General features: G+C 40.9%; 96 protein-coding genes, 2 pseudogenes and 1 riboswitch (1 of these 99 running past the window's edge). Of the genes and pseudogenes, 51 read left to right on the forward strand and 47 right to left on the reverse strand.

From position 1 onward, the window contains the following. Together V7K44_RS08920 and V7K44_RS08925 are read right to left on the reverse strand one after the other, a co-directional pair. A partial coding sequence (locus tag V7K44_RS08920) for a hypothetical protein (RefSeq protein WP_334930640.1) occupies positions 1 to 185 on the reverse strand: 185 nt, incomplete at its 3' end. Between the two features lie 31 nt (positions 186 to 216). Then, entirely contained in the window at positions 217 to 1254 is a 1038-nt protein-coding gene (locus tag V7K44_RS08925) for an aldo/keto reductase (RefSeq protein ID WP_334930642.1), read from the reverse strand. Between the two features lie 494 nt (positions 1255 to 1748). On the opposite strand from V7K44_RS08925, the gene V7K44_RS08930 reads away from it, so the two are divergent. From V7K44_RS08930 to V7K44_RS08940, 3 genes are all read left to right on the forward strand, one after another. Continuing rightward, positions 1749 to 3641: a lipoxygenase family protein gene (locus V7K44_RS08930; protein WP_334930644.1), complete on the forward strand. Its 1893-nt coding sequence runs from the start codon at positions 1749 to 1751 to the stop codon at positions 3639 to 3641. 44 nt (positions 3642 to 3685) lie between these two features. After that, complete coding sequence (locus V7K44_RS08935; RefSeq protein ID WP_334930646.1) at positions 3686 to 5035, forward strand: cytochrome P450; 1350 nt, start codon at positions 3686 to 3688, stop codon at positions 5033 to 5035. Positions 5036 to 5271: 236 nt separating this feature from the next. Then, positions 5272 to 5832: a hypothetical protein gene (locus tag V7K44_RS08940; protein WP_334930648.1), complete on the forward strand. Its 561-nt coding sequence runs from the start codon at positions 5272 to 5274 to the stop codon at positions 5830 to 5832. 301 nt (positions 5833 to 6133) lie between these two features. Here the strand turns inward: V7K44_RS08940 and V7K44_RS08945 are convergent, their stop codons facing one another. After that, a complete protein-coding gene (locus tag V7K44_RS08945) occupies positions 6134 to 6631 on the reverse strand; it encodes a GNAT family N-acetyltransferase (RefSeq protein ID WP_334930649.1) in 498 nt (165 codons plus the stop codon). A gap of 555 nt (positions 6632 to 7186) precedes the next feature. On the opposite strand from V7K44_RS08945, the gene V7K44_RS08950 reads away from it, so the two are divergent. Further along, positions 7187 to 8539 (forward strand): serine/threonine-protein kinase, encoded by a 1353-nt coding sequence (locus tag V7K44_RS08950; protein ID WP_334930651.1) that lies wholly within the window; start codon positions 7187 to 7189, stop codon positions 8537 to 8539. Positions 8540 to 8734: 195 nt separating this feature from the next. Continuing rightward, on the forward strand, positions 8735 to 9754 hold the full coding sequence (locus V7K44_RS08955; RefSeq protein ID WP_334930653.1) for a tRNA-dihydrouridine synthase family protein: 1020 nt from the start codon (positions 8735 to 8737) through the stop codon (positions 9752 to 9754). Between the two features lie 28 nt (positions 9755 to 9782). Here the strand turns inward: V7K44_RS08955 and V7K44_RS08960 are convergent, their stop codons facing one another. Together V7K44_RS08960 and dpdE are read right to left on the reverse strand one after the other, a co-directional pair. Next, complete coding sequence (locus V7K44_RS08960) at positions 9783 to 10586, reverse strand: SDR family NAD(P)-dependent oxidoreductase (RefSeq protein WP_334930655.1); 804 nt, start codon at positions 10584 to 10586, stop codon at positions 9783 to 9785. A 303-nt stretch (positions 10587 to 10889) separates the two neighbouring features. Then, the gene (dpdE, locus tag V7K44_RS08965; protein ID WP_334930657.1) at positions 10890 to 14201 is read right to left on the reverse strand and encodes a protein DpdE; all 3312 of its coding nucleotides are present in this window, start codon (positions 14199 to 14201) and stop codon (positions 10890 to 10892) included. A 118-nt stretch (positions 14202 to 14319) separates the two neighbouring features. On the opposite strand from dpdE, the gene V7K44_RS08970 reads away from it, so the two are divergent. The 9 genes from V7K44_RS08970 to V7K44_RS09010 all read left to right on the forward strand — a co-directional run bounded on the left by V7K44_RS08970 (position 14320) and on the right by V7K44_RS09010 (position 20456). After that, positions 14320 to 14451 (forward strand): hypothetical protein, encoded by a 132-nt coding sequence (locus tag V7K44_RS08970; RefSeq protein WP_334930659.1) that lies wholly within the window; start codon positions 14320 to 14322, stop codon positions 14449 to 14451. A gap of 74 nt (positions 14452 to 14525) precedes the next feature. Continuing rightward, complete coding sequence (locus V7K44_RS08975) at positions 14526 to 14708, forward strand: hypothetical protein (RefSeq protein WP_334930662.1); 183 nt, start codon at positions 14526 to 14528, stop codon at positions 14706 to 14708. Positions 14709 to 14770: 62 nt separating this feature from the next. Next, positions 14771 to 15022 carry an RNA-binding S4 domain-containing protein gene (locus tag V7K44_RS08980; protein WP_334930664.1) on the forward strand — a complete coding sequence of 84 codons (252 nt, stop codon included), beginning with the start codon at positions 14771 to 14773 and terminating at the stop codon, positions 15020 to 15022. A 46-nt stretch (positions 15023 to 15068) separates the two neighbouring features. Continuing rightward, entirely contained in the window at positions 15069 to 15485 is a 417-nt protein-coding gene (arfB, locus tag V7K44_RS08985) for an alternative ribosome rescue aminoacyl-tRNA hydrolase ArfB (protein ID WP_334930666.1), read from the forward strand. A gap of 50 nt (positions 15486 to 15535) precedes the next feature. After that, complete coding sequence (locus V7K44_RS08990; RefSeq protein WP_334930668.1) at positions 15536 to 15712, forward strand: hypothetical protein; 177 nt, start codon at positions 15536 to 15538, stop codon at positions 15710 to 15712. A gap of 777 nt (positions 15713 to 16489) precedes the next feature. Further along, positions 16490 to 17374 carry a lipid kinase gene (locus V7K44_RS08995; RefSeq protein ID WP_334930670.1) on the forward strand — a complete coding sequence of 295 codons (885 nt, stop codon included), beginning with the start codon at positions 16490 to 16492 and terminating at the stop codon, positions 17372 to 17374. A 137-nt stretch (positions 17375 to 17511) separates the two neighbouring features. Then, entirely contained in the window at positions 17512 to 18117 is a 606-nt protein-coding gene (locus V7K44_RS09000; protein WP_099103413.1) for an exopolysaccharide biosynthesis protein, read from the forward strand. A gap of 636 nt (positions 18118 to 18753) precedes the next feature. Next, entirely contained in the window at positions 18754 to 19311 is a 558-nt protein-coding gene (locus tag V7K44_RS09005; RefSeq protein ID WP_334930672.1) for a hypothetical protein, read from the forward strand. Between the two features lie 368 nt (positions 19312 to 19679). Then, on the forward strand, positions 19680 to 20456 hold the full coding sequence (locus tag V7K44_RS09010; RefSeq protein WP_334930674.1) for an SDR family NAD(P)-dependent oxidoreductase: 777 nt from the start codon (positions 19680 to 19682) through the stop codon (positions 20454 to 20456). A 124-nt stretch (positions 20457 to 20580) separates the two neighbouring features. Here the strand turns inward: V7K44_RS09010 and V7K44_RS09015 are convergent, their stop codons facing one another. The 7 genes from V7K44_RS09015 to V7K44_RS09045 all read right to left on the reverse strand — a co-directional run bounded on the left by V7K44_RS09015 (position 20581) and on the right by V7K44_RS09045 (position 28187). After that, complete coding sequence (locus tag V7K44_RS09015) at positions 20581 to 21360, reverse strand: photosystem II S4 domain protein (RefSeq protein ID WP_334930676.1); 780 nt, start codon at positions 21358 to 21360, stop codon at positions 20581 to 20583. Positions 21361 to 21566: 206 nt separating this feature from the next. After that, positions 21567 to 22076 carry a hypothetical protein gene (locus V7K44_RS09020; RefSeq protein WP_289797297.1) on the reverse strand — a complete coding sequence of 170 codons (510 nt, stop codon included), beginning with the start codon at positions 22074 to 22076 and terminating at the stop codon, positions 21567 to 21569. Between the two features lie 317 nt (positions 22077 to 22393). Further along, positions 22394 to 22771 (reverse strand): hypothetical protein, encoded by a 378-nt coding sequence (locus tag V7K44_RS09025; RefSeq protein ID WP_334930678.1) that lies wholly within the window; start codon positions 22769 to 22771, stop codon positions 22394 to 22396. A gap of 373 nt (positions 22772 to 23144) precedes the next feature. Then, positions 23145 to 25409, reverse strand: coding sequence for a TolC family protein (locus tag V7K44_RS09030; protein ID WP_334930680.1), 2265 nt, complete (start codon positions 25407 to 25409; stop codon positions 23145 to 23147). A gap of 103 nt (positions 25410 to 25512) precedes the next feature. Continuing rightward, positions 25513 to 27075, reverse strand: coding sequence for a circadian clock protein KaiC (gene kaiC / locus V7K44_RS09035; RefSeq protein ID WP_334930683.1), 1563 nt, complete (start codon positions 27073 to 27075; stop codon positions 25513 to 25515). A gap of 76 nt (positions 27076 to 27151) precedes the next feature. Then, on the reverse strand, positions 27152 to 27466 hold the full coding sequence (kaiB, locus tag V7K44_RS09040) for a circadian clock protein KaiB (RefSeq protein ID WP_099099291.1): 315 nt from the start codon (positions 27464 to 27466) through the stop codon (positions 27152 to 27154). Between the two features lie 139 nt (positions 27467 to 27605). Further along, positions 27606 to 28187, reverse strand: a complete 582-nt coding sequence (locus tag V7K44_RS09045) for a KaiA family protein (protein ID WP_334930685.1) — start codon at positions 28185 to 28187, stop codon at positions 27606 to 27608. Between the two features lie 558 nt (positions 28188 to 28745). On the opposite strand from V7K44_RS09045, the gene V7K44_RS09050 reads away from it, so the two are divergent. After that, positions 28746 to 32078 carry an ATP-binding response regulator gene (locus tag V7K44_RS09050; protein ID WP_442940673.1) on the forward strand — a complete coding sequence of 1111 codons (3333 nt, stop codon included), beginning with the start codon at positions 28746 to 28748 and terminating at the stop codon, positions 32076 to 32078. Positions 32079 to 32150: 72 nt separating this feature from the next. Here V7K44_RS09050 and V7K44_RS09055 read toward each other — a convergent pair whose 3' ends face one another. Continuing rightward, a complete protein-coding gene (locus V7K44_RS09055) occupies positions 32151 to 34079 on the reverse strand; it encodes a glycosyltransferase family 39 protein (protein ID WP_334930687.1) in 1929 nt (642 codons plus the stop codon). A 176-nt stretch (positions 34080 to 34255) separates the two neighbouring features. Next, positions 34256 to 34894, reverse strand: a complete 639-nt coding sequence (locus V7K44_RS09060; RefSeq protein ID WP_334930689.1) for a hypothetical protein — start codon at positions 34892 to 34894, stop codon at positions 34256 to 34258. A gap of 803 nt (positions 34895 to 35697) precedes the next feature. Here V7K44_RS09060 and V7K44_RS09065 point away from each other — a divergent pair. Together V7K44_RS09065 and V7K44_RS09070 are read left to right on the forward strand one after the other, a co-directional pair. Then, on the forward strand, positions 35698 to 36030 hold the full coding sequence (locus tag V7K44_RS09065; protein ID WP_334930691.1) for a DUF565 domain-containing protein: 333 nt from the start codon (positions 35698 to 35700) through the stop codon (positions 36028 to 36030). A gap of 15 nt (positions 36031 to 36045) precedes the next feature. Beyond that, entirely contained in the window at positions 36046 to 37089 is a 1044-nt protein-coding gene (locus V7K44_RS09070; protein WP_334930693.1) for a glycerate kinase, read from the forward strand. A gap of 393 nt (positions 37090 to 37482) precedes the next feature. Here the strand turns inward: V7K44_RS09070 and V7K44_RS09075 are convergent, their stop codons facing one another. From V7K44_RS09075 to V7K44_RS09090, 4 genes are all read right to left on the reverse strand, one after another. After that, positions 37483 to 38106, reverse strand: a complete 624-nt coding sequence (locus tag V7K44_RS09075) for a Uma2 family endonuclease (protein ID WP_334930695.1) — start codon at positions 38104 to 38106, stop codon at positions 37483 to 37485. 44 nt (positions 38107 to 38150) lie between these two features. After that, a complete protein-coding gene (locus tag V7K44_RS09080) occupies positions 38151 to 38786 on the reverse strand; it encodes a restriction endonuclease subunit R (RefSeq protein WP_334930696.1) in 636 nt (211 codons plus the stop codon). Between the two features lie 138 nt (positions 38787 to 38924). Then, a complete protein-coding gene (locus V7K44_RS09085) occupies positions 38925 to 40448 on the reverse strand; it encodes a SulP family inorganic anion transporter (RefSeq protein ID WP_334930698.1) in 1524 nt (507 codons plus the stop codon). 473 nt (positions 40449 to 40921) lie between these two features. Beyond that, positions 40922 to 42421, reverse strand: coding sequence for an ABC transporter permease subunit (locus tag V7K44_RS09090; RefSeq protein ID WP_334930700.1), 1500 nt, complete (start codon positions 42419 to 42421; stop codon positions 40922 to 40924). A 76-nt stretch (positions 42422 to 42497) separates the two neighbouring features. Between V7K44_RS09090 and V7K44_RS09095 the strand changes: the two genes are divergently transcribed. Beyond that, positions 42498 to 43253, forward strand: coding sequence for an amino acid ABC transporter ATP-binding protein (locus V7K44_RS09095; RefSeq protein ID WP_334930703.1), 756 nt, complete (start codon positions 42498 to 42500; stop codon positions 43251 to 43253). Between the two features lie 92 nt (positions 43254 to 43345). Here the strand turns inward: V7K44_RS09095 and V7K44_RS09100 are convergent, their stop codons facing one another. Then, entirely contained in the window at positions 43346 to 43546 is a 201-nt protein-coding gene (locus tag V7K44_RS09100; RefSeq protein WP_094348136.1) for a hypothetical protein, read from the reverse strand. A gap of 264 nt (positions 43547 to 43810) precedes the next feature. Further along, positions 43811 to 44503, reverse strand: a complete 693-nt coding sequence (gene lipB / locus V7K44_RS09105) for a lipoyl(octanoyl) transferase LipB (protein ID WP_334930704.1) — start codon at positions 44501 to 44503, stop codon at positions 43811 to 43813. A gap of 620 nt (positions 44504 to 45123) precedes the next feature. Here lipB and hpf point away from each other — a divergent pair. Further along, positions 45124 to 45771, forward strand: coding sequence for a ribosome hibernation-promoting factor, HPF/YfiA family (gene hpf, locus V7K44_RS09110; protein ID WP_334930706.1), 648 nt, complete (start codon positions 45124 to 45126; stop codon positions 45769 to 45771). Positions 45772 to 45856: 85 nt separating this feature from the next. On the opposite strand, the gene V7K44_RS09115 is transcribed toward hpf, so the two are convergent. Next, the gene (locus tag V7K44_RS09115; protein ID WP_334930708.1) at positions 45857 to 46555 is read right to left on the reverse strand and encodes a DUF305 domain-containing protein; all 699 of its coding nucleotides are present in this window, start codon (positions 46553 to 46555) and stop codon (positions 45857 to 45859) included. Between the two features lie 48 nt (positions 46556 to 46603). On the opposite strand from V7K44_RS09115, the gene V7K44_RS33155 reads away from it, so the two are divergent. The 3 genes and pseudogenes from V7K44_RS33155 to V7K44_RS09125 all read left to right on the forward strand — a co-directional run bounded on the left by V7K44_RS33155 (position 46604) and on the right by V7K44_RS09125 (position 48746). Further along, a complete protein-coding gene (locus tag V7K44_RS33155; RefSeq protein WP_442940674.1) occupies positions 46604 to 46732 on the forward strand; it encodes a biliverdin-producing heme oxygenase in 129 nt (42 codons plus the stop codon). Then, positions 46711 to 46820: pseudogene (locus tag V7K44_RS09120) on the forward strand (acyl-CoA desaturase); the annotation flags it as partial. The gene V7K44_RS33155 and the pseudogene V7K44_RS09120, both read left to right, overlap by 22 nt. 351 nt (positions 46821 to 47171) lie before the next feature. Continuing rightward, the gene (locus V7K44_RS09125; protein ID WP_334930710.1) at positions 47172 to 48746 is read left to right on the forward strand and encodes an adenosine deaminase; all 1575 of its coding nucleotides are present in this window, start codon (positions 47172 to 47174) and stop codon (positions 48744 to 48746) included. Between the two features lie 123 nt (positions 48747 to 48869). Here V7K44_RS09125 and V7K44_RS09130 read toward each other — a convergent pair whose 3' ends face one another. The 3 genes from V7K44_RS09130 to V7K44_RS09140 form a co-directional block, all read right to left on the reverse strand. Further along, on the reverse strand, positions 48870 to 48995 hold the full coding sequence (locus tag V7K44_RS09130; protein ID WP_442940675.1) for a DUF2949 domain-containing protein: 126 nt from the start codon (positions 48993 to 48995) through the stop codon (positions 48870 to 48872). Between the two features lie 111 nt (positions 48996 to 49106). Then, a complete protein-coding gene (locus tag V7K44_RS09135; protein ID WP_334930712.1) occupies positions 49107 to 49298 on the reverse strand; it encodes a hypothetical protein in 192 nt (63 codons plus the stop codon). A gap of 413 nt (positions 49299 to 49711) precedes the next feature. Continuing rightward, entirely contained in the window at positions 49712 to 50350 is a 639-nt protein-coding gene (locus V7K44_RS09140) for a peroxiredoxin (protein ID WP_334930714.1), read from the reverse strand. 479 nt (positions 50351 to 50829) lie between these two features. On the opposite strand from V7K44_RS09140, the gene V7K44_RS09145 reads away from it, so the two are divergent. Beyond that, positions 50830 to 51249, forward strand: coding sequence for a hypothetical protein (locus V7K44_RS09145; RefSeq protein ID WP_334930716.1), 420 nt, complete (start codon positions 50830 to 50832; stop codon positions 51247 to 51249). A 12-nt stretch (positions 51250 to 51261) separates the two neighbouring features. Further along, complete coding sequence (locus tag V7K44_RS09150; protein WP_334930718.1) at positions 51262 to 53277, forward strand: NACHT domain-containing protein; 2016 nt, start codon at positions 51262 to 51264, stop codon at positions 53275 to 53277. A gap of 13 nt (positions 53278 to 53290) precedes the next feature. On the opposite strand, the gene hpsP is transcribed toward V7K44_RS09150, so the two are convergent. The 6 genes from hpsP to V7K44_RS09180 all read right to left on the reverse strand — a co-directional run bounded on the left by hpsP (position 53291) and on the right by V7K44_RS09180 (position 61219). Further along, a complete protein-coding gene (gene hpsP, locus V7K44_RS09155) occupies positions 53291 to 54487 on the reverse strand; it encodes a hormogonium polysaccharide biosynthesis glycosyltransferase HpsP (RefSeq protein ID WP_334930830.1) in 1197 nt (398 codons plus the stop codon). Positions 54488 to 54557: 70 nt separating this feature from the next. Continuing rightward, the gene (gene hpsO, locus V7K44_RS09160; RefSeq protein ID WP_334930720.1) at positions 54558 to 55733 is read right to left on the reverse strand and encodes a hormogonium polysaccharide biosynthesis glycosyltransferase HpsO; all 1176 of its coding nucleotides are present in this window, start codon (positions 55731 to 55733) and stop codon (positions 54558 to 54560) included. A gap of 52 nt (positions 55734 to 55785) precedes the next feature. Then, positions 55786 to 56766: a hormogonium polysaccharide biosynthesis glycosyltransferase HpsN gene (hpsN, locus tag V7K44_RS09165; RefSeq protein ID WP_334930722.1), complete on the reverse strand. Its 981-nt coding sequence runs from the start codon at positions 56764 to 56766 to the stop codon at positions 55786 to 55788. 270 nt (positions 56767 to 57036) lie between these two features. Then, positions 57037 to 58698, reverse strand: coding sequence for a hormogonium polysaccharide biosynthesis protein HpsL (gene hpsL / locus V7K44_RS09170; RefSeq protein ID WP_334930724.1), 1662 nt, complete (start codon positions 58696 to 58698; stop codon positions 57037 to 57039). Between the two features lie 616 nt (positions 58699 to 59314). Then, on the reverse strand, positions 59315 to 60091 hold the full coding sequence (locus V7K44_RS09175) for a glycosyltransferase family A protein (RefSeq protein WP_334930726.1): 777 nt from the start codon (positions 60089 to 60091) through the stop codon (positions 59315 to 59317). A 336-nt stretch (positions 60092 to 60427) separates the two neighbouring features. Next, complete coding sequence (locus tag V7K44_RS09180) at positions 60428 to 61219, reverse strand: SAM hydrolase/SAM-dependent halogenase family protein (RefSeq protein WP_334930728.1); 792 nt, start codon at positions 61217 to 61219, stop codon at positions 60428 to 60430. Between the two features lie 156 nt (positions 61220 to 61375). Here V7K44_RS09180 and V7K44_RS09185 point away from each other — a divergent pair, with 156 nt between their 5' ends. The 3 genes from V7K44_RS09185 to V7K44_RS09195 all read left to right on the forward strand — a co-directional run bounded on the left by V7K44_RS09185 (position 61376) and on the right by V7K44_RS09195 (position 65121). Further along, positions 61376 to 62275: a hypothetical protein gene (locus V7K44_RS09185; RefSeq protein ID WP_334930730.1), complete on the forward strand. Its 900-nt coding sequence runs from the start codon at positions 61376 to 61378 to the stop codon at positions 62273 to 62275. A gap of 14 nt (positions 62276 to 62289) precedes the next feature. After that, positions 62290 to 64212, forward strand: coding sequence for an Hsp70 family protein (locus V7K44_RS09190; protein WP_334930732.1), 1923 nt, complete (start codon positions 62290 to 62292; stop codon positions 64210 to 64212). An 84-nt stretch (positions 64213 to 64296) separates the two neighbouring features. Beyond that, complete coding sequence (locus V7K44_RS09195) at positions 64297 to 65121, forward strand: zinc-dependent peptidase (RefSeq protein WP_334930734.1); 825 nt, start codon at positions 64297 to 64299, stop codon at positions 65119 to 65121. A 297-nt stretch (positions 65122 to 65418) separates the two neighbouring features. Here V7K44_RS09195 and V7K44_RS09200 read toward each other — a convergent pair whose 3' ends face one another. Both V7K44_RS09200 and V7K44_RS09205 read right to left on the reverse strand, forming a co-directional pair. Beyond that, positions 65419 to 65874, reverse strand: a complete 456-nt coding sequence (locus V7K44_RS09200; protein ID WP_334930736.1) for an EVE domain-containing protein — start codon at positions 65872 to 65874, stop codon at positions 65419 to 65421. 134 nt (positions 65875 to 66008) lie between these two features. Beyond that, a complete protein-coding gene (locus V7K44_RS09205; RefSeq protein ID WP_334930738.1) occupies positions 66009 to 66653 on the reverse strand; it encodes a class I SAM-dependent methyltransferase in 645 nt (214 codons plus the stop codon). Positions 66654 to 66781: 128 nt separating this feature from the next. Here V7K44_RS09205 and V7K44_RS09210 point away from each other — a divergent pair, with 128 nt between their 5' ends. Beyond that, positions 66782 to 68440 (forward strand): ArnT family glycosyltransferase, encoded by a 1659-nt coding sequence (locus tag V7K44_RS09210; protein ID WP_334930740.1) that lies wholly within the window; start codon positions 66782 to 66784, stop codon positions 68438 to 68440. A gap of 10 nt (positions 68441 to 68450) precedes the next feature. Here the strand turns inward: V7K44_RS09210 and V7K44_RS09215 are convergent, their stop codons facing one another. Further along, complete coding sequence (locus V7K44_RS09215; protein ID WP_334930742.1) at positions 68451 to 70181, reverse strand: hypothetical protein; 1731 nt, start codon at positions 70179 to 70181, stop codon at positions 68451 to 68453. 750 nt (positions 70182 to 70931) lie between these two features. Here V7K44_RS09215 and V7K44_RS09220 point away from each other — a divergent pair. The 7 genes from V7K44_RS09220 (at position 70932) to V7K44_RS09250 (ending at position 81706) form a co-directional block, all read left to right on the forward strand. Further along, positions 70932 to 71399: a MarR family winged helix-turn-helix transcriptional regulator gene (locus V7K44_RS09220; RefSeq protein WP_322692702.1), complete on the forward strand. Its 468-nt coding sequence runs from the start codon at positions 70932 to 70934 to the stop codon at positions 71397 to 71399. Positions 71400 to 71561: 162 nt separating this feature from the next. Then, positions 71562 to 73028, forward strand: coding sequence for an HlyD family secretion protein (locus V7K44_RS09225; RefSeq protein ID WP_334930744.1), 1467 nt, complete (start codon positions 71562 to 71564; stop codon positions 73026 to 73028). Between the two features lie 478 nt (positions 73029 to 73506). Next, positions 73507 to 74766, forward strand: coding sequence for an MFS transporter (locus V7K44_RS09230; protein WP_334930746.1), 1260 nt, complete (start codon positions 73507 to 73509; stop codon positions 74764 to 74766). Positions 74767 to 74936: 170 nt separating this feature from the next. After that, entirely contained in the window at positions 74937 to 76532 is a 1596-nt protein-coding gene (locus V7K44_RS09235) for a DHA2 family efflux MFS transporter permease subunit (RefSeq protein ID WP_334930748.1), read from the forward strand. 266 nt (positions 76533 to 76798) lie between these two features. Beyond that, complete coding sequence (locus tag V7K44_RS09240; protein ID WP_334930750.1) at positions 76799 to 76993, forward strand: hypothetical protein; 195 nt, start codon at positions 76799 to 76801, stop codon at positions 76991 to 76993. A gap of 102 nt (positions 76994 to 77095) precedes the next feature. Next, positions 77096 to 79336 carry an aminodeoxychorismate synthase component I gene (gene pabB / locus V7K44_RS09245; protein ID WP_334930752.1) on the forward strand — a complete coding sequence of 747 codons (2241 nt, stop codon included), beginning with the start codon at positions 77096 to 77098 and terminating at the stop codon, positions 79334 to 79336. 609 nt (positions 79337 to 79945) lie between these two features. Then, the gene (locus V7K44_RS09250; RefSeq protein ID WP_334930754.1) at positions 79946 to 81706 is read left to right on the forward strand and encodes an iron uptake porin; all 1761 of its coding nucleotides are present in this window, start codon (positions 79946 to 79948) and stop codon (positions 81704 to 81706) included. A 117-nt stretch (positions 81707 to 81823) separates the two neighbouring features. On the opposite strand, the gene V7K44_RS09255 is transcribed toward V7K44_RS09250, so the two are convergent. Together V7K44_RS09255 and V7K44_RS09260 are read right to left on the reverse strand one after the other, a co-directional pair. Next, positions 81824 to 82042, reverse strand: coding sequence for a CHAT domain-containing protein (locus tag V7K44_RS09255; RefSeq protein ID WP_334930756.1), 219 nt, complete (start codon positions 82040 to 82042; stop codon positions 81824 to 81826). Positions 82043 to 82367: 325 nt separating this feature from the next. Further along, entirely contained in the window at positions 82368 to 82697 is a 330-nt protein-coding gene (locus tag V7K44_RS09260) for a hypothetical protein (protein ID WP_334930758.1), read from the reverse strand. A gap of 200 nt (positions 82698 to 82897) precedes the next feature. On the opposite strand from V7K44_RS09260, the pseudogene V7K44_RS33160 reads away from it, so the two are divergent. Next, positions 82898 to 83130: pseudogene (locus V7K44_RS33160) on the forward strand (BamA/TamA family outer membrane protein); the annotation flags it as partial. A gap of 50 nt (positions 83131 to 83180) precedes the next feature. Here the strand turns inward: V7K44_RS33160 and V7K44_RS09270 are convergent. Beyond that, positions 83181 to 84158 (reverse strand): 2-hydroxyacid dehydrogenase, encoded by a 978-nt coding sequence (locus V7K44_RS09270; RefSeq protein ID WP_334930762.1) that lies wholly within the window; start codon positions 84156 to 84158, stop codon positions 83181 to 83183. Between the two features lie 166 nt (positions 84159 to 84324). Between V7K44_RS09270 and V7K44_RS09275 the strand changes: the two genes are divergently transcribed. The 9 genes from V7K44_RS09275 to V7K44_RS09315 all read left to right on the forward strand — a co-directional run bounded on the left by V7K44_RS09275 (position 84325) and on the right by V7K44_RS09315 (position 96004). Further along, complete coding sequence (locus V7K44_RS09275) at positions 84325 to 86859, forward strand: BsuBI/PstI family type II restriction endonuclease (protein WP_334930764.1); 2535 nt, start codon at positions 84325 to 84327, stop codon at positions 86857 to 86859. A 175-nt stretch (positions 86860 to 87034) separates the two neighbouring features. Further along, positions 87035 to 89209 carry a GNAT family N-acetyltransferase gene (locus V7K44_RS09280; RefSeq protein WP_334930766.1) on the forward strand — a complete coding sequence of 725 codons (2175 nt, stop codon included), beginning with the start codon at positions 87035 to 87037 and terminating at the stop codon, positions 89207 to 89209. Between the two features lie 17 nt (positions 89210 to 89226). After that, on the forward strand, positions 89227 to 89700 hold the full coding sequence (locus V7K44_RS09285) for a hypothetical protein (protein ID WP_334930768.1): 474 nt from the start codon (positions 89227 to 89229) through the stop codon (positions 89698 to 89700). 52 nt (positions 89701 to 89752) lie between these two features. Continuing rightward, positions 89753 to 91003, forward strand: a complete 1251-nt coding sequence (locus V7K44_RS09290) for an McrB family protein (RefSeq protein ID WP_334930770.1) — start codon at positions 89753 to 89755, stop codon at positions 91001 to 91003. After that, positions 90969 to 91388, forward strand: coding sequence for a hypothetical protein (locus V7K44_RS09295; RefSeq protein WP_334930772.1), 420 nt, complete (start codon positions 90969 to 90971; stop codon positions 91386 to 91388). The genes V7K44_RS09290 and V7K44_RS09295 overlap by 35 nt, the downstream gene beginning before the upstream one ends. Next, positions 91385 to 92599, forward strand: coding sequence for an McrC family protein (locus V7K44_RS09300; protein WP_334930774.1), 1215 nt, complete (start codon positions 91385 to 91387; stop codon positions 92597 to 92599). The genes V7K44_RS09295 and V7K44_RS09300 overlap by 4 nt, the downstream gene beginning before the upstream one ends. Before the next feature lie 167 nt (positions 92600 to 92766). Next, a complete protein-coding gene (locus tag V7K44_RS09305) occupies positions 92767 to 93822 on the forward strand; it encodes a glutathione S-transferase family protein (protein WP_334930776.1) in 1056 nt (351 codons plus the stop codon). Beyond that, positions 93819 to 94703 (forward strand): aspartoacylase, encoded by an 885-nt coding sequence (locus V7K44_RS09310; protein ID WP_334930778.1) that lies wholly within the window; start codon positions 93819 to 93821, stop codon positions 94701 to 94703. The genes V7K44_RS09305 and V7K44_RS09310 overlap by 4 nt, the downstream gene beginning before the upstream one ends. Positions 94704 to 95020: 317 nt before the next feature. Continuing rightward, a complete protein-coding gene (locus V7K44_RS09315) occupies positions 95021 to 96004 on the forward strand; it encodes a polysaccharide deacetylase family protein (protein WP_334930780.1) in 984 nt (327 codons plus the stop codon). Between the two features lie 372 nt (positions 96005 to 96376). Here the strand turns inward: V7K44_RS09315 and V7K44_RS09320 are convergent, their stop codons facing one another. From V7K44_RS09320 to V7K44_RS09335, 4 genes are all read right to left on the reverse strand, one after another. Further along, complete coding sequence (locus V7K44_RS09320) at positions 96377 to 98149, reverse strand: ABC transporter ATP-binding protein (protein ID WP_334930782.1); 1773 nt, start codon at positions 98147 to 98149, stop codon at positions 96377 to 96379. Between the two features lie 189 nt (positions 98150 to 98338). Further along, on the reverse strand, positions 98339 to 100246 hold the full coding sequence (locus tag V7K44_RS09325) for an ABC transporter ATP-binding protein (RefSeq protein WP_334930784.1): 1908 nt from the start codon (positions 100244 to 100246) through the stop codon (positions 98339 to 98341). A gap of 548 nt (positions 100247 to 100794) precedes the next feature. Then, a complete protein-coding gene (locus V7K44_RS09330) occupies positions 100795 to 101001 on the reverse strand; it encodes a GNAT family N-acetyltransferase (protein ID WP_334930786.1) in 207 nt (68 codons plus the stop codon). Between the two features lie 47 nt (positions 101002 to 101048). Next, positions 101049 to 101339: a hypothetical protein gene (locus V7K44_RS09335; RefSeq protein ID WP_334930788.1), complete on the reverse strand. Its 291-nt coding sequence runs from the start codon at positions 101337 to 101339 to the stop codon at positions 101049 to 101051. Between the two features lie 497 nt (positions 101340 to 101836). Between V7K44_RS09335 and V7K44_RS09340 the strand changes: the two genes are divergently transcribed. Together V7K44_RS09340 and V7K44_RS09345 are read left to right on the forward strand one after the other, a co-directional pair. Next, on the forward strand, positions 101837 to 102544 hold the full coding sequence (locus tag V7K44_RS09340; RefSeq protein WP_334930790.1) for a class I SAM-dependent methyltransferase: 708 nt from the start codon (positions 101837 to 101839) through the stop codon (positions 102542 to 102544). After that, positions 102541 to 103140 carry a glutathione S-transferase family protein gene (locus V7K44_RS09345; RefSeq protein ID WP_334930792.1) on the forward strand — a complete coding sequence of 200 codons (600 nt, stop codon included), beginning with the start codon at positions 102541 to 102543 and terminating at the stop codon, positions 103138 to 103140. Before V7K44_RS09340 ends, V7K44_RS09345 begins: the two co-directional genes overlap by 4 nt. A 234-nt stretch (positions 103141 to 103374) precedes the next feature. Here V7K44_RS09345 and V7K44_RS09350 read toward each other — a convergent pair whose 3' ends face one another. Together V7K44_RS09350 and V7K44_RS09355 are read right to left on the reverse strand one after the other, a co-directional pair. After that, positions 103375 to 103908, reverse strand: a complete 534-nt coding sequence (locus V7K44_RS09350; RefSeq protein WP_442940676.1) for a protein-tyrosine phosphatase family protein — start codon at positions 103906 to 103908, stop codon at positions 103375 to 103377. Positions 103909 to 104052: 144 nt separating this feature from the next. Then, a complete protein-coding gene (locus V7K44_RS09355) occupies positions 104053 to 105171 on the reverse strand; it encodes a sulfate ABC transporter substrate-binding protein (protein WP_442940677.1) in 1119 nt (372 codons plus the stop codon). A gap of 275 nt (positions 105172 to 105446) precedes the next feature. Here V7K44_RS09355 and V7K44_RS09360 point away from each other — a divergent pair, with 275 nt between their 5' ends. Together V7K44_RS09360 and V7K44_RS09365 are read left to right on the forward strand one after the other, a co-directional pair. Further along, on the forward strand, positions 105447 to 105584 hold the full coding sequence (locus tag V7K44_RS09360) for a hypothetical protein (RefSeq protein WP_334930796.1): 138 nt from the start codon (positions 105447 to 105449) through the stop codon (positions 105582 to 105584). Positions 105585 to 105590: 6 nt separating this feature from the next. Further along, positions 105591 to 106139, forward strand: a complete 549-nt coding sequence (locus tag V7K44_RS09365; RefSeq protein ID WP_334930798.1) for an HAD family hydrolase — start codon at positions 105591 to 105593, stop codon at positions 106137 to 106139. A 313-nt stretch (positions 106140 to 106452) separates the two neighbouring features. Here the strand turns inward: V7K44_RS09365 and V7K44_RS09370 are convergent, their stop codons facing one another. The 3 genes from V7K44_RS09370 to V7K44_RS09380 all read right to left on the reverse strand — a co-directional run bounded on the left by V7K44_RS09370 (position 106453) and on the right by V7K44_RS09380 (position 110916). Then, positions 106453 to 107325 carry a bile acid:sodium symporter family protein gene (locus V7K44_RS09370; protein ID WP_334930800.1) on the reverse strand — a complete coding sequence of 291 codons (873 nt, stop codon included), beginning with the start codon at positions 107323 to 107325 and terminating at the stop codon, positions 106453 to 106455. A gap of 212 nt (positions 107326 to 107537) precedes the next feature. Continuing rightward, complete coding sequence (locus tag V7K44_RS09375) at positions 107538 to 109904, reverse strand: arylsulfatase (RefSeq protein ID WP_334930802.1); 2367 nt, start codon at positions 109902 to 109904, stop codon at positions 107538 to 107540. Further along, on the reverse strand, positions 109894 to 110916 hold the full coding sequence (locus V7K44_RS09380; protein ID WP_334930804.1) for a formylglycine-generating enzyme family protein: 1023 nt from the start codon (positions 110914 to 110916) through the stop codon (positions 109894 to 109896). Before V7K44_RS09380 ends, V7K44_RS09375 begins: the two co-directional genes overlap by 11 nt. Before the next feature lie 880 nt (positions 110917 to 111796). After that, positions 111797 to 111881: riboswitch (ZMP/ZTP riboswitch) on the forward strand. Positions 111882 to 111918: 37 nt separating this feature from the next. On the opposite strand from V7K44_RS09380, the gene V7K44_RS09385 reads away from it, so the two are divergent. Together V7K44_RS09385 and V7K44_RS09390 are read left to right on the forward strand one after the other, a co-directional pair. After that, complete coding sequence (locus tag V7K44_RS09385; RefSeq protein WP_334930806.1) at positions 111919 to 112470, forward strand: GNAT family N-acetyltransferase; 552 nt, start codon at positions 111919 to 111921, stop codon at positions 112468 to 112470. 92 nt (positions 112471 to 112562) lie between these two features. Next, positions 112563 to 113378, forward strand: coding sequence for a creatininase family protein (locus V7K44_RS09390; protein WP_334930808.1), 816 nt, complete (start codon positions 112563 to 112565; stop codon positions 113376 to 113378). Between the two features lie 303 nt (positions 113379 to 113681). On the opposite strand, the gene V7K44_RS09395 is transcribed toward V7K44_RS09390, so the two are convergent. Both V7K44_RS09395 and V7K44_RS09400 read right to left on the reverse strand, forming a co-directional pair. Next, positions 113682 to 114872: an LLM class flavin-dependent oxidoreductase gene (locus tag V7K44_RS09395; protein WP_334930810.1), complete on the reverse strand. Its 1191-nt coding sequence runs from the start codon at positions 114870 to 114872 to the stop codon at positions 113682 to 113684. Positions 114873 to 114990: 118 nt separating this feature from the next. Further along, a protein-coding gene (locus V7K44_RS09400; RefSeq protein ID WP_334930812.1) for an LLM class flavin-dependent oxidoreductase crosses the window boundary here: on the reverse strand, positions 114991 to 115343 show its end. 748 nt of this gene lie beyond the right edge of the window; only the last 353 of its 1101 coding nucleotides appear in the window; its start codon lies beyond the right edge, outside the window; its stop codon occupies positions 114991 to 114993.

The raw sequence follows: 115343 nt of genomic DNA on the forward strand, positions 1-115343 counted from the left end.
TTAATGCGTGCCCCTGCAATGCCATTGCATCCCCTTGCAATGTTAATGCGTGCCCCTGCAATGCCATTGCATCCCCTTGCAATGTTAATGCGTGCCCCTGCAATGCCATTGCATCCCCTTGCAATGTTAATGCGTGCTTCTGCAATGCCATTGCATCCCTTTGCAATGTTCCAAATCGCTTTCATCCTTAGTTTTTAAACGCGCTTTAGCTAAAATTTATCCTAACCACTCAGGATTTTTGGCTGTACCATCAAATTGGTTAGTGGTTTTAAACAGTTCATACTGACCTTTGAGAGCAGCTTGGCGAGTCCGATTCAGTAATGCTCTAACTTGTTCCTGGCTCATGGGTGTAAAAGTACGTACTGCCTCGAAAGCCTGGTTTAAGATGGGCATACTTTCAATGCCTGTAATTACCGTTGAAGTTGGCAGATTCATCGCGTAATGCAGACATTCAATAGGTTTGACCACATTGCTTTTGAGAATGTTTTGGTCGCCCATTGATTTCATCCCCAGTACAGCAATTCCGTCTTGAACCAGTCTGGGTAAAACTTGCCTCTCAAAACTGCGGAAATGGGCATCCATAACATTTAACGGCATCTGCACTGCATCAAAACGGAAATTGTTTTGATTGGCAACTTCCAACATTCTCAGGTGTACTAAAGGGTCTTTGTGTCCAGTAAAGCCTATGTAGCGAATCTTGCCAGCTTTTTGTGCTTCCAGAACTGCTTCCATCGCACCACCAGGGGCAAAAATCCGGTCTGGGTCTTCCATACGAATAACTTCATGATGCTGCAACAAATCAATGTGGTCTGTTTGCAAACGTTTTAAAGATTCATTAATTTGTTGAGCAGCCGCCGCCTTTGTGCGACCGTCGATTTTTGTCATCAGAAAAGCTTTTTGACGATAACCATTTTGCAGAGCTTTACCCATGCGAATTTCGCTACCGCCATTATGGTAATCCCAGCTATTGTCCATAAAATTGATCCCGCGATCAAGAGCAGTACGGATCAAATTAATACCCTCTTGTTCATCTTTTGGTCTACCAATATGATGACCGCCTAGACCAATTACAGATATTTGTTCTTTGGTGCGTCCTAGTTGCCTGTAGAGCATTTCACCTTTTTTTATCTGGAGTGGGGTAGACTGATTTTGCGCTAAAACCTGTTTGGTTAAACCTTGTAAAGCAAATACCCCAGCTCCACCTAAACCAGAAGCAGAAACTACCTTCAGTAAATTTCGTCTGCTAATATCCACAAATTTATCCTTTGGCCACAGTATGAGAACTTTCTTCCATAGCTTTGCATGGAGCAAAATTCGTTGCTTCTAACTGTTGAAGGATAAAGGCAGTGAAATAGAGATAGATTTTTGATAGAGGGAAGGTAATAGAAAAATATTCCATCGCTGTGTAAGCAGAAGAACTATTTGAGACATCGGCAGCAGAGAAAGAATCTGATAGTCGTATTCCCGATCTTATTTCAGTGGTTCAAATGTCAACTCAAACACAATACCTTAGTCCGAAAGTGTTCTTTGAGAATTGTTTCTAAATTTTGGCAAATATTATTTGTATTGCTAAATATTTCTTGCAAGATTTCTAAATATTTAGTGCGTGGTTCAGAAGTTGATAAAATCCAGAAAATTTATTTAGAAAAATCGTAATTTTAAACTTGATTGCGATAATAAGTTTAGGTAACTCAAACCTGTTTATCCTAAACTATTAAAGTTCCCCCTACTAAACATGAGTAGAGTCAATGACTGCTTCATCACCAGAAAATTCAATTAGCTCATCAAGTACTCATACTTTAGATATAGCTAGGCAAGAGTATCAATATAACTACACCCATATTCCATCTATTGCGATGCTAGATCGGCTTTCTATTGCCGAAGAGTTCGCTACTAACTGGTATTTTTTATTAGCCCAGCAGTTACGAGTTGTGTTTATCAATACCTTGATTGTCAACAGAGGCAATCAAGGTTCTAAATCGATTCGTGACGATGTTGAAAGATTTATTTTAGAAGCCTTCCTCAAAGGAGCAGTACCAGTAAAAATCACTATTCTGGCAAGAATCCTGCAAATTATCCCTCAGTTTTTACTCAAAGGCATTTCTAAGGATGTTAGAGAACTCGACGATCTTTTTTATTCTATTTTAAAAGAAAACGGACTTGTGATTCTCAGAGATGCCCTAAATAGGATAATTAACCTTCTATACGAAGGACAGCCTACAGGACATGCAACTAGTCTCAAGGACTACGAAAATTTGTTTCCTGTGATTGGTGTACCAGCGATCGCTAAAACTTACCAAGAAGATGAAGTATTTGCCTATATGCGAGTGGCTGGCTACAATCCCGTCACGATCGCGCGGGTAACTACTCCAGGCGATCGCTTCCCAGTCACAGACGAACATTACCAAGCAGTGATGGGAACTGACGATTCACTAGCAGCAGCCGGACTTGAAGGCAGACTCTACTTAGCTGACTATAAAATTTTAGATGGTGCGGTCAACGGTACATTCCCACACGAGCAAAAATATCTCTATGCTCCCCTAGCACTATTTGCCTTACCCAAAGGCTCAGACCCCACTCGTTTATTGCGTCCAATAGCCATTCAATGCGGTCAAACCCCAGGCCCAGATTATCCAATTGTTACCCCTAACTCCGGTAAATACTCTTGGCTTTTTGCTAAAACAATTGTCCAAATAGCAGATGCCAACTACCACGAAGCTGTTACTCATCTAGCAAGAACTCACTTGTTAATTGGTGCATTTGCGATCGCCACCGCAAGACAACTCCCACTCACTCATCCCCTAAGAATTCTACTACACCCGCATTTTGACAGCACTTTGGCAATTAACGATGCCGCTCAACGGATTCTCATAGCTCCAGGCGGTGGTGTCGATAGATTACTCTCATCATCAATCGATAACTCTCGCGTTTTAGCAGTGCTAGCCTTGCAAAGCTATGGTTTTAACAGTGCCATCTTACCTAAGCAATTTCAACAGCGCGGTGTAGACGATCCCAACCTCTTGCCTGTTTATCCTTACCGGGATGATGCCCTACTAGTCTGGAATGCCATTCATCAATGGGTTTCAGACTACCTAAACCTTTACTACACCACCGATGAAGACATTCAAAAAGACAGAGCATTGCAAGCGTGGGCAGCCGAAATCCCAGCTTACGATGGTGGTCGCATCCCCGATTTTGGCGAAGATGGGAGCATCAAAACGCGCAATTACCTAATTGACGCCACTACGCTGATTATTTTCACTGCCAGCGCTCAACACGCTGCGGTTAACTTTCCGCAAAAAGATTTTATGAGCTACGCCGCAGCGATTCCAATGGCAGGTTACTTACCAGCCTCAACTCTCAAAAGAGAAGTTACTGAGCAAGACTACCTTAATTTGCTCCCTCCCTTAGATCAGGCACAACGGCAATACAACCTACTCAGCTTGTTGGGATCTGTGTATTACAACAAGCTGGGTGATTATCAGCAAGGATACTTTACAGACCAAAAAGTAAAACTATTCTTAGAAGCATTCCAGAGTAATCTTCAGCAGGTAGAAGATACCATCAAGCAACGTAATTTGCACCGTCCACCCTATGAGTACCTGCTTCCTTCTAAAATTCCTCAGAGCATCAATATCTGAATTAGGGACAAATGACAAATGACAAATGACTCAAAATAAATACTATGACACTTAAAGATAAAGTCCTCAAAGGTCACGATCGCCAGCTTTGGCTTGCACCTATACTAGCTAAAGTAGGTTACGACACTGCGATCGGCAAGTTTCTACGCTTGATTTTTTATTACACAGATGCATCAATCATGCTCAATGCATGGCGGGACTTTCTCTACATCCGTAAGGATAATATTGGAGATAAGTATTTTGCAGTAGACCAAGCAATTATGCATTCCTCTCACTCGCAGGTGAGAGAATTAATGCAAACCCAACCACAACTGCGGGGAAATGATTTAGGCATCATCAGAATATTAGCTCCTAGCTATCTGTTAGATAATCCTCTCAGCTTAGGAACAAACGGTAACGAACACACAGGACTACGTACTGTAATCTTACAAGCCTTACCAGAACCGTCTGAAAAAATAGACTTTTTAGGGAATCTAGTTGAGCAAAGCTTGTTAGAAGCTGCTAAACAAGGCAAATTACACATCGGCAACGATTTGCCAAAGATTATGCTGTCGATTTTGCACCAACTAGTTTTTCAGATATCTTTATCTGAAGAAGAAATCACAGCATCCAATAGTTACATTAAAGGTTTGGCTCTTGCATCCTTGCCTAATTTTATCAGCAAGTATCTGCTGGCAATATTAACAGCGCCAAAAATTCGGCATCGTCAATATTTAACTAAGCGATATAAACAATCAGCTAAATGGGCATCTTACTTGGAAACAGGCGCTCAGTATCAGTTGAACGAACACCAAATCGCTAATACCCTTTTCGATATGATTCATATTGCTGGTACTGCCGGCACGAGTGCGCTTTTAGGATCAGTTATTGGTGTTCTCTGCTTGAATAATACTCTCAGAAATGATGTAGTGTCAGAAGTGAATGCAGTTTGGAATGGCAAGAAAACTTTAGACCCAGATGCTCTAGAAAAGTTAACACTTCTCAATCAAGTGATTTTGGAAACAGCTCGTCTCTATCCACCTGTGCGATTTGTTAGCCAACTCACCACTGAAGCGGGTGAAGTTGAGATTGGAGAACAAAAATGTCCATTCCAAAAAGGTACTCGCTTGCTTGGCTCTATTCTTACAGCTAATCGGGATGCCAATAGATACCAAAATCCAGATGATTTTGACCTAACACGAAATTTTTCAGATATCTTATCTTGGAATGGCGAAGGGCATGAACGAGCCTGTCCTGGTACATCCTTATCAATTGGCTTTATCAAAATTTTCTGTTTACATCTGTTTCACAACTATCAATGGGACTCAATTACAGAAGTCAAGTGGGATTTTGAAAAAGTGACTGCCGTTACTCCTAATAATTTGGTACTACAAGGTTTTGCTCAACGACTGTGAGTAAGGGACTTCCAGTAGGGGCGCACACCTGTCATTAGAGCTTGTTATAGGCTGGCTTTCACCAATGCACATCTGTAATCCCCTACTTTTTGTGCGGAATTATAAGTTGGTAATTGTTCTGGTTTTTTGAGTTGATTTTACTCTTTTTCTAGTGCCAGATTACTCATCTTGTCTCTGACTCGGTTCGTTAAAAATTTAGGTATTCTTTTAGCTGAAAGGAAGTAATTACAAATTATATGGCTGAATTAATTGAGAAAAAGCAACTAAATAATATTGCAACCTGGATGATTCCAATCAAAGAAACAAACTTGCCATCTGTGCTTAAAGGTGTATTTTTTATGGATGGCAATCCACTGCCAGATACTTGCATTACTATGTACAATTTAGAATGGGATATAGAGAATAAAGCTTTGCTTTTACCGATCTTCGCCCCGTTACAGTGGACTTTTCATGACTCGATTACTGGCTGGATATTACTACGTTTAATTCAATGGTTTAAAGTAAGTTACAAAATTCAGTTTGAAGAGGAAACTTTGCAACAAGCTCAAATCACACCTATTCTGTTAGGAATACCAGTTTCAAAATCGATTGTCAGTTTCACAATGTCCCAAGATAACAATTCTCTCAATGGAGATATTTGGCACAGAAAGAACGTTTGGTTCGGCGGACTTTCTCGGGCTGGTGAGTATACTCTCCGTAGGGTTGTTGATAAAGATGGTTGTTATACTCCTGCTTTTAACGATATGCTTACCAGGGTACAAAATGAATGTTTAGTAATTGAACGCCACTCAAATTGATTCGGCTCAGGGCGCACTGCTATCAGCACGGCTTTGTTGACTAAATGAAAATGTAGTGGCTAGAAATGTCAAAATTGATACCTTGAGTAAATGCATAGAGGTTTAGACTTCAACAAGAGCAAATTACAGACCTATGGACAAATAATTTATACCATCAAGCCTCATTTTCCCTCATGAAATAAATTTTTTGGTTGTTGGCTAATAACATCTTGTGTCACTTTCCAGATTAAGCAAGTAGTAAATCACTTAAATTATCTAGATTAGCCACTCAGTTTAATTTTAAAGAGAACCTATCAAGTAGTTAGCTATTATACGCGAATATCAAAAATTCAGTGCCTTCATAGATGAACTCTGCCATCTTGCACACACCCATCTTTTGATGTGCTTGAAGTGATGCTTTGTTATTTGCGTTGATAAACAGTATTCCTTCCCGCTTTGGTAGAAAATCTTTCAACTTAGCAAACATTACCGCAGCAATACCTTTCCCACGCATAGTTTCATCAACACAAATGGGGCCATACAAGTAAGCATCTTTTTTACCAGGATAGGCTTGTAACATCACCGCTATAATTGGTAGATTAGCAGTTGTCTTTGACCAACTGAGTAAGAATCCTACAACTTGACCATTTTTACGGGCTACAACGCTCGGCATTTGAGAGATAGTCATCATTACAGCCTCTGGCTCAAGATGACCTAATAACATACCACCATGTTCTGCGTCATTGGCTTGGGCCAACTTGACGATTTCAGTAACATCACTGGGGCTGGCACGGTCAATCACTACATCATTGAGACACATACTTGGTTAATATAAATAGGAGAAAGACTTGGAGCAAAAGAATTTTCGGCGTTGCTGAATTAAGGGAGATTCTTGTGGGGTGGGCATCCTGCCCGCCCGGAAATACAAGGGACGCTCATGTTGCCCATCCCACAAAAATAGTAAAATCATCCCGCAAATATGCAACCCCGAATTTTCTTTTAGAAGAATAACAGAAATAACTTTAAGATTCACTACTTTACTTTATAAGCCAGTAGTCCTTATGATATTTCTCGTTCAGTTTCAGTCAAAATTTTAACTAAACCTTCACTACGCTTTGGGGAACGCATTGCAGAGGCAACTAAATATTGAATAAGGTAGCTTTTAATATCAGTACTTAGTTGTATTACCCTTGTATCTGACCAAAAATTCAAAGAGTCAAAGTTGCACCAAAGCAGCGATCGCTTGCAACAGGCAGTACACTGCTACTATGCCAAAACTTATAAAGTGCAATCGCTGTATTTTCTACTAGTAAGAGTGCCCTTCTGATGGGAATACTTTATATATAGTAATTGCAACAAATAGAACTCATATAGTATGAGCTACTGTACCAATATTGATTGCCTACGTCCCCAAAATTCTGACAGTTCTCGTTTTTGCAATAGTTGTGGTCAGGAATTATTACTTAAACAGCGATATCGTCCACTCGCCATCATTGGAAGCGGTGGCTTTGGGAGAACGTTTTTAGCTATTGATGAACATCTTCCAGATCAACCCAAATGTGCGGTCAAACAACTATGTTTTCAAAAGGATAATACTGAGATTTGGCATAAGGCAGTCAAATTATTTCATCAAGAAGCCCTTCATCTCAATGAACTAGAAAACTCTCAAATACCCAAATTACTAGCGCACTTTGAACAAAATCAAAAATTTTATATTGTTGAGGAATTAGTCGATGGACAAACACTCGCCCAGGAATTGCAAAAACAAGGCGTTTTTCAAGAACCGCAAATTTTGGAGATATTAAAAAGTTTATTGCTTACATTGCAATTTATCCATTCCCGACAAGTAATTCACCGAGATATTAAACCGGAAAATATTATGCGCCGTTCAGGTCGAGGAGACTTGGTTTTAATCGATTTCGGAGTTGCTAAATTCGCCAATAATATGAAGCAACTTCGTACCGGCACAATAGTAGGTAGTCCAGAATATATCGCTCCCGAACAAATGCGAGGAAAGGCATTACCAGCTAGCGATCTTTACAGCTTGGGTGTAACATGTATTTACTTGCTTACCGATGTTTCTCCCTTTGACTTGTTCGATATTGCTAGCGATCGCTGGGTATGGCAAGAACATTTACCAGCAAAGAATACTGTTAGCGTTCACCTTTGTGAAATCTTAGATAAACTTTTACAAAATGCCGTTTCGCTACGCTTCCAATCGGCAACGGAAGTTTTACAGATAGTGGAGCAACAACCAAAGAAATTGCTAAATATTTCTAATTATCGTACAGTAAATACTATTGATTATACGCAGTTGCGTGATTTATTAGCAAAAGGAAAATGGGAATTAGCAGATCGAGAAACTTGGGAACTAATATGTCAAGCACTAGCAAAGCCTAGAGGTAGCTATATATTTAGTAGCGATTTTGAGAAACTTCCCTGTGAAGATTTGCAGACCATTGACCTTTTATGGGTGAATTACAGTCATAAACGCTTTGGTTTTAGCATACAGACACTTATTTACAAAAACGTGAATGGAGACTATGGAATTTTTTGTCATCAAGTTGGTTGGCATATATATAATTATAGTTATGCAAATTCGGAATTCAATTTTAGTCTCAAAGCACCAATCGGTCATTTACCCTCACGTATTTGGATTGGTGGTTCTCAACCGTGGCGCTACCCCGATGCTTTAGCTGTAAAATTAGCAGCTTGTGGTATTAGTTAGTTTCTCTAAAAAAGATTGTTGAATAAATTACTAATAAACTCCTAGTTTGTAGTGAGCGATGAATCGCTCAAAGCAACGATAATTAGGACTAAAGTCCTCTCTACGAGACGCTATGCGAACACTACAAACTTTAATTGATTTACGTCTGGCTATTTATAACTTAACAGTGAGCTTTGTCGATCGCTTTTCATCTTTATGCCCCAGGTATCGCTCCCCCAATCGTTTTATCCACACTTACCCCTCACCGCTCTTGCGCCTATGCAGGATGTGACAAACCTCTGGTTTATGAAGGTCATTGCCCACTACGGCAGCCCTGACTACTTTTTCACTGAATATTTCCGCGTCAATGATACCTCACGGCTCAATCGTAGCATTCTGGCAGCAATCACCGAAAACGACACAGGTCGCCCCGTTTTTGCGCAAATGATTGGCGAAAGCATTCCAGACTTAGTAAGAACAGCAAAGGAACTCTGCAACTATAATATCGCTGGAGTTGACTTGAACATGGGCTGTCCCGCGCCTAGAATCTATCGCAAAAATGTTGGGGGTGGATTGCTGCTCTTGCCGGAAAAAGTGGATCGAATTTTGGGAGAACTGCGGCAAGCAGTCAGCGATCGCCCTTTGACCGTCAAGATGCGTGTAGGCTTTGAAAATACAGATAATTTTTACAAAATTCTAGATATAATCAATCGCCACAGCATTGATTTGCTGAGTTTGCATGGTCGCACAGTAAAAGATATGTACCACGGGGCAGTGAAATATGATTTAATCGCTGAAGCAGTTAGACGAGTTCATTGTCCAGTGCTTGCTAATGGCAATATTAACTCGGCGACAACTGCTGTTGAAGTGCTTTCTCAAACGGGCGCGGCGGGTGTGATGGTGGGACGCTGGGCGATCGGGAATCCTTGGCTTTTTAATCAAATTCGGCAAGCTTTGCGAAGAGAACCGATCGCGCCCGTTCCTTTAGCGGAGGTACGCAACTATATCGATCGTTTATGGCAAACCCCCACAGCGGCAACTATGCCAGAGCGATCGCGCGTAGGCTACCTGAAAATGTTCCTCAACTACATTGCCCTGAGTGTTGACACTGAAGGTCATTTTTTACGGTTGATGCGACATACTTCTACTGAGGCAGAATTGTTTAACCTCTGCGATCGCATTCTGCTTACCGATTTGACAAAAACTTTAGCCCTAGCACCTTCTTTGAGCGTGTAATATCGGGCGTTGTCGATTTGGCTGTGATTTATGGTAAATTCAACCGCTTACGCGCACCAAATCGAAATAAGTTATCTGGTAATATTGCTTTTAAGCGAGGCAACCATTGTGCCTCATTGCCAACACGATAGCGTAATCGTGGCGACCGACTACGAGCAGCAAATAGAATCGTCTGTGCGACTTTTTCAGGATCGTCGCCTTGTGCAATTTCTTGACTAACAGTTGAGCGAATCACATCGCGTACATTGTCGTAATCAGGGTAATTCAATGTGGGTGATAACATGGCGTGGTTGAAGTTGGTCTTAAAGTAACCAGGCTCAATTAAAGACACTTTAATATTGAAAGGGTCTAGTTCCACGCTCAATGCTTCGCTATAACCTTCGAGTGCAAACTTACTTGCACTGTAAAAACCTTGTCCTGGTGCGCCAATCAATCCCGCCAGCGAACTGATATTAATAATATGTCCACTACGCTGCTGTCTCATAACTGGCAAAACAGCATTGCTAACTCGGACAACACCCCAAAAATTGGTTTCAAAAACCTCCTTGGCTTGTTCTAAAGAAGTTTCTTCAATCATGCTGGCATGAATTTGTCCAGCATTGTTAATCAATAAATCAATGCCATTAGTCCGTGCAAGCAACTGTTTGATACATAATTGCACTGAAGACTCAGAGGTAACATCGAGTGTCAACATTTCCACATCTTGTACAGTTGGATGTTCCTTACGACTAGTACCGAAGACCCAGTAACCCTCTTGAGCAAGCTTTTGAGCAGTTAACAGCCCAAATCCAGATGATGCTCCTGTTACTAGCACGACCTTTTTATCAGTCATCGGTTCTCCTGTTGTTTGTGAATTATTTGATACTGCGATAGACTACACCCCTGCCTAATAACAGCGATCGCGTTTTTTCTAAATCTTATTCCTTCATTATTCATTCTCAATAAAAACATAATTTTAGCAGTCCTGTACTTTGTACATCATCTACTTGAAAACTGGTGTATATGTTTTTACAGCAATGTCATCAATAACACCAAAATAAAAAGAACCCCGACTTCTTTAAAAAGTCGGGGTTCTCAAGCTCTCAATTGTTGGAAATCAAATAGGATTACCAAAGCTATTTAATCGCACATAATATCACTCAAATTGCACAAGCGATCGCCCCGATACCACAATAAAACCTACAGAATCAAGTCTCAGAAGCGGCTGGCGAATTCCTTCTAGAATGGCTGCATTTAAAGCAGTTTCTATCTTCAATTCTTCAGCTAATGCATTATCCCAACTTTGCTGATTTAAACGTAGGCGTAATTGTTCTACTCTATTGGCTAATTTCTTTTCGGCGACTTTAGCACAACTTTGACATAAGTCAATAAAATCGGGACGATTGGCAAGTAATTCTGAAGAAGCATTACGCATTTCATAGCAAAAATTTTGCCATTTACTAGGATCAACAAAATCGTCAATAATTCCTAAGCGCTCTTTTGCTAGATTGTAATCTCGTCCTTGATTATTGTTTTTATCTTTATATGGACGTTGCAGAATACTTAAAAGCGCTTTATCCTCAACAACCCGGATTGGCTGCTTGCGACCATCAACATAGATAGTTTCTATAATTGGTGGAAATAAAGCATCAACACGTCGCTGCAAGTTTTTGAATTGAGAATTATCGAGTTTGTTATCTAGTAAAACTTGTTTGGCAGTTCTTAAATTTGCCTCGACTACATAATTGCATTGAAAACCGAACCATTCCTTCCCTTCTTTCGCATCCCAAGATGCATCAGTGCGCCAGAGAGCAAAGGCTTCACCTCGGTCATCCCAGTTGATATAGTTCAAGAGTGCTTCGACAAATCCTTCCCCAACTCGAAAGAGTTTAACACCAGCATTTTGGTTTGCTATTCTGCGATTATAAGTACCAAATTGGTCTAAAGAACTCTCAGCAAAACGGTTTTGTAAATCATTTATCGGAACCAATGTCCGCGTTGTTGGTTGATAACGTCGCATCTCTGATGAATCGGGGTTATTCAGTCCTCTGAATCCCAGCGCGTCGCAAATCCAGCCTTCAATTGCTCGTTTCATTTCTAGATGACGAGCATCGTAATTATCTAGCTCTTGAAAATACTCGGTAGCAATTTCATCGTTTGCATCAATTTCATCTAGAGCATTTTGTTCGCTAATTTTGGCTATTTCCGCTTCAATTTGCTCTTGAATTGGTGAAACCATCTCTAACAATCCAGCCGCACCTGATTGAAACAAAACTGTTTCTAATTCTGCAAGTTTCTCATCGACATAAAACTGTAGACTGGCAATTGATTGTTGGAAAATACCAAACCCATCTTTTAATACTTTATACCAAGCATTGTGAGGGCTATCTTCCAAGTAGGGGCCAATCAAGGCGCTAGATTGGATGCCAATTTTGCTGCCAATGCGGTCAAGTCTGCCAATTCTCTGTTCTAATTGATTAGGCGACCAAGGAAGGTCAAAATGAATTAACCAATCGGCAAACTGGAGGTTCCGTCCTTCTTCTCCAGAGCGATCGCATACTAAAATAAAGCAGTTGGGGTTATTCTTGAACCGATTTAAGCCTTCCTCAACTTTGTCTGGTGATTCTCCAAATTGATGGCTGGCTACTGTCTCTGCACCAAAGGTATCAGATAAATATCGGACAATTTCGCCACAAGTTTGCACAAAACTGGTAAATACAATAAATTTGGGCAGAATATCGCCAGTAATTGGTCTCTTGATTCTCTGCTGTATTCTCGTGATGAATTCCTTTTGATTCTTCCGAACGTTTGCGGGAATTTTGAAATAAGTACCTAGCTGATTCAGCAGTACTGTTTTCAAATTTTCTGTCCGTTGTCCGTCCTCTTGAGGTTGACGAACAATTTTTAGTAAGGATTGGAGAATCTCTTCTTCCCCTGAGAATTTGGGGGTTGTAGTTAATAAACGAACATCATCTTCTTTAAATTCCTGGATCAGTTTAGCATGAGGTTTCGCAGTTAAACGCGCCGTAATTACTTGTTCTAAAATCCCTAACCAAGTACCAGCAGCGAGAAATAACAGCAGAAAAACTCGTTGATATGGCTTTTCAGCAGGAGCAACACTCCGCCATTGATTCAGGAGTTCGTGGATATCAAGCGATCGCTCGTCTAAATCATACTCTTCTTTTGGCGTAAAGTTGCGGTCAAATATCACATCTTCCACCGCAGCGCGACGGTTGCGAAGCATTCGCCGATGTAGTCGATAGATATCGCTGACGTGGACGCGAATCGCTTGGACGATTTGCTCTTGCTCGGTAGAATTTGCTTGTAAACAATTTTCTAAATCATCCGCCAGCTTCAGTAAATACTTATCTTCAGCCAAAAGGTTTCGCAATTGCTGCAAGTTGCTTTTGAGAACCTCTGGTTCTGCACCTTCTTTAAAAGAAAGCAGAAGTTTACCAATTTGCTGACGGCTTTCAACTTTGGTGCGGAAACCTTCTAGATCGCCAATTTTATAGGTTGTTGGGTCGAGCAAGTGCAACATGGCCAGAAAATCCTGCTCGTGATTGAGAACCGGAGTGGCAGATAATAAAAGTAAGCGATCGCTTTTATGAGCAAGTTCTTTGCAAGTCTGAAAACGCTGGCGCACTGTTGCATCCTTAGAGGTTGCCATTGCGGCGATGTGATGGGCTTCATCTAAAATTAAGCAGCCTATCCTTGCTTTCAGGTTGATTTTATGAATATCTTCAACCGCCAGCACCGCTACCCGTTTGCCAAAATGGGAGATGTAAAACTTGTTTTCTAACTCAGTCCGCCATTGTTTGAGCAAGTATTGCGGAACTATCACTATCGCACCTTTTTTCGGTTCGTCGAGAAGAAATTGACGTAGAATCGCACCCGCTTCGATGGTTTTTCCCAGTCCCACCTCATCTGCTAACAAGTAGCGTTGAATTGGGTCTTCCAGTACCCGCCTGACTACTTCAACTTGGTGAGGATAAAGATTAATATTTGCCGAAATCAGTCCCGTCATCCCGCGACTCACCGCGCGTTGCTGAGTCAAGGATTTCACGAAAGCCAATCTTTTGTCGTGGAAATAAGGCGTTTCGTGACCCTTCATCGCCAGAGTTTGGATGGGGTCTGTATTTGGTAGATTACAGCGAACGTAAATATCTTCAACAGAAGCGATCGCAGTTTTCTTATCTGGTAAATCAATTTGATACATTTCTGTATCATCATCCCAAATAAAAACTCTGCCAACTATCCATTTATCCTGAGTTGGGAACTTGATATAGCATCTAGCTTGGGGTTCAAGCTTGACTTCAAAGAGCGAACTTAAAGGTAAAGTTTTTTGGAGACGTTGGCCTATAGAGCAGAAATACTCAACGATCGCATTGGTATCAGATATTTCCGTAACTTTTCCGATACCCAAAGAGTTATTCTGGGACTGTACCAATAAACCAAGCTTAATCATAGATCCAGTCCCCTGAACACACTAAAAGAACTTTCCAGACTAGTTTTTAGCCCATATCTGGCAGTTTTGTCGATCAACATTATAGATAATAACTGGTATTACAGTTTTTGTGATTGCGATGTCTACCACAGGCTACGCTCACGCTCCACCACAGCCAATCAATAAAAGCAGCAATTTTCAGGTAAATACACCACGCATTAGAGGTATATTTATTCACGCCCATCTACTTGTATATGGTTCAATTAAATGAAAACTACTGTAAATTCACATTTCTCAGTAAAGTTTTGCGTAAAAGCATAATGTTGTTAAACGCAGGGCGACGCAATGGCATTGTTCGCCGATGCAATGGCATTGTTTGCCGATGCAATGGCATTGTTCGCCGATGCAATGGCATTGTTCGCCGATGCAATGGCATTGTCAGCCGATGCAATGGTATTGCAGGGTATTGCCAAATTTAATTTGCTACGAATTAATAAAATACTGTACCTAGCTGATTATCTGGTGTAACAGATTTACCCTTTAGCTTGAGAAGGTAACGATACAATTAAGATCGTGTACATTTATTTACTATGAAGAAAATTAGAGACAACACAATTAAGCTAAATCAATTTTTAAAGTTGATGGGTATAGTACCAACTGGAGGCCAAGCCAAGCTGATGATTCAAGGTGGCAATGTTCAAGTAAATGGGATGCTGGAAACTCGACGAGGACGGCGACTAGTACCGGGCGATAAAGTGACAATCCAAGGACAGACTTTAGAGGTGAATTTGAACAACAATGAAGACCCAGATGTAATGATATTAACCGAACAAACCGAGTAAAGAAAGTTGATCTCAAAGTTACAAGTTTATTTTTTCCTTGTGAGTAATGCTGCAAATTTCCAACAAAGTTATTATCCCACAGACTGAGATTGAAATTACTGCGATTCGCTCCCAAGGAGCAGGAGGCCAAAATGTCAATAAGGTTTCTACCGCTATCCACTTGCGCTTCGATATTGCGGCTTCATCATTACCTGATTATTATAAACAACAGCTTTTAAAGCTCAACGATCGACGCATTAACCAAGAAGGAGTAGTTGTAATTAAAGCCCAAGAGCACCGAAGTCAAGAGAATAATCGCGGGTCAGCGTTGAGACGACTTCAAGAACTCATTCAAAGCGCAGTTGTCGTGACAATCAAACGCAAACCCACTAAACCAACTCGCAGTTCTCAAAGAAAACGCCTTGACCACAAAAGTAAGCGCGCACAGGTAAAATCTAACAGAGGACAGGTGACAGATTGTTAATTATATCGATTATTTGTAGAGAATACACATATTATTCAATATGAAAAAAGATGAATAAGACATTACTAAAGATTTTGATGTTTGGGCTTTTAATCTTGTTTATCCTCTCTCCCTTTGCTGCCCTTGCGAGTTTAATGCTTGTAGTATTAATTGGAGCGTTTTTGTTTTTGCTAGGAGACGTGTTTCAAGCAATTATTGGTGGCGACACCGACCCGAAAAAGTCATAAAATCAAAATTCAAAATGAATATAGAGATTGAGACTAAAAAGTAGCTTTCAAGGTGCGATCGCTTTAACGTAGATAATTTTCAATCTGTCACAGCATAAGTTTACAGATAAGCTAAAAAACATCTAATTTGCATAATCGAATTAAATATAACTCTTGTGGGATGGGCATCTTGCCCGTCTAGTATATGCAATTTAAATGTGGAACAGCTTATAATTACTTTCTCAACCAAAAAAGCTTTTAGATATTGTCTCGTTGTCTCGTTCCTCTGCTCAGACTGGGAATGCTGTCCTAGAGGCTCTGCCTCCCTTGCTGGTGGCAGAGCCGCAATTGAAGTGCATTTCCAGCCCAGAGGCTGGAACCGATATCTGACAAACCTTTTAGCTTAAGTTGACACCTATGAACATTGTTGTGCCCTTACAATAATCTGTACCTGACAAAGTTGCAATCTGCTGTATATGTATCTATTTTAATGAAAAATATCTCTTGTGTTTGGCATAATAATATTTGAACAACTCGCTATTTCATAAATAAAAACACCTAAAGTTCATTTATCTAGGGAGTAATAATTATATTTGTTGAAGATAAACACACTGACGTCTAGTAGAGCTAAACTAAAGAAAAAGAAAAATTAAAAATTATTATTCACAATATAATAAGTATTAGGAAAATGAATTCTTGATAACTTTCATAACAGCCTAAATACTTTTTTGTAGTCAACTTCAAGCAAAATATATAGATGCGGATAATTGGACATATCAACAACAAAAGGTACCACCCATGAGTTCCCGCGCACTGCTGTTAGTAAATCGTCACGCTCGCCAAGGGCAAAAGGGTCTGTCGGAAGCGATTCAATATCTGAAAACACTTGACTTTGATTTAATTGAGGAGTCTACAGAAGATCCCAAACATCTTGCTGAAGTTATACTTCGCTATAAGCATCAAGTTGACTTAGTAATTATTGGTGGAGGAGATGGTACTCTAAATGCTGCCGTAGATGCTTTAATTGAAACTCAGTTACCTTTGGGAATCTTGCCTCTGGGAACTGCTAACGATCTCGCGAGAACTTTGGGAATTCCAAATTCCCTCAACGAAGCTTGCAAAATTATTGGAGATGGACATTTACAGCGCATCGACTTGGGTTGTGTGAATGGCAAGCACTTTTTTAACGTTGCCAGTATGGGATTGAGTGTAAAAATTACCCAACGACTTACCAAAGAAGTTAAGCGCCGCTGGGGAGTATTTGCCTATGCTGCTACTGCATTGCAAGTGATTTTGGAAGCTAGACCTTTTACAGCAGAGATTGCGATCAACGGTGAATTGGTTCGCGTCAAAACAGTGCAAATTGCTGTCGGTAACGGCCGCTATTACGGTGGTGGTATGGCAGTAGCTGACGATGCCACAATAGACGATCAAAGGCTAGACCTTTATAGCTTGGAGATTGAACACTGGTGGCAGGTTATATTATTACTACCCGCAATGCGACAAGGGCGACATATACATTGGCAGAGTGTACGCTCCCTTCAAGGTCAAGAAATAGAGGTACATACTCGCAAACCTCGCCCTATCAATACAGATGGTGAAATCACTACTTACACACCTGCTCATTTTCGGGTTATACCTAAAGCTATAGCTGTTTTTGTACCTCCAGAAAACAGGAGTTAGGAGTCATTCAATTTTAGATTTTAGATTTTAGGTTTTAGATTTTCCTTCAATCCAAAATCTAAAATTAGCAGAGTTTAGAAGTTATTCTCCCTCTTCTGCTTTACTACAAAGTGGGAACTCGCATCAATTGACGCCAAATGCATCTGAGATTTTCTCAAGATATAAAGTCCCTGTTGCAACGCCTAGCTGAACAACCCCTGACTCTAGGTGATATTCTGACAGAAACCTCAGAACGGGGCTTCAGCCTGGTAATTACATTATTAGTTTTGCCTTTTTTACTTCCTATGCCACCGGGGTTAACTGGCCCATTTGGTGGTGCTTGTCTACTGTTGTCAGTGCAAATGCTTTTAGGAAGGCGATCGCCTTGGCTACCCAAAAGAATCGCTAACTACAAATTTCCTCGTTCCTTCGCCCAGTTACTTTTGCAAAATTTGGGACGGCTTACCAAAGTTTTCCAGAAAATCGCCCGTCCCCGATTACCAAAAATAGCTCATAATCCTTTAATTTGGCGAATTAATGGGTTTTGTATCTCTTTATTAACAGTATTACTAATATTACCAATCCCGTTTACAAATCCTATCCCGACTATCGGTATTTTACTTTTGACTGTTGCCACGATCGAATCTGATGGTTTATTAATTTGCATCAGCTACGGCATTACTGCTCTAATTACTTTGCTATTTGGATTTATTGGTTATGCATTGTGGTTAGCTCCCAGTTTGCTGCCATCGATATTGAAATAATAAAAGCCTCCAGCTTTTGGCTGAGGGCTGTAATTTTTTAGGGTGCATCTACCATTTATTAATCCACTTTATTTGTTGCCATATCCGGGCAAATTAGACTTTTAAGCAAATTTAGTTTTTTGACGGCTAAAAAAAAATAGCAATAAAAAAGCCTCCAGTTTTTGGCTGAGGGCTATGATTTAATTAAGGTGCATCTACCATTTATTAATCCGCTTTATTTATTGCCGTATCCGGGCAAATTAGACTTTTAAGCAAATTTAGTTTTTTCCAGAATAAAAAAGTATCAAAAATAAAAAAAAGCCCTCAACTAAAAGCTGAAGGCTGTGATTTAATTAAGGTGCATCTACTATTTATATATCCGCTTTAGTTGTTGCTACATCAGGAAGAATTGAAAAAAAATGCATGGCTGTGGAATTGATTTTGTTAGCTACAACGGTAGTACTAGTCTCAACGAGGATCGCCTACGGTATTTGACTAGGTAATCATTGACCAACTTCACATTAATTTTACAATTATCCCAATTTTCCTCTAAATACACAAAGTTTCTGTTAATATCTCTGATTGGATATCCGCAATAGTACGAATTTAGTTTATTAGTTGGGTATATGACTATGAAAGTTAGACACACCCAACTTGATGAAGCGATCGCAATTTCTATTAGCCCTTGCTAGTCTTAGTATTGTCGGGGGAAGCTTTTTTCTGAGAACAACTTTTAGCAGTACTAGCGAGCCTAAAATTATAACTGATACATCACGCTACAAAGAAATTCGTAGTCAATTATGGTCTGAAAATGACCAAGTAAAACATTTTCCTAATGAGATTCCCCCTGACGCTAAAGACGTTCGTATTGCTTACTCTCCCAAAGTTTTGCAAGGAAGTAGTTTTTTTCAAATTAGGTTAAAAGAGCCACCAAAGAAGATAGAAAAATTACTTTTACAATATAGAAATAGTGCCAAGCACAAATATATAGGTGGTGACACAAACGACCACATAAACCAACCTAACGGTGTGCCGACAACTTTCTTCTATACTAGTGATTCTCCTACAGAATCTTTTCCAGCTACTTATGAAATACTGGTATTAAATACAGATGACAAAGGTAGACCTGGCTTTAAGTGGAATCATGGAGATAGCTACGGCGTTGCTATTAATAGTTCTACCTCAGAAATTATCTATTGGTCTGAAAAATGGTAATTAGCAATTCAAAATTAATTTGAATCGCTATGAAAAAAATCATTATTTTTGACATTGGACTTCAGAAAAAATATCTGGATAAGCGGCAATTATACTTTCAGAGAAAACCGCAAGAAGAATCAGTCAATTGGAAGGCTGAATTTAGCAAAAATTTCCACAAACTATTTTTTGAGATTGAGATAGCGATAAATCTGTATTTCGATTTTTGCAATAGGTTCCATTGTGAAATTCTGAGTACAGAAAACTAACCTTCATTTCAGTACTAAGTAATCCTTTTACCCTTTTTAGTATATCACTTTGGGTAGTTAAAACTTATAGCCAACATCGCTAAAATTTATAAGTGCTTAAAAATTATCTAAATATGTAGAATGCCAACTGCTTTAATTACTGGTGCTTCTAGTGGTATTGGTAAAGCCTTTGCTCAAGAACTAGCTGCACGCAAGACAAATCTTGTACTCGTTGCTCGTTCTGAAGATAAACTGAGCCAATTAGCTAAACAACTACAAGAACAACACAACATTCAAGTAGACGTTATAGTTAAAGACCTCACAGAACCTAATGCAGCAGCTAGTGTATTTGATGCCACAAAATTAAAGGGATTAACCATTGACTTATTAATCAACAATGCTGGTTTCGGCTGCTATGGTGACTTTGCTGAAGGGGATGGAGAAAAACAAGTCAAAATAGTACAATTAAATATTTTAGCATTGGTAGATTTAACTCATAAATTTTTACCCTTGATGCGCCAACGTCGTTCTGGAAGTATTATTAACGTATCCTCTATTACCGCATTTCAACCAATACCATATCTTTCTGTTTATGCTGCAAGTAAAGCTTTTATTCTCAGCTTTAGTGAAGCATTATGGGCAGAAAATTATCAGTATGGTGTGCGTATTTTAGTTACTTGTCCAGGGCCAATAGAAACAAACTTTTTTGCAGAAGCTAATTTTCCTCCAGCGCTGGCAGGCAGTACAGATAAAGTTTATTCTTCCGAAAAAGTGGTTTGGGAATCTTTAGAGGCTTTAGAAAAAGGCTATCCAACTGTTATTAGCTCTGATAGTACGACTCAAATTAGAAGCAAATTATCTCGGCTTGTACCGCGTAAACTTCTATTGAATATGTTAGCGAAACGCTTTAAAGCCTAAGTATTAAGTATATATTTAGGAGTAGAGACGCGATTCATCGCGTCTGTAGAAGAGCTTGGAGTTTGAAGTTAAATAAACTGATACATTTAAAACTGCTTACTCCTAACTTTTCACTCCTAACTTATTACATATACCTTGTTAATTGAACTCGGTAACGCTCTTTTTTGGTAACGGCGATTTCGCCAACTTCTAAACGCCCTTTAGAGCGAATGGCGATTAAGTCGCCTGATTTGACTTGAGAACTAGCTTGGGTAACTTCCTTCCAATTGACGCGGACATCACCAGCATCGATGAAATCAACCATTTTGCTGCGGGACATACCAAAACCAGCAGATGCGATCGCATCTAATCTTAAAGAAGCCTCCACAGTAGTTAATTCTTTTTTCTTGGGTTCCCGAACCTTTAATTCAGTTATCTCAATCTGCTGAGTTTTCACAGGAACCGATCGCACCTGTTTCAGGCTCATTGACAAAAATTCTACCAACTCTGGGGCAACAATCGCCTGCGCCCCCCGTTCTCCTAAGACAATCACATCTCCCGTCTTTTCACGAACAATTCCTGTCCCCAACATTGCGCCTAAAAAGTCGCGGTGAGAGGCGGTATCAAACAGGAAATTACCAGCAATTTCTACAGCTACAATGCTGACTTGAGATTGATCTAACGGAAGTTCTGAACGAGCGATCGCTATTCTTTGGCGTTCAGCTTGCGGATATCCACCCCACGCGACTAATTGCACTTCTGTTAATCGGTTAAACACCCGTTGAATTTCTGCCAATTCTGGGGGGGATAGAAAATCTGTCAAAACTACTTCCCAAGTTTTGATCGCTTGCTCCGCTTGATCGATTGCACGAGCGACACTATCTCGATTTTCAACACCTTTTAAAAGTTCTTCTCGTGGCAACATTCTTAAAAATTATGAGTTATGAATTGAGAATTAATCTGCTATAACTATCCTGATTCTAGCTTTAATTCCCATTTCTACAGTTCCCGTCCAGATTGGGTTAGCCTTTCTACTTGAGATTTGTTGGCGATCGCAGCGGCTTATGCCATCTCCCAAGAATAGGAAAGTAACTCAAGCCGCTGTGTCGTAATGTGTAAACTATGATTTATTCAATACACAGTATTTGTGTCGGCATAACCTTGGATATTTTCTGGATCGAACTGACGTAATATTTTGGTTGCTTGGCGAGTAAGAGTTTCAGAACCTTCAACGGCAACTAAATATTTACCTGCATCTAAGCGGTTGCGATAAGGTAAAGCATCACCACCACCTATAAGTAAACCGACTCCGCCACCGACAACCACACCACCCATCGCACCACTAGCAGCACCCAGCAGTCCGCCAACAATGTGATTGCCAACTTCACCCGCCCAGGCAAAAGTATCTAAACCAGTAATCAGGCTGAATGTAAAACCTGCAAAAAAGCCAAATGGTATCAGCCAAGTTGCCATCTGTTTTGCTTGCTTTTTAGCTTGATCTTTGGGGTCAATTAAGCCAAACTCGTCAGCCGTTTTATACCCCCTCCCCAAAATAGTGCTGTTAATGCCTTCTTTTTCTAAAGCTAAGTAAGCAGCTTCGGCTTGAATGCGGTCTGGTAATACGGCAACAAGGTAATTCATTGATTTTACAATTTGTCTAATAGAAGTTTTGCCTTAATTAACAGCGTATCAGTCCTGGTCGATTGAACCTCGTATCACCAGAATTCACACACCTGGATTACTCCAAGACTTACATCAGAAGTTAGGAGGCTCACATTTTGTACCAAAGCACTGGAAGGACTACACAAACACAGTGAAAGTCTTCCCACAGGGTAGTCCTTCTGTGCGGACTAAGGTCAAATTAAGGGTTTTGAAGCCGCTTCTCTACGAGACGCTCCGCGAATGCGTCTATGTTCGGGTAGCCGCAATTTTAATCTCATAATTAAAATGTGGGCAGATTATTTTAACAAATCTAGTGGCTCACAAAAATTGTTTATGCCTTGCTTGAGGACATATAGCAAAACTGGCGTTGCCAAAATCTTAGGAAATGTTGGCGTTGTTTTTAGATGTTCCATCATCTTCTGAAGAGAAGTATTAAGCAAATCTTCTCGATATTCTTGTTCGCAAATGACCACACGCCATTTTCTCGCCAAGGCATCTAACCACTCGGAATTTGCTCTTTCTGGTTGTTGTCCTGCTCGGATAGCTAACGTCATCGCTGCATCTTCCAAATCTCCATCACAGTCTTCAATTAAATCCAGCGCTTCCATATCGCTAGGATCGTCTGCCAATTGAGAGCGAAACTGTGCAATTTCTTGAGATGTTACTTTAGTCATTAGTCTTTGAAAAGGCAAGCGATGCCTACGGCGGTAAACTACGAACACTCAGTTATGTTAGTCCAAATTTGACTATCGCGCTTCTCTGTTAAGTCCAATACAGACCTCACAAAAATAACTCCTTCCCTACAAAACAAGGCAGAAGGCAGGAGGCAGAAGGAAAGAGGATTTGACTTGTTTTTTCCATCCATAATGGAAGCGAGCGCGTCGGTAAACAGCTTTTAAGAGGAGCTAAAAAGCCTCATATTTCCAGTAAATACACTGAATAAATGAGGCTTTTAGCTAGCTTTTATTAGAAACGCTACTGGACTGTGTAATGCCCCGATCAACACAACAGCAGTCAAAAGTATTGATTCAGTTGAGTTTCAGCTAATTAGCGGAATGCTCTGAGGGTAACAGACCGTTGTAACTGAGCTAAAGCGCGGTTGTAATCCAAAATTGCTGTGACTCGATTACCTTCAGCTTGGGTGAGGTCATTTTCAGAGTTAATCACATCAGTTTGAGTACCTACACCAGCTTGGAATCGCAAACGTGCTAAACGTAGAGCTTCCCTGGCTTGTTCTAAAGCGGTATTAGCGGTTTGAACATTCTCCAAACTAGATTGCTGGGTAGAATAGGCTTGTTCTACCTGAAAGCGAATTTGGTTGCGCTGTTCAGCAAATTGAGTTTCTGCGATCGCAATATTAGCTCTTTGCTGAGCTGCTCTTGCTCTTGCTGCTCCCCCATCAAACAAATTTAGGCTTGCCTGAACTCCAAATGAATAACCATCAGTAACGCTGACATTATCATCGAACTGGTCTAGCAGGTTGTAATTGGCGACCAAACTAATTTGAGGGCCTAGCTCGGCAAGGGCCTGTCTACGCTGTTGCTCACTGGTATTGCGTTGTGCTAACTGCTGTTGCAGTTCTGGACGATTTTGATAAGCCAACACAATACTTTGTTCTAAGGTTGGGTTCCAAAGACCAGCTAATTGTACAGGGTCAGCGGCACTGATATTTATTGCTTGCGGCAAACTTATCCGAGTTGCTAATTGACGACGGGAAATTGACTGCTGGGATCTAGCATTAGTTAAATTTTGTTGGGCATTTGCTAAATTCACCTGCGATCGCAACACATCGAACCGCGTACCAACCCCAGCTCGCTCTAAAGCTTCTGCATCACGCAAACTAGCTTCAGAGTTTTGCACAGCCGACTGGGCAATCCGTACTTGTTCATCCGCTTGTTGCAGATTGTAGTAGTCAGTCGCAACATTCAGACGGATTGTCTCAAACTGAGTTTCTACAGCCAACTCATAGAAACGTACCTGTTCTTCAGCCGCTCTGATGCTAGCTTGCACTCTCCCAGAACTATAAAGGTTATATGAAAGTTGTGCTTGACCAGAAAAAGATGTAGTAGGTTGATCTTGGTTAGATAATAAGCCATTTCGCCCACTTAATTCGTCCTGAAGCTGACTACTAGCAGACTGACTACGAGTCAGATCCGTGCTAACTCCCAGAGTGGGCAATAAAGCAGCTTGCGCCTCACGTAGACTTGCTTTATTGCGTTCTAGCTCCAATAAGGACACCTGTAGATCGTGATTGTTACGCCGTGCTAGCTCCAGAGCCTGTGTCAAAGTAATCGGCTGATTTCCCTGAAGTTGCACTTCCTCCGGTTTGGTGGGAAATTGCAGAGGATTTGAGTTAGGAATCAGGTTGTTTGGAATTTGCACCGACCCTGACGGTACAGGAGTTACAGTTGCTGGTACAGTAACAGGTTGCACCGAACCCCCTGGTGCAGGAGTTACGGTTCCTGGCATAGTGATTGGCGTCGAACCCCCTGGCACAGGAGTTACGGTTGTTGGTACATTAGCAGGTTGCACCGAACCCCCTGGTGCAGGAGTTACGGTTCCTGGCGGAGTGATTGGCGTCGAATCTGTCGGAATCGTGGTATTACTCTGAGCCAAGCGACCACCAATAGCATTTTGTCGAAAGCAGGTGCTTGAGGTTAGTAGCACAGCCAAGGAGTCAGTTTTGCTTTTGCTCAACTCCTGTGGACACCTCTGCGCTGACAACAGTTTTGCTGCTCCTGCACCTGTGGCTGAAGTTTGTAAAAATGTTTGCAATGGAGTTACAGTATTTATCTTTTGAACCACTGGCTGCTGTACAGAAGACAGGGACAAAATTTCTTTTTGGACAGAAAGGGGTTTTGAAGTGTAGTTGGGAACTACTATCTTCTTTAATTTCTGCCCATCAGCGCTTGAATTACTCTGTTTTTGGTTCTTTTGAGCTTGGGAAGGATTAGAGGTAGCTGTCAAACTGAAAAATCTACCTTTATCTTTCTTAAGTAGTTGTTTTATTGGTACAACAGTATTTTCAGCCGTAAATACTGGAATACTGTTATTACTTAAAGGTTTCACACTAAGTTTAGTAAAACCCAAAGCAGGTACTAGGGTTGGAACACTAACATTTGCACTGTTAGGCAGTTGCCTATTTATGGTGTCTACAACCAAGTCTTGACCATAAGTAGAAGTCAAAACACTCGGAGAAGACGCCAGTTGTACCCCAGTTAGTTTCGCAGTACCAGCCCAAGCAGGCTGAGTTGTTAACACCGCTGCCGTTACACCAGGTAAGAAGCTATAAAATAATTGCTGTCCTTTCACCGCATCCCTCACACGAAAATCAATCTAGCGGCAGAAAACCTTTCTTCACCACAGAATATAGCACGATACTAAACTTAGGAAAGAATATACTACGATACTAAATTTAGGGTTCGGAACTCTGTTTGTCTTCAAAACGTCTAACAATGCGAGAAAGTTCCGCCTTTTCATCGATACTAACGCGAGTAGGAGCACCGCTGATAATCCGTTCGTAGTTTCGGAAAGAATCTTTAATTTCGGGCCCGTCAGCAGTAATATTATACTCACGAATTCCTTTATCATGCCAAGACCCGCGCATTTTGAATACGTTAATTGCCCGCGACATTTCTCCGCGAATTTCTACGTATTGTAACATCAGAATTGTATCGGTAATCGTAGAAATATGAGAGTCAGTAATCGAATGTGCTCCTAAAAATTGATCGGTTGTGTTAGTAAAGAAACCAGTAATTTCTTCTTGTTTAGCATAACCTGTCACACCAATTACAAACTGCCGAAATGCATTATTCGTAACTCCTCTAGCTAATGCTGATAGAGAATCAATAGCAATCCGAGCGGGTTTGAAAATAGCAATTTCTGATTTAATAATTTGTAAGTGGTCTTCTAAACCAGTTGATTCAGGATAGGTACAGATGATTTTGAGTAAACCTCGATCTTCTAATTTTTCAAAATCAATTCCCCAAGAGGAAGCATTACGAGATAGTTGAGCGCGTGATTCTTCATAAGCAAATAATATCGCCTGTTCTCCATTCAGGCAGCCATCTTGAATAAATTTGCTTACTAACAGGGTTTTACCAGTACCTGTAGCTCCTGTCGCCAAAATAATTGAATCTTTAAAGAAACCCCCACCGCACATTTCATCTAAAGTTTTGACACCAGAAGATACCCTGACATTAGAAGAACGTTGAGTCAAGCGCATTGCTCCGAGTGGGAAGATGTTAACTCCTTCATTAGTAATCGTGAAGGGATACTCGCCTTTCATGTGAGTTGTGCCGCGCAATTTCAGAATTTCAATTGTGCGACGGCGGCGTTCTCCTTCTAAAGCGTTGCGAACAATTACTACATTATCGGAAACAAATTCTTCTACTCCGAAAGAGGCAACGGGCCCATATTCTTCACCGCGTTCAGTGGTAATTACAGTGGTGACACTCAGTACTTTGAGACGTGCTACTAGGCGAAAAATTTCGCGTCGCACTACTCCCATCGCTTCATACTGCTGAAATACTGCTGTTATTGAGTCGATGGAAACTCGTTTAGCTTTGTATTTGCGGATGGCATATTGCAAGCGCTCAATGAGTGCAGAAAGGTCAAAATTTCCCACGATATCTTGACCTTCTGGATCGGGAGATGCATCAAGAATAAACAACTTGCCTTCTTCGATTAAGCGGGGCAAGTTCCAACCAAAAATATTGGCATTTTTAATAATATCGCTTGGTGATTCCTCAAAGGTTACAAATACTCCTGGTTCATCAAAGTAGGTGATACCGTTATAGAGAAACTGAAGAGAAAATAAGGTTTTACCTGTGCCGGATGTACCACTAATCAAGGTGGTTCTACCAATTGGTAAACCACCATGACTAATATCATCAAACCCTTCGATCATCGTCCGAATTTTTTCTACACCCCTAATTATCGGTGGTTGTTTTGGTTCTACTGGCTCGTTTTGACTCATTGCTTGATAACAAAAGGGTATTAAAACCTGTTTTTTTATTACTAAATTTTGGACTCAATTTTTTATGAGTAAAAATTTACTCTTCAAAGTCTTCTTCACTCAGTTCTTCATAGAGCAAATCCAATCCAATTAACACTCTTTCTCTATCTGAAAGATCCCCAATAATTTTGCGAACGGGGGGAGGCAAAATTTTAGATAATGTCGGCGTTGCCAAGATTTTATCTTCTTCCGCCAGTTGTGGACTTTTCAATACATCGATAACTTTTAAAGCATAAACACCTTCAAACTCCTGCTCTAAAATATCTTTGAGTGTTTTTAATGCCCGGACTGAATTAGGAGTGTTACCTGCTACGTAAAGCTTGAGAACGTAGGTTTTTCTGGCTTTATTCATATACTTAATAACTAGTCATGAGCATAAAATAATAAGATGCGATGCCTTCTCTGCGGAAAGCTGCGCGCAGCTATCGCGCATTGGCAGTAACTAACATCAGTAGTATGTTCCAAGTGGAATATACAGCGATAAACTTAATTTATTTAGAAATCGAACTCCTATAAACTTCGCACAAGTGAGCCAAGATATCGATCAACGTTAGGCGGTAATCAAGTAACGTTTCATTGCTCCTTCCTTCTAATTTTAGCTGGTGAGAAAATTCTTCAATTACCTCCATGTGAATTTCGATTATTTGGGGCACAGGAATATTAGCATAAAATATAGCATTGATAAATTTATCAATTTTATCTTTAAGTGTTTTGTCTGTAGTAAAATAATCTATAAGAATCAGGCTATAATCTATTTTAAGCTGTCTTAATAGTCTTTCTCTTTCTCCCGTAGTCATCTCCTGAAAATGCTGCTGGCTTTTTTGCATCTGACTGGCAAATACATAAACGTACTTGCTAGTGTATGCCTTAGTTGGATTTTGTGGCGGCCGATTTGGTAAATAGTTAATTTTTCCAGAGGTTGTTGCAGCAACAAGTAAGTAGCAAAATTGGGCAATAATTGCGTCCATCAATTGCCCCACCCAGGTACTCAAACCTTTTAGGTTGGCTAAGTCAACTGGATTGTTTAAGCATTTGTTAACATTAGATTGCAGAATTAATATCGGTAATAACATCTATTCTTGAATATATCTCCTCGATCGCCCTGACCAAGAAACATGGGCTGATAAGTTTGGCTAACGCTTGTAGGGGAATACTGGGTGTGCAGTCAACTGGTGAGTTAACCCCAAAATAACGCTCTATACGAGCAGATAGTGCTAGGCACTTAACAATTTAGTGCAGCAACTAACTGGTAGAACTTAGTAGGTCTTTAATGATGAGGTATCCGTCGGCATAGCAAGACACAGTAGCTAACTCATGATTTACATATCTATGTACATAAATAGATAGATTTTTTTATTTTGCTCCTTGATAAGATACTTAAACGAACTTAAAGGATTGTCGCATTCCAAATCATTATAATTCCTCAAGGTTCTAAAGCGAATCTTTGGAGCCATAATTGTTTTAGCCGTCGCTATCGATGAGGAGTTTAAATACCAGTAAGACACTGGAGAGGCTAGTTGCTAGAAATGAGAAACGTCGCCTCTTGGAAAAATGCACCCGTTTGTAATTCCCGTGTCCGTTAGTGTAAATCCCGTTGTTTTAATAGCGTTGAAATAACCAGAGTTGCTTATATGAGTCTTCTTAAAGGATATGACTTCAGGCAAAAAGACCATCAACTGGCAGATGGAAATGCCGGAGGGTTCCACAGGAAGAATGACCCCCAAATCCCTATGTTAATGCTAGATTACCCGCTTTATGACTTTCAGGCAACCGTACCTAGCTGCCCCCAAACAAGTTCTCTGGCAGTGGTGTTGGAGATTTTTGAGCAAGAGCAGTGCGATCGCTTGGTAGTAGTAAATCAACAGCAATGCCCCATCGGATTGTTGTATTCTGCCCGTTTAATCCCAAAATTATTAACACATAGTGACGATAAAAATCTAAATTTACAACAATCGCTATCTACCTGGGGTCAAGGTCTAATTGAGCCAATACAGACAATATCAGCTTCTGAGCGTGTAGAGCGATTAAGCTTGCGCTGGTGCGATTCACAACTCGAAAAACCCCAAAATTTAGATTTGGCGCTGATTGACTCTGATGGTCGATATTTGGGGCTGCTAGATAGTTCGCGCCTGTTGCGATCGCTGGCTCAAGAACGTATGGCTGGCTTACAAAAGTCTCGCGAGCATCGTCATGAGTATGATGGTAGGCCAAATGAACCCAAGTCCTTAGGACATCAGCCATTAGTACACTTGCTAGAAAGACTGCCTTGGCCTTTGATGTTGCAAACAGGTACTGGCGAGGTGGTAGCCCGAAATCCCGCTTGGTGGCAGCAACTAGGAACCTTAAAAGATCCAGAAGGGGTTAGGCAACAGGTGGAGGCAATACTTGTCGCTAACCGCTCCGAAATAGCAGAATATCTCACTCAACCAGCAATCAACGTTCATCCCAATGTTAGGGAGAATGAGCATGGTGGTGAAGAAGAACTGATTCAGGAAGAAGCATCAGGTCATGCTGCATACAGCCGATGCTATTTAGATAGTCAGGTGGGTACTTGTACCTGCGTTGTCGAAGTCCAAAATGGTCAAGAGCGAATCTGGCAGTTTGCCAAAATTCCCTTAGATAGTCCTGAATTTAAAGTGATGAGTGCTGAAGAGGAAATTGCACTCAGCACTGATTTGTGGTTGGTTTTAGCTACTGATGTCACTGAACAGCAGCAGCTTTGTAAAGAACTAGCAGCGAAGAATGCCGATTTAATTCAACTAAATCGGTTAAAAGACGAATTTTTAGCTTGTATTAGTCATGAACTCAAAACTCCCTTAACTGCCGTTTTGGGATTATCGCGCTTGCTAGTGGATCAGCAATTGGGAGAACTCAACGAGCGTCAAGCCCGTTATGCGGGACTGATTCATCAAAGCGGACGCCACCTGATGAGTGTTGTCAATGACATTTTAGATTTGACCCGGATGGAGACGGGACAAATGGATTTGACGCTGACTCCGGTGAAAATTCAGGCTGTGTGCGATCGCGCCCTATCGGAAGCCAAAGCTATCCACACTCAAACCACCAAAGCGACATCTGCCTCACCACCTGCAAATGCCCGTTTATCTGCTCCTCAATTCTGTCTTTCCATTGAACTAGGTTTAGATCAGATGGTGGCAGACGAATTGCGCTTACGCCAGATGCTAGTACACTTACTTTCCAACGCCTTTAAATTCACCGAAATATCTGGTGAAATTGGGCTACGGGTGAGTCGTTGGGAAGGATGGATTGCCTTTACAGTTTGGGATACAGGCATTGGCATTCCCGAACACCAGCAACATTTAATCTTTCAAAAATTCCAACAACTGGAAAATCCCCTCACCCGTCAATTTGAAGGCACTGGTTTAGGGCTAGTATTAACTCGCGCCTTGGCTCGCCTCCACGGAGGAGATGTCAGCTTCTTATCGCGTGAAGGTAAAGGTAGCCAGTTTACCCTACTTCTGCCGCCCAGTCCTCCGAAAACAGGCTTTTCGGAACCAGATATGGGAATCAGAGAAGAGGAGGAGACACGATACCAACCGACACGGGAAAACTCCGCCGCTCGTCAGCAAGTTAGTACGCTTACACAGCATCATCCCGCGAGTTCGCAACGATTGGTCTTGGTAGTCGAGGCAGTAGCTCGATATATTGAAGACTTGACCGAACAACTCAAAGGTTTAGGATATCGCGTAGTGATTGCGCGATCGGGCACAGAAGCAGTCGAAAAAGCGCGGCGCTTGCAACCAATAGCGATATTTTTAAATCCGTTGCTACCCCTGCTATCAGGCTGGGATGTACTAACTTTACTAAAATCTGACACTGCAACCCGTCATATATCTGTAATTGTGACAGCGACGGGAGCCGAAAAGGAGCAAGCATTTGCTAACCGAGCCGATGGTTTCTTAAGTTTGCCAGTAGAACATCAGGTCTTAGCACCAGTTCTCGAAAAATTATGTACTGCACAAGTAATACCGCAGATAGGGTTAAATAATAGTGCAATTATCCCAACTAAAACCCCACTGCGAATTCTCAGGTTAGTGAATCCCCAGTTAGAATCGGTCAATCCCCACCCCTCACTTCGAGAACATCGGGTGATTGAAGTAGATGACCTAGATCAGGCAGAACTTTTGGCGCGGGTATGGCAGTTTGATGTGATTTTGCTAGATGTCGAAAGTACCACCGCCCAAATTTATTTGCAACAACTAATTGGACATCCACGTTTAGCAGCTATACCACTGGTTACTTGCGATGTTGCAACTACTTTAATCGCTTCTAAAATACCAGGGCTATCTGTATTTCCTTACTTAACACCATTTGCGAAAGATAACAGCAGTCGCCCCGAGAAAACAGATGCTTTACTATCAGTACTAGAAATTGCTTCTGGTATTTGCTGCCCTCCCAACATTTTAGTAGTGGATTTAACAATGCTGCGGGATTTCCCCCAGGTAAGACGTAAGCCAGCGAAGGGTTATCGGACAGAGAAAAATTGCTCAATTAGTAGTGAAACTGCTGAACGGGGATCTGAATGGTTCCAAGCTTTAATTCAGTACCTCCAAACAGCAGGCTTCAAAGCGGCGATGAGTCCTTGTTGGGCAGAAGTGTTGCAACAGATTCGCCACGAAAGCGTTGACTTATTGCTAATTTGTTTAGGAGAAACCTCTATCCACAAAGATGTGCTCAAAGCACTGAAAACATTGGGAGATTCGCCTTTAAAGTTGCCACCAATTTTGGTACTAAATCAGCGATTAAATCGCTCAGAAACCAGTTTCCAGGATGGAGTAGCCAATCGGGAAATTAACAAGCAGAAGAAGAATGGTTTGGAATCGATAGAAACTGTTGTTGGTGCGATCGCTACCCAAATATTACCGCGATCGATATCAATGGAAGACCTATTAAACCAGATAAATCAAGCTTTAGCTGTCAACGGTTACAATGGCAAATGTTAATTGGGTTATTAGTCATTCGTCATTCGTCATTCGTTATTTGCAAAGGACAAACGACAAATGACTAATGACAATTTATGATATATCTATTTTTTGATTTTTCATTTTCTTAAAAGGAACTCGAACCAAGTTATAAGCACCCTTGGTTGACAAATTCTTGTAATCATCTGGCTGTAAATCCATTTTCAAAAACTTTTTCTGTTCGGCCAACAGCAGCACTGAAGAAGGTTTTAGTCCTTTAGCAGCCTTGTTTTTAATATGCTCTACAGCCTCTTGGGGAAATTTTAAATAATTTACATGGATGTGGCTGTAAAATACCACACTAGGCTTTTTGAAGCCAAGCATGATCAATTCTTCATTTGGTTGTTTTGCTTCTAAAATGACCGCAGACAATTCCCTTAAGGGTAATTGACGTTCTCGATCGATAAAGAACGAAGCCGGTGTTAAGACAAAAATTACAAACGCCACAAAACCGATTAAATTAATACCGATAATGTAGTTCCAGCGGCGACTCAATAATAAACCTGCGACCAAAACAGCAGAAACTAGCCAAATTATACCCGCGATTACTGGTAAACCAGATTGTTCAATTAGTTCGTGGAAGTTACTGATCGCTGGATCGGTACCTAATATATGGGTGATGTTGAGCAGTGCTGTTGCCAGAATTGATAAAAATACTACATTCACCCAACCACTTATTCGCAGCAAAGACGCGGAGATGGATTGAGTGGGAGAGGGGGAAACAGGAATTGTTTGCCGTGTCTTTGTATCTGAAAAAAGGTCGCTCCACAACAGGGCTACCAGGATTGCTGCTGCTGGCATTAAAGGCAATACATAGCTAGGAAGTTTAGTAACGGCAATGCTAAAAAAGGCAAAGATGCTAGCAAACCAGAACCAGGCAAATAAACCAAATTGCTGAAAACGTTCAAGGGATCGCCAATGCGATCGCTGCCAAAACTTTAGTCTGATTATAGAAGCTGGTAAATACACTGAGTATGGTGCAAAACCCAACAGCACGACTAAAAAGTAAAAATACCAAGGTGCTGAGTGACCATTAACTACTTCTGTAAAGCGTTCCAGGTTGTGATAACCAAAAAAGGAGTTAATGTAATTCCAGCCATTGCGCCAAATTACTAAAGCATACCAGGGCACTGACAAAGCGATAATTATCAGTATACCTATGAGAAGGTGCATTTCCTGCAACACTTCTCGCACTTTACCCACGTAAAGCAAAAAGGCAGCAACAATTAGCCCCGGTAAAACAATTCCCACTGGCCCTTTAGTCAAAATTGCGCCAGCAATCAGCACATAAAAAGCTAAGTACCACTTATTAGGAAATGGGGCATGGGGCATTGGGGAAGGTGGGGCCCCCTCTGGGGATAAGGGGTAATGGGCATTGCTGATTAATTCTGCTCCCCTGCTCCCCTGCTCCCCTGCGTACCCTAGAAAGAAACATAACAAAGCCGATGCCATGCATCCGGTGAGCAGCATATCAGAGACACCCGTTCTCGCCCAAATAATAGTTTCGGGATTGAGTGCCATGAGCGCGGCTGCGATAAAAGATGTTAAGTAGCGACGATTAGGACGTGAAACTTGCTCTAATTCGTCTTGTTTAGCCAGATACCACTGGATGGTGTAAAAAGCTAAACAAACTAAGCCGAATGCTGCGATCGCAGAAGGAAGGCGTACTGCCCATTCATTCACGCCAATCAGATGATATGCGATCGCCTGACACCAGTAAATTAAAGCAGGTTTATCGAAACGAGTATCACCATTGAAAAATGGGGTAATCCAATCACCTGTAACGAACATCTGGCGCGAAGCTTCGGCAAAGAGCGGCTCTGTTTCATCAATTAAGCCAATGTTGCCCAAATTCCATCCAAAAGCCACCCAGCCAACCACCATCAACCACAAAATCGACACAGTTACACTCAGGGCTGGATTTTTTGCTATTTTGTTGAACCACCGATCAACAGTGTGCTTAACACTCAATTTCATTCTCATTTAGTCAATAGTCAATAATCACTAATCAATAGTCGTTGGTTATCTATCTTTTGTTCTTCGGGATTTTTAATTCAACAATTTTCCTCTATCCATTACTTAACACTTTACCAACTGTAGGGTAAGGATATGAAGAGTGCTGAGTTCCGAGTTCCTCTATCCCCACAATGCCAAGAAGTCTATTGACTCAGCACAAGTTGCCATTCTCTGTTTTGGGAATTCCATTTAGGTAATTGAGTTTCGCCAATAATATAAGGGCCCCAGTAACGACGGGAACCATCTTGTGCAAAAGCAACTAAAACATCTCCCTTCTCCAGCTTTAAATTATTTTGAGGTAGAGATAGAACCAGTCCCTTCTCACTACCTTCTTCGGGAGCAAAATCCCAATGTGCCGGTACATCGTAGTGAGTTTGTTTTTTACTAGCTCCTTTTGCTACTGACTGTCGTGCCAGTAGAACCAGTCGCACAGGCTGATTTGTTTGATTGCTCATTCGCAAAGTCCCTCGATCTTTGGCAATGCTTGCTGATTTATCACGCTCTGCTAGGACAGGATAAGTATTCTGTTTACTGCTATGTTCTATTTGATTGGTTGGGGTAGGCGCTGGAGTAGATAGACTAGCGGAAATACCTTTTTCAGGTACAACCGAAGTTGTATGCCACTCTTGAGTTTCTGTTGGCAGTTGTGAAGATGTATCTGGGTTTGTATCTGGGTTAGTGGACTCAAAGGATACGCTCAGTCCAAAGCATCCCACCAGAGCAACAAGCAGTCCCAAGCACAAAGCTGTAATACCGACGTTACGATACACTAAAGATTTCATATTGATAGTTATTTAGAAATAAATATTTTGTCTAGACTTGACCAAATAGTAGCCTATTATCCCAAAAGATAATTACACAAAATAGCCGAATATAGACTTTCCTAAAATTAGGAATACGAATGTATGATAAATATCATTTTGATTAGAAAACATTTGAAGGATATAATCTCTTTGATGTTTGAAAAACATGAGGTACAGACATCCATTACTTTGGCTCTTGACCGTAAGTATGGATAAAAACAAGATAATTTGATACCTAAGCCAATTCATTTGTATAAAAAAAATAAAAGTTTCCTGAAACCGTTAGCAGGTTCAACAAGGCGTCCTTTGCTAAACGTCAGATAAATCTAAGTGGTGTATTTTGTCTTCTGCTATTAAAAGCACCTTAAGACGATATTTGGAAAGTACTTGGTGATATAGCCAGTGCTTAGAGATCCTCCTTCCTAAATCTACACAAGCCCCTTCTCCTGTTGGGAGATACTACGAGTAGCTTACTTCCATACATGAATACAAGTCAGCAAACCCGCTTAACGAACTAGCTTTCTTTAAAAAGGGGAATTTTGAATCATTTTCCCATTTTTTAAGGTTTGAATGTGGGGAGAAAACTAAATATTATTGTTTCCAAACATCTTCTAAGAAACTGTACTTCTCTGAAGATGATAGAATGGTTAAATTTGAATAAACACCGGAATTCCAGTAGATATCTACAATAGTAACAAACAAGCTGATACTAAAACCAATATCCTTCTTACATTAATATAGATATATTTCAAGATATCTTGACTTTCCCAGAAGTCCCTTTGATGCAAAACACTCGTCTCAACAACTTGTTCGATGCCATTGCTACACGCTTTGGGCAATGGTTTTTAAATCCTTGGCGACGCCTATCGTTGCTGATAATTAGTTTTTTGTTCGGTTTTTTTCTGGGAAACGCAGTTTCTACAACCGCTGGACAAGAAGGTGTATTGGATATTGTGGTAGCGGCTTTTTTAGTATTGTTGACGGAAATTACCAGCAGAATATTTTATAGTCGCAGCTTTTTGGAAAGGCGATCGCTCTTGGTAGACTCACTAAATCTTCTCAAAGTTGGTTTCATCTACAGCCTGTTTCTCGAAGCTTTTAAGCTGGGATCGTAGTCAGATGGAGAATTTATGAATTTGTGGCTGAGTGTTTTAGCAAACAATGGGGTGGGGGAAACTTGGAAGCAGGAAGCAAGAGAAGCAGCGCTGGCAGATCGGTTAAAGGCGAAAGCTTTTAGCATTGTACCGGAAAATGTTGATGAAACGATCGAAAGGCGATCGCATTTACTAAAATCTGTTTTCCCAGCTTTTAGCGAATTCTGCCAAGCTACTCTCCAAGTACAACCCCAGGAAATGTTACAGGTATTGTGGGACTTGTGGCTACCTTTGGGGATCAAACTAGCATCGCAGCGCCAACAGTTGGGACGCCCACTGATTCAAGGAATATTGGGAGGACAAGGTACTGGTAAAACCACAATGTCCAAAATTCTCATTTTGATTCTCGATCATTTGGGATACAGGACTGTGAGTTTATCTTTGGATGACTTATATAAAACTTACAGCGATCGCTTACTGCTAACACAGCAAGATCCCCGCTTAATTTGGCGCGGCCCACCAGGAACCCATGATATAGACTTAGGCTTAAATGTACTAGATCAAATCCGTGAGTTGCAAAGCCCGGTAATACTTCCCCGCTTTGATAAATCAGCTTATGGAGGTGCTGGCGATCGCAGTAATCCAGAAATGGTGACGGATGTAGATATTGTACTATTTGAAGGTTGGTTTGTGGGTGTGCGACCAATCGATCCTGATTTATTTGATACTGCGCCACCGCCAATTGTCACAGATGAAGATAGAGCATTCGCCCGTGAGATGAATCTTCGTCTCCACGATTATTTACCACTATGGGAGCGATTAGACAGCTTAATTGTGCTGTATCCCACCGATTACCGCTGTTCTTTGGAGTGGCGTAAACAGGCGGAACAGCAGATGATTGCTGCGGGTAAATCGGGGATGAACAATGCAGAGATAGAGCAATTTGTCAATTATTTTTGGCGATCGCTTCACCCGGAATTATTCATCACGCCGTTGGTAAGAGATGGGACAGCGGTTGATTTAGTGATTGAGATTAATCCCGATCGTAGCTTTGGTCAAGTGTATTGCGATCGCACTTAGGGCGTTAGTTCTCAAGCAAATCAGCTAAAAACACTATAATTTGCTTAAAGCGTGATTTATCCTACTCCTTAGACCAAAAATGCCAGAGGTATTGTTACAGCTTTTCTTTTCTTACTCTCACAAAGACGAAAATCTACGGGATGAACTAGCTAAACACCTGACTATATTAGAATGGCAGAGCGTGATTTCAATCTGGCACTCTTCTTGTTGTGCTTGTAGTACAATGCAAGTTTTTTGGCTGTCATAGCAATTAGCAAAGATAAATTTGCTTGCTACTTTTTTTATTTCATGGTTACTTGCTTCCCATTGATCCCAAGGTAGTCTCATACTAATTCGCAATTCGTAATTCGTAATTCGTAATTAGATAACTTATAAAAAGCTCTCTGGGTAATTTTAACTACTTGGGAAACCTCCAGCTTGAAAAATCTGTTCGGCGGTTAAATTCAATTCTGGGAAAGTAGGCGAGACTATGCGATCTGTACCTCTAAATTGAGTAACTTGGTATTCACCATCGATTAATTGATAAATAGACATAGTAGGCTGTTTGGGGTTGCCAGTGAACTTTTTAGCGCCTAAACCGAGATAATCTACAACCCAGTATTCAGGAATTCCAATACCTTCATACTTACCTTGTTTTGTGTAGTAGTCATCATCCCAATTGGTACTAACTACCTCAACTACTAAGGGAATTGATGCCGGATATGATACAGTTGATTCTTTTTTCCATAGCGGCTCATTCACTAAATTAGGACGATTTAATATCAACACATCTGGGGAATAGGCAGATAACGAATTAGAAGGTTTTATCAGCGCAGTTTTAGGGATTGTATAAGGTAAATTTAATCGGTCAAATTCTACTGTTAGTTTTCTAGCGATAAAACCAACAACATCTTCATGTTCACCAGTTGGTTGGGGCATTTCAACAATAACACCATCATGTAATTCGTATCTTCCGCCTTGAGGACGCCAAGCTGCAAAATCTTCAAAGCTTACTAGTTTGGGTATGGCTTGAGTCATAAATTTTTACCTTGGCTTGGATGTTGCCTTAATCATCAATACTTTTAAAGTTGACAAATTGCTTTTAAAACTTGTAGCAACTGACTTGAACGCTCTTTTTCCATTAAATTTAATTCTGGCAACAGATAATAAATAGGGGGATTTCCTTGTTCGATATAGACAAACTGATAACTTCTACCATTAGTGGCTAATCCCCAAACTGATTTTTGATTATCTAAATTTTTATAAGCATAAGTGAGAAGTTGAGGCAAACCTGTTGAAATATCAATCTGACTATTTTTAGATTCAATTAACAGTACCCAAAAATATGTTTTAGGTTTTGTATGTTTAGCTTTACTAATAGCTAAAATATCCAATCTGCCTTTAATTCTGATATCTTCATCTTCAACTTCAATATCAGCAATATTCTCTTCCAAAACAATCTCGATTGGATAGCGATAAAAACCAGCTAATCTTAGTAAAGGCGCAACCGCAAGAAACTTTACCTGACCTTCAGAAACTTTACCGGCTGTCAGGTAGCGTCGAAAGTCATTTCTAATTTGCAAAAGTTCTTGTTGTTCAACTTCGAGGAGAGGTTCCAGAGATAAGTAGTTAGAAAATGAGTCACTGTACTGTTCTTCAAAGCTAAACAGACGCTGAACTTCTTCTAAAGATAAATTACGAGCATTGAGAATTGTCATATATTTTTGGTTGATTCGGTTACAGCTCAATCCAAATTCCCTATATAAAACCTATCTTAACCCCTGGCTGATTACATAAAATACGAATCGGTAGCACAGTTGTGCTACCCCACCGTGATAAAAAATCTAGCTTCAGTGTTACAGAGGAAATGGGTTGCGATTACGATCTATTAGACGATCCCATTGCATAGTTAACGTGCTTCCCATTTGTTGCTGTTGTTTTGCCCACACTGATAGTAAGTCTAGGCAAGAGTGATCTATATAAGCCAAGTCTTGCATATAAACATGCAATTCACTTCCTGGAGGCACCAGTTCTAAAATGTTCGCTAATTTTGGTAGCCTCACAAATGTTGCCGCACCTTGTAAATAAATGTCTATTCTCTGATTATTCTCGTGCTTAATCATTTGGATATTCAGCACGGACATTTTGTGAATTAGTAAAACTCCTGTCAACAGAATACCAATTAAAACACCTGTGATGAGGTCAGTAACAACAATCCCGATTAAAGTGGCAGCAAATATCACCAGAGGAAAACGTCCATACTTCTTTAACTGACGAATATGTTCTACTTCGATTAGTTTGTAGCCAGTAACAACTAGAATTGCTGCCAGACTAGAAATGGGAATTATTTTCAGCAAGGTTGGGGCTGCAATTACTAAAATTAACAGCCATAAACCGTGAAGCATCGTTGATAATCTAGTTTTAGCACCAGCTTCTACGTTTACAGAACTGCGGGCTATCACTCCTGTCATCGGCAAAGCACCCAAAAACCCACATATAACATTGCCAATTCCTTGGGCTGTTAATTCGCGATCAAAATCGGTTCTTGTCCCGATATGCAGTCGATCTACTGCTACGGCTGAAAGCAAACTTTCTGTACTAGCAATAAATGCGATCGCGATCGCATCTAGCAAAACTGGTGCCTGAATTAGGCGTGGTAAGCTGGCAAGTGTTGGTAATTGAATTGCTTGTGCTAAATTGCTAGGTACATCAACATACTGAATCGGTAATCGATACACTGTAGCTATGACGGTGGCAATTACAACGCCGACAAGTGCACCAGGTATCAACTTTAAACTATTGGGTTTAAATTTTTCCCACAGCAGAAGACTGATAATAGTTATTACACCTATAAGTGCTGCAACGTGATGAACGCTACCATCTATAGGGAAGAAGGCTTTGTAAATGGTGTTGGGAATAGAAATTAAATTCTCAATGCCGTGTATACGCGGTTGATCGTCTAGCATGACGTGAAATTGGGAAGTTAAGATTAATATCCCAATACCTGCAAGCATTCCATAAATAACAGCTGGTGACATGGCGCGAAACAACTGGCCAAGTTTAAATATACCTGCGAGTAATTGGATTAAACCCGCTAGCAGCAAAATTGGCCCAACCATTTCAATGCCATATTCTTTAACTATTTCTGCAACAATCACTGCCAGCCCAGCAGCAGGGCCACTGACAAGCAAAGGTGAACCGGAAACAGCACCAACAATAATTCCGCCTACTATTCCTGTAACTAAGCCGCGAGATGGCGGAAGTCCCGAAGCGATCGCAATACCCATGCAAAGAGGAAGGGCGACAAGAAACACCACAAATGATGCCGGTACTTCACTAGTCAATGAGGATTTGTCTATGATTGCTTTCAAATTTCTCATTTGCTTCTCCTCTAATGAAAAGTTTTTAATTTTTGGCTGGCAAGGTGAACTGTTACAATGCAGCCGAAACTGGACTTGCATTGAATAGTTCAAACCTATTCACTGAGTTTTAATTGCAACGTAATTTTACTGGCGTACTCAGCCCTCAAATAGCAAGCACGAAATCATTAAGTTAAATTGACTTACGGTTATAGTTACTATTTACATTTCTTAATGATTACAAGTACATGATAACAATAGTGTTATCTGATTGATATTACATAACTTTTTTATTGGATTTGTAGCAAAGTATTAAGTTAAATTAAACAATGGATTAGAATTACCTGAAAAAAAGGTATGTTAGAACACATTTTATTAAGTTTGATTTTATCTTAAGGATTTTAACCCCCAACTGCTATCTATCCCAAAAATCAGCTTTACAAGTATATTTATTCTCATTCTCTGGATTTTGAGAAATTATTTTTGAAAGTCTCTTAGCGCTTGATGGGATTCATCCAAGCTTCTAATCGGCTAAATGCTTGGGAAGAAAGTAGCGTCAAACATAAATAAACCACCGCTACACCTGCGTAAATCTCAAAGGCGCGATAGTTATCAGCAACAATTAACTGTCCTTTACGTAGTAATTCTTCAAACCCAATCACAGAAACTAAGCTAGTATCTTTCAACAAACTGATAAACTCATTTCCCAAAGGTGGAATCATCCGCCGGAAAGCTTGGGGAAAAATTACATAACTCATAGTTTGCACAGAACTCAAACCTAATGATTTTGCTGCTTCTGCTTGTCCTGGTTCAATTGATTGAATCCCAGCACGAACAACTTCGGCAATGTATGCAGCGTTATTCAAACTTAAAGCAATTACCCCAGCACTTAGACGATCGAAAGAAAATGTCAAACCAAGTTCTTGTAAAATTGCTGGTAAACCAAAGTAAATCATAAAAATTTGCACCAGCAAAGGCGTTCCCCGAAAAAAATCTACATACGCCCTCGCTAACCAACGCACAGGTGCAATATGAGAAAGGCGAACAATACCAATTAAGGAACCGCCAATTAAACCGAATACTACAGAAAGTATCGTCAATTGCAACGTGATCAATGCACCCTGTAATAGACTCGGAAAAGCTTGTAAAACCACCCTAATTGAAGTTAATATTTTAGGTGCGCCAGTGTTAGTTTGATTCTCAAATAGTGACTTAGCTGGTAGTGATGGTGGTTCAACTTTAAACCATTTCTGGTAAATTTGGGTATAAGTGCCATTTTTCAGCACCCTATCCAAGCCATCATTTATCAATGTCAAATTCGGCGAGTTTTTAGCTGTAGCAATTCCATAAAACTCCTCCGTCAACAATTGCTGTACAACTTTAATTCCCTGAAGATTGCCTGTATTAATTGCATATAAAGTCACAGGTGCATCATTAATCACTGCATCCACATTACCATTGAGCAATTCTTGCAGGGCTATGGGTGCAGAATCAAAACTGCGAATTTGTCCCCCAGGAATACTCTTAGCCTTTGCAGCCCCAGTCGTGCCAATTTGTACAGCAATTTTTTTATTTTTGAGACTGTCAAAACCAGTAATATCTTGATTGTCTGCACGAATTGCGATCGCTAATCCAGCCTTAAAATAAGGACGGGAAAAAGAAATCGTTTTCGCCCTCTCTTCAGTAATCGTAATCGAACTAATTGCCGCATCTACCGTTTTTGCTTGCAAAGCTGGGATAATGCCATCAAAAGGCAGACTTTGAAAATCAACTTTAAAGTTAGCAGAAGAAGCTATCGCATTCATCAAATCAATGGAAAACCCCTGCAACTCGCCACCTTTTCCTTGAAATTCAAAAGGTGGAAATGCCGGTTCTGTAGCAACCCGCAAAGTTTTCCTCGCGCTAGAGTTCACAGCACAGCTAATCAGTAATAAACAACTAAAACCTACGAAGGCACATAAATACAGCCAACGCATAAAACCAACTTTAGCCATATTATTTTTTCTCCTTCTGTGCCTTTGCGGTTTCTTAAAATATTACAATCAACTGTAGAGCAGCTTGACATAAGTAATGAATAATACCATCCCCGCAATTATTTTTGACAATATCGAAAAAAACTTTGGTTCCCTGAAAGTTCTCAAAGGGATTACCGGCGAAATCAATCGGGGAGAAGTCGTTGCAGTTATCGGTTCCTCCGGTTGTGGTAAAAGTACCCTACTACGCTGCTTCAACCGCCTAGAAACCATTGACAAAGGGCGTTTAATCATCAACGGAATTAACTTATCTAGGCCCACTGTCAACTATAGCCAACTGCGGCAACTGCGAACACAAGTAGGCATGGTTTTCCAACAGTTCAACCTGTTTCCCCATCTCAGTGTCTTAGAAAATATGACACTCGCACCGCGTAAAGTCTTGGGTAAAACACCGAAAGAAAGCGCCCAAATAGCGAGATTATATTTAGAAAAAGTTGGCTTATCTGACAAAACCTCTGCTTATCCCGAACAACTTTCTGGCGGACAAAAGCAACGAGTAGCGATCGCTCGTAGTTTATGTATGAATCCCCAAATCATGCTATTTGACGAACCCACCAGCGCCCTAGATCCCGAACTCGTCGGCGAAGTTCTGCAAGTGATGCAGCAATTAGCCACAGAAGGCATGACAATGGTAGTTGTCACTCATGAAATGCAGTTTGCCAAAGAAGTAGCCCATCAAGTGATATTTTTAGACAAAGGTATTGTGACAGAACAAGGCCCAGCCTATGAAGTGCTGACTAATCCCCAAAGCGATCGCCTACGTATTTTCCTAAGTCGCCTCAACGTTAGATAGTTAAGAGTTAGGAGTTAGGAGTTATAAATTAAAGGCTTCTTTTGAACTCATAACTCATAACTCATAACTCATAACTCATAATTCAGCACTCTTTAAAGATACTCGCGCAAAAAATCAAAGGGATCGTCTTCCCAACAAGGTTCAGGTATTAGCCAAAATAAACTACCACTGATGTCGGCTTCAATTTCATCACCGTCGTCTCTATCAAATAGTTCTATCAAAGCTGTCCAATCACGTTCTCTGAGAGATGTTATCGATGGGGCATATACCTGGAGATTATTTGAGTAATTCACGCGCAAAGTTGTGCTTAACAGCCGTAAAAAGTTAGTATAAAAATTTAGAAATAATCAGATTATAGCTTTGACAACCGCAGTTATACCAATTCCAAATTCAAAAAGTCTGATTTAATCTGGCTTCTCAGGTTTGTATCTATCACATTCTTTTTCAAACGGGTATTAAATAGTTATTTTGATACTATTTAATATGGACTACTCTCATAAGTGTCTCACAATTTAAATAGGACTGCTATAGTATTTATTACATATTACAAGCTGAATTTAGTCAGACTGGAAAAATCCTTGAGGCTGAGATTCTACTAATTCCACGCCAAAGACTTCCGCAAAAGATTGTGCTATGTAAAAACGCACTTCTTGGCAGGTGATACCTGGAATCCATTCGGCTAAACTGCCTACAGGTTTGTCAGAAATACCGCAGGGTACAATGCGCTCAAAGCCTGTCATATCTGGACAAACATTTAACGCAAAGCCGTGCATAGTAATCCAACGGCTGACTTTAATACCAATAGCTGCAACTTTTCGCCCTTGCAACCAAACGCCAGTAAAAGCCGGAATTCTTTCTCCTTGCAATCCATAAATTGCTAATACGCGAATTATTACTTCTTCGAGTTGGCGTAAGTACCAATGGAGGTCTTTACGATAACGTTGCAGATTTAAAATTGGATAGCCTACCAGTTGACCGGGACAATGATAAGTAACCTCGCCGCCTCGTTCAACTCGATGCACATCATACTGACCTTTGTCAATATCAAATTTGAGAAAGTCTGAGTTGCTTCCTTGTCCCAAAGTGTAGACAGGAGGATGTTCTAGCAAAATTAACACGTCATCTAGACTTGGGTCATGAATGCGCTCAGTTAGAAGCGATCGCTGCCATCCATGAGCTTCCAAGTAAGGCATTAATCCCTGATTATACAGCAAACAAATGTTTTTGTGTGGTTCGCTACTATGGATCATGCCAAAATTCAACCGTATAAAGAACTAAATATATTTCAAGTTACAAGATTAGAATCAACAATTGTCAAGCTTTGCAAAGGATTTTAAAGGAAAGTCAAGGGAAGATGCATTAGAAAAAACAAAGTGCTAGCTTGAATATTAACCTCAATAGGTTTTAGGAGGAATTCTCTGCAATAAGCATTATGCCAAGACAATAAGGAAGAATGTACTGGCTGATGACTTTAATACCATTGTTTGCATTTCAAACAGAATCAAACTTCCACAAAGCCTTGTATTCTTGAGCAACAGCAAGCAAACCTCAATCAAACACAGAAGGAGCAACTATCAACAGTTCTGTAAGCATTCCTTTAAAGGAAAAGGTAGTCATAGGAGCTACAATTAGATTTCCTCAACTCTTGAGTGCTAATTGGATATACAATTAGACATCAGCGCAGAGATGAGGAAGTAAATCAAGGGTATACTTGACAATTCCTCAGATGCAGCAAGCTGAGAGACAGCTTAACAGCAGTAAATACAATATAGTTCACAATTTGTTTTGGCGGGAGTAATAAACCTTACCGCAATTTCTTTTCATACAAAGCAAATTCACACATCCAAAATATTCAGCGGGAGAGTATTACATGAAGCTTGTCATCCACGGCAAAAATATTGAAATCACCGATGCGATTCGTGAGTATGTACATCAAAAGATTGAAAAAGCAGTTAGTCACTTTCAAAGCATTACAAATGAAGTGGATGTGCATCTTAGCGTCGCTCGGAATCCCCGAATTAATCCAAGACAAGCAGCTGAAGTAACTATTTATGCTAGTGGTAGCGTTATTCGTGCCGAGGAAAGCAGCGAAAGTCTATATGCCAGCATTGACTTAGTTGCAGATAAAATTGCTCGTCAACTGCGAAAATATAAAGAACGGCGTCAAGACCAGAAAACTCATGTTCTACCAACAGAAGTAGTTGTTGCAGAGTCGATAGTAACAGATTTAATTGGCGATCGCACCCCCGAATTGCCCAACGAAGTCGTCCGCACCAAATATTTTTCCATGCCGCCGATGACTGTTGCAGAAGCCCTAGAACAACTGCAACTCGTAGGACACGACTTTTATATGTTCCATAACTCTGAAACTGGAGAGATTAATGTAATTTACGAACGTAACCACGGCGGTTATGGTGTCATCCACCCCCGCAATGGTAACGGACATATTAACGGCAAAAATGGCAAGGCAAGCCATACTAATATAGTCATGCCAGAAAAGTCCCATTCTAGTAAATAGGCGCTGGGAATAGGGAGATGAGGGGAGCAGCACTTCGGCTCCCTTCCATTAATATTGACCTGAAGACTTTATTAAAAATTACGAATTACTTGTTGTACCAAGCTTTTCGCCACTGTTGCATTTGTTTAATCTCTATATCTTGGGCTTTGATAATTTCTTGGGCTAATTTCTTGATTTCAGGGCGTTTAGACTTACTTAAGGCATTTTTTCCCATTGTTACAGCCCCTTCGTGGTGAGGAATCATCGCATTGATAAAGCGCAAATCAAATTCAGCATCGGCTGCACCTAAGTCTTGACTCATCATCATAGTTTGCATCTGGTCAGACGACATCTCCATCATGTGACCCATTTGGCTGTTGTAAGCCATTGGTTTATCTCCCGCCTTGGGATACCAAGCTTGTCGCCACTGCTTCATCTGAGTGATTTCTTGGTTTTGCGATTTGATAATATTGTCTGCTAATTTTTTGATTTCAGGACGTTTTGATTTCTGCTGCGCAACATTCGCCATTTCCACAGCCCCTTGATGGTGCGGTATCATAGCGTCAATAAATCGTAAATCAAAATTAGCATCGGCGGGGCCTAAATCCATTCCCATGCTGTGATTCGTCATGCCACCACCGTGGTTCATCATCTGCTTGTCTTTAGCATTGGTGGCGGTTTCCTTTGGCGCTTGGCTTTGGTTCTGGGAAGCAGTACTAGTACAGCCTGTAATTAACCCACCTGCTGAAGCGATCGCAGTAAAAGTTAGCGCTAAAAAGCCATTCCTTAAAAATAGCAGTTGCATAAATCTTACCTAATATGTTTCTAATTCTAATGATCTAATGAAATTTAGATGAAATCTAAAGATCCCCAACAACTTGTTTTTACAAAGTCGGGGATCTTGTTTCTTATTGCACTGATTGCTCATGCCTATACTCGGTACATGGGAGATTTATCAGGTTTACTACTGTTCACGCAGTAGCATTGCTGGCTCCTTGGTTTTCTCCTGGGGTGCATTGGGTATAGCTATGTTTCTACACTGGCTATTTGGCAGCATCGCAGTTTGTTTACTGGAATAAATAAAATTAATTAATACGTATCTATCTTAGGTTATAGTTTATCTAGCTTAGAGGATGTTTGAAAAGTCCTCTTGTTGGTATCAAAAATTTTAGATCCCCCTAAATCCACGCCACTTGCTCCACTTGGGGAGACCCCAAGTGGAGCAAGTGGCTCCCCTTAAAAAGGGGGACTTTGATTCCGGTTCCCCCCTTTTTAAGGGGGGTTAGGGGGGATCTAAAGTGCCTAAAGTCACAGCGAAATACTTTTCAAACAACCTCTTAATAAAGATTGATAGTTGATGGTTTTGAAGAGGATGATAAATGCACTCATACTGGCCATGTTTTACAAAAAAATAAATCTATATGCATAGACGAGCGCCCTTATATTATTTCTTTTTAGGAGTATTAACGAGTTCTAGCTGTTTGATCTTCAGTGTAGCAGCCCAAGTCCCATCTAATTCGCAGCAGTCCTCGACTCGGAGTGAAGCTGAAACTGCTAGTTGGTTTGAAGCCCATCGCAGACAGCCAGCCGCTTTACGAGCATTTGTACAGCGAATGCCGAAGGGTGGAGATATCCACAGTCATCTAAGTGGGGCTGTGTACGCAGAACACTATCTGGAGTGGGCTGCCACTGATGGGTATTGTGTGAATCCAAAGGCGGGGGCTTTAGTTGAACCTAAAGCTTGCGGTCAGGACAGTAGCTATTTTCCAGCCTCAGAATTGTTAAACCGAACATCTGTTTATGATTCCCTAATAAATCGTTGGTCTACTCGTAACCTCCAATTTGCTGGAAAATCAGGACACGACCAATTTTTTGAAGCTTTTAGTGGTTTTGGGCCAATATCAGATTCTATGAGCCGTCGGGATGATATGGTCGCGGAAGTAGCAAATCGGGCAGCTTTGCAGCATATTACCTATCTAGAGTTAATGCTTACCGTTCAGGGCAGTGAGGTTCGACAGCTAGGGCGTGAAGTTGGTTGGAATAAAGATTTGCAAGAGATGCATGGTCAATTGCTTAAACGAGGATTAACCAAGCTAGTGACACTCGGCAACCAGCAATTTGCACAGTTGGAGCGCGAAGTCTCGAAAACACTCGGTTGTGGCACTCCATCGGCACAGCCTGGATGTGCAGTGACGGTGCGCTATTTGCAGCAAACGACAAGAACAAAGTCGCCCGTTGAAGTGTTTGCTCAGTTAGCTTATGCCTTTGCACTAGATTCATCAGATTCGCGGGTAGTTGGCATCAATCTTGTCGCCCCAGAAGACAACCCGATTGCACTGCGCGACTACACCCTGCAAATGCAAATGCTGCAATTTTTCAAACGCCAATATCCCAATGTCAAGGTCGCGCTCCATGCCGGAGAGTTAACTCTGGGGTTGGTTCCGACAGAGGATTTACGTTTTCATATTCGGCAAGCTGTAGAAGTGGCACAGGCATCTCGCATCGGACATGGCGTGGATATTCTTTTTGAGGAGCATCCCTTCGAGTTGATGGAGCAAATGCGGCGACTCGGCGTATTGGTCGAAATCTGCCTGACCAGTAATGAGGTTATTTTGAATGTCCAGGGAGATGAGCATCCTTTTAGGGAGTATTGGAAGGCTGGAGTACCAATGACCCTTGCTTCTGATGATGAAGGCATTTCCCGCATCGATTTGAGTCATGAGTATTTGTTAGCAGCAACGAGATATGGGCTGGGATATAAAGACCTCAAGCGACTGGCTCGCAATGGCTTAGAATATAGTTTCGCTCCGGGAAATAGTCTCTGGAAGTCGTCTGAGTTTAAGGCAATGGTTTCAGCTTGTGCAAGCGATACCCCTGGTGAAACCTCTGTTTCTGAAGGGTGCAGTGCCTTTTTGAACAAAAGCGATCGCGCCCGGATTCAATGGCAGCTAGAGTCAGAATTTGCTCGGTTTGAGTCATTGCAGAACTGGCTTTGATTGACTTTCACGAAAAATGTAGAGCAACAAATTATTTGACCACAGGGACAAATTAGAAGTCAAGTTTTTCATACCTGCAAGCTTTACTGCAAACAATACCTTTGCCAAAATTTTTCTAGGCTCTTATTTTGGCAAAAATATTGGTTGAGTAACAGTTATTAGCCCATACTGCCAAAGAACCATAGGCAACATTGGAGTTTGCTCAACATAACAGAAAGCCAAGCTAATAGCAGCAGCAGTAATTGCCAACTACTCTAGTAAAAAGTTAATTAATTTCGTGTATTTTCTAGATTCCATAATAAAAATACGCAAAAAAAAAATTTGGGGAACTTGTGAGGAAGTGCAAAATTATCTCTTCAATCAAACATCAATATTTATCTGTTCTATCTGTCTAGCGGCTTTATCCCAAAGCTTTGCTGAAGTCTCATCTTGCCAATGAGTTCTCAGATTTTCCGCTTTTTTATGACATATTCGCTCTAACATTTCTAATATTGCGGATAATGTCAATTTATTAATTAATGATTCTAAAATCTCCATATATTCTTTTTGCATGATACTTACCTCCTTAAGGTCAACTGAATATATGCTGACAAAACTAATGTGCCCTCAAACTATAAATATAAATTAAGATTTGTTGCAGAGCGTGACTAATATTTTGCCAGTTTATACACGCAGTTTAGCCTATTTTGAAGACTCAATTTGGGGAATTTATTTGTAACATAGAAAAAACCTGTTTAGTTCAAATATTTCCTGACAAGTTCCTCAAGTGTTTTATCTAAATTAAAAATAGGGTTGGATAACTAAAAAGTATGAATTGTAATGCGATGGGCTATATTCCACCGGAGGCATCGTTAGCCGCGCAAGCCCGGATGCCTAGCCAATTGACTATATTCTCACGCAAAAAAACAAAGACGCAAAATTATATTTTTGCGTCTTTGCTTTTTTATCAGAAATCATTCTCAGATTTACTTGTTAGGCTGAGGAGTCATCCGCAGATAAGGTTTGATTTCCTCATAACCTTTGGGGAATTTCTGTTTTAGTATTTCTGGATCTTTCAGCGAGGGGACAATTACAACATCCTCTCCATCTTTCCAGTCAGCAGGTGTCGCCACGCTGTAATTATCAGTCAATTGCAGAGAATCAATCACCCGCAAAAGTTCGTCAAAATTGCGTCCTGTGCTGGGAGGATAGGTGAAACTCAGGCGGAGTTTCTTGTTGGGGTCTATTACAAAAACCGATCGCACTGTCACAGCCGCATTAGCATTGGGGTGGATCATGTCATACAGATCGGCAACCTTGCGATCTGCATCCGCCAAAATTGGGTAGTTAAGAGTGGTGCTTTGAGTTTCTTCAATGTCTCCCACCCAGCCTTTATGGGATTCTACGTCATCAACGCTGAGTGCGATCGCTTTGACATTGCGTTTGTCAAATTCTGGTTTTAGCTTGGCAACTGTGCCGAGTTCTGTTGTGCAAACAGGTGTAAAATCAGCAGGGTGAGAAAACAGCACAACCCAGCTGTCACCTGCCCATTGGTAAAAATCGATGTCGCCGTGTGTTGAGGCTTGCGTAAAGTTGGGTACTGTGTCACCTAGACGGAGAGCCATGAGAGATTCCCTGTAGTTAGAAAGGCATATATATTCTAGTATGCTATCATCCCATAAAACCCCCATTCCCCAATCGGGCTTTAGCGGTTTGAAACAAAATTTTAGGTTTCAAGCTCACAAACTCAACTACGATAAACTCACCAACGCCCAATATTGCAATCATAAGCATAATCGATAATCAGTTATCAACATAAACCGACAACTTAAGTAGCTAAAAATCATTTTTTGGGACTATCTGACTAGAAGGATTCAGTGATGAATGCAGTTACTGGATAGGGACTATTGACTTTTATATGTATTTATGCTGATGATGTCTTCATTCTGTCTTTTAGGGTCAGTGAACTAATCCTCAGGTTTTAATTGATACTCGCTTGTCTTTAGGATTTGCACTTGCCAAGCTTGAACTATCAAAGCAAGAAGGATGCTTGAGGCAGTTTGATTGCTTAGAATAACTGTAATTGCAATTCTAGGATGTAATCATGTCAGAAGAAAAATTTTCACAATCGTTTAGTGGTAGCGAGTTGTCAGGTGGAGTGCAGGTAGGGCAAGCTGGTCGTGATGTTGTTCAATCACAGCAGGTTAATCCCACTGAGAAACAGCTCAAATCAGCAGATGTCGTTGAACTCTTAACACGCATTGAAGAACTACTGCAAGGTGCAAATCTGGCGGAACCCGAAAAAGAAAAAGCAGTTAAGTATTTAAACGCAGCTAAGGAAGAGGTTCAGCAAAAGGAACCTGACAAAGATTTGGCAGCTAAAAGCTTGAAACGTGTGACTGAAACTCTAAAAAATGCAAACGAAACAGTAGAGGCAAGCACCGGACTTTGGAAAAAGGTTCAACCTATCCTTACACAACTGCTGGGCTGGCTGGGCGTGGCGAAAAGCTTCTTTGGATACTAGGGAAATAGGTCTATGAGTCAACAGCCTACTGATGAACCGGATTTTAAACAGAAATTTGAAAACTCTTCAGCGCAAGAGAGTCAGTTTGCCCAAGCAGGTAAGACAGTTAACCAAAACCAATCCACAAATAATTTTTACCTACCTTCCCGGAAGCGATCGCATTCGAGCGACCGAAGTGAGCAGAATCGGGATTGGGTGCTAAAAGAGATGAATACTAAAGTTGCATATTGGCACCGTAACCGTTTACATAATAAACATCTGCTAAACCTGCTAATGCAAGAAAGACCTGAGCTAATACCGCCAGGAAATGAAGCATATAGGGGAGGTCGAAATTCAACTTCTTTGCAACCCGAACGAGCGAGCATTATAGAAGTATTTGATGAGGAATACATTGCAGGCAAGTTACTGATTTTGGGTGAACCAGGGTCAGGCAAAACCGCCACCCTAATGCAATTGGCTAAAAAACTAATCACTCGCGCTAAAAACGATCTAAACGAACCAGTACCAGTTTTTTTCAACCTCTCATCTTGGAAGCCCAGTAAATACAGGAGAATCAACAGAAGGGATAAAGAAAGTCTTCGCAACTGGCTGCTGGCTCAACTCGAAGAACTGTATCGCGTTCCCAGGAAGCTTGGACTAGAGTGGCTCGACGATGGAAAACTGTTGCTGCTACTTGACGGTCTAGATGAACAGCCATTTAGGATTCAACTACGCTGTGTAAAGGCAATTAATGAATTGTTTCTTAAAGGGACTGCTCAACTGAAACATCTGGTTGTATGCAGTCGTCGAACAGAATACGAAAAGATCCCCGATGAGTTAAAACTCTCTCTCAAGATGGCAGTCTGTTTACAACCCTACGATAAGGTACAAATTCAAAATTATTTAATAGAAACCAAATACCAAGATTTATGGGAGATAATTCGGCATAGCTCAGAACTATTGGAGTTACTCCAATCGCCGCTAATGCTGCATCTTCTGATTTCAATATCTAAAGATAACCATACATTGAGTGATAAATATCAAAGTTTAAATTCCACTCAAGCATATAGACTGGCTTTGTTTGATGATTATATTAACGAACGATTTGATCTCGAAACTCAACGGGAGGATAGATATAGATTGATATGGTTAGCCAAAGGATTGAAAGAGAATAACCAAACTGAGTTCTTGATTGAGGAAATGCAGCCTAGTTGGTTAGTAGATGAGAATGAGAGACGCATGTATCGTTTTGGAGTAGGACTGATTGTTGGACTAGTTATTGGATTGGTAGGTGCGCTGATTATTGGGTCGATATCTGTGTTAATTGGCGGGTTGATAGGGGCGCTAATTGGGGGCTTAAGCTTAATAGGTGCGCTGATTAGTGGTCTGAAGGAAAGTAGTATCAGACCATTTGAGACTCTAAGATGGTCTGGCATAAGAGCATCATGGCGTAATCTGAATAATGGGTTGATATCTGTTGGGCTGGGTGAAGGGCTGATTTTCGGAGTGATTTCTAATTTGGGTATTACTGACAGTAAAAACTTTTATCAGATATCAAACTTGGTACTATTACTGAAATCTAGGATAGATGTTTTGATTGGTGGCCTAATTAGTGGATCAATGGGTACGTTCATTAATGGATTGGGCAAGTCTGATAATGTAGAAAATAAGGTATATGCTAATCAAGGTATTTGGAGGTCAGCATTCTATGCTGTAATTTTTGCGCTGGTATTTGGAATAATCGGTGTGCTACTTGGCTGGTTCATTGATTTGTTTATCTCAAATCAACAGTTTTATTTTGAAAAGTTTCTTGGGCTAATGGGTGCGCTGATTGGTGGGCTAGTACCGGGCGTTGCTTGCATTGAACATTTTGTGCTACGCCTCATTCTTTACAAAAGTAAATGTATTCCCTGGAATTATGCCCGTTTTCTCAACTATGCTACACAGAAAGGGCTTCTGGAAAAAGTCGGTGGGCGCTATCGTTTTATCCACAAGTTACTTCAAGACCATTTGCTTGCTCTTGAGTTAATTGATTACAGAAAAACTTAAAGTTGAATTGTCCTTAAAACTTTTTGCGGAAATGATTGGTGTGGGCTGCCAGAATTTTCTGGTAGGCTTGGATTGTTTGCTTTGCGATCGCATCCCAGCTAAAATTTTCCAAGGCATATTTTTGGGCGTTTAATCCCCGTCGCTGGCGTTCTGCGGGATTTTGCAAAGCTTCTTGCAATAACTCTACCAATGCTTGCACATCTGTTGCACCTACCCAACCCGACTCACTATCACGTATCTGTTGACAAATATGCACTTGGTCAGAAATGACTACGGGTACACCTGCAACCATCGCTTCAGCTACAGCAATCCCAAAATTTTCGTAGTAGGAAGGTAAGACAAATAAATCAGCCGCTTGTAGTAAACTAACTTTGAGTTCACCAGTGACAAAGCCAGTAATTGTAGTGTGCGATCGCAATGGTGAATTTTGAATTTGGGATATTATCTTTTGTTCGTAATCTGGATCTTGAGGATTTGTCCCAGCTAAGACAAAATGAAAGTTATAACCAACCGCTAACAGCTTCTCTAGCGCCGGAATCAACAAATTCAACCCCTTTTTCGGGTCAATTCGTGACATAAACAGCACCAATGGTACATCTTTTGGTATTTCTAACTGACTACATACATTTTTAATAGAAGATTGGCGGGGAATCACACCCAAGGGAATCACCAAATCGGGTGTAGATACTCCAAATCGTTCTGATATTTTAGCTTCTTGGTCGCTAGTAAAATGAATTGCTGCCGCACTAGCTAAATTTTGACGTTCTATAATTGCGACATAAAGCTGTTTTAATAGCTTTTTCTTCTGTAAATCAGCCGGATCGAGAGTACCCAAAGGGCGGAAAATATAAGGTAGCTTTTGCTGACGACATACAATAGCAGCAGCACTAATTATTGGCGAGAATAGAGCGTGAATGTGTGCTATGTCAAACTCGTGAGCATGACGTTTTAACCAGTTTAATAAATCAAGGGAAAATTTGTAACGACGAAACGGGGCACAACGAAAATAAATTATTTCATAGCCATCTTGTTTAATTGGGCGATTTAAAGGAACATCCAGAGGTATTTGACCATTATCGCCATTACTATCAGTTGTGAGAATTGTAACTTCTACTCCCTCTTTTACTAACGCTGGAGCTAATCCAAGTACCATTTGACTCGGCCCGCCGTAAATTAGAGAAATTGAGGGAACAATTTGTAACACTTTCATTTTTTTGTCATTTGTCATTTTTCTTTTATCCTTCGTCATTTGTCCTTTATTATTCACTAATGACCAATGACTAATGACTAATGACCAACTCTTGATAAAACTCCAATTGCTGTTTAGCCAAAGCTTTATTTGTATATTGAATCATTGCTTTTTGATAACCCATTTCACCGAGAGTCTGAGCAAAATCTGGTTTATCCATTAATTGAACTAAACAATTAGCAAGAGCTTGAACATCACCTTCAGGAAATACTAAGCCAGTATCACCAATTACATAGGGAATTTCCCCGGAATCAGAACCAATTACAGGAACTTGGCAAGCCATTGCTTCAATTAGCACATGACCAAATTGCTCTTTCCAGCCAGCAGAAGTTAAGGTTTTAAACTTATAAGTTGTTTCTGAAGGTAAGACTAAAGTATTCATTAAATTGATATAGCTTGCAACCTCATCATGGGGAACACTTTCTATCAAAATTAATCGTTCTTTAATATTGTTTTCTGCCGCAATTTTGATTAATTCACTTTGCAACTCTCCCCGTCCCAATAACAGTAATTTCCAAGGTTTATTTTTCAAAGTAGCTAAAGCTTGCAAAAGCGTTAACAAACCCTTTTCCTGCACAAAGCGCCCAACAAAACCTACTACAAAATCCTCTTTTTCAATGCCCAACTTAGCTGCTAACTCTGGTTGAGCTTTGGGAGTAAATAAACTTTCATCTACACCCAGTTGTGGCATGACTTTAATTGCACCTGTATATCCCCGTTGCCGCAAAACCTCTGCTCCATCCTGATTGCCAGAAATAATACCGTGGCTGTGGTTGAGGTTATATTTTTCTAATAAAGAAATTGGTAGTTTCAGTTCATAAGGAAGATTCCACCAGGTAAAAAATACGTTTTTTGCTTTGAGTCCTAATAGCTGATTTAAGGCAATCATTTGAGTATAAGCCAAGGCTCTAGAACCTTGTTCAACTTGGATGATTTGCGGGCGAAATTGTTTTAATAAAGATATCAAATCAGCGCCAAATGTAAGAAGTCCCTGATGATTTTGACTAAAATTAGAAACTGGAACTATTCTAAATCTGCCTTCATCACGGTATTCAGTTTCAATAATTCTGTTTTGTACACCGCCTGGTTTCCAGCGCTTTGGGACTACAACTGTAACTTCAATGTTAGGTTCTAGTTGAGATAAAGCGCGTAATTTCTCACAGTTGAGGTCTACGATATAAGTGTGACTAGCAACTAAGATTTTCATCTATCCTTTGTTATTCACTAATGACTAATGACCAATGACAAATGACTAATAACTAAACTTGTTTATCCAATCGACTGTAAATTTGACCATCGTTCCATAGTGATTGGATGACAGTACCCAAGGCTTTGAAAAAACCCAAAATGTAGAAAATACCGCGAGTGGCAATTTTGATGGGGGAACCGCTTTTGTGACAAGGTGGGCGTCCTAGAACGTGACAGTCAAATAAACGACCATATAGGCGTAAAGCTTGAGTTGCAGTCAGGTTTTTCAGCCCTAGTAGGAAATGGTTGTGATAAAAGGTGAGTTGATATTTTAGCGATCGCATACTAATATCATGACAACCCCCTGTTTCTTCGCCTAAATGCACCAAATGGGCTTCTGGGTCGTACCAAATCTTATATCCCGTCTGTCTCACTCGCAAACAAAAATCTGACTCTTCACGTACTGCACTCCCGCCAAACCTCTCATCAAACCTCAATCCATACTTAGTAAAGATTTCGCGGCGAAATGACATATTACAGCCCCTCGCTGTCAACACTTGTTGGGGTTTAATGGTATGTACCAAATCAATATGATACCAAGCAATTCCTGGATCCATAGCTTCGGGAGGCAGATATTCAATCTGTAAATCTCCTCCAGAATCACTTAATTTCATTTTGTCAAAGACTCGACCAGCTACAGCCCCCACCTCTGGGTTTTGCACATAATTTTTCGCATGGGCTGCTAATAATCCAGGGGTTAACTGAACATCGTCATCAATAAACAATATTATTTCACCAGAAGCCCTCCGCACAGCATAATTCCGCGCCCCTGGCAAACTTGCCCAATCCAAGCGCAACCATTTAATTTTACCTGCCTCCGCCATCTCTTCTAGGTAGGCTTGAATTTCTGGTTGATGTTTTGCAGTTTGGTCTACTATTAAAACTTCAAAATTTGGATAGTCCTGTTTTAAGACATCCACAATGCTATCGCGTAGCGCTTCCTCTCGTCCGTAAGTTGCGATAACTACAGTAACTAATGGCCAATTATTCATAACTTTTATTAAGTAATTTTACTACTTCTATAATAGCCTTGTAGAAATTAATTTTCATGAAATTCAGTAAGTGGCTATTGCTTTAATTTACATACTGTATTTTCACGGATTCTGAAAAATCTCACTTCCATGCCTCTCTCTGACCACGAAATTGCTTACCCATCAATAAGTATCATCGAAAAATAAGTTTATGGCGAGAATTTCAAGGTAGGTTTTAAATACTGAGGTCTGTTTGATCTCCAATTATATCTTTGGCCATTTTTATATCATTTAAATTGTTTTTAGACGTTTTTTCTTGTTTTTTTGCTGAGGGTTGGCATCTTCCTTATCTTGTTTCTCCAGTTCTGGTAACTTAAAAAGAACTCCCGCAAAAAACCAATAATAGGCCGCAACAGGATCGACATCCAGAGGATAGTAGTAAGTGTTGGTGCTAATAAACAATATAAACACCCACAAAGCTGCTCCAGAACTACGGAAATTACGGTTCTTTATGGAGCGATAGGTTTTAAAGCCCAGAATTGTTAAACTTGTTACCAAACCCAGAAACGCTAGTAATCCAACAATTCCCACTTCATAAAGTACTTTGGGGTAGTAGGTTTCCACAAGCTTAGTTTGACCCATCACGCGGGCAGAGTTGGTTGCTCGTCCTAAGCCGCTTCCCAATGGCCCGTCTACGTTTTTCCAATTTTCTTCAAATTGCTGGATGATAAAATCTTGAGGTGGTGAAGCGTTCCAACGACTGATAAAACTCTCAGTTCTCTCTTGTACGACAACAGGGTTAGTCACCATCCCAATTCCTAGAATGAAGGCAAGTCCCACGCCTATGGGGATAAATCGTTTCAGGTTGCCAAGTTGTCCGGTAAGCAATAGCAAAATCCCAAAGCAGATTGGTACTAAAGCTAAGGCGATTCTCTGTCCAGAGATGACAGCATTGATAAAGACTCCCACTATAGAACCTAAACCGATGATCCGCCATATTGGCGAGGGATCGGTGAAGCCGGTGGCAAAGGTAAAAAAGGTGCTAGAAATTAAGAACCAAGCCCACTGCCAAGGAGCTACAAATGTCCCTGGTAAGCGAATAATCCCTTCTTCGGGACTATATACTAGCGCTCCACCAAAATAACATCGGGCTTCGAGTGTTGCTCTAAATAAGGCATCTCCTTCAAGACCTCTAGTACCTTGACAGACACCAGTTAGTAGTAAAAAATATTGAATAAATCCCAGCGCGCAACAAATCAGTGTGAGGACAATCTGGAGGCGCAATAAAAATAGAAAATCCCGCTTATCGCGAATTAGATAGTAGGCACAACCAATCAGGGGGACATAGCCTAAAAATACTTTTAGTCCTAGAATTCCCATACCTAATGGTATTTCTGGGGCTGCTTTTTCTAATAGTCCTGCACTAGGCGGGTTAAATTGCTGTCCACCATTGACAAACAACAGTGTTAGCAGACTGCAAGCCAAAACAATATAAAGTGGGATTGTAATACCTTTGGGAATAATTATAGGTAGCCCCTGTTTACGGCAACTCTGCCAAAGTCCAATTAGGGCTGGAACGTAAAAGGCATCTTTAGCTAATTGGAGTATGGGACTATTGCCTAAGTAGTAGGTGACAGTACCTCCCACAGGTATGTAAATAATGAACGCATATAGGGCTTGGCGCGGATATTTGTAGGAAAGGGACATGATTATTATCCCTAACACGCCAGGGACTGCTGCTTTAATTCCAACTGCAAAAAATAGTAGAATGCCAACGAACGCACCGGCAAAAGTAGCGGTGGTGAGTAAGCTAGTGAGTTCTTTACGTACTTGGGCAGACTTGCGCTTTTGGGCTAACTGTTCTTTGAGGCTAAGGGTAGATGTTTCCTTTTTAGCCTGCTTATTCGATTTTGATTTTTTAGATTGCTGAGATTTTGGTTTAAATTTTGGCATAGTGGCACTGTAGCCTATCAGCCTCGCAAAATACTCCATTATATAGGACTAATATTTGATTTTAAAATACACGTAGGGGGGCAGTGCGTTGCGGAGGTTCCCGACGCTCGAATACTTGCTCTCAGCGTTGGCGAGGCCTCTGGTAGAGATAGAGAAGTCATAACGTTGGTGTGCCCTTACAGGGAAGCAAGCTACGCATGGCGTATTGCAGACTATTGGTGTCAACTTAAGCTGAAACTCCTTTAAAACCTCGTTTTCTAGCCTCTGGCTGGAAATGCAACTCAAAAGCGGCTCTGCCGCCAGCAAGAGAGGCGGAGCCTCAAGGACGAGCATTCCCAGTCGGAGACTGGGAACGAGGCAACGAGGCAATCTAAAAGCTAGTTCTAGACTTGCTTTCACGTTAAGTTAACACCAATGATTGCAGACAAGCCTCTCTGTAACACTTTGTGGAAGCAAGCTACGTGTAGCGTCTTCCTTTGGGAGAAGAGAAGGCTTTACGTTGTAGTAACTAGCGTTGTGTTAGCGCAGAAAATACGGCACAATTTCAAGCTTTTGGTGCGTTAAACTCCGCTAACACACCATATAAGACCATTTATAAGATTTTTTCAAAAACAATTTACAATTCTGATAGTTGATAAATCTCTTTGGATTGCTGTAGATTGTATAATCCGAATTCGTCTCTCAATGATTGATTTAATAATTTACGATTAAAAATGCTAAATCTTAATCTTTTTGAATTTTCAAAAAGATTTTCTCCTGTTGCCAAAATATAAACCGCACCTGGAAATGCTAATGATTTAATAGATTTTCCTTTGTTTTTTAAAATATCTCTAACTTTAGCGTGGTCTATATAATATCTATAGTATCCGTAGCCACGATTATATTCTGCGGTTTCTGGCAAATCATTCAAATCATATCGAATAATGTTACAAGTCCCGCACATTTTATAAAAATTGCTTCTCTTGATATAGATGTAATTATTGCCTTCTTGATATTTATAACCTTTATTTATAAACCATCCATTAGAATCAGGGTGTTGTTGAACAAATTTCGCTAACTTTTCACTCACACAATCGTCAGCATCAACTGTCATAGTGTGAGTGGGATAAAATTGACGAGCATACATCAATCCTTTTAAGATTTTACGCCCTTTGTCTGTGTCTCCTTTGGCTACAGGGCTAGGCTCGTTTGGTGGAGAAAAATCAACTGTAATGTATGTAATATGAGGATGAGTGAATTCTATTTTGGGCTTTTCGTGACAAACAACAATAACGTGAAAGTTAGGTGAGGTTTGATTGCAAACTGATTTAATACATCTTTCAAATAATTGTGTAACACGCTCCCAGGAATTGGAAACTTTTGCACTTTTGAGTGGGATAACAAAAACAAGCACTGTATTTTATCAGAACAAACAGCTAGGAATCTCGAAGCAAATAATAACACGTTAAGACTGACGCTAAAACTAAATGTCAGTAGATCGAAAACTTTTGTAAGTTGACGAAAGAATCAGGGTTTCAGACGAGGTTTTTCTGTTGACGATCGCGATGTCTACGACGCGCTGCGCCTACGCTTGCACTGCATCCTTAAACCACCAACAACGCTCGTTCCTTGAAAAGCAGACTCTAACGGGATTGCGGCAAATTGTGTTCTTAAGCTCTAATCAACGGCTGGTAAGGGTTCTGGAAAACTTTTCGGTCTACTGACAGTAACAAAAGCCAATTACCCGATTTCAGGCAATTTGAGTTACTTGCTGATTCACACGAGGACGGCCAAAGCGTTCCCAAGCACTCCCTCCTCGCAAAAATAGCTCTAAAAAGCGTAATGGTTCCCCTGAATCGCCTCTTGACCAACCGGAACTACCAGGAGCAAAGGCTAAAGTTCCTTCAGACACCTTGAAACTGCCATCAGAATACACTGCATCGCTGACCACATCTCCAATTCGGATAGCGATCTTGCTTTGAGGCTCCAAGTTAACTGTATGCGCCCCAATAGTTGTTTTGATATTGCCGTAGCCATCAATCCAGGCAATGCGATCTGGTGGAACATCTGGGATTTGCTCACTTTTGAGGCTATCTCCCAGAATGCTAAAATCTTCATTCATAATCGCAGCCGCAGCCGGAGGAAATATATCTCGTGAGCGAAACTGCGATCCACCACGAGAAACGTTGACCACTCGCAACTCCTTTGTATGGTCTTTAATAAAAGAGAGGGTGTAGCCCGCATTCACACCCACTACTTTTACACCATTGGATAGAAGGGCATAAGTTAGCCCTTCACCTTCATTATCTCGACGAGCTTCAGGATCGTCCTGACGAGGCGCACAGTTGTGATAAATTAGGCGATCGCTAGGCCCTGGGTTAAGTCCTAGTTGGGCAATCCAGAATCCCGTTGCTAAGGTACTGAATGCTGGAACCGAAAGCAAATGAATTTGGGCATGGGGAAAAGTCATCAGCAGACGTTGTGTGACTTCAGTAAATGCCGGATCTCCTGTACCGTAGTCTGCAATGACGCAGATAAACATTCTGCTCCTCCTTTTGATGGGTAGTAATTTGCAATCAACCTAATTCATAATTAGTAATTATGAATTATTTCGTCATTATGTGATTACAGGATGAAATGAAAAAACGAGTGTTCTATTTCACTCCTAATTAATAACGTTAAAGTCTTAGTCAATGCAATGAAAACAATCACTTCACTTTTTAGCGAAGAACGCAACCAACTCCAGATAGATATTGATAACACAATCGGCATTGAGCAAATAGTTAAACTGGTTCAAAACCGACTCGATAATCTCGAAAGAATTTACATTGAAAAGCTTAATTTGGCTCAAGTTCGTCTGGCTTCCTTTTTCCTGGATACGCTGCGGCAGTCTATCGCCACTCTGGCTGCGGCTAACTATCTTCAAGTTGCTCCAACAGAGCAAAGGCAAATTACTAATACAGGGACAAAGTTGTTTAGCAGCAGATTCATCCTCAAACTGCTAAAGGGACTAATTTATATAGGCATCTTAGGTTCGTTGTTTTCCTTAACTAAAACTACCCCAGGGGCGTGGATGGCTATCTTATTAACCTCTCTACTTATCGGACTAGAAATTGTACTTCAACTCGAATCAAACAACCAGCAAAATAATTCTATATCTGAAGGAGTATTGGAATTACCTCAACCGATTCTTCGGGTTGATAGCAAAGTATTTCTAGATTGCCTTGGCGATGCTCTCAACACTATCGATCTAGCAGTGGCTAGAGTAGAAGAATCAAATAAACATGAAGGCGATTTAGCAATAGAAGAACTGCCAGAGTTATTGAATTTTCTCCAAAGACTAATGGGCGCATCCAAACTTGATAAACCCCAAATGGCTCATGAACTGGCAAAACTTCTGCCACAGATTTTAATGTCTCAGGGAATTAACGCTCAAATTTACCGATCGAATAGCGATCGCGAATATTTTGATTTTGAGCCAAGTATCGACCCCGATACCAAAGAACACGTGACTCTAACGCCGGCTTTATTAAAAGGCGATCGCTTGATTAGACGCGGTAGGGTAATTGAACCAGCATATTCCTCTGCTAGAGAATAATAGACAATAAGGGTATGGAAATTTTAGAAACAATCGGTTTTGATTTGGGACACGGTGAAACGGCTATAGCTAAAGCGATCGTGGAAAGCATCGAACCTCCCCAGATGCTGGAGATTAACAACAAAAAGAACCAAATTACAGCCCTTGGTTGGCATCCTAAACTCGGTTATCTGGTTGGGGAACAAGCATTAATTCAAGCTGGTGTTACTCAACTGACAATCTCTTTCAAGCAAAAACCCAACAACGATCCCAAATATCGAGAAACTATTAGCACTTTTGTGGCAACCTACTACCGCCTTTTGAAAGAAAGTAACCAACTTGCAGGTGGGGAAAGTAGCTATTTTTACATTGGTTGCCCTTCAGGATGGACAGTTAGCGATCGCACCGAATACCAAAAGCTACTTCAAGAAGCTGGTATTCCCCGACTCAATGTTGTACCCGAATCGCGGGCTGCTTTCATGCAAGCCAAGGAAGCCGGGAAGTTGGAGTATGACAAACTTCTGGCATCGGTGCTAATTGTCGATATTGGTTCTTCAACCACAGATTTTACTCTGGTTAAAAGCTTAGAAGAAATCCCCATAGATTTCGGGAGTAATACTTTAGGTGCATCCCTAATTGACAAAGCTATTTTTGCCCGGACTCTCGCCAACCACGAACAAAAAGCATTACTCGAAAAAGTATTTCAGGAATATCCGCATCACCAAGCTCGTTGTGAACTTGCTTGCCGCAAAGCTAAAGAAGATTACTTTTCTAATGAACAGTTATACAGCGATCCTGAATCCTTTGCGCGTGGGTTCGAGTCGATCAACGAACAGATTTATTTTATTCCCCAAGTAAATAAATTGATGATGGAGGAAATTTTAAATCAACCCTTACCGGAACTGGAAAATCATAGTTGGATTAAATCATTTCGCAACTCTTTAAAGGAGGCAAAAGAAAAGCTGGAAAAACTTGAAATCGTGCCGAAACTTGTGCTGATGACTGGCGGTGCATCTCGCATGAAGTTCACGCACGTTCTTTGTCAGGAAATGTTTCCCGAACCAGAAACGTTGCTTCGCCCCGATCCAGAGCCGGAACGGTGCATTGCAATGGGTTTAGCACGAGTAGGAAGATGGGATCTGCGTGCTGCTGCTTTTAAGCAAGAAGTCAACAAACTATTTACCTCGAACCAGCTTAAAGGTTTGATTGAAAGGCATATTCCAGAGTTAATCGAATCACTAACTAAGCCTTTGGCGGATGGCTTGATTGTCAATGCAGTTAAACCAGGTTTAAAAGATTGGCAAAAAAACAAAATACGGACTTTAGCAGATTTAGAAACAGCTTTAATCGGTCGGGCAGAACAGTGGCTCAAAAGCGAACGCGCCGTGCAGATAATTAATCATCAATGCGCTTCTTGGTTTAGCAAAAAAATCCAACCCGATTTAGCCGCACAAACCGATCCAATCTGTCGAAAGTTTCAGATACCTAGAAGCAGCTTAAGATTCGAGGATAGTATTGACCCAACTTTTGTTAACCCAGAATTACAGATTGGAGATGCTATTCTGGCTGAGACAGTAGCATTTATCGTGAATGTAGTAATTGGTGGAGGCGCTGTGGCTAGCATCATCACTCTCATCCTAACTGGGCATTTAACCTGGCCGATTGCACTAGTATATGGGGCTTCGTTGATGGCAGCAGGAATGGAGCTAAATCGTAAGAGTGTTCAAGAAGTAATTAAGACAAATGTGGATGTCCCTAGTTGGATTCGTTCTAATTTTTTGAGCGACAAAAAAATTGAGGATATGTGTGAGCAAATAAAGCCTGAGTTAGAAAAAGTTCTTCAAGAACAACTGACAGCAAATCAAGAGGCTTTTGATAAACTGATTGTCAAAGTTGAGCAAGGACTTCAAAATAGCCTTTCCACCAAGGTTCAATCTTGCATAATTCTGATCCAATAGCGGTAGTTAGTGAGCCACAACAATAACATTATTCTAAACTTTCTGCTTACCAGTGAATTAAATATGTAAGCTGCTCAAAAGTCAATGATTAAAACAATAGTTTTCTTTCTTATCATTGGGCTGATTATCGCTGGGATTTTACTCAATCCGATTTTAGTCAAAAGGCGAAGGAACCGTCTCAAACATCGTCCTTTTCCTCCACTTTGGAATGCCATTATTGAGAATAATCTTCCCATTTATCTCTGTCTTTCTCCAGATGAAATCAGACGATTTCAGGGACATATTCAAGTATTCTTAGCAGAAAAGCAATTTATTGGCTGTAGAGGATTACAGGTGACGGAGGAAATGAAACTAACTCTTGCTGCTGTTGCCTGTTTACTTCTATTAAATGAACGTGGACAATACTTCCCCAGACTTCGTTCAATTCTGGTGTATCCCAACGCTTATTTTGTTCAGGAAACGAATTCGGTCGGAAAATATATTGTTGAGGAAAGGCGTGTAGCAAGACTAGGTGAATCGTGGACAAATGACCAATTAGTAGTATCTTGGGAACAGGTAAAACAAGATATTAATAACTGGAGAGATGGACGTAATGTTGTGCTTCATGAATTCGCCCATCAGTTAGATCAAGAAGATGGTAAAGCTGAAGGAGTTCCGATACTGCAACACAACTCAGACTATGCTATTTGGGCGAAGGTGATGACAGAAGCATATCAGCAACTTTGTAATGATGTTTTACAAGGTGCAAAGACGGTAATGGATAGCTATGGGGCAACAAATCCCGCAGAATTTTTCGCCGTAGCAACTGAGACATTCTTTGAGAAACCGCATCAATTACTGTCTAAGCATCCGGCACTTTATGAGCAACTGCAACGTTACTATCAATTAGATCCTGTGCAATGGGTGTGAAGTAAGTGGGCAAGAATAAATCACATTGTGTTCACTTAATCAAGCTTCCTTCAAGATGTTTTACGAATTACGAACTTGTACTGAGCTTGTCCTGAGCTTGTCCTGAGCGCAGCCTCTCCAAGAGTTGTAAGCTAAAACACATTTAATTTGCATATTTCGATTTAATCAAAATATTGTGGGGTGGGCATCTTGCCCGCCCTAATTATGCAACTTAAATGCCGATTAGCTTATTACGAATTAAGTTGCCGAGCGTTTGCGTAGCGTCTCGTAGAGAAGCCGAGGTACGAATTATTTCAACTAGGAGTTTTTCATTGCCAGAATCTTCAAAGCTACTGCTTCAGGGACGGGCATCACTGATAATCGATTTCCTTGTCTCACCAACATTAACTCTTTGGCGCTAAACTTCTCTTTGAGTATTGATAGCAAGATGGGGTTAGAAAAAGTCTCAACAAATTCCACTACAACTGTTTGCCAGCGAGGTGATTCGGAACTTGATTTTGGGTCGTAATATTTACTTTCTGGCTCAAACTGGGTCGGGTCAGCAATATCTTTTTTCACTACACGCATTAACCCAGCAATACCGGGAGGATTAGTGCTGGAGTGATAGAAAAAAGCTAAGTCTCCTTCATCCATAAGGCGCAAAAAGTTGCGAGCTTGATAATTGCGAACGCCGTCCCAGATAGTCTGTTTCTGCTGTTGAAGGTCAGCAATGCTATAGGCTTCTGGTTCTGATTTCATTAACCAATAATTCATCTACAGAAATTATGTATATACAAAAGAATTTTAATTTTGAGCAGGTAAATAAGTTCGTAGTAAGGACTTTAGTCCTTATTTTTTAAGCACCAAAGTGCTTACTACAAGCCTTCTTGCACTAGTGAATATTTGGCTTAACTGCGGTAAGCTATAACAGCATAAAACGGATCTCCTCCAGCTGCACCTAACCACTGTAAGATATTCGGTAATGTTGATTTATGAGCTATAACTTCTGCGGTTGTAAATCCTGGAACTGACGCGAAATAAGCTTTGACTAATTCTACTCGCTGTGCTTCTGACGCCTCCCGCCATGCTTGAATAGCCTTTTCAAAAAACATCCGGTTAGAAAAGCTGATAATTGCAACACCACCGGGTTTCAGAATGCGGTAAATCTCGGAAAATACTGCTTCTGGATATTGCATATATTGCACAGATACGCAATTGAGAACAGCATCAAAATCTCCATCTGGTAAAGGTAGCTGGGGATTTTCGTTAAGATTTTGCACAAAGTAATGATTTAAGCGGGCATTACGTGCTAATTCCTCACCATTGAGTCCGTGTCCCTCTACATGGTCAAATTGCATTTCTTCTGGTAGATGCGACACCCAACTGCTCATCATATCAAAAATGCGGGTGTTGGGTTTCAGGCGATCGTGGTATAAATCCGTTAGCTGTTGAATAAATCCTTCATCAACATGGGTGACGAAGCGAGGATAGGCGTAGAACAGCTTATCGTCTGTGTCATCTAATTTCAGGCGCTGATTCGGTCTTAACTGCATAAATCTCTGTTTTGGAGTACTGTTTCCGAAATTTGCGGCAATTTCAGATATTTTTTCACAAACACTATGTAACATATTTTAATAACAGCAGGATACCTAAATAGCAGTATTCAATTTTTATCAATTCAATGTTATATAAACTACACTTCTTGCAGCATATTTGGCGACAAATCCGCCTAGTCGCATCATTACCCTATTTTAGTTTGTTAGTTTGGATACTGCCCTTATTACTATTTACTTCTGGACATAATAGCCTGATGGCACATGATGAAGGGCTTTACGCATCACGTGCCCGTCTGATGTTTGATTCTGGTAATTGGATAGCTCCTTGGGAAACAGCACATCATAAAACTCCTGGCCCTTATTGGTTAATTGCCAGTTTCTACAAGCTGTTTGGTATCAGTGATACTAGTGCGCGTCTTCCTAGTATGATTGCTGGCATTTTTAGCTTGTGGCTTGTGTATGAAATTGGCAAAATTATGCTAGGCAAAAAATTAGGTTGGCTAGCTGCTGCAATTTTAAGTGTAGAATTTCTCTGGCTGCAATACTCTCGCTTAAGTACACCTGATGTACCGATGGTTCTCTTGGTGCTTTTAGCTATTTTGTCTTTAATCAAAACGGAATTGCATCCTAAATATCGCTACTGGTGGAGTTTTCTAGCTGGTTTAAGTTTAGGTTTAGGCTTCTTAGTTAGAAGTTTTATGATTTTTTTGCCAATCATAGCTTTATTACCTTATTTAATATGGGAACATCGCCGTCATCGTCATCTTACTAACCCAATTTTATATTTAGGTTTTTTCGTAGGTTTAATACCTACCTGTGTTTGGCTGTGGTTAAGCTGGCTGCACTTCGGAAATAATAGTTTTGAAGAGTTACTCAAGTTTGTTGTACAACTAGGTTCTGAAGAGCGAAAATATAATGGACTACTATTCTATGTCTGGAATATTCCTATAAACGCATTTCCTTGGGCTTTTTTCGGACTTGTAGGTTTGTTTTTAACTCTGCGTCGTCCCATTCTTCGTTACCAGTTAATATTAGTTGGCTTTCCACTTGTTTTATTTGTAGAAATTACTATTTTTAGCACTCGTTTATCTCACTATAGTCTTTGCCTTTATCCGTTCATCGCTTTGTTTGCATCTGTGGGTTTAAACTGGTTAGGTAATATTTATCAAATAGGAATTATCCCACAATTCCCTCTTAAAAAAAGTAAAAAAAAGATATTGAACCTTTTTGCAAGAAATAATCTTCCCCGAAACCTCAGTTATGGCTTGGGTGGATTAGGTGTTTTACTTGTTATAGCGAGTATTGGCATTTTTAGCTGGGGTAGTTCTGATATCCGCAAGTATGCAAGTATTGGCTTGGCTATGGGCTTGGGTTGGTTAATTTTACCTGTGGTGTGGATTGCTCGTTACCACTTTGACAAAAAGTTTCTCACAGCGCGTTATTGGATTGCAGGTTGGTTAATTCCCTGTTGGCTGGCCTTGGCGGCGATAGGTAGCATCGGTATGTTAAGTGACTATAACTCTAGCTTAAAAACTTTTTTACAACAAAGTGCGATCGCTTCAATTCTCCAATCTCATCCTACGTACTATGTGGAAATGGACGCTAAAACAAAAGTACTGCTTAATTTCTATCTTCCTAATCGCCCTCAAGCAGTAGTCTCTATTTCGCAAGTACCAGCTTTGAGCTATGCTTGGATTTATGCTAACCAGTCTTCTCAATTATCTCGACCTCACCGCATTATCGGCGCTGTCAAAGAGTACCAGTTAATTCAAGTTCTTCCCTAATAAATTATATTCAAGTCTTCGCTACTGCTTTGATACATTCTGTTTTGAGAAGTACTAAATTATCAGTTTCAATAACTGCACAAGAGTTAATTAATGTTGCTAAAACAGGTAGAGCCTTCTGTAAATTTGCGCTCGCTTGTTGTGCCGCTGGCTGATATTGTTGTAGCCAAGTGTTTTTAATTATATATTCTGAAAGGAATGCAGAACGGTCTAATAACCAAAAAGTTACGTGGTATTTTTGAATAAAGTCTTTAATCTGATTAATATCATCAGTATATTGGGCATTAATCAGGTCAATCATCCGCTGGCGAAATTGAGCGTAATATTTTGTATGGATCGGTAATGCATATTCTTTACCCACCAAAATTGTTCTTTGAGCAAAGATGGGTATGTTATCTGCTTCTTGGGAAGTAGAGGCTATGACAATATCTTGCGGTTGCTTTTGCAAAAAATTATATAATGTTGGGGCTTGACCTTCTAAATAAGGGGTTTTGGGAAAAACTTTTAAGCTACTAGGGTACAAAACGAGTCCTGCACCAAGGATCGTAATAGTCCCCAAGATTAAAATTTGTCTGCCATTTTGTCTCGACCATCGAAATGTAGCATCTAAAATTAAGGTAATAGAGATTGCTGCTGCAAGAGCAAGTACTATCTTAAAAGTATGATGGGTGTAGCGGCTAGGCCAGTGCAGTTTAAAAGCTAAGGCATGGGCAATAAAAAACATGATGAAACTAGCTATTACTACCTGTAGTAATAGTTTGACTTCATCCTTTACTTGTTTGGTTAAAAGAAAGTGAGACTGGAATTTCAGGATAATTGGTAATAATAAACCAAATAATAGTTGAGGAGGTGAAATTAAAGCAAAAAAACCGCTATCTCTACCATCAAACCAATAACTAATAATATTATGAGTAAAATACCTGAATCTTCCTCCATCCCAGTACTCTGGCATAGTTCTCGCAACAGCAGCAGTAATTGTTGGGCCAAATTGTAATGATTGAATAGTATAAGGTAAAATTATGATGCCAGCAGTTATAATGGCTGCTACAAATAAAATAAAATCTTTTCGGTTATGAGAAATAGTTATTTGCCCATTCTGCCAGCGAAATAATCTCAAAAGTAAAATTAATAAATTGACAAAAGCTATAATAGGGTATATTAAACATTGAAGCGCAAATACAATTAATATACCAAATCCAGAAGACCGGATTAAATAATATATAAAAGCTAAAACCAGCGGATAAATAAAATCTCTAGGAGTAGCAGAAAATAGGTCATCATGAAGGCAAAGGCTTTGATTTAAAAGTAAAGAGGCGAGAAACCCTGCCATTGGTACTGGTAATATCTCCATACAAACTACAAAGCAATAGCTAGTTGTAATTAGTCCCAGTACTAATGGAAAAATTTTGCTAAATAAAATTGGATCTATATTTAAAGCTGCAATTATTTTATAAACAATACCATACCCAATTGGTGTCACCGACTGAAAATAATCAGCAATTAAATCCCCAGGAAATAAATCTGGATTAAAGTAACGATAGATCCAAGAAATATATTCCCGTGCATCGTCGCTCACTATATATTTGCTGGTGAAAGCTTGTCGCAGCCCCATAAAAATATAACCAACAGCAAAAGTTAGACTGAGACTGTACCAAAAAATAACAGTCAATCTAGATTGATTTTGTTTGCTTTTTGGAGTAATAGATGCTGTTAAAACTTTTTGTAATTGTGAAATTAGCATTGTACGCGTCTATATCTGAATAAATTATGTTAATTAGGAAAATCAAAAGCTTTTTTCAATTTTTATGATTGTACAATCTTCAAGTACTGAGCGGTCATTTATAAAGCCAATAATTCTAGCAACGCTCTGTTTTTTACCCAGAACGAAAGGTCATGAAAGCCGAACTGTCTGGATTAAAAGGATGGGGTGTCGCTTGCCCATGCAAGATTTCAGCTAGAACTTGTACAGTGTGCTGGATTTAATGTGACAAATCATCGTAGCCGTTCAGGGGTGTACCGAGAGAACGATCGCTCCATTCTCAGCCTACCTAATATGTGCAAATTGACAAGAAAACCCAAGTAATACTTGATTTCTATCTTCCCATTCATGCCCAACAAGTAGCCTCTATTTCGCAAATACTCAGCTTTGAGCTATGCTTGGATGTATGCTAACCAGTCCTCTCAATTATCTCAACCTCACCAAAGAATTGGGTCTGAAGCCCCGTGCTTCACGCAATGCTTTAAAGTAATGAGTAAGGAGTAATGAGTAATGAGTGGATGAAAAATGGGTATTTACTCATTACTTATTACTTATTACTCATTACTCCAGAATCACCGCGCCTTTAGGTCGGTGAGGATGTCAACGCATTATCGGCGCTGTCAAAGAACACCAGTTGATTCAAGTTCTTCCCTAAGATAGATGTAAAGTAACTATTGCTAAAAAACTTTAATTTAGTTATGATAATAGTACGCGCACTAAGTATTTTACTAAATGGTTTCTACATCTAATCACTCCCCAACCTTAGAGTCGTGGCAGCAAAATCTGGCACCATATAATTTGGGCTACAGAATCAAATTAGTCTCACAACTGCTGAGTCGCAAGTTTACTGAAAAGCTAGAACCCTTTGGATTGACACCATTTCACTGGTTGGTGTTGTGCTGTCTTTGGCAAGAAGATGGTTTACCTACTTCTAGTATTGGGGACAAACTCAAACAAGTGGGAGGGACTTTAACAGGCGTACTAGATCGGATGGAAGAACGCGGTTTGGTGCGTCGAGAACGCGACACTCAAGATCGGCGCATCTGGCGAATCTGGCTCACGGATGCAGGAAAGGAACTAGAAGCTGTTTTACCGCCAATCGCCGCAGCGGTGCGTGATGAAGCAATGGATGGTATTTCCTTTGCCGATCGAGAACTGTTTTCCCAAATCTTGAATCGAGCGATCGCTAACCTGTCTTAAAGATGATCCCACAATCACCCGACCGGGGGAGGTCGTGTAAAGATATGTTTTGAGATAATATTACGCATACTAAGGAAATAAGGATTTTTTTCAGGGAATATTACGCATTCTAAATAAACGACTATTAATCAAATTATTGAACGAGCAAGCGAGGTAGCAATCATGGGTGTTAACACATTTAACGGACGCAACGGACACAAAACCCCAATTTTAGAAAAAGAAGTGGTTCCCGATTTAGAGACATTAGAAGTTGTTACCCCAGAGACATCCGCAACAGCAGAAGCACCTGTTGTAACTCCTGAAATCGAGAAAGAAGTTCCACCAAAACGGAAAAGACCGACTGGTTTAATTTTGGCAGGATTAGGTGTGGGTGCGATCGCCGCAGGTACTTTTGGTTATCACTACTGGCAATACGCCTCTACCCACCAGGAAACAGACAACGCCACCGTTGCGGGAAATATTCACCAAGTTAGTAGTCGCATTCCCGGAACTGTAAGTGAAGTGCTGGTGAATGACAACCAACTGGTGCAACCGGGACAATTGTTGGTGAAGTTAGATCCACGGGACTATCAAAGTAAGGTACAACAAGCACAAGCAGCCTTAGAAAATGCTCGTGGTCAAGCACAAGCCGCCCAAGCAAATATTGCTTTAACTTCACAAACCACCACTGGTAAGACAACTCAAGCACAAGGAGATGTCAGTGGTGCAGTAGCAGCAATTTCTACAGCCCAAGCAGCAGTACAAGAAGCCCAAGCTGGGATTCCCGCCGCTCAAGCAGCAGTGCAAGAAGCCCAAGCTGGGATTCCCGCTGCCCAAGCGCAAGTAGCGCAAACAAACGCGAATTTGTCAAAAGCCCAAGCAGATTACAATCGTTACAACGAATTGTATAAAACAGGTGCGATTCCTCGTCAGCAACTAGACACAGCCAAGGCTGCTTATGATGTAGCTACGGCACAGAAAAACGCCGCGATTCAGGGAGTAGAACAAGCCAAAGCTAAGTTCGCCTCCGCCAAAGTTGGTGTTGCCCAAGCCCAATCTCAATTAGCACAGGCGCAAGAAAATGTTACTAACGCCCAAGCTAAATTGGCAGCATCTAAGGGAGGATTGCAACAAGCTACCGCTGGCGGACAAGATACCACAGTTAAGCGTAGTCAATACGAAGCGGCAAAAGCAGCGATCGCGCAATCAGAAGCATCGCTGAAAGACGCACAATTGCAACTATCTTATGCCAATGTTACCGTCCCCAGTGCCGGACGGGTAGGTAGGAAAAACGTGGAAGTTGGCAACCGAGTCGCAGTAGGAACACCATTATTGGCGATCGTCGATAACAGCTATTGGGTAGTTGCAAACTTCAAAGAAACTCAATTAGAAAAGATGCGGCCAGGAGAGCCAGTAGAAATCAAGCTAGATAGTTTCCCTCATCACACCTTTATCGGTCGTGTTGAAAGTATTTCGCCAGCTTCCGGCGCTCAGTTTGCCTTATTGCCACCGGACAATGCTACAGGTAACTTTACTAAAGTTGTCCAACGCATTCCAGTAAAAGTAGTTTTCGATCAAAAGAGCATTCAAGGATACGAATCGCGGATTACTCCTGGGATGTCTGCGGAAGTTGCGGTGGAAGTCAAGTAATATCATGTCCCCCAAATTACCCATAATAAAAGAACCCCTCCCCGCTCTTCGGGCTACGGTGTACACACAAGTCTTTGAGAGTTGCCTCACAGCGTTTAGATCCCCCCTAGCCCCCCTTAAAAAAGGGGGGAACCAGAGTCAAAGTCCCCCTTTTTAAGGGGAGCCACTGCGGTCTTGGGGTCTCCCCAAGTGGAGCAAGTGGCGTGGATTTAGGGGGATCTTCAACGATTTTGGTTTTATACAAAGATGTGTGTACACGGTAGGCTCTTCGAGAGGGGAAACAAAGCGTAGCTTTGGCGGGGTGGGGTTATTGGGGTTTAGTAAGTAATCAACCGGACATCATTAAATACGAAATTGCCTGTAAACAAGATGAAAAACCTCTTTCTGTCCATGACATTCTCCTACATCTAAAGAGAGGCGTATAGAGATGAGGTGAGATGATATCTATGAAAGCAGATTGGTATAAAACAAGCCTGAAATGAAAAAATCGCTACTACCTGCATTAAGGTCAAGAAACTACCAGCTGTTTTTTGCTGGGCAAGGTATTTCCCTAATTGGGACGTGGATGACGCAACTTGCCACAATTTGGCTAGTTTATGACTTGACAAAATCCCCATTAATGCTAGGAGTTGTGGGATTTTCTAGTCAAATTCCTAACTTTTTTTTAGCTCCCTTTGCCGGAGTATTTGTAGATCGCTTTTCTCGGTATCGTACTTTAATTGGTACGCAAATCTTGGCGATGATTCAATCATTAACATTAGCAGCGCTGGCGTTAACTGGAGTGATTGAGGTATGGCACATCATCGCCTTGAGTTTGTTGCAAGGATTTATTAACGCCTTAGATGCGCCAGCCCGCCAAGCTTTTGTGCCAGAATTAGTTGAACATAGAGAAGATTTAGCCAATGCGATCGCGATTAACTCCACAATGGTTAATGGTGGGCGATTAATTGGCCCTGCGATCGGGGGTTTATTAATTGCCAGGGTTGGAACTGGCTATTGTTTTTTAATTGATGGTTTGAGCTACGTTGCTGTAATTGCCGCTTTATTGGCAATGAAAGTTAAACCTTGGAAAAATTCGGTAACTGACGGTAATCCCTTGCAAAAAGTCAAAGAGGGATTTGTATATGCCTTTAGTTTCTCACCGATTCGATCCGTCTTATTGCTATCAGCTTTAGTCAGCCTGATGGGACTGCAAAATACTATTCTCGTCCCCGTTATTGCTGAAGAAGTTCTCAAAGGTGGTGCAGAAAGTTTGGGCTTTTTGATGGCGGCATCTGGAGTTGGAGCCTTAACTGGTGGTATTTATCTAGCTACCCGCCAAACAATCTTAGGAATTGGTAAATTGATTGCCTTAGCTCCAGCAATTCTAGGAACTGGTTTAATTGCCTTTTCTTTATCTAGATTTTTACCACTCTCTTTATTTACAATGTTATTTGTTGGCTTAGGAACAATTCTTCAGATTGCTGCTAGCAACACATTTTTGCAAACCATTGTTGAAGACGATAAACGCGGACGATTGATGAGCTTATACACAATGTCATTTTTGGGAATGATTCCCGTGGGTAATTTATTAGGAGGTTTATTAGCAAGTCGTATTGGCGCTCCCAATACTTTAATTATTGATGGCATAGCTTGTATTTTAGGGTCAATCATTTTTAGCAGACAGTTACCTGCTTTAAGGAAAATAATGCGTCCAATTTATGAGCAAAAGGGGATTATTACGACTCAAGAAGTTTAAGACAAATAACAGCAGTTAAATTTATATTTATGTTGATGGGGCTTTCTATAGCAATTATTTTTTAATTTTTAGCGTTGCTGATGCAAGCTCACGCAGAGGAAAAGAACATATTGGTATAAGATTTAATAATCAAGTTTTTTGCTACTTAACCTTGAAACTGGAACAAAGTTATGGCTAATACAGGTGTAATTCGTCAGCAAGGGCAAAATCCTGCTTTACCACCAGAGTATGTACCGCTAAAAACCTGGATTGGTGTATTAGCTAGTATGCTTGGTGCATTTATGGCGGTATTGGATATTCAAATAACTAATGCTTCACTGCAAGATATTCAAGCAAGTTTAGGAGCAACTCTCGAAGAAGGTTCTTGGATTTCTACCGCGTATCTTGTAGCAGAAATTGTGGTAATTCCTCTAACAGGATGGTTATCACGGGTATTTTCTCTGCGGCGTTATCTGTTAGTCAATACTGCACTATTTATTTTCTTTTCTATCTGCTGTGGCTGGTCGTGGGATCTCAATTCCATGATTTTCTTTCGAGTCTTACAAGGTTTTAGCGGAGGAGTATTAATTCCCACTGCTATGACAGTTGTCTTAACAACTTTACCCCAATCAAAACAATCAGTCGGACTTGCTGCATTTGGGTTTAGTGCAGTTTTTGCACCTTCAATTGGCCCGACATTAGGAGGTTGGTTAACCGAAAATTTTGGTTGGGAATATAACTTTTATATAAATGTAATTCCAGGAGCATTAATGCTGGCTGGTGTTTGGTACGGAATCAAGCAAGAAAAACCCCAAATTAATTTACTTAAACAAGGTGACTGGTGGGGAATTATTGCAATGGCTATTGGCTTAGGTTCCCTACAAGTTGTTTTAGAAGAAGGTAGCCGCAAAGATTGGTTTGGTTCAGCATTAATTGTACGTTTAAGTGTAATTGCGGCAATTTTTTTAGCAATATTTTTCTTTATAGAATTAACTCGTAAACAACCATTTATTAATTTACGGCTTTTGTCTAGGCGGAACTTTGGTTTAGCCAGTATTGTCAATGTGTCGTTGGGAGTAGGATTGTATGGTTCAATTTATATTTTACCGTTGTATCTCGCTCAAATTCAAAAATACAATGCTCTGCAAATTGGTGAAGTATTGATTTGGGCTGGTATTCCTCAACTGTTTATTATTCCTCTCATACCAAAATTGATGCAACGCATTGACGTGCGGTTAATGGTAGCTTTTGGTGTGACTTTGTTTTCCATCAGTGCATTTATGAACTCTGGCATGACTAATGAAACAGGATTAGATCAATTACGTTGGTCGCAATTTGTCCGTGCAATGGGACAACCCTTAATTATGGTACCGCTTAGTTCTATTGCTACTGCTGGTTTGAGTCCGAAAGAAGCAGGTTCAGCAAGTGGTTTATTTAATATGATGCGGAATCTGGGCGGTTCTATCGGAATTGCTTCTTTAGCCACTTTATTAGCTAACAGAGAGCAATTTCACTCGAATAGGTTGGGTGATGGAGTATCTTTATATAACCCAGAAACTCAGCAGCGAATTGACCAAATGACACAGTATTTTATTAGTCGCGGAGCAGATTTAAGTACAGCCCAAAATCAAGCGATCGCATCTATATCCAACATCGTCCGCCGGGAAGCATTTGTAATGGCTTTTAACGATTGTTTCTACTTTATTGGTATTGCATTATTACTCAGTGGGATTGCTATTTTATTCCTCAAAAAGGTGAAGCCAACTGGTGGCGCTGTTGCTCATTAGATTTGTTGTATGAGTAAAAATGTTTGATAAAACTACTAAGGTATTGGACTTTGGACAAAAAGAAGTAGTTCGCGTAAACTACATGCGAAGAAGCGAATAATTAATCTTGTTTCTAGTTACCAGCAGAAAAAAAGCATAGCCACCAGAACCCCAAATCATAGTAATATAAACTACAAAGTATGATTGGTAAATAGGGTTGTTGCACTCTGGTTTCATTTATATAACTCGAACTGGCTACTCCAAAGACTGCAAACAAGTCGCCGCTATTGTTAAAGATACCTCCAATTGGTGCTGCTCTGGTTGTGCGATCGCGTACCTGCCCTTCTCAGTTCATAGCACATCCGTGCCTGGGCGATCGCAAGCTAGAATCACTAGTCAAAAACTTATTTCGACCTAGTTATGGAGGAAATCGCAACTTCACGCTGATGTATACCCTTGGACATTTAATGGGCAATTCATGAATTGCCTCTAGATGAATAAAGCACAGCCTCACATAGAATTGTTATGATCTAGGTGCTATTCTAGATGCAAAAACCTTCTATGTGATAGCTAATTGACTATGTATGCAAACGCTAATTATTGATAACTATGACTCATATACATTTAATCTTTACCAGATGATTGCCGAGGTAAATGGGGAACTACCTCTAGTAATTTATAACGATCAGCTTAATTGGGATGAATTGAAAGAAATTGCGTTTGACAACATTGTGATTTCACCTGGCCCCGGTCGTCCAGGAAGGTCAGAAGATTTTGGAGTCTGCCGACAGATAATTGAGAATGTGGATGTACCCTTGTTGGGAGTTTGTCTGGGGCATCAAGGACTTGGCTACCTATATGGTGCAAGAGTGATTCATGCACCGGAAGTTCGACACGGTAGAATCAGTAAAATTTATCATAATAATTCGGAATTGTTTCAAGGTATTCCTGGTAATTTTTCTGTGGTGCGCTATCACTCGTTGTTAGTTGCTAATGAACTACCTGAGTGTCTAGAAAAAATTGCTTGGACTGAAGAAGGATTGGTGATGGGATTGCGTCATCTACATCTACCTTTTTGGGGTGTGCAGTTTCACCCAGAGTCTATCTGTACAGAATATGGGCAAAAATTACTAGAAAACTTTCGAGATATTACGCTGCAATTTACAAAGAAATCGTCAAGGAGGCAGGAGGTAGGAGGCAGGAGGCAGGAGGGGGAGGTAGGAGGGGCAGGGTCTGAAAGCCTTTTGGCAGAGTCAAAAAGTCCACAAAAGCAATATTGGATTGGATATGAATCTGTTACTCCTGTTATGGATAAACCATGCCAAAAACAGGAAGATAAGTTTGAATTGTATACGCGCAAGTTAGATATCTGCCCAAATACAGAACAGATATTTGTACAGCTGTTTAAGGATGCAGCGAATGCTTTTTGGCTAGATAGCAGCCGTGTAGAACTTGGTCTATCTCGCTTCTCGTTTATGGGTGATGGCAGCGGAGAAAACAGTTTATTGGTGCGATATCATACCAAAATGCAAGAACTGATCGTCACACAATCAGATACAGTGACTCGTCGCACCGAAAGTATTTTTGAGTATTTGAAGCGGGAAATAGACTGCCGATTTTGTCAATCTGATGAGTTACCTTTTGATTTTAACTGTGGATTTGTTGGCTATTTTGGCTATGAACTTAAGGCGGAGTGTGGATCGTCATTGGTGCATTCTTCACCATTACCTGATGCAATTTTCTTACTAGCCGATCGCATGATTGCGATCGATCATCAAGAACAGTGTCTTTATTTGCTGCAATTAATCAAAAAAGGACAAACGGAACAGGTAGAAACTTGGTTTGATACTATCCAACAAAAACTCGAAACTTTAAATCCTCTTTCTTCCGTTGTACCCCAAGAAAGTTGTCAGCCTGTTAAATTCCGTTTGAGTCGCACTTACCAAAATTACATTCAAGATATTCAGCAATGCTTAGACGAAATTCACGAAGGAGAAACCTATCAAGTTTGCCTGACTAATCAGCTTTACACCGATGCAACCCCCGATCCATTAACGTTCTATCGCACATTACGTAAAATCAATTCTGCTCCTTACTCTGCATTTTTACGCTTTGGTGAAATTGCGATCGCTTGCTCATCTCCAGAAAGGTTTTTACGGATCGATCGCCAAGGATGGGTAGAAACTAAGCCTATTAAGGGAACGCTACCACGAGGAGAAACCCCCGAAGCCGATTTCGTCCTCCGTGAGAAGCTACGCAACAGCGAAAAAGACCGAGCTGAAAATCTGATGATTGTCGATCTGTTACGCAATGATTTGGGACGAGTTTGTGAAATTGGTAGCATCCACGTACCAAAATTAATGGATGTGGAAACATACCCAACAGTACATCAGTTGGTGACAACAGTACGCGGGCGGTTACGTTCAGATTTACAAGCGGTGGATTGCGTGCGATCTGCATTTCCCGGAGGATCGATGACTGGTGCGCCGAAAATCCGCACCATGCAAATTATCGATCGCTTAGAACAAGAGGCGCGGGGAGTCTATTCAGGTGCGATCGGCTTTTTGGGGTTGAATGGTTCAGCCGATTTGAATATTGTGATTCGGACTGCTGTTTTGACTCCCAATCAAACCTCCATTGGTATCGGTGGCGGAATCATAGCCCTTTCTGAGCCGGAAATGGAGTTTCAGGAAACGCTGCTTAAAGCCAAAGCCTTAATCGACGCTCTGCTTCTGACAATACACGGAACATCTGAACCAAATGTGTATCCCATTCTGGGATTAGAAGCAACAACTGCTGATAGTTATGAAAAATTATCTGCTTAAATCAAAGACTTAAATAAGGATGGAGATGTGCTTGAAAATAGCCTATCCCGACACAAAACTGGCTACTATTAAAGATTATTTACACTAACATTTATATCCAAATCCCATTGGATAAAGATTTTTGGTACTGATTTTCAACCTGTAGAGACGCGTTAGTGCAGCGGTAAGAAGTAAATTTTTGTGTCTTTACTAAGGATTTTGGGCTTAACTGAACAGTATTGATTTATCCGACATTCGGCAGGTTGGAGGTTCAAAATAATTAACAATCAATAATTACTAATTTATGAGCAAAACCCCATATAGAAATAAACTTTCTTGATTCAGGAATAAATTTAAAGATAAAAAGCAACAAACGCAAATCAGGGTTAAAAACAAGAAGCTAAAGTCCATAAATAGCACAAAAACGCCCGAAATTTCCTTATTATAAACTCAACCTTTGGCAAATAAGATATCTGCAAAACTTGACAATTCCCGTTCTAGAAAAAATTTCTTAGATATATAGCTTAGGTAACAGCAATCTGATAAGATTCCCAACAAGTAGAATAATCACTTGTTCTCTTTTTCTTGAACCAACTGATTTTGGTTATTTTTTGGAAAAGGAAAATAAAAATGTCTCATCTATTGTGGAAAACTCTGGTACTAAGTCCAGTAGTTTTGGGAGTGACGGTGTTGGTTTCCGCTAAGGTTATAGCTGCTGAAGTAGCAAGCTCTTCTGAAGATACAAAGCCAATAGCTGCTAATGCTTCAATATTCATTCAAACAGAGCAACCAAAAGTTAATCAGCAATTGGTTGCTCAAAAGACTGATGAAAATAAGGTTTTAGAAGAGGTTAATCGCTACAGCAACGAAGGCAAGAACCAGAATTCACTGTCTCAAGTCACATCAGTTTCTCAATTTTCTGATGTACAGCCGACTGATTGGGCATTCCAAGCTTTGCAATCCCTGGTTGAGCGCTACGGTTGTATTGCTGGATACCCAAATTCTACTTACCGTGGCAATCGGGCACTGACTCGTTATGAGTTTGCCGCAGGTTTAAATGCTTGCTTAGATCGAGTTAATGAACTGATTGCGACAGCAACTGCTGACTTGGTGACAAAACAGGATTTGGCGACTCTCCAGCGTTTGCAAGAGGAATTCTCGGCAGAACTGGCAACTCTGCGTGGTCGAGTAGATTCTGTAGAAGCACGGACTGCGGAACTTGAAGCTAATCAGTTTTCCACTACCACGAAATTGGTGGGTGAAGCCATTTTTGCCGTTACTGATATTTTTGGCAATAATAGTGGCGATGCCAATAATACTGTCTTCCAAGATAGGGTACGTTTAGACTTGCAAACCAGCTTCACGGGTAAAGACGTTTTACACACCCGTCTTGCAGCCGGGAATGCACTAGCCTTTACTCAAGTAGGGAATGGTGGTGGTGCTATCGATACTGCTGAAGGTACGCAAACATTTCAACTCGGCAGCACTAGTAACAACAGTGTGATTATCGACTGGCTAGCTTATTACGTACCCATAGGCCCAGCCCAAGTTTACTTTGCCGGCACCGGAGGTATTCATAGCGATTATGTTGCCACTAACAACCCTTACTTTGAGGATTTTGATGGCGGTAATGGTGCTTTGTCTACCTTTGCTTCTGAAAGTCCGATTTATCGTATTGGTGGTGGTGCAGGTGCGGCACTGACTTTACCCTTTGGTAAGGGTGGCAATTTTTTCAAACCAAGTTCACTGACTATAGGCTACTTGGCATCAAATGCTAATAATCCTGGAACAAATCAAGGTTTGTTAGAGGGTAACTATGCAGCCTTGGGACAATTGAACTTTAGTGTTGGCGATCGCTTATCTATAGCTGCTACCTACGTTCATGGTTATCATGGTGCTGGGGGTGGTAATTTATTCGATCTAGGTGGTGGTTTGGGTAGTACTAACCGCGTCGTAGGTACTGGTCAAGCTAACACTCTAACTACCCTAAACGGATCTTCCAGTAATTCTTACGGTATAGAAGCAGCTTTCAGACCCAGCGACAAACTGTCAGTCAGTGGCTTCGTTTCTTACCACGATGTCACAGGCTTTGGTGCTGGTGATGATTATGAAGCTTGGAGCTACGGTCTTGGGGTAGCCTTACCTGACTTCGGTAAAAAAGGTAATGTTTTAGGGATTTTTGCTGGTGCAGAACCTTATGCCCGTAACCGAGGAGGAGCTTTTGCTGGTACTGGTAATGATATACCTTATCACTTTGAAGGCTTTTACAAGTATCGCGTGTCAGATAATATCTCAATCACCCCTGGCGTAATCTGGTTGACCTCTCCTGGTCAAAACAGCAATAACGATGATGCAATTATCGGTACGCTGAGAACAACTTTCACTTTCTAAAGGTTTACGCAATTTGCGGCGTTGCTGAATTAAGGGATGATTCTTGTGGGGTGGGCATCCTGCCCGCCCGGAAATACAAGGGACGCTCATGTTGCCCATCCCACAAAAATAGTAAAATCATCCCGCAAATATGCAACCCCCAATTTGCTTTAGGGACGCATAGTTATGCGTCCCTTTTGACTTCCGCCTTGTAGTACATGTTTTGACTAGTTCGGATGTCGATTGATCGGTAACACTCCACAAAGATGCGATCGCACTTTTAACCCCAACTTGCAATGCAACTCCAGCTAATCCTAGTGTGGCACCTACATTCCCAGAAATGACCCAAAGCACCATTAGCATAAGAAATTAGGCGATCATCTTGTAATTTTTTACTTGGTGAACTACTTAGACTTGCCTACGGCTGAAGTCTGAGCTTCCCAATTCATCGGGAATAGCCTCTAAAACTCTGTAGTTTTTTTGGTCTGACATTCCCTCCAAGGGCAGGAGTCCTGGTCCCCAAGACCCAAATCTTTCTCTTGCAACATATACCTATTAGCTTGGTTTTCGCTTGCGGCATTGATGGTCAAGACAGTGTATATCTTACCAGAAAATTTTGGGGATTTGTCATACATCCAGAATTTGTTTTTACTGTGTAAAAAATCAATTCCAGATGTAATCCTTATCCCCCGCTCACAATCCCCACCTTATGAGTACATTGAAGGTGGGGACTTCCGCGACTCGTTAATACTGAGTTTTCAAGCAAATTTAATGCTTCATTATCACCAGATAAAACCAGCCCACTTGGACAGTAGGTAAAGGGTGAAGTTCCTTTAGCATCGCGTTGCAAGTATGCTAAATCAATTGCCCGATAGACTTTTGTGGCGGAATCGGACAAAGCTTCGAGAACTTTTAAAGCATCCTTCAGGGCTTTGTTAAACTCCTCATCATTAATAAATTTGCTCTTATTTGTCTGGGAAACCAACTGAATGAAATTTAATAATCCCCGCATCTCTGCTAAAGGTTGTTTTTCGTTACGCCGTGATTCAACGAGTTAATGCCGAGTTAACCGCAGGTAGCACTCCCGGAAATAATATTTTACAGGTGACAATTACCGAATCGCCACCATTCCACCTTGGCGTTACCTTTGCAAATAACCAATCAACTAGCGTCGGTTCAGAACAAGGGAGTGTTTTTCTTGCTCACGATAATAATGTGGAGACACTACAGCTAATCCCGTTTTTTGACATCGGTACAGCTTGGAATAATCGCGGTATTAATGCCGACCCGCAAACTATTGCTAGCTTGGGGTTGGGCTTGAACTGGCAACCTTTTAACGGTTTGGTATTGCGTGCAGACTATGGTATACCATTAGCACAAGCGATCGCGGTAGTTCGCTGCAAGATAACGGCTTTAATTTTTCAGTGCGATATCAGCCTTTTTAAAAGCGAGATTTGATAGATTAAGGGCGTTTATAATTCACATCAGGCGTGAATTATGAATTATAAATTTCAGGATTGACACAATTAGCCAAGCGATCGCCCCTCAATCCCGCAATTAAATTAGCGATCGCCATTGTTGCCATTTTTGAGCGCGTTTGACGGCTGGCACTGCCGATATGAGGTGCAATAATTAGATTTTCTAAGGTCAATAACAGGCTATCGCTAGGAATCGGTTCTGGTTCGGTGACATCTACAGCCGCAGCAGCGATTTGACCACTGGCAAGGGCGCGATACAGAGAATCTGGATCTACAATAGTTCCTCGCGCCGTGTTAATCAAAATAGCCGATCGCTTCATCAATTCAAATTGGCGATCGCTAATTAAATGATAAGTATCATCAGCCGATGGTGTGTGCAGTGTCACAAAATCTGATTCTTGCAGTAAGTGTTCTAACGGAGCAAACTCCACACCTAAAAATTGTTCTAACTCTGGGCTGCATCGTTGCCTACTCGTATACAAAATCTGCATTTCAAACCCTTTGGCACGACGAGCGATCGCTTGTCCAATTCGCCCAAAACCAACAATCCCCAAGGTAGCACCCGTAACATTTAGCCCCAATAACAAATCTGGTTCCCAAGTCTGCCACAAACCTGCACGAGTAAACCGATCAGCCTCTACTACGCGCCGTGCAGCTGCCATTAGTAATGCCCAGGCAAAATCTGCGGTAGCATCGGTTAACACCCCAGGGGTATTACCGACGGGAATTTTTCGTGCCGTGGCTGCGGCAATGTCAATGTTATCGTAACCCACCGCCATTTGACTGATGACTTTGAGTTTTCCAGACTCGATGAGTTGCCGATCGATTTGGTCAGTCAGCAGACATAGCAATCCATCTATGTCCTTGATTTTTTCTAGTAAAATTTCGTAGGGAGGGGGTTGGCGTTCTGGCCAAACTTCGACAATAGCGAGCGATCGCAGTGGCTCTAATTCGATGGGTAGGCGACGAGTGACGAAGACTTTAGCCTGAAGCATAGTTTTAAAATAATTTTTGGAAAAAGAGACGCTTCTTGCATCGGTTTGTCCTTAAAATATCATGGCGTAAATTCAAAACCTGATAAAGTTGGTTTTTGTTCTGTGAAAATGAGCCGTGATGTTCCTATCAAGCAGTAGAGAGTCTATAGACAATCATCACAAGCCGTTGGAATTTAAAAGCTTGTCGAAATGTTCTGCCAGAAACTTACTCGGTGAAGTAGACCTTCTGAGGATTGCTGCAACATTGAAACAAGATCAAAAGCAAAAAGGAAAACTGGGCCAATTTTTGACTCCTGCTCCAGTAGCAGAATTAATGGTTGGGATGTTTGGCAAATTCGATCGTACTCAAATATCTCTACTTGATGCTGGAGCAGGAGTTGGCTCATTACTTGCAGCCTTTGTAGCTAAACTTTGTCACAGCCAAAAACGCCCAGCCAATTTAGATATTGTTGCCTATGAAATCGATCCTTTTCTGATTGGGTATTTGCATCAGACATTGAAATTATGTGATAGAGAATGTCAAATAGCTGGGATATCTTTAAATTATGAGATTCGAGACACGGATTTTATTGAAGATGCAGTCAGACTTCTTCAGCCTAGTTTGTTCGATAATCCTGACAATGGCAGATTTACCCACGCTATTCTCAATCCCCCATATTTAAAAATTAACGCTAATTCCAAAGTTCGTGATTTGTTACGTTCTATAGGATTAGAAACCAGCAATCTATATACAGGTTTTATCGCTGCTACAGTTCAGCTTCTTGAATCAAGAGGAGAGCTTGTAGCTATTTCGCCGCGTAGTTTCTGTAATGGGCCATATTTTAGAGACTTCCGCAGAATGTTTTTGGAAATCATGGCTTTAGACCAGATACATCTTTTTGATTCCAGACAGGAAGCTTTTAGTGACGATGAAGTTTTGCAGGAAATAATTATTATTCATGCTGTTAAACAAAAATCAAAATTTGACAATGTAATCATCAGTAAAAGTTCAAATGCTGATGATGATTTTATGTTGTCCAATTCATTAGCTTATACAGAGATAGTTCTTCCCAACGACTTGCAACAATTTATCCACATTATCCCCGATACACTAAGTCAGCAGGTCATTGAACAAATGGCTAATTTTACCTGTACATTAAAAGACCTAAAATTAACTGTATCAACGGGACGTGTTGTAGATTTTCGTGCTAAAGAATATCTGTGTTTAATGCCAAAAGAAGACACTGTTCCTTTGATTTATCCATTGAATTTTTCAGCAGGATATGTTGAGTATCCCAAGGTAACTAAAAAGCATCAAGCTCTGGTATATACCGAAGAGACTATTTCTCTTTTAGTACCAAATGAACATTATGTTTTGACTAAACGATTCTCCTCAAAAGAGGAAAAAAAACGAGTTGTTGCCGTTGTGTATGATGCTAATCGAATTAATTGTTCTTGGGTAGGTTTTGAAAATCACTTGAATTATTTCCACAAGGATGGAAGAGGACTTAATCTTACCCTAGCACGTGGTCTTGCTGCTTATCTTAACTCTAGTCTCGTTGACGCATTTTTTCGGTTATTTAATGGACATACTCAGGTTAATGCAACCGATTTACGAAATTTAAAATATCCGACAATAGCACAACTAATGACCGTAGGGCTATATATTACTGAGCATTTTCCATCACAAAAAGAAATTGATCTACTTGTGCAAGAAGAGTTATTGAGTATGAACAACAAGTCTGAAAATAACCCCTTAATAATTAAAACTCGTATTGATGAAGCACTGCAAATTCTAATTGAACTTGGACTTCCACGGGCACAAATTAATGAACGTTCAGCCTTAACTCTTTTGGCTTTACTTGATTTAAAGCCGACTGTTCCTTGGGAAAGCGCTGCATCTCCCCTAATGGGAATTACGCCAATGATGGAATTTATGGCACTGCACTATGGCAAAACATATAAACCTAATACGCGGGAAACTGTTCGCCGTCAAACAGTCCATCAATTCTTAGATGCGGCTTTGATAATTGTAAATCCAGATGCAGCTGAACGTCCCATTAACAGTCCGAAAACAGTATATCAGATTGAAGAAAGTGCGCTTGAACTCTTACGTACTTATGGAACTATTGAATGGGAAAAGAGTATTCATACTTACTTGGCTTCAGTTGAAACTTTGAAAAAACGATATGCTCAGGAACGGGAACTATCACGTATTCCGATAGTGATTGAAGGAGAGGTGAAAACTCTATCGCCAGGTGGACAGAATATTCTGATTGAAAAGATTATTAAGGAGTTTGCAGAACGTTTTACACCTGGAGCAAAACTGATTTATGTTGGTGATACAGATGAGAAATTCGCGCATTTTAATGAAGTGGCATTGAGAGATTTAGGTGTTACTATCGATTCTCATGGAAAAATGCCTGATGTGATTATCCATCATTTAAAAAATGATTGGCTAGTTTTAATTGAAGCTGTAACTTCTCATGGCCCAATTAACCTTAAACGGAAGAAAGAACTTGAAGTTATCTTTGCTGATATAAAAATTCCCCTGGTAATGGTGACAACTTTTTTAAGTCGGAAAGCGATGGTAGAGTATTTGGCTGACATTGCTTGGGAAACCGATGTTTGGGTTGCTGAAGATTCTACTCATCTCATCCACTTCAATGGAGAATATTTATTACAGGCTTACAAAGTAGATAAAGATTCTGAAATTGAATAAACTATTTTTAATTTTTGATAATCTGTGCAAAAATAAGCGAACGCTCCTTCTATTTTTAATAACCTTTCGGCAATCACTTCGGTCTTTTGCTATAACAGTGAAAGTCTTTGTTTTTAGCTATATTCTATACTCTATTACAGACAGCTTACCGCATTGACAAGGTGACAACTTTGCTATGAAAGAAAAAAGCCGCCATGAAACTGGAAAAGGTCAGCAAAAAGTGAAAACTGACGTACAGTTCAAAATTGAACCGATAGATAATCATTCCCCATATCTAGAAACAGTCAGAAAACTGTGGCGAGCTAACTCAAAAACACTTGGTAACTTGCCCAAAGGAGCATTTGAGGAACGAGCAGCGCATCGTCAAATCCTTGTAGCGCTTGATTCTGAAGGTGGCTGTGTTGCTTATCTCTTATATCGACGTTCGCGGGACTGGTTTGCTATCACTCATCTGTGTATTGATCCTTTATGTCGAGGTAAGGGAATAGCCAAACAACTTGTCGATCACCTTAAACAAATAACAACATCTTCTCGCGGAATTAAGCTAAAGTGCCGTCGCGATTATGACCTACAAGGTATGTGGTCGAGCTTTGGCTTTATTCCCACCTTGGATGTAGAAGCTAAGGCTAAAAATAAGAAACTTACTATTTGGGTATTAGAACACAATCCTCTTCCTCTATTGTCTACAATGATTCAGCAGCAACTTGAGTCTAAGTTGTGTGCAATGATTGCTCCTGATATTTTCTTGGACTTATATGCTGAGGAAAATCATGAAAATCTTGATAGTGAAGAGGAAAATATATTACTAGCTGACTGGGTGCAGACTGAATTAAATTTGTGCATTAATGATGAAATTTTTAATCAAATTAACCGAATTAATAACAATCAAGAGAGGGATAATCAGCATTGTTTTGCACAATCTTTTACTTGTTTACCTTGCGCCAATCAGAGATTAGAGAAAAATTTAAATCTTCTAAAAGAAATAATTACTAAACATAATTTTGTACTTAATGAATATAAATTACGTTATATTGCTAGGAGTATCACATCCAAATCTCATGTATTTTTAAGTAGAGATCAGCAATTGTTAAATTTAGCAGATATAATCTATGAAAACTTTAGATTGTCTGTTATTCACCCTGAAACACTTATAAATCAGCTAGATGAACTTCGGGATAAACCTGACTACCAACCTGTACGGATTTCTGGTACAACGTTAGAACAAATACAGGTAAAAAGTGGACAAGAAGACTTGCTAGTTAATTATTTTTATAACTCTAAATTAAGAGAAAATAAAACAGATTTTCAGCAAAAACTACGACATTATTTAGCTGAACATGAGAAATTTGAATGCATTGTTGTGAGAGAGTCAAATAAGAATCTGCTTGCTTTAATTGTGTATGGAAAGCAGAAAAAGCATGAACTAGAAATTCCGATAATTCGAGTTGGTAATCATAATCTGTCGTCTACACTTGCACGTCATATAATTTTTAAATCTATATTAAAATCCGCTCATGAACAGCGAAATTTTACAAGAATAACTGACCCATATCTTGAGATAACTATTACTGAAGCTATTCAAGAAGATGCTTTTGTCAAAGTTTCAAATGGATGGGTTAAAGCAAACTTATCAGTTGTAAAAGCTTTTTCCCAATTATCAGACTATCTTACTAATTTAGCCTTTAATTTTGGAGATGAATATAATTTTATTAGTGAACTTGCTAATAATATTAACAACGAAAATATAGTTATAGATGCTCAATCATCAGTAGATATTGAACGATTTCTTTTTCCTGCAAAAATTACTGATTCTGAAATTGCTACCTTTATTATCCCTATTCAACCTAGATGGGCTTCATATTTATTTGATGAACATTTAGCGAATCAAATGCTTGCTTTGCCTGGATTTGGTTCGAAAGCAGAATTAGCATTTAATCGTGAAGCAGTTTACTATCGAGCCATACAAAACTCTAGAGGGTTAAATGCCCCTTGTCGAATTCTTTGGTATGTGAGTGAAACTCAAGGTGAAGGGAGAGGTAAAGGTTTTCAGTATGTCGGTTATATTGGTGCTTGTTCTTATGTAGACGAGGTAATTATAGGTAAATCTAAAGAACTTTACCGACGTTTTCAAAGATTAGGAGTTTACAATGAAAGAGATATTGAGAAGATACAGACAGATAAAAATGGTAATATTATGGCGATTCGATTTAGTGATACAGAATTATTTAACAATCATATATCTTTTCAAGAATTACAGCAAGTTTTGGATAAAGATAAATTGTTGCTTGCCTCGCCCAATAAAATTAATAATGAGTCATTTATAAAGTTGTATAATTTAGGAAATAGATAATTTTGTAAAAATTTATCATGCCATGTCACATATTATTAATCTCAGTTAAACCTGAGTATGCCAATAAAATTTTTGAAGAACGAACAAAAAAAGTAGAATTACGTAGAGTAAGAACTCGTGTAAAAACAGGAGATATTGTTTTTGTGTATGTATCATCTCCTAAAAAAACTTTTTTAGGCTTTTTTGAGGTAGATTTTGTTATTGAAAAATTAGCCTCAAAAAATGAGTTAAAAGAATTATGGAAACAAGTTAAAGACCATGCTGGTATCAAACGTCAAGATTTTTATGAATATTATAAAGGTGCATCACTTGCCGTAGGAATTTATTTTATAAATGCAAAAAAATTTGAAAATCCTATTGAACTACATCGGTTAAAAGACAAAATATCTTACTTGCGTCCGCCTCAAAGCTATCGTTATCTTAATGAGAAAGAATATGAAACTATTATGCTTTTAGGTGGGGAAAATCTATCAACGCTCACAAATAATTAATATTAAGTCTTTAAATGCATTCTCCCGCGCTATTTGTATATTTCATAACTAAATGAGTGCAAAAAAACTACATATTGACCGACAGGTTTTGATTTTAGAGAAGAATAGCGAATTTATCAAGTTATTTAAAGAATTTATCAGGTCTTATCCTTACACCCAGGCTGGATTGCGTCATCAGAAGGCTTACCATGAGCAGCGTCAGAAAGGGAAAGAGGATTTTAAAGCGATCGCCTCGGACTATGAGTCAGGAGAAGATATAACCGAGGTAGTCTTGCTACAGCTTCTCCCCTACGCGCTAACGCCTGACAACAGTCAAAGAAACGTCTGGATACATTATGACCCAGCGATCGATAAAGACATTAAAAAATGGTTTGAAGGCGCTCTTTGGGCAAAATCAGAAGACTGGCCGAATATAGCTCAAGCCATTTTTAATTTCATTCGTCACTGTAATCAAAACCCTACTTTGTTGCGAGAAGCTTGTAAGGAATTTTCAGAATTGCCTTATACCCAAGGCTTGCAAACGGAAATGCTCACACCTATCCTGAATGCACTCCGACCAGATGACTTTTTACTAATTAATAATAAATCACGACAGGTTATCAATTACTTTACAGATAAATCTTATAGTCAGAAGCTAACAGAATATCCAGCAGTTAACACAACAGGACAAAAATTAATTCAAGAATTAGTTCCTGATATGCGTCAGACTGGTGTACCATCTATGCGAGATGATGACTTGTTCGATATGTTTTGTCATTGGCTAGTTGCTGTTAAAAAGTATAATTTTACAGGAAATAAACCTTACGCAATGGATGAGGTTAGCGAATTATCTTTTGATGTTGAAGCAATAGAAATGCAACCAGAATATTCACTAAGTCAATGTGCATTGGATACCGGAATTGAAGAGGAGACGCTTTTAAACTGGTTAAAGGCAATAGAGCGTAAAAAGCAGGCAATATTTTACGGATCTCCAGGCACTGGTAAAACATATATTGCCAAAAAACTGGCTAAATATCTGACTGGTGGCAGTGATGGTTTTGTAGATATTGTCCAGTTCCACCCCGCCTATACTTATGAAGACTTTGTACAAGGCATTCGCCCACAACGAATAGATGGAGAACTTGATTATCCACTGGTTAATGGACGGTTTCTGGATTTCTGCTACAAAGCATTTTGTCGCCAGCATATTTGCGTACTCATTATAGATGAAATCAACCGTGCCAATGTTGCCCGCGTCTTTGGTGAGTTGATGTATCTGTTGGAGTATCGTGACGAAAAAATGCCTTTGGCAGCAAGCAGGTGAGGTGTTCAGCATTCCTGCCAATGTACGAATTATCGGCACGATGAACACAGCAGATCGCTCAATTGCACTAGTAGATCATGCCATCCGCCGCCGCTTTGCTTTTATTCCTCTCTACCCAAACTATGAGATTCTCCGCAGCCATCACTTAGATAGTGATTTTCCCGTGGACAAGTTGATTCAAACGCTGAAAAAGTTGAACCACGCAATTGGTAATCCTCACAATGAAGTGGGTATTAGCTTTTTTCTCTTAGGCGACCTAGCTGACCAGATTGACAGTGTTTGGCAACTGGAGATTGAGCCGTATTTGGAAGAATATTTTTTTGACCAACCCAGTAAAGTAGATCAGTTTCGCTGGAACGAAGTCAAGAAGCAATTTTACCCATGACTGAAACATCACCACAGATAATAGAGTTAACTGAATACGTTCCCAAGTTGTTGCCGCGATCGCTACTTCCCGACGCAATTGGAGAAATGTTGTGGCGTGACTACAATACTCAAGTCAGTGTGGACTTCCCTTCTCCAAAAACAGGCGATCGCTGGCGACTAACTGCCCAAGGATGGGTTGGTTACATTCCCTTAACGAGCGATTTTCACATTGCCCTACACCCCAAAGTCAAGCTAGGTAATCTTCTGGGAATGCTGGAGTATGCCTATGACCTCAAAAGTTTTCGCTTTTTATCAGGACTGGTTGATTGTCAAACGCTCTTAGAATTTTATGAACGGCTGGCTGATATTTTAGCCCGTCGCATTCTTAACCGAGGCCGTCAAGGTTTCTACTGCGCCTACATTCCCAAGACAGAACATTTGCCTTATGTTCGGGGACGTATTGATGTACGGCTGCTTGTCACTCGACCGTGGGACACTAAAATCCAGTGCCATTATGAAGAACATACCGCAGACGTTGAAGAGAATCAAATTCTTGCTTGGACACTCTGGTGTATTGCCCGTAGCGGTTTGTGTACGGAACGGGTAATGCCAACAGTGCGCCGTGCGTATCATCTACTACAGGGATTGGTGACATTGCAACCATTCAATCCCAGAGCTTGTATAGGACGACAGTACAACCGTCTGAATGAGGACTATCGACCCCTACACGCGCTTTGCCGCTTCTTTTTGGAACAGATTGCACCTAGTCATGAAACAGGTGCAAACGCGACGTTACCCTTTTTGGTTAATATGTCGCAACTCTACGAACGCTTTGTGGCAGAGTGGTTGAAAGCGCATCAAAAAACGGGACTGCTAACGCTTGCATTAGATATCCAGTCCCAAGAAAGAATCTATTTAGGTCAGGGTAAAGCATTATACTTTGACATTGACTTAGTACTCTATGATATGACAACGGGGATAGCCAGATATGTGTTAGATACTAAGTACAAAGCTGCCTCTAAGCCAGTGACTGCTGATATTAATCAAATGGTTGCCTATGCGGAGGCAAAAGGGTGTCAGGAGGCAATTCTAATTTATCCAGCGCCCTTGGCAGAACCGTTGAACATCAAAGTTGGTAACATCCGAATTCGCAGCTTGACTTTTTCTCTTGCTCTTGATCTGGAACAGGCAGGTTATCGTTTTTTACAGGATTTACTGGGAACTGATTAATAAATACTTAAGGCGATATCAGTATCTATATAGATATAGATCCAATAGTTCGGGCAAAGCGTAGTAGAGTTAAAGTAAGGTGCATGTAAGTATGAGAACCTACCGACTATAAATTTAACAGCATATACAACGATAACGTCGATCGCTCCCAAAGCAAGATTGTCGCCATGACTAACTCAACTCCAATGGATGACGAGAAAAAGCTCCCCAAGAAGAAAGGTAAGTCGCTTCCTCCCAAGCTGATTATCTGGCTAGGAAAGTTTGTCTGGACGAGTATGTGGCAATTAATGATGTCAAATCTTGCTCCTCGCAATCAGTCGGGAGCATATATTCGTCCTAATAGCCAGTTTCGCAAGTTCATTGGCACAGAGTCAGAGAATCCACACCCACCAGCAACGGGGCGCTACAAACTCTATGTTGGATTGGGTTGTCCTTGGGCGCATCGAACTTTGGTTGTGCGATCGCTCAAAAAACTCGAAGCGGTAATATCAGTATGTATTGTTTCTCCTTCTCCCATTGAAGGCGGTTGGATATTTAACCAAGAAGAAGAAGGTTGTCGCACACTGGCTGAATTTTATCAAAAGGCAGAACCCGGCTACAGTGGACGCTCTACAGTGCCAGTACTATGGGATAACGAAACAAAAAGCATCGTTAATAATGAGAGTTCAGAGATTATCGTTATGCTGAACTCTGAATTTAACGAGTTCGCCAACAATCCGACGCTAAATCTTTACCCAGAAGAACTTAAAGAGAAAATTGACTGGTGGAATGAAAAAATTTATCACGCGGTAAATAACGGGGTGTATCGCTGTGGCTTTGCCCAGACTCAAGAAGCATACAATCAAGCCTGTAATGAACTGTTCGCAACTCTCGACGAAATTGAACTTGCATTGCAGACTAATCGCTATCTCTGCGGTGAACATCTGACACTTGCAGATGTGCGTTTATTCACAACACTATTTCGGTTTGATAGTGCCTACTATGGGCTGTTTAAATGCAATCGGCAGCGAATTCGAGACTATCAAAATCTCGGAGCTTATCTACGTGAGTTGTATCAGCTTCCGGGTGTGGCTGACACTTGCGACGTAGAAACCGTGAAGCAAGACTATTACGGAAACTTATTTCCACTCAACCCCGGCGGCATTATCCCCAATGGCCCTGATATGTCTTATCTTAATCAACCACACGCTCGCGATCGCATCGGCAAAGTGAATGCCTCATGAACCAGATTAATCGAGTTGCAATTGTCGGTGGAACTCATGGCAATGAATTTACAGGAGCCTACCTAGTCCAAAAATTTGCCCAATTTCCCGATTTAATTACTAGATCGAGTTTTGAGACGGTCACTCTGTTGGCAAATCCTCATGCTTTTGCCGCCGGAAGACGATATATAGAGAAAGATTTAAATCGCTGTTTTCTCAAGCAAGATTTACAAGATCCGACTTTGAATAGTTACGAAGATTTGCAAGCTAAATTAATTCAGGATACCCTAGCATTAAATGGAGATAAACAAGCCGATTTCATCTTAGACTTGCACAGCAGTACAGCTAATATGGGTCTGACAATTATTCTTGATAACAGTCATCCCTTAAACTTGAAATTGGCTGCTTATCTGAGCCAGATTAATCCTTTAGTTAAGGTTTATCGCTGCTCTTTTAAATCAATTGCAGAAAACCCATTTGTAAATTCTCTGTGCGAATTAGGCTTTGCGTTCGAGGTTGGCCCAATTGCCCAAGGACTTTTAAAAGCAACGCTGTTCCAACAAACAGAGGAACTTGTTCGCGCCCTTCTGGACTACCTAGAGCAGTTTAACCAAGGTAAAATTCCATCAAATAACGAAACCTTGATTCTCTATGACCATTTATCAGTTGTGGACTACCCAAAAAAATCTGATGGTACAATCTTTGGGATGATTCATCCAGAGCTTCAGGATAAGGATTATCAAGCCTTGAACCCAGGAGATCCAATCTTTATAACTTTTGACGATAAAACAATTAGTTATGAAGGTGCATCTACTGTTTGGCCAATTTTTATTAATGAGGCAGCTTACTACGAAAAGGGAATTGCCATGTGTTTAACCCAGAGGCAGCAAATCAACATCTAGGATGTGGATAAAAGTACTTGTGTGTACACCGTAGCCCCAAGGGAGAGGGGATCTAGAATTCAATTCCCCTTCTCCCTTGGGAGAAGGGGTTAGGGGATGAGGGCGTGAGGGATTTGCAAAACGCCTGTCCGATATAGTTTTCGGCTTAAGTTGACACCAATGCAGATGGATTCACATCAAGCCAGACGCACCAAGGCAATTCCCAATCCAAAATCTAAAATGGTATCAGCCCCCATCGAACTATGGAAATTGACCAATAAAGTCCAAACCTTAGACTAGAATTCACGCTTAAAATTGTCCAAATAATTTAACTCATAATGAAAACAAAGCAAAAAGGAAACAAACCAATAGCCAGTCTTTCTTTAGATTTGGATAATATTTGGTCTTATTTAAAAAATCAGGGCGCTCCGGGTTGGGAGACTTATCCTTCTTACCTGGATATCGCAGTACCTCGTTTCTTAGATATTCTCAAGCAATGGGATTTGACAATCACAGTATTCATTGTCGGTCAGGATGCAGCACTAGAAAAGAATACCAAAGCAATACAAGCGATCGCTAGCGCCGGTCACGAAATTGGCAACCATTCATTCTATCACGATCCTTGGCTACATCTGTATTCAGAGAATGAGATTGAAGAAGAGGTGGCACTGGCCGAAGAACATATCAAGCGCGTCACTCATCAACATCCTATCGGCTTTCGGGGGCCAGGATACAGTTTTTCTCCAGCAGTATTGAAAGTCTTAGCACGACGAGGATACGAATATGATGCTTCGACTTTTCCCACATTTTTGGGGCCTATAGCACGAGCATATTATTTAATAACTTGTAAATTGAGCAAGGAAGAACGTAAAAAACGGGAAGCGCTGTTTGGCGGTTTTAAAGAGGGTTTACAACCTCTAAAACCTTACCAGTGGCATCTGGGTAAGGATAAACTGACAGAGATTCCCGTTACTACCATGCCAGTTTTTAAAGTGCCAATTCACTTCAGTTACATAATGTTTCTGAGTACATTTTCTTCGGAAATGGCTTTACTCTACTTGCGAATTGCCCTGTGGCTGTGTAAAGTTACACGCGTCCAGCCTTCTTTGCTACTCCATCCTACAGACTTTGTAAGTCAAGAAGATGTGCCAGAACTCTCATTCTTTCCTGGTATGAGTGTTCCCACTTACAAAAAGCTGGCAATAGTGAACAAAAGTTTAGAAATTATATCCAGTCAGTTTAATGTTTTGACTGTTGGACAACACGCTAAATTTGCAGCCGATGGACGTAAACTACCTGTATTAGTGCCTCAAAAGAGATAAAAATATCATTTATGCGATTATATTAACAAGAATTCAGAACTCAGGAGTTATATCATGTCCGGTTAAAGACTTATCATTAAGAAGGCAGGGGAGCAGGGTGCAGAGAGAAAGAGTTAGAGACAAATCGTTTGTATCAAGTATTTCATGAAATGGTATCACGCTAAGTTGCAATGAGTATTGCTGTGCCCCTACCGCATGGTATATTTACCTGAAAATTGCGTTCACGAGGTCGAAAAATTAAGCAGTATTGAGAATAAAAAAAGTGCATGGTTGAAATTTAGTATCAGTCCCTCTATGGATTGTCTGGGCTGAAGATGGAGTGCTTGGAGTTTGGAAGAATTGATTGAGGAATTGAATTTGATTCACGACAGTTCAAGTTTCGTCTTGCATACCACTGAGCTTGGCGTAATAACCATCTTGGGAAATTAGTTCGTCATGACTGCCAGTTTCCACGATACGCCCTTGCTCAAGTACGTAGATCCTGTCTACATAACGTGCCGCCAACATCCGGTGAGAAACCAGTATCGTGGTGAGTCCCTCCCTGACTGCTCGCAATTGCGATAGAACCAAAGCTTCGGTTCTGGTATCCAACGCAGAAAAGCAGTCGTCCAGCAGCAAGATAGGGGTCTGGCGAATCAGTCCACGGGCTAGACTGGTTCTTTGCTTCTGTCCACCTGATAAAGTTACTCCACGCTCGCCAATTAATGTGGATAAGCCTGCACTGAATTTGTCGATCGTTGCTTTAAGCTGTGCAGCTCGCGCAGCCTGCCAGATTAACTCTAGTGGTCGCTCTGGATTATCGAATGAGATATTCTCCGAAATTGGTGCTGCGAACAAAAAAGTATCCTGGGGGACAAATGACAGATTCTGGCGGAGATGACTTAGCGGGATGTCTCGTAGGTCTTGCCCATCCACTTTGATTTGTCCGCTATTAGACTGCAATTGCCTGGCCAGCAGCCGCAGCAAGGTGGATTTGCCAGATCCTACGCGACCAATGATGGCAATCATTTCGCCAGGGCTAATACTTAAGGATATCCCTTCTAGAACCAGACGCGATCGCACTCCAGCACCAACCGGGTAACTATATGACAGATCGTAAACTGCGATTTCGCCATTGATAGGCTGGGCTGATAAACCTGCCGGGGCATCTTCAATCTCAGGTTTTTCATCCATGATCTGAAATACTCTGGTTGCAGCTGTACTGGCATTCAGCAAAGCATACACTACAAAACTGCTCTCCTTGATCACTCCCAGAATCATAGCCAGATAAAAGATGAAAGCTGTCAGCGTGCCGACGCTCATTTGCCCAGCCAATACTTGGCTTCCACCCACGCCAACAACGATTAAGGTCATCAAACCACTACCCAGCACAGTGGAGGCAGTGAAAATAGCGTTCAAATTGATCAACTTTTGATTAGCTAGCGCATAACGATGTGACACTCCTGTAAAGTGTCTAATCTCTCGCTCTTCCTGGGCATGGGACTGGATGGTACGGATACCCTTGAGGTTTTGCTGCACCGTTTCTGTCAACGCACCAAAACCCGCTTGCACTGCTGCCGATGCCAGCAAAATACGCCCAGCCAAATACCAGCCATTAGCGGCTATCGCTACCAGTAACGGAATGAGCAACAATGTCAACTGAAGCGACTGTTGCACCATAAAAATCGGTGCAATTAACGCCACACCGATTAGGCTCACTAGTCGATGCACCGCAGAACGAAAAAAGCGACGAATGGATTCCATGTCATTAGTCGCTCGTGCAATCAAGTCACCCAACTGGTAATTTGCATAGAAGCCGCGACCAAGGGTTTGTAAGTGTGCATAGAATTCTTGCCGTAAGTCATAAGATATGTAAATTGAAATTAGTGCATTTTTGCGGCGACCAAAGTGCAGGATCGCAAAGCGTACAGCCGTCAAACCAAGTATTGCCAGAACCGGCAATAAGATATTCTCGTCTTGTTTTGAAATCAGATCAATGCCAACTTTTAGATAGATGGGAATGGCAGCTTCAACAACATGAACAGCCAGCAGAGCTAATACTGCTATCAACCACTGAAAACGGTAAGGCTTAAAGTAGTAAAAAAGTCGCTGCAATGAAGTTAAAGTATGTAAGTCCGCTTTCAATCTTTCTTGGTCGACTAACATCGGTTTAATCTTGCTATATAGGGAAAACTCAATATTGAATAAAGGCGATTATTTTGTCGAGTTGCTCAATCACAACAGTTTGTATTTAAAGATAATGTACAGCTTTTTAATTACCGAATAATCAGGATTATACACTTTAATTGAAGTCAATTTTTTGTACAAATGTGCATTTCGGAAATTACCTCAATATTAGAAATCTTTAGTTGGGTGGTTTGATGTATTTTGACGTATGCCCTTGTACAATTGTGCTTCATAAAGCGTTTTATAAAAACCATTACGAAGCATCAATTCTGTGTGATTTCCAACCTCGACTAACTGGCCATGGTTTAATACAATAATGCGATCGGCTCGGCGGATGGTCTGTAACCTGTGGGCAATGATGATGGAAGTTCTGTTGGTGGTGACTTTGGCCAGCGCTGCTTGGATGGCAGCTTCAGTTTCGGGGTCAATACTGGCAGTGGCTTCATCTAGAATCAAGATTTCGGGGTTCAAGGCAATGACACGCGTAAACGCTAACAACTGGCGTTGACCTTGCGATAGATTTTGGCCGCGGTCTTCCAATACCGTATCAAAGCCTAGTGGCAAGCCCTCGATGAAATCTAGGGTCTGTATCAGTTCGGCGGCATGTCGGGCATCTTCTGGCGTGATGGTCGAGTTACCCAATGCAATGTTGTCATAAACGGTACCAGGGAACAGATGAAAGTCTTGAAAAATTACACCTACACGCTTACGGATCTGTGCAGGGTCTATCTGCATAATGTCGATGCCGTCAATGAACAAGCTTTTTTCAGGCACATCGTAAAAACGGCAGATGAGCCGGGTTAGCGTGGTCTTGCCAGAGCCAGTAGGCCCGACAATAGCGATGTTCTCACCGGGTGCGACATTCAGATTGAAGTGCTGGATAACTGGTTCGCCAGTTTCATAACGGAAATTCAGGTCACGAAACTCGATACGTCCGTGTAAGCCTTCGGGCAAGGGTGTAGGCTGGGAGGGGACGGACAAAGACTCCTTCCAATCCAGCAGTCGGAATATGCGATCGCAAGCCGCCGCCGCTCGGAATACTGCATTAGCTTGATCGCCTAAAGCCACAATCGGACGGAACAGCATGTCGCTGAATTGCAAGAACAACACGACCGATCCCAGGGTGGTAGTGTGGTTAAGTACATGTTGTCCACCGAACCAGAGGATACAAGCGATCGCCAAATAAGATATGTTATCGACGATCGGATTGTATACGGTCTCTGCCATGATGGCCTTAGTCTCAGCCACCCGATTTGCATCATTAATAGCAGAATACTGTTTAAAGCTCAGTGCCTCCCGCCCTGACATCTGCACGATTTCAATACCTGATAAGTTTTCGTGCAAATGCTCGTTGAGGCGCGATAAGGTGGCACGGATGACCTGATAAATCGGACTAGAATAATATCTGAACGTGACGATCACACCCGCCACAAAAATCAATAAGGGTGATAGCTTTGCTACCAGTATCGCATCCAGAGACAGCATTACACTAACAGCGACAACCAGGGGAATCAATTCTCCAGCTAGCGCACCGATACCTGTCAGCAGTTCAGACAAGCTCTCGATATCGTTAGCGATCCGAGTCAATACCTGCCCAACCATAACCCGGTCATAAAAAGCAGCAGGGAGATGCTCGACATGGGCAAACAGATCCCGACGCAAGTCGCTCAGACCCAATAGTGCTGCACGGGACAACTGGATGCGGAAGGCGTACCCAAAGCCAGACCAAAGCATTACCCAGAGTAAGCCGACTACGCAGGCGGCGATTATTTGTTCGGTGTCTAGCGTGATTGCTAACCATTTGATTAATGCCGTTTGTCCATAGTCTGGGAGATCAGTCCGGTAGTTATGCATCAGGATACCGTCTACTACCACTCGACTAACCACAATTGGTACTAACACGGCGGCGGTGGCCGAGAGCATAGCAAACAGCAGCGCTAATGCAATACGCCATCGGTACGGAACCATCCAGTGCCGTAAGCGCCAGACATTGCTGGCAAAGGAGTTACGCGTACCGATTGATGCTTCAAAGGGGTCGAGCCGGCCAAGAGTGTTAGAGGTCTTTAATGATGTCATATTGCGATCGCCCCAGTACTTCTGTATAGATGTGTGACTGCTTTACAGCTTGCTTCGGCGTTGTGGCAAAGTTGGTTTTTCGCTAGGTCATGTAATCATTGCTTTTTTGATGTATTTGCTACTGGAGCAATCTGTAAATTTCCGGTCTTCTTGATTCAAGATTAAGCTGATATTTCACTTCTTCTATTTCCTACTGCTTGTTTTAGTTACTAGAACCACTTATTAAAAAATACTGTTAATCAATCAAGTTAGCGTATTTTAATGAAGTTTAATAGTCTCATGAACCAGAGTAAAAGGCAAGCATAAAAATATATAGCCATTCTTGCTATGAGAATGATTAGTTAATTCCCGGCTTATGGTTTGTGTAAGGCGCAAATCAACGGGATGGTTTACCAAGGTAGTGTAATAATAACGATGCTATGCAAATAGCATCGTTATTATGGAAGACATAGATATGTGAACTTTTGAACTTACTGATGAGTCTGCTGTTATCGCCCTATGGATGCCAGAGCGCGAGTTAAGGCTGAGTGCGCCCCTACCTGCCACGCCTATGAAAGCATCTGTTTGAGTAACCTTGTTCCGTATCCCTGGTTGCGAAATTGCTGCCGAGTCATCAAATCAAAAATCCCACAATAACCGTTGTTCACAACACCTAAAGCACAAGCTACAGCTTGACCATTTTCTTCAAGAACAGCGAAAGCCGATGTAGTCGGAGCTAAGTGTAGGATTTTGATGTGATTGTTCTGAGTAACCAAATCTATTCCGGCAATTTCACAATAACTACGTAGTCAAGGCTCTGGCTCTAGTTTAATAAAAAAACTGACTGATTATGTGTCGAATCTAGCTTTTGATAAAGCACAAGTGATGGGTCAATGTAGGCATAATCTGCTGAAGCAAGGTGGCGGTCTAATGCTGATTGGTTCGAGTCATCAACAAACGATAGCAGCCGGAAAATCAAACTTTGTAAACGTTCTTTATAAAAAGACTCGTAACAGTTAATCATTGTTAGATAAGTTAGCATTGCTAGAGTTAAGTACATTGACCGAATTAGCCCGCTTGGTATGTCCATTAGCGAAACATAGAATCCAACCATAGTAATTCACCTGCTCGAAAGCAGTCCAAGAGGCTAAACTAGCTAATTCAATTTCGAGTGGATAAATAATTAATTAAATAAAAAATACCTCGTTTCTGGTAAAGATCATTGATATAAAATATCACGCAGATTATACAGTAGATCAAGATTTAGATTAACCTTGTTTGAACTGAAAATACTGATAGCACTCTTTATTGAGCTATTTGCTTAACATCAACCAATAGCCAAGTTTTTTTGCACCAAGATATCTACAAGTTTTGTTGTTTTAATACAAAATATAATTTGACTAATTTTATTGATGTAAATATTTTATAAGCTCTAAATTTAATTTTTCAAAAATATTTTATTATAAATATCGGTAAGTTAACCGACTTACAGTAGTTAAAAAAATATCAGAGGTTTACAAAAAAATTGTTAATACTAGCAAACTAGTAAACTTGATTAACCAAAAAAGTTATTAAATATCAAAATTTAGTTAGATTTTTAAACTTTTACCCATGCTCAATAATGTAATTCAACAACAAATTCAATACTATCGTGCTAGAGCTAATGAATACGAACAGTGGTTTTATCGAACTGGTCGTTACGATCGTGGCGAGGAAATTAATAGGCGTTGGTTTGATGAAGTAGCAATCCTTAAAACTGCCTTACATCAAATTGAACCAGTTGCACACATCTTAGAACTCGCTTGTGGAACAGGAATTTGGACACAAGAACTTTTACAAATTGGTCAGCAAATCACAGCAATCGATGCCGCTCTTGAAGTAATTGAGATTAATCAACAAAAACTTCAATCACCTCACATCACTTATCAGCAGTGGGATTTATTTACTTGGGAACCCGAACGGCAATATGATTTAGTATTTTTTTCTTTCTGGCTGTCTCACATTCCTCCAATAGAACTCAGTTCATTTCTTCAAAAAGTATCTAGATCTGTTCGCAATGGAGGACAAATATTTATCATTGATTCTCGCTTTGAAACAACCTCTACCGCTAAAAACCACATTCTTAAAAATGACGGAAGTATTTATCAAATGCGGAAATTAAATGATGGTCAGGAATTTCAGATTGTCAAGGTTTTCTACCAACCAGATGAATTGAAGCATCAATTGAGACTTGCTCAGTTCAACGCTGAAGTAAAGGTAACAGAAAACTATTTTATTTATGCTCATGGTCAGAAAATTACAAGCTCCCTAGAACCATGATGAAACTTTTCTATACACTTAACTCTCCATACGCACGGGTAGCACGAGTAGTTGCATTAGAACTAAATTTAGCTGACCAAATTGAAATGAAAAAAGTTACTGTGCGCGAGCCAAATAGTGAATTACTCTATTACAACCTCACAGGCAAAGTACCCACCTTAGAAACTGAAGATAAATTCATTTTGAGTGAAACGCGCGTCATCTGCGCTTATCTTAATAACTTGAATAATGACATTCAGCTATTTGCCAGTATCTGTGATGCGCCTTTGTTACAGTTTGAAGGTATGGTTGGTGGTTTTTTAGATGGCATTGCTGTTTGGGTACGAGAGATACGGCGTGCAACAGATGAACAATCATTCTCTGTAATTGAGCTAGAGCGAGCGCGTGCATTAAGATGTCTAGGACACTTTGAACAGTGTTCGCATAGGCTTACTCAACAGTCTATATTTGGACAAATCATGCTCGGTTGTACTTTGGGGATCATGGAAGCACGTCTGACCCAATTTCAATGGCGGCAAAAACATTTGCAACTTGCTAATTGGTACGATGAATTTTCTCGTCATCCTTTTATGCAAGCAACAATACCAGAAGTTTAAAACATTGCTCGCTTGTAGTAAACGCAGCATCAATAGTTATTAAATAAAAAATATATAGTCATACCATTTTACGAGAATTTTGATACAAATGCAAACCCTGAAGGCTTTGCTAATCCTAGTTTTTTAATTGCGAATTGCGAATTGGTATCAGGATATATATTGCTTCTCAAGCTTGCTTTTTATTAGCGATCGCTGTTCTTGACAAACTAAAGACAAACACTATTACTCATATCTCTAATAACTACCCATTGCTATACGACAATTGTTTAAAAGTTCATCAAGTTGCTTAACGGCTCGAAAGGGATTTTTACCTATAAACACAGATGCAATTACAGCTTCATAAGGATTTCTGCCTGTTCTTTTGACGGCGGCTAACGCATCTTTATTGGAGAATCCCCGAATACTAACCAACCATGCAGCTAGCACATGACCAGTGCGGCCAATACCACCCGAACAGTGTACAACTACTTTTTCACTTTTTTTGTCTGCTGCTACTAAAAAAGGAATTATTCTTTGGGTGAGCATTTCTAAATTAGCGAATTGAAAATCTGTAATCGGTGCCCAACAAACTTGCTGCTCACCAAATTCTTGTTGATATATGCCTAAAAGATTCGAGTAAGGAGCTAGTTGCTTTTCGGGGAGAAGACAGCAGACTCGTTGGATATTTTGTTTTTTCATGAACTCAATCCAATCAGATACCTGTTGATTGGAGAAACCAGGTCTGGAAGCACCAAATACAATTGGTTCATTTAAGCTTTCACCAATAATGTCAACCCAGTTTAAACGATCTCCTCAATCAAATGGTTGTTGGAAAAGGAAAATATAGTTAGCGAGCGCTGGAATTATGAACCTTTTTTTAGTATGACTCATAGTCCAGAATCCTCAAATCTAGAGTCGAAAAATTTCAGCAATTTAGCTTAAAGATTTCTGGGCTTGAATTTTGTCAAAAATAGCACCTTCACTAAAAAATTTCTGCCCAATACTGTTCCAGCCTCCTAAATCCTCAACTTTCAACAAAGTTTTAATTTGAGGAAAATCGCTACTGAGTTGTTTTGCGATCGCAGTATCAACAGGACGAAACCCTATTTTGGCAAATTCTCTTTGTACCTCTGGAGTGTAGAGATATTGGACAAATGCTTCTGCAACTTTTCGAGTAGCGTGTTGTTCAACATTTTTATCTACTACAGCAATAGGATTTTCAATAGATATATTGACATCAGGGACAACATACGAAAACTTTTCGCCCTTTTGTTTTGATAGGATCATTTCGTTTTCATAATTGAGTAAGGCATCACTCTGACGTTGTTTAAAGAACAATTCGCTGGCATTGTGAGCAGTCTTGGGCTGCAAGGGTACATTTTTATAGACCTTGGAAATAAAATCTAATGCCTGACTTTCATTATTGCTAGTTTTTGTGGCGAAACCCCACAAACTCAGAAAATTCCAGCGCGCACCACCTGATGTTTTCGGGTTCGCTGTTATCACACTCACACCAGGGCGTGCTAAATCTGACCAAGTTTTAATATTTTTGGGATTCCCCTCACGAGTGGCAATTGCAACTACAGATTGCGTCACAATTGCATTATTTGGCGCTTCTTTTTCCCAGGCGGGTTGAATAAAACCTTTCTCAACAAGTTTCTCAACGTCAAGAGCTAATGATAGGTGTACTACATCAGCCTCTAAACCATCAATTACATTTAGGGTTTGAGAACCAGACCCATCATAACTTTGAGTAAAAGTCAGATTTTGGTTATGCTCTTTTTTCCACTTATCTACGAATTTGGGAATGATCTGCTCGTATGCGTCTTTTGTGACCGAATAGGAAACAAACGTTAGCTTGACATCACCAACAGAAGTCGCCTTAGTATCACCAGTCTTATCAACGTTAACACCAGAGCAAGCCGTCATGACTAGGCTTAAGCTGATTCCCACCAAAAATAAGGATATAAACCCTCGATGTTTTATAGCTTGCCAAAGCTTGACAATATAAGAGTGAACTGGCTTCGTTATGTATCTATGGTGTTGTTTGATACTCAAAATTTTCCCTTTAGGTAATAAATGCGGTATTCCGCGCGATTTACTGTAGTTTAAAGGTATTATAAGGTAATTCCTAAAATTACATAACCTTTTATTAACCTAAATTTAAACAAGTTGTAGATTACGTACTGAAAGAGGCTTACTGTTGCCAAAATGAGAGCCTTATTCGTACCTGTTTACGATTGCAGAAGCGAATGATGGTTGTTAATGTTCTTACTTTTGAATTTTCTGCAAAATGTTTCAGCTACCTTGTATAGCTAAATAAATATATGATTAAAGCCGTACTTTTTGACCTTGACGATACGCTTATAGATCATGATGCAGCAATTAGAGATGCAGCAAGTGCATTATTTAATAAAATCATACCTAATAGTAAAGATGAGCTAAATATATTTCAAGAACAATAGATATCCTTGAATGGAAAGTGGTACAAGAAGTTCTTTGCCAAACAAGTTACGTTTCAAGAATCGGGTAGAGGAAAACTGCAAGAAGCATTCTCAAAATATGGTTATCAATTTTCAGATAGAGATGCTGATGCCTTACTCTCGGAGTGCTGGGAGCATTACGTGAGTATGTGCCAGTTATTTAATGATGTCGATAAATGTTTTGCACAGTTACAAAAATGCAAGATTGGGGTAATAACAAACGGTCAGGAGGCGCAGCAGGTTGAAGTACTTAAACGATGCGGTATTCTGTCAGTTATGGATGTCGTTGTTACCTCAGAAGCGGCGGGATTTGCGAAGCCTGCGCCCCAGATTTTCCAGTTAGCTTGTGCCAAACTGGGAGTACAAGAAACAGAGAGCGTCTATGTTGGAGATAACCTTGAACTAGACGCGATTGCAGCCAAAGATGCCGGATTAATAGGAGTTTGGCTTAACCGTTTTAACCGTGGTTTGCAAGCATCTCCTCAGATTATAAAACGAATTAATCGGTTGACTGAACTATCAGAGCTAATATCATAGAAGCTGGCATAAAGTCCAAACTAAACTGTACTGTATTGTTGATTTTTAGCAAACAGTACCGAATTTGGTACAACCGCCCAAATCCGCGCCGACTCAAAACATCAAATAGCGATCGCAGAACTAACAGTGACAGTTGTGACACTATTCTTAGTGCTAGGGGCAGACACTCTATTCAAGCTGTAAATCTTTTAATTAAAGTTAGCAAAGCTGTTGTCAGCTAACGCACATCTGGACGCAGAGCTATAAAATATTGTAATGAGCGCGATCGCATCAAAGGCTGTCCCTTCTGCCTTCCGCCTTTTTTCGGTCAAGTTTACACCTCTACCTGTTTGATCTCTGCATCTGTTGCTTGGTCTATTTCTATAAACTTTGGCCCAGCAATGATAACTATCACCATCATTAATAGACTTGTCACCATGATGATGCTGACCACGCTGGGATCGTCAAAATTACTCGTAGCTACTAATAATGCTGCGGCAAAATTGCGTTGGGCTGTTCCGACTCCTAGTACTCGTTGAGTATCAATGCCAGGCCCGCCCAAAAGATAACCGACGCTAAAGGAGAATATAATAAATATCGCACAAACAAAGATTGCACCTGTTCTTAATAAGCTAATGATATCGTTGGTGTGAATGAAGAGTCTGACTACTAGACCAAAAAGTAATCCAATACTAGATAATTTGAATAAAATTGGCTGGATAATGGGAGCGATCGCAGCAAATTTAGCTTTGATAAATAATCCCATCACTAACGGACTAACCATCAGCAACAACAAGGGTTTGGCAATGTCCCAAGAGTTGATTTGCACACCTTGCACTACTAAAGGTAGTACAATCGGCAGATAGAAAATAGTACCCAGCATCAGCAACATCATTAATCCCACAGAAAAAGCTATATTGCCCTTAACTATTTGAGCAAGTTTAGGCAAAGCTGGCGGGCCTGATGCGAGTCCCATAATTAATAAACCATCTCTGAGTGGTTCGCTTAAAGGTACTAATTGTACTAGCAGATAAACAAAAACTGGCACCAATACAAAATTTGTTAGTAAAGACAAGATGACGAGTCGAGGGCTGCGGAGTGGTTCCCAAATCTGTTGTACCGTTAAACCTAAACCTGCACCCAACATAGTGCAAACAATGAATGTGAAAAGTGCAAGTTTGTCGATTACTACTAAAATTTCATTCATGATTTAATTATTTGTCAAAATAAATATCTAGTACACCACGGCGTAAAGAGAGCAACCATTTAAAATCTCTAAAAAGCTTATTCCATAATACTTTTGACTTCCGCCTTGCGGTACTAGTTGGGATAGGGAAGAGGGGACAGTAAAGGAATCCAGAGATTCGGGTTGTATTGAAGCCTATTCCCTGTTCCCCATTCCCTATTCCCTATTCCCTATTACTTCAACTCAAGGCTGACTTGCTGTAAGTTACCAGTAAAGGCAAACGGTACTTGATAAGTATCAACAACAGGAGTACCTGTATCTCTGCCAACATCAAAGGTTTCATCTAGGGCTAAACGGTAAGCGATGGTTTTTTCCACACGTCCTTCGGCTACCTGTTGGTCATTGATGAATAGTTTGCCGATTCCGCCTGCACCTACAGCGCCACCGTCATAATCAAAGTTAAAACGAAGTGTAGATTTACCGGGGGGCAATTTTTCTCTTGATTGGATGATGTAGCGGGCAGTATTGGCGTAGTTGTAGGCATAAGTAGGCTTGCCATCCTCAAGGAAAAAACTCCAACCAGCAAAGCGTCCGCCTTGGGTTAAAAGGACACCCTCTGCCCCACTTTCAGGAATTTCTACATTAGCTGTGATGCTGAAGGATTTATTTTTCAGGTTTGGGGCGCTACCTTCTGGAATGCCGAATGTACCAGGATAGTAGGTGAAAGTTGTGCGTCCTCTGGTGAGGCTGGGGCGAATTTTAACATCAAATCTTTCAGCGATGCGATCGTCTAGTGGTAATACTTGGTGCTTACGGGCTTCTTTTAAAAACAACTTTTGCAGTTTTTCTAGCTTGTCTGGGTTTTCCTTTGCTAGGTTGTTCGCTTCGCTGAAATCTTCTGTAATGTTGTACAGTTCCCACTCATCTGTATCAAAGCTACCTTTGACAGTTCGTTCCCAAGGTAAGCGACCGTGACGTGCTGCCGCTACCCAACCTTCATCGTAAATGGCTCGGTTGCCCAACATCTCGAAATACTGAGTTTGACGATGAGAGGGAGCATCAGGGCGATCGAAGGTATAAACAAGGCTAGTACCTTCGATTGGTTGTTGCTTAACACCATTCACTTCTTTAGGAGCAGTAATTCCCGCTACTTCTAAAATGGTGGGTGCAATATCAATTACATGATGGAATTGACTGCGAATGCCACCTTGGTCTTTAATATTTGCGCCCAAGGAAATCACCAAGGGGTTACGAGTTCCGCCAAAGTGAGAGGCGATTTGCTTTGTCCATTGAAAGGGAGTGTTGACTGCCCAAGCCCAAGCTGCCGGAAAATGGTTAAATGTTTTGGGACTACCCAAGTCATTATATGCAGCTAGCAGTTGTTGCAGATTTTCGGGTATACCGTTGAAGACTTGGAGTTCGTTGACGCTGCCTGTTAAACCGCCTTCTGCACTAGCACCATTGTCTCCAACAATATAAATAACTAGGGTGTTATCCAGTTCACCAAGTTGGTCAACGGCATCAATTAGCCTTCCTACTTCATAATCTGTATGACCTAAAAATCCAGCAAATACCTCGGCCATGTGGGCATAGAGTTTTTGCTGTTCTGCTGTGAGGGAATCCCACGCTGGTAATTCTTGGGGGCGAGGAGTGAGTTGGGCATTGGCAGGAATTACACCCAGTTGTTTTTGACGGGCAAAGATTTCTTCGCGTAATTTATCCCAGCCTTGGTCAAATTTGCCTTTGTATTTATCAATCCAAGCTTTGGGGGCGTGGTGGGGTGCGTGGGTGGCTCCGGTGGCGAGATAGGCGAAAAAGGGTTTTTCAGGAGCAATGGATTTTTGGTTGCGAATCCAGGCGATCGCATGGTCTACTAAATCAGGAGTCAGGTGATAATCTGGCTTGTTGGCTGGTTTCTCTACTCGCCTAGTATTTTCTACTAAGGCAGGACTCCATTGATTAGTATCACCACCAAGAAAGCCGTAAAAGTACTCAAATCCCAACCCTGTAGGCCAGCGATCAAAAGGCCCGGCGGCACTAGTTTCAAAGTCTGGGGTGTTGTGCCATTTACCGAAAGCTGCTGTGTTATAACCATTTTGTCGTAGTATTTCAGCAACAGTGGCAGCACTCTTAGGCAAAACTGTTGTGTAGCCAGGATAACCTGTAGCTAATTCCTCAACAACCCCTGTATTGACTGAATGGTGATTGCGTCCAGTTAACAAAGCTGCCCTAGTAGGCGAACACAGGGCTGTAGTGTGGAATTGGTTGTAGCGTAATCCTCTTTCGGCTAGGCGCGTCAAATTCGGAGTATCCACCGGGCCGCCAAAAGTACCCGCTTGTCCAAAGCCCACATCATCTAGGATCGCTAGCAAGACATTGGGTGCTTTGGCTGGGGCAGTTATGGGTTGGGGAAAGTCTGGTTGTGATTCTTTGTAGGTGAGGCCGATTTTACCTTTGAACTCTGGCAGAGGAACAGGTAAAACTTGGGATGTAGCTGCTAGGGCGGGGCCATTGACCATCAACAAAGTGATGAGCAAAAATAAAGCGATCGCCTTTGCAATTTCTGGAAACAAATTCCAGTGTTTGGATTCAAACTTCATTCTTCATCCTTTCTATAGTCAGGTTTTTCACTAAGCGAAATCCGATATGAGTAGTTCCCGTGTCGGGGGCTTGAGATTCTCGCGCTGCTGGGCGGAAGCGGCTGCAATAGTTGATCGCACACAAATAAGAGCCGCCTTTGATTACGTGTAGGGCGTTTTCGGTGGGTTTGTTGGGGTCAAAACTTTGTTCTGGGCCTTTTGGGTTGACACTGTGGTTTTTTTGGTTGTGTCCTGGACGAAACCAATCGGAGGTCAATTCCCAGACATTGCCTGTGATGTCATACAGACCATAACCATTTGGCGGAAAGGAACCAACCGGGGCAATACCCACGTAACCATCACTTTTGGTGTTGAAAAAGGGAAAGATTCCTTGCCAGGTGTTAGCTTTTTTCTCAGAGTACTGGTTGCCCCAGGCATAAGTTGCAGCATCTAACCCACCACGGGCGGCGTATTCCCACTGGGTTTCGGTGGGTAAGGATTTTCCTGCCCATTGAGCGTAAGCTACAGCATCTTCGTAGGCAATATGAACGACTGGATAATTATCTTGATGTGCGATGCCTGCGGCGGGCTGCGCGATGCCTGCGGCGGGCTGCGCCAACGCACTTTCTCTTCCAAATGGATGTCGCCAATTCGCCCCAGTCTGCCAATACCACCAACTCAGTTGTTTTGCTCCTGGTTTTGCGATTTCAAACACCAAAGAACCCGGTAATCTCTGCTCATCTGGCAAGTAGGGAAACTGTTCTTTTGATAAAGGGCGCTCTGCAACTGTGACATAACCTGTTGCTTTGACAAATGCCGCAAACTGTGCATTTGTCACTTCATATTTATCGATACAAAAGGAACTAACTCTTACCTCTTGAGCTGATAGTTCTTCTATCAAACCAGAATTATTCGATCCCATTGTGAATGTCCCACCGGGAATCATTACCATTTCTGAGGGACAGGAATTTACGGTAGCGGCAAAAGCAGGAGGAATGATGAGTGCCATCGCTACTCCTGTAATTAATAACATTACTAAAAAAATTTTCTTTAACACAGTGGTGTTGACTGCTAATAAAAATAAATTAAAATTCAGGCTAAATATTTCTAAAACATTTCCTGTGTAAAGCTATGACGTAATAATAGGCAAAAATCTAGCAATTTTTTCTCAAAAATTATTATCAGTGTGAACTAATTTAAAAAACTTTGAGTTTGTTTGAAATTGATATCATACGTTGTGTCGATAAAGTTACAGTATTTAATACTATATTGATAACTTACCTCTTAAGCAAAAATAAGTCAAGAACTTTTTTGGCTGACATGATATAGCCTGAAAATTGATATCTGATTTGTAAAAAAATCTAAAGACTACTGAATCTGACAAAAACTCCACCCACGGATCGGAGTTTTTTATTGTTTGGGAATTTTTTATATTTTTTGAACTCAACCTTTGAAAGCTGAAGTGCTACTACAATGAACCTTTATTGAATTGTATTGAATTATGAGCGATCGCATTTCATGAAGGAAATTTCATTGAGCAGTTTTCTAAGGTGTTTCATGTTAGAAAATACATTGTTTTCTTTCTCTACTTCCTCCTCCCTATAGCAATCCGGAATTATTCATGAGAAAATACTGAAGAGATTTATAAGTAATATTTGTCACAAAAAGTGTTGATAGCAATGTGGATACGTTAGCGAAGCTCACCGTTCGCGTAGCGTCTCGCAGAGAAGGTATCGCGGTTAAGAGGAAGTCGAAAATAGCAAAGATAGCATGAAGTCAAACGAGCGAGAGTGCCTTTGGCACACCAGGGCGAACGCAGTCAAAATGTTGCTATCAAAATATAAACCTCCAAAGTGACAGAATAAGGATATATTTAATATTATTGATGGTTAAAAGATTAGCTAAAATCATCAACCTCCTCATGTGACTGGCGATTTAAGTAGAAAAAACTACTAGGGAGCATGGGGAAATCTGATGCCGAACGCCTGGGCAGCCACTTTATGTAAGGCAATATGTGTCTTTAGAGGAACTGTTTATGGTTAGCGATAGCAAGCAACTCTGTCTCCAACACGCCAGCATATCTGAGGTTCCATCCCTTCACCAAATCTTGGTGGCTTGCGGTCTTGATATGAAAGACCGCTTCGGTTTGAGTCACTGGATGCCGCCAAATTATCCGCTTGAGCAAATGCTCCACAATGCTATGGAGCAGGAGGTTTACGCCGTTACAGTCGGCGAGAACCTAGTGGGCACTTTCACACTTGAAATGATGACAACAGTTCCATTGAGCTACATCAAGTATGGAAACATTTTTTGGCAGATATCAGATGTTCCGGCAGTGTATGTACATAAACTAGCAATACTTCCATCTTGGCAAGGCAAAGGGATAGGAACATGGTGTATGCAAGCTATTGAGAAGCTTACCATTGAGTGCGGTTACTCTGCTGTACGGTTGGATGGAGTGAAGACACACCTAAAGCTCTTGTCTTTCTATAAAAGCCGAGGATATCAACAAGTGGGGGAACTAATTTACAACTCAGATGTGTGGGTTGATGCAATTGTTTTCGAGAAAGTTTTAGTATTTCTGTAGCAATCAATTCTACAATTTCTGCTCCTACTGCATTTGCAGCCGTTTTAACTTTAGTAGACTCTACCGTATTATTTCAAATACCCTTCTAAACAATGTCAAAGTGTTACTGGCATGAACTCACAACGGTTGATTTCCGAAATCTCGATAGTAGTAATATAGCTATCCTGCCGATAGGCGCGATTGAACAGCACGGGCCACATTTGCCAGTTTGGACTGATACACGTATCGTCAACGGAATAATCGAGTGCTTCTTGACCGAGGGCACTGATTCAGCTAATGTACTGGTTCTGCCAACGCAGACTATTGGTCAAAGCCTCGAACATCTGGATTTTCCCGGCTCTTTGGCGCTTTCTCCTGATATACTCTTGGAAATTTTAAAACAACTTACGGCAAGCCTCACAGCAGTTGGTATCCGGCGGCTCTTAATTCTAAACTCTCATGGCGGCAATCAATCCGTCATTAGCGAAGCAATTCTAGCACTACGCCGCCGCTATAGTATGCTGGCAGTTACAACAAGTTGGTTTGCCCTTGGCGTTCCTAAAAGTATTTTCAATGACTACGAGATGAGTCTTGGTTTGCACGCAGGTGCTATCGAAACATCACTAATGCTGCATCTCGAACCGGATTTGGTCAGGCGGGATCAGATGCCTAAAGCAAAACTGAAACCCTTTGTCTTAGAGTCAAAAGATTCGCTTTTGAGTCCGTTCGGCCCAGCAAACTTCGGCTGGTTGAGCCAGGATATCTGTGAAACTGGTGCTTGGGGCGACGCAACCATTGCCACCGCTCAAAAAGGTGAACAAATTCTTAAACATATTGTAGGTCGTCTCAGTGAGTTGGTTGAACAAATCGCTCAGTTTGATTTAAGCCATCTCCAACCTGCTGCCGTTGATCCACTACAGCAAGGATGATCTTTCACCTTATCGATTTTGCCGATACATCCTATATCCCTGTTCTATCACCTCCGAAAACATTTGCCATTTCTTAATTCTAGAGCTTTTGTATAGCAAGCGATTGCGCGATTTTTTTCTAATAATACAAGACCAATTTTTTTCTAATAGTATAGCTTGTATTGATTGCCTCATGAGGCTTCTAGCGATCGCCCTCCCCGAAAGTGACATAAGAGGGCTAAATAATCTGCGTCTTATTGCCCAGCCACTCTTACTATTTTGGTTGATCTATCCCTGGATACATAATATTGATTTACAAGCAACTTATACCCTTAGACCCGCCTGTTTCATCAGAGGTAATATGCGATCGCCAAAAAACTCCAGGTCTGGCTTAAAGTCATAAAAGCTCAACTGCAAGCCATCAACACCAGCATTTTTCAACCTTACAAACTGCTCGACTACCTGCTCAGGTGTACCGATGACCTCGATGTTACCACCAATAGCCCGGCGCTTTGGTTCATCTTTACCCACGCGACCTTTCCAAGCGTGCGCGTCGCTGTTGAATCTGCTAAAGCCCAAAGGCGCAGCTGGGTCAGCATGAGCAACGATCGCATCGTGGTACTCCCAAGTTTCTTGCTCAGTTTCGCGGCTGATTACCATCGGATTGAGGAGGGTTCGCACTTCCCGCCCTATATCGCGTGCAGCTTGCTTCACTCTTTTAGTATGTGCAGGTAACGCTTCAATGGCGCTGAGGAAATCTGAACCTGCGGGGCTGGTGATGAACACAATATCAGAATAACGTGCAGCGAAAGAAATTCCTGCATCTGAGCCTGTAGCGTTGACTAGCACTGGACGACCATATTTCGGCTTAGGTGTAACGTAAGCATCATTGAGCTTCCACGAAGACTTACCCTCAAATGAGAAGTTCTCATCATCACCCCATAAGCGTAAGCGTTGCAGCACTTCGATGAACTCAGCTGCAAGTTCATAACGGTGGTCATGCTTAATGCGCTTCCAACCAAACATCTCGTGTTCAACAGCGCGGTGTCCAGTGACCATGTTAATACCCCAGCGACCCCCTGATATATGGTCGAGTGTTGCGCCATACTTGGCTAAGTGCAAGGGATGAATCGGCCCATACAACACATGGATGGTAGAGATCAGCATGATCTTCTGTGTCAGGCTGGTGAGTGCAGCTGTGGTCACAAAAGAGTCCAACGCTTGGCCGTTGAACACGCCGCCATAGCCACCTTTGGGTAGCCACTGTGACAGCGCAAATATCAAATCAAACCCCAGCGCCTCGGCTTGCAGCACAAGAGCCTTATTGTATTCAAAGCTCCAGTCTGTAGTGCGTGGTAATGTAGAGGCACTCCAACCGCCTGCTTGGATGGGCAAAAATAAACCCAGCAATACAGGCTGTTTCAACGCTTGAGAGAGGGGGCTGTCGGGAAAATATGTCGGAGCCAGAAAGCGATCGCTACCGACAATCGAACCGGGGTGATGGCTAAGGATCATCGTTCAAGTTTGGTAGATAACTAATCTATTAGCTTTGTTGCGATCGCACTCAACTTTGCTAGTGCGGTATAAACTGTAATTAATTCAACAGTTCTAGTAGATGTTTGTACCACGATCGCTATCTCCCAACTGCAACAGCTTGGCGTTCTCGTTTTGCTACTTCTGCACGCACTAGAGGAATGACTTCCCGCCCATAATCAATGGCATCTTGTAGCGGATCGAAGCCCCGGATTAACAAGGTAGTTACACCTGCGTCATAGTAATCAACTAAAGCTTCTGCAACTTGTTCCGGTGTTCCTACTAGCGCAGTTGTGTTGCCAGCAGCACCAGTAGCAGCAGCGATCGGTGTCCATAAACGCTTATCGTAGATTTCGCTTTTAGCTGCGAAATCCAGTAACCTTTGCGATCCTACCGCCTGTGGTCTAGCTGGGGGAGCGACTTTTGCACCTCCTCGTTGTTCTTGAATTCGTC

It is taken from the genome of Nostoc sp. (genome assembly GCF_036917235.1).
GTDB lineage: Bacteria > Cyanobacteriota > Cyanobacteriia > Cyanobacteriales > Nostocaceae > Nostoc.

Excerpts from the sequence above, each read along its gene's own strand:
- V7K44_RS08930 (WP_334930644.1), top strand. The coding sequence starts at position 1,749 with ATGACTGCTTCATCACCAGAAAATTCAATTAGCTCATCAAGTACTCAT.
- V7K44_RS08935 (WP_334930646.1), top strand. The coding sequence starts at position 3,686 with ATGACACTTAAAGATAAAGTCCTCAAAGGTCACGATCGCCAGCTTTGG.
- V7K44_RS08940 (WP_334930648.1), top strand. The coding sequence starts at position 5,272 with ATGGCTGAATTAATTGAGAAAAAGCAACTAAATAATATTGCAACCTGG.
- V7K44_RS08945 (WP_334930649.1), bottom strand. The coding sequence starts at position 6,631 with ATGTGTCTCAATGATGTAGTGATTGACCGTGCCAGCCCCAGTGATGTT.
- V7K44_RS08950 (WP_334930651.1), top strand. The coding sequence starts at position 7,187 with ATGAGCTACTGTACCAATATTGATTGCCTACGTCCCCAAAATTCTGAC.
- V7K44_RS08955 (WP_334930653.1), top strand. The coding sequence starts at position 8,735 with ATGCCCCAGGTATCGCTCCCCCAATCGTTTTATCCACACTTACCCCTC.
- V7K44_RS08960 (WP_334930655.1), bottom strand. The coding sequence starts at position 10,586 with ATGACTGATAAAAAGGTCGTGCTAGTAACAGGAGCATCATCTGGATTT.
- dpdE (WP_334930657.1), bottom strand. The coding sequence starts at position 14,201 with ATGATTAAGCTTGGTTTATTGGTACAGTCCCAGAATAACTCTTTGGGT.
- V7K44_RS08970 (WP_334930659.1), top strand. The coding sequence starts at position 14,320 with ATGTCTACCACAGGCTACGCTCACGCTCCACCACAGCCAATCAATAAA.
- V7K44_RS08975 (WP_334930662.1), top strand. The coding sequence starts at position 14,526 with ATGGCATTGTTCGCCGATGCAATGGCATTGTTTGCCGATGCAATGGCA.
- V7K44_RS08980 (WP_334930664.1), top strand. The coding sequence starts at position 14,771 with ATGAAGAAAATTAGAGACAACACAATTAAGCTAAATCAATTTTTAAAG.
- arfB (WP_334930666.1), top strand. The coding sequence starts at position 15,069 with ATGCTGCAAATTTCCAACAAAGTTATTATCCCACAGACTGAGATTGAA.
- V7K44_RS08990 (WP_334930668.1), top strand. The coding sequence starts at position 15,536 with ATGAATAAGACATTACTAAAGATTTTGATGTTTGGGCTTTTAATCTTG.
- V7K44_RS08995 (WP_334930670.1), top strand. The coding sequence starts at position 16,490 with ATGAGTTCCCGCGCACTGCTGTTAGTAAATCGTCACGCTCGCCAAGGG.
- V7K44_RS09000 (WP_099103413.1), top strand. The coding sequence starts at position 17,512 with ATGCATCTGAGATTTTCTCAAGATATAAAGTCCCTGTTGCAACGCCTA.
- V7K44_RS09005 (WP_334930672.1), top strand. The coding sequence starts at position 18,754 with ATGAAGCGATCGCAATTTCTATTAGCCCTTGCTAGTCTTAGTATTGTC.
- V7K44_RS09010 (WP_334930674.1), top strand. The coding sequence starts at position 19,680 with ATGCCAACTGCTTTAATTACTGGTGCTTCTAGTGGTATTGGTAAAGCC.
- V7K44_RS09015 (WP_334930676.1), bottom strand. The coding sequence starts at position 21,360 with ATGTTGCCACGAGAAGAACTTTTAAAAGGTGTTGAAAATCGAGATAGT.
- V7K44_RS09020 (WP_289797297.1), bottom strand. The coding sequence starts at position 22,076 with ATGAATTACCTTGTTGCCGTATTACCAGACCGCATTCAAGCCGAAGCT.
- V7K44_RS09025 (WP_334930678.1), bottom strand. The coding sequence starts at position 22,771 with ATGACTAAAGTAACATCTCAAGAAATTGCACAGTTTCGCTCTCAATTG.
- kaiC (WP_334930683.1), bottom strand. The coding sequence starts at position 27,075 with ATGAGTCAAAACGAGCCAGTAGAACCAAAACAACCACCGATAATTAGG.
- kaiB (WP_099099291.1), bottom strand. The coding sequence starts at position 27,466 with ATGAATAAAGCCAGAAAAACCTACGTTCTCAAGCTTTACGTAGCAGGT.
- V7K44_RS09045 (WP_334930685.1), bottom strand. The coding sequence starts at position 28,187 with ATGTTATTACCGATATTAATTCTGCAATCTAATGTTAACAAATGCTTA.
- V7K44_RS09050 (WP_442940673.1), top strand. The coding sequence starts at position 28,746 with ATGAGTCTTCTTAAAGGATATGACTTCAGGCAAAAAGACCATCAACTG.
- V7K44_RS09055 (WP_334930687.1), bottom strand. The coding sequence starts at position 34,079 with ATGAGAATGAAATTGAGTGTTAAGCACACTGTTGATCGGTGGTTCAAC.
- V7K44_RS09060 (WP_334930689.1), bottom strand. The coding sequence starts at position 34,894 with ATGAAATCTTTAGTGTATCGTAACGTCGGTATTACAGCTTTGTGCTTG.
- V7K44_RS09065 (WP_334930691.1), top strand. The coding sequence starts at position 35,698 with ATGCAAAACACTCGTCTCAACAACTTGTTCGATGCCATTGCTACACGC.
- V7K44_RS09070 (WP_334930693.1), top strand. The coding sequence starts at position 36,046 with ATGAATTTGTGGCTGAGTGTTTTAGCAAACAATGGGGTGGGGGAAACT.
- V7K44_RS09075 (WP_334930695.1), bottom strand. The coding sequence starts at position 38,106 with ATGACTCAAGCCATACCCAAACTAGTAAGCTTTGAAGATTTTGCAGCT.
- V7K44_RS09080 (WP_334930696.1), bottom strand. The coding sequence starts at position 38,786 with ATGACAATTCTCAATGCTCGTAATTTATCTTTAGAAGAAGTTCAGCGT.
- V7K44_RS09085 (WP_334930698.1), bottom strand. The coding sequence starts at position 40,448 with ATGAGAAATTTGAAAGCAATCATAGACAAATCCTCATTGACTAGTGAA.
- V7K44_RS09090 (WP_334930700.1), bottom strand. The coding sequence starts at position 42,421 with ATGGCTAAAGTTGGTTTTATGCGTTGGCTGTATTTATGTGCCTTCGTA.
- V7K44_RS09095 (WP_334930703.1), top strand. The coding sequence starts at position 42,498 with ATGAATAATACCATCCCCGCAATTATTTTTGACAATATCGAAAAAAAC.
- lipB (WP_334930704.1), bottom strand. The coding sequence starts at position 44,503 with ATGATCCATAGTAGCGAACCACACAAAAACATTTGTTTGCTGTATAAT.
- hpf (WP_334930706.1), top strand. The coding sequence starts at position 45,124 with ATGAAGCTTGTCATCCACGGCAAAAATATTGAAATCACCGATGCGATT.
- V7K44_RS09115 (WP_334930708.1), bottom strand. The coding sequence starts at position 46,555 with ATGCAACTGCTATTTTTAAGGAATGGCTTTTTAGCGCTAACTTTTACT.
- V7K44_RS33155 (WP_442940674.1), top strand. The coding sequence starts at position 46,604 with ATGAAATCTAAAGATCCCCAACAACTTGTTTTTACAAAGTCGGGGATC.
- V7K44_RS09125 (WP_334930710.1), top strand. The coding sequence starts at position 47,172 with ATGCATAGACGAGCGCCCTTATATTATTTCTTTTTAGGAGTATTAACG.
- V7K44_RS09135 (WP_334930712.1), bottom strand. The coding sequence starts at position 49,298 with ATGCAAAAAGAATATATGGAGATTTTAGAATCATTAATTAATAAATTG.
- V7K44_RS09140 (WP_334930714.1), bottom strand. The coding sequence starts at position 50,350 with ATGGCTCTCCGTCTAGGTGACACAGTACCCAACTTTACGCAAGCCTCA.
- V7K44_RS09145 (WP_334930716.1), top strand. The coding sequence starts at position 50,830 with ATGTCAGAAGAAAAATTTTCACAATCGTTTAGTGGTAGCGAGTTGTCA.
- V7K44_RS09150 (WP_334930718.1), top strand. The coding sequence starts at position 51,262 with ATGAGTCAACAGCCTACTGATGAACCGGATTTTAAACAGAAATTTGAA.
- hpsP (WP_334930830.1), bottom strand. The coding sequence starts at position 54,487 with ATGAAAGTGTTACAAATTGTTCCCTCAATTTCTCTAATTTACGGCGGG.
- hpsO (WP_334930720.1), bottom strand. The coding sequence starts at position 55,733 with ATGAAAATCTTAGTTGCTAGTCACACTTATATCGTAGACCTCAACTGT.
- hpsN (WP_334930722.1), bottom strand. The coding sequence starts at position 56,766 with ATGAATAATTGGCCATTAGTTACTGTAGTTATCGCAACTTACGGACGA.
- hpsL (WP_334930724.1), bottom strand. The coding sequence starts at position 58,698 with ATGCCAAAATTTAAACCAAAATCTCAGCAATCTAAAAAATCAAAATCG.
- V7K44_RS09180 (WP_334930728.1), bottom strand. The coding sequence starts at position 61,219 with ATGTTTATCTGCGTCATTGCAGACTACGGTACAGGAGATCCGGCATTT.
- V7K44_RS09185 (WP_334930730.1), top strand. The coding sequence starts at position 61,376 with ATGAAAACAATCACTTCACTTTTTAGCGAAGAACGCAACCAACTCCAG.
- V7K44_RS09190 (WP_334930732.1), top strand. The coding sequence starts at position 62,290 with ATGGAAATTTTAGAAACAATCGGTTTTGATTTGGGACACGGTGAAACG.
- V7K44_RS09195 (WP_334930734.1), top strand. The coding sequence starts at position 64,297 with ATGATTAAAACAATAGTTTTCTTTCTTATCATTGGGCTGATTATCGCT.
- V7K44_RS09200 (WP_334930736.1), bottom strand. The coding sequence starts at position 65,874 with ATGAATTATTGGTTAATGAAATCAGAACCAGAAGCCTATAGCATTGCT.
- V7K44_RS09205 (WP_334930738.1), bottom strand. The coding sequence starts at position 66,653 with ATGCAGTTAAGACCGAATCAGCGCCTGAAATTAGATGACACAGACGAT.
- V7K44_RS09210 (WP_334930740.1), top strand. The coding sequence starts at position 66,782 with ATGTTATATAAACTACACTTCTTGCAGCATATTTGGCGACAAATCCGC.
- V7K44_RS09215 (WP_334930742.1), bottom strand. The coding sequence starts at position 70,181 with ATGCTAATTTCACAATTACAAAAAGTTTTAACAGCATCTATTACTCCA.
- V7K44_RS09220 (WP_322692702.1), top strand. The coding sequence starts at position 70,932 with ATGGTTTCTACATCTAATCACTCCCCAACCTTAGAGTCGTGGCAGCAA.
- V7K44_RS09225 (WP_334930744.1), top strand. The coding sequence starts at position 71,562 with ATGGGTGTTAACACATTTAACGGACGCAACGGACACAAAACCCCAATT.
- V7K44_RS09230 (WP_334930746.1), top strand. The coding sequence starts at position 73,507 with ATGAAAAAATCGCTACTACCTGCATTAAGGTCAAGAAACTACCAGCTG.
- V7K44_RS09235 (WP_334930748.1), top strand. The coding sequence starts at position 74,937 with ATGGCTAATACAGGTGTAATTCGTCAGCAAGGGCAAAATCCTGCTTTA.
- pabB (WP_334930752.1), top strand. The coding sequence starts at position 77,096 with ATGCAAACGCTAATTATTGATAACTATGACTCATATACATTTAATCTT.
- V7K44_RS09250 (WP_334930754.1), top strand. The coding sequence starts at position 79,946 with ATGTCTCATCTATTGTGGAAAACTCTGGTACTAAGTCCAGTAGTTTTG.
- V7K44_RS09255 (WP_334930756.1), bottom strand. The coding sequence starts at position 82,042 with ATGGTGCTTTGGGTCATTTCTGGGAATGTAGGTGCCACACTAGGATTA.
- V7K44_RS09260 (WP_334930758.1), bottom strand. The coding sequence starts at position 82,697 with ATGCGGGGATTATTAAATTTCATTCAGTTGGTTTCCCAGACAAATAAG.
- V7K44_RS09270 (WP_334930762.1), bottom strand. The coding sequence starts at position 84,158 with ATGCTTCAGGCTAAAGTCTTCGTCACTCGTCGCCTACCCATCGAATTA.
- V7K44_RS09280 (WP_334930766.1), top strand. The coding sequence starts at position 87,035 with ATGAAAGAAAAAAGCCGCCATGAAACTGGAAAAGGTCAGCAAAAAGTG.
- V7K44_RS09285 (WP_334930768.1), top strand. The coding sequence starts at position 89,227 with ATGCCATGTCACATATTATTAATCTCAGTTAAACCTGAGTATGCCAAT.
- V7K44_RS09290 (WP_334930770.1), top strand. The coding sequence starts at position 89,753 with ATGAGTGCAAAAAAACTACATATTGACCGACAGGTTTTGATTTTAGAG.
- V7K44_RS09300 (WP_334930774.1), top strand. The coding sequence starts at position 91,385 with ATGACTGAAACATCACCACAGATAATAGAGTTAACTGAATACGTTCCC.
- V7K44_RS09305 (WP_334930776.1), top strand. The coding sequence starts at position 92,767 with ATGACTAACTCAACTCCAATGGATGACGAGAAAAAGCTCCCCAAGAAG.
- V7K44_RS09310 (WP_334930778.1), top strand. The coding sequence starts at position 93,819 with ATGAACCAGATTAATCGAGTTGCAATTGTCGGTGGAACTCATGGCAAT.
- V7K44_RS09315 (WP_334930780.1), top strand. The coding sequence starts at position 95,021 with ATGAAAACAAAGCAAAAAGGAAACAAACCAATAGCCAGTCTTTCTTTA.
- V7K44_RS09320 (WP_334930782.1), bottom strand. The coding sequence starts at position 98,149 with ATGTTAGTCGACCAAGAAAGATTGAAAGCGGACTTACATACTTTAACT.
- V7K44_RS09325 (WP_334930784.1), bottom strand. The coding sequence starts at position 100,246 with ATGACATCATTAAAGACCTCTAACACTCTTGGCCGGCTCGACCCCTTT.
- V7K44_RS09335 (WP_334930788.1), bottom strand. The coding sequence starts at position 101,339 with ATGGTTGGATTCTATGTTTCGCTAATGGACATACCAAGCGGGCTAATT.
- V7K44_RS09340 (WP_334930790.1), top strand. The coding sequence starts at position 101,837 with ATGCTCAATAATGTAATTCAACAACAAATTCAATACTATCGTGCTAGA.
- V7K44_RS09345 (WP_334930792.1), top strand. The coding sequence starts at position 102,541 with ATGATGAAACTTTTCTATACACTTAACTCTCCATACGCACGGGTAGCA.
- V7K44_RS09360 (WP_334930796.1), top strand. The coding sequence starts at position 105,447 with ATGATTAAAGCCGTACTTTTTGACCTTGACGATACGCTTATAGATCAT.
- V7K44_RS09370 (WP_334930800.1), bottom strand. The coding sequence starts at position 107,325 with ATGAATGAAATTTTAGTAGTAATCGACAAACTTGCACTTTTCACATTC.
- V7K44_RS09375 (WP_334930802.1), bottom strand. The coding sequence starts at position 109,904 with ATGAAGTTTGAATCCAAACACTGGAATTTGTTTCCAGAAATTGCAAAG.
- V7K44_RS09380 (WP_334930804.1), bottom strand. The coding sequence starts at position 110,916 with ATGTTATTAATTACAGGAGTAGCGATGGCACTCATCATTCCTCCTGCT.
- V7K44_RS09385 (WP_334930806.1), top strand. The coding sequence starts at position 111,919 with ATGGTTAGCGATAGCAAGCAACTCTGTCTCCAACACGCCAGCATATCT.
- V7K44_RS09390 (WP_334930808.1), top strand. The coding sequence starts at position 112,563 with ATGTCAAAGTGTTACTGGCATGAACTCACAACGGTTGATTTCCGAAAT.
- V7K44_RS09395 (WP_334930810.1), bottom strand. The coding sequence starts at position 114,872 with ATGATCCTTAGCCATCACCCCGGTTCGATTGTCGGTAGCGATCGCTTT.